Here is a 112,264-nt window from a genome sequence, read left to right on the forward strand (position 1 = left end):
GGCCGGGGCAGCGCCGCACGCTGCCGTGCGGGATGTTCGTGGGCAACGGCTTCGGCAAGCTGGTCGGCGCCACCCAGCTCGAGCAGCTGGGCGCGATCGAGACGCCGATCGTCCTCACCGCGACGCTCTCGGCCTTCCGTGCCGCGGACGCCCTCGTCACCCACGTGCTGGCGTGGCCCGGCTACGAGGAGGTGCGTTCCCTCAACCCGGTGGTGGGGGAGACGAACGACGGGTACCTCTCCGACATCCGGGCCCGCCCGATCACCGAGGCGGACGTGCTTGCGGCCCTCGACGGCGCGACCGACGGGCCGGTGGCGCAGGGCTGCGTCGGCGCCGGGGCGGGCACCTCCGCCCTCGGGTACAAGGGCGGCGTCGGGACGTCGTCGCGCCGCGTCGAGGTGGCCGGCGAGACCCGTACCGTGGGCGCGCTGGTGCAGTCGAACTTCTCCGGGACGCTCACCGTGCGCGGCGTTCCGCTGCCCGCCGCCGAGCTGTTGGAGCCTTCGGCGGCGCCGGCCGCCCACCCGGACGGCAACTCCTGCATGATCGTCGTCGCCACGGACACCCCGCTCGACGCGCGCCGGCTCGAGCGCGTGGCGCGGCGGGCGGTGTTGGCCATGGGTCGCGTGGGCTCCGACTTCGCCCACGGCAGCGGCGACTACGGGCTGGCGTTCACGACGGCGGGCCCCGACGTCCCGCTCGTGCCCGACGACGGCCTGGACCCGCTGTTCGCCGCCGCGATGGACGCCGTCGAGGAGGCGCTGCTCGCGTCGGTCTTCACGGCGACGACGACCGTCGGGCACCGGGGGACGCGGCACGAGCTGCCGCACGACCGTGCGCTCGAACGTCTGCGCGCGGCCGGGGCGGTGGCTCGGGACTGACCGAGGGTCAGGCGGTCACGTGCGCGACACCCGGTCGGCCGGACTCGACGTAGACGCTCGCGCGGGTCGACACGGGCGCACCGGGGCGGTCGACGAACGGCACCACCCGGTAGTCGGCCCGCATCTCGTCCCGACCGAGACGGCACACCTGGTACCCGCGCTGCACGTTGTGGAAGCGCATGAAGGGGTTCTCCGCGAGCCACACGTTGCCGAGCGCGTCCTGGTCGGTGCCGTTGCCGCCCGAGGTGATCGAGGTGCCGAGCAGCTCCGTGCCCACCGTCCGAGAGGACATGTCGGTGAAATCGGCCTTGAGATCGGCGGCCACGCTCCGGTGGGCGTCGCCCGTGACCATGACGAAGTTGTCGACGCCCCGCTCGACGACACCGTCGAACAGTCGCTGGCGCGCGGCCGCGTAGCCGCTCCAGGTGTCCATCCCGTACCGGGTGGCCTCGCCGGCCTCGTGGTCGGCGTCGAAGGCGAACACCTGGTTGCCGAGCACGTTCCAGCGTGCCCGTGAGGCGGCGAGGCCGCCGAGCAACCACCTCTCCTGCTCGGCGCCGAGCATCTGTCGGGACGGCTCCCAGCGCAACGATTGGTCGGTGAGCTGCACGTCGCGGTAGCGGCGGGTGTCGAGCACGTCGAGCTGCAGCATGTCCCCGAACTCCAGCCGCCGGAACACCTGCATCTCCGGGCCGCGCGGCATGGACGAGCGACGCAGCGGAAGGTTCTCCCAGTACGCCTGGTATGCGGCGGCGCGGCGCAGCCGGAAGACCGCCGGATCCTGGTCCGGCTCGGTGTCCGGCTGCGAGTGGTCGCCGGCCCAGTTGTTCTCGACCTCGTGGTCGTCGGGCGCCACGACCCACGGAGCGACGGCGTGCGCTGCCTGCAGGGCGGCGTCGAGCTTGTACTGGCCGTAGCGGACCCGGTAGTCGGACAGGGAGAACGTCTCGGTGGCGGGCAGGTGCGGACGGCCGATCGTTCCGGCGCCGCCGCCCTCGTAGATGTAGTCGCCGAGGTGCACCACCAGGTCGAGGTCCTCGCGCGCCATGTGCTCGAACGCCGTGAAGTGGCCGTCGGGGTACGCCTGGCAGCTCGCGAACGCGAACGTGAGGCCGGCGAGGCGCGCCCCGCGGCGCGGGGCCGTGCGGGTGCGCCCGACGGGGCTGACCTGGTCCCCGGCGAGGAAGCGGTACCAGTAGACGCGGTCCGGCCGCAGGCCGCGCACCTCCGCGTGCACGGAGTGCGCCCATCCCGGGACGGCGCGCTCGACGCCGCGGCGCACCACCCGGCGGAAGCGCTCGTCCTCGGCCACCTCCCAGCGCACCGTGACCGCGACGTCGGGCATGCCACCGAGGCCGTCGGGTGCGACCGGGTCGGGCGCCAGGCGGGTCCACAGCACCACGCCGTCCGGCCACGGGTCGCCCGACGCGACGCCGAGCGTGAACAGCGGCCCGGGTGCGACGAACCGATCCGTGGTGGTGCGGGCGCTCGCGGGCTCGACGGCGAGGAAGGTGGCCGAGCCGGCGGCCACGCCGGCGAGGGTGAGGAACGAACGACGGGGCAGGGCGAGCCGGGGCTCGGGCACGGTGACCTCCGGTGGTCGGGTGAGGGGACGGGGGTTCCGTCCGATTCACCCAGCCCGGGGCAACCGTGCGGCGACGTGGCGGTGAACGTGCTCGGGCAGGTCAGGGGCGCGCGCGTGGCGCAGCGGGTTCCGGCAGCGCGCCCGTCACTCGCCGGCCACCTGGCGGCCTCAGCCCTGCTTCGCCGCCTTGGCCGCCGCCTTCTGCGCCTTCTTGAAGGTGCGCACCTCGGCGAGCGACTCCGCACTCGTCACGTCCGCGATCGACCGGCGCGAGCCCTCGTCGCCGTAGTGCCCCGCTGCCTCCTGCCAGCCCGCGGGCCGGACGCCGCGCTGCTTGCCCAGCAGGGCGAGGAAGATCTTGGCCTTCTGCTCGCCGAAGCCGGGCAGCGCGCGCAGGCGGGCCAGCACCTCTGCGCCGGTGGCCGCGCCGTCGGCGCCCGGCGTCGTCCAGAGCTTGGCGACGTCGCCGTCGTAGTCGTCCACGATCGCGTGCGCGAGCGCCTGCACCCGTCCCGCCATCGACCGCCCGTAGCGGTGGATGGCCGGGGGAGTGGTCGCGAGCGCGACGAACTCGTCCGGGTCGGCCTCCGCCACCGCGTGCGGGTCGATGCTGCCCAGCCGGTCGCGGATCTTGCGCGGCCCCGCGAACGCGTGCTCCATCGGGTACTGCTGGTCGAGCAGCATCCCGACCAGCAGCGCGAACATGTCGTCGCTCAGCAGCTTGTCCGTCTCGGGGTCGCCGGTGATCCACAGGTCGGTCGCCATGCCCACCATCTTGCCGTAGGCCGTCGTCACCGGCGCCGTATCCTCCGAGCATGACAGCGGAGAGCATTGCCGTGGACCACGAGGCACGCCTTCCGGACGGGCGGCGTCTGGCGGGGAAGAGCTTCGGCCGTCCCGACGGACGTCCCGTCCTGTTCGTGGCCGGGGCGGGCACCGGCAGCTCGATGAGCTTCGGCGGCGAGCTGCTGGACGAGATGCGCGTGCGGCTCATCACGATGGACCGCCCGGGGATGGGCGGGTCGGACGCCGATCCAGACCGCACGCCGTCGTCGACGGCCCGCGACTACCGCGACTTCGTGCGCGCCGTGCTCGGCGAGCCCGTGGCCGACGTCCCGGTCGTGGCGAACTCCCAGGGCGCGTTGTTCGGGCTGGCGATGGCGGTCGCGGGGTGGTCGCGGCCCTGCGTGCTGGTCTCCCCGATGGACGAGGTCGCCCACCCCGCGATCCGCAGCCAGCTCCCGCCCGCGGCGCTCGAGCTGCCCGACCTCGTGCGCGACGATCCCGCGAGGGCGCGCGACGTCCTCGGCGGCTTCTCCGCCGCGGACATGGAGCAGATGGTCGTGGGCGGCTCGTCCGGAGGCGACCGAGACGTGTACGCGCAGCCGGACTTCCTCGCCACCTACCGGGTCGCGCTCGCCGAGGGGTTCGGCGGCGCGGGTGCCGGCTACGTGCAGGACACCGTGATGGCGATGTCTCCGTGGGGGCTCCGTCTGGACGCGATCGACCTGCCCGTGCACGTGCTGTACGGCGACGAGGACCGGACGCACTCGCCCGACCTCGGCGAGACCCTCGCGTCGCGGATTCCGGGAGCGCGGCGGGAGGTCGTTGCCGGGGCCGGCGGGGCGCTGCTGTGGACCCACTCACGGAGGGTGCTCGAGATCGCGCTGGACGGGTAGCGAACGTCCCGGATCCCACGGGACGAGGCGGCGTCGCGGCCGACCTCGTCCGGTCAGGCGTCCCGGCGTCGGACGGCGACGGCGGCCGCCGCGAGGACGACGACGGCGTACCCGGCGAGCACCGCGAACCCGGCGCCGGGAGTGAGCAGGCCATCCGGCGTGGGGCCGGTGGCGACGAGGCGCTCGCCGGCCACGGTGGGGAGGTAGGCGTAGACGTCCTGCGCCCAGGCGGCAGAGCCCGCGAGCACCTGGAACAGCAGCGGCAGCACCATCAGCAGGCCCAGGGTGGTGGCGATGCCCGCCGCGGTGCTCCGCCACAGCGCTCCGATGCCGAGAGACAGGGCGGCGACGGCCACGAGGTAAGCGACCGTGCCGCCCAGCGCGCGCAGGTGCTCGCCGTCGGAGAAGTCCAGCGCGAGGCCGTCGGCGGACAGGGACGACGCCGTCGCGAGCCACGCGGCCGCCAGGCCGACGACGGCCAGGAGCGCCGTCGTCGCCGCGACGACGAGCAGCTTGGCCCCCAGCACCGGCAGGCGGCGCGGCACGGCGGCGAAGGTCGCGCGGATCATGCCGGTGGAGTGCTCGCCGGTGATGGTGAGGACGGCGAGCACCGCGACGGTGAGCTGCGCGAACCCGTACCCGAACGTCACGGCGACGGCGCCGCTCGGGGTCGCCAGCCGCGGGTCGGTGCTGAGGGTCTCCTGCATGCTGGGCGAGGTCGCGGCCGACCCGAGCGTCGAGGCCATCAGCACCGCGAGGCCCGCCATGAGCAGCACGGTCAGCGCGACGCCCCACCAGGTGGAGCGCAGCGACCACAGCTTGAGCCATTCCGAGCGCAGCACGCGCGGGAAGGTCGCGTGGGCGTCGACGGACGGCGCGCGGTCCGCGACGAGGGTGGTGGCGCTCATGACTGTTTTCCTGTGCTCGTCGTGCCGGCGGCCGCGAGGACGTCGGTGCGGTACTCGACGGCGTCCGCCGTGAGCTCCAGATACGCGTCCTCGAGGGTCGAGGCCACCGGGGTCAGCTCGTGCAGCGCGACGCCGGCGGTGAAGGCGATCTCGCCGATCGCGGCGGCGTCCAGGCCGGTGACCTCGAGCGACCCCGTGTGCGCGACGTCGGGCACGACGACGCCGGCGCCCGCGCGCTCCAGCGCGTCGCGCAAGGTGGACGGGCCGGGCGTACGCACCGTGACCGCGCGCCGTGACGCGGCCTCGACGACGTCGGTGACCGGCGCGTCGGCGAGGATACGGCCGCGCCCGATGACGATGACGTGGTCGGCCGTGAGCGCCATCTCGCTCATGAGGTGGCTCGAGAGAAAGACGGTGCGGCCCTCGGCCGCGAGGCTCCGCGCGAGGCGGCGTACCCAGAGCACGCCTTCGGGGTCGAGGCCGTTGACGGGCTCGTCGAGGATGAGCGTGTGCGGGTCTCCCAGCAGCGCGGACGCGATGCCGAGCCGCTGGCCCATGCCGAGCGAGAACCCGCCCACCCGCCTGCGGGCCACCGCGGTCAGGCCGGTCAGGTCGATGACCTCGTCGACCCGCCGGTCGGCCAGGCCGTGCGTCGCGGCGAGCGCGCGCAGGTGCGCTCGCGCGGTCCGGCCGGGGTGCACCGCCTGGGCCTCGAGCAGGGCACCCACCTCGGTGAGCGGGGACCGGTGCCGCGCGTACGGGCGGCCGTTGACGGTGACCGAGCCTGCGGAGGGCCGGTCGAGACCCATGATCATGCGCATGGTGGTGGACTTGCCCGCCCCGTTGGGGCCGAGGAAGCCGGTGACGACGCCGGGTCGCACCGTGAAGCTGACGCGGTCGACGGCGGTCGTGTTCCCGTAGTGCTTGGACAGACCCTGTGCCTCGATCATGCCGTCGAACGTACGGCGGGTGACCCGCGTCACAGAACGGGGACGCCCCTGAAAGCGACCCTGGACCGCGGGCCGCAGCCCCGGGGGGTCCCCTACGCCGAAGCCCCGGCCGGCCGCGCGGCCCCGGCCCGACCGGCGAGCTCGCGCAGCTCCGCGACGACGTCGGGCCAGAGCGCCTCGGGCAGCGTGTGGCCCATGCCCGGGTAGGTGCGGAGCGTTGCGCCCGGGATCTGGCGTGCCGTGTCGCGGCCACCGGACACCTTCATGAGCGGGTCGTCCTCGCCGGAGATCACGAGGGTCGGGACGCGCAGCGTCGACAGTGCCGGCAGCCTGCTCCGGGACCAGGCGGCGAGCTGCCGCTGGGTGGTGCGCGGGTCGCGCGGCGACCGGTCGTGGCTGACGGCCGCGACCTGGCGGGCCCACTCCTCGGGGAACGGCTGGGTGGGCGAGGAGAGCAACCGCCAGATCGCCACCAGGACGTCGATCGCCTCCTCGTGCGTGGTGGCCTCGCCGAGGCGGGCGAACTCGCGGAAGACGCCGAACCGCATGTACCGCAGTCGCCGAAGCGCGCCCGCGGTCGCCGGCAGGCCGGCGCAGCTCGTCAGGGAGCGGACGCGTGACGGACGAAGCAGCGCCATCGCCTGCGCCATTCCGGCGCCCATCGAAGCGCCCAGGACGTGGGCCGACTCCCAGCCGACGGCATCCAGCACCGACTCGAGGTCGTCGAGCATGTCGGTCCCCGTGTACGCCGGTGCGGTCCCGCCGAGGAGTGCCCGCCAGGGGTTCTCTCGCCGGCTCGACGCGAGGTGCGTCGAGAGCCCGGTGTCGCGGTTGTCGAACCGGACGACGGCGAAGCCGGCGTCGACCAGGAGCTCGCAGAACGCGTCGGGCCACCACACCATCTGGAAGTCCAGCCCCATGACCAGCAGCAAGGGCTCGCCGGTCGCCAGGTTGCCGAACGTCTCGTAGGCGATGGTGACGTCGTGGTGGGTGGCGTAGCGGGTGACGGCCATCGAGCCTCCGCCTTTCTGTGAACGGTGTTCGCTGTGCCAGCCTACTAGACTGCGAGCGATGTACGCAGAGAGCGAGCGGCCCCGTAGCATCTGGCTGCGGGCCGAACGGACCGGGCGCGGTCCGGCGCCGGGCCACGACCGGGCAGGCATCGCGGCGGCCGCGGTGCGGCTGGCCGACGCCGGTGGCCTCGGGTCCGTCTCGATGCGCAAGGTGGCGGCCGCGATCGGTGCGGGTGCCACCGCGCTGTACCGGTACGTCGACAGCCGCGACGAGCTGGTCGAGCTGATGCTCGACGCGGTGCTCGCCGACCTCCGGCTCCCGCCCCGCACCGGTGCCTGGCGGGCCGACGCCCTCGCGGTCGCCCGCGCGCTGGACGACGTCTGCCGGCGACACCCCTGGACGGTGGACGTCCTGCAGGCGCAACCGCCGACGACGCCCCACGGCGTCGGGCTGCTGGAGGGTGCGCTCGCCGCGCTGGAACCCGTCGAGGCACCCGGCCAGGCGAAGCTCGAGGCCGCGGCTCTGATGATCGGGCTCGTGGCGACGATCGCCGCGACCGAGCTCGCCGCGGACCGGTCGACCGAGGAGTGGAGGTCCGCGCAGGAGGAGTACCTCCGGGCGGTCGTCGCGGCGGGGGAGCACCCGCACCTCGCGCGGGCGATCGCGACGTCGACCCCCGCGGCGGGCGACCAGGACCTGCTGGGGCGGTTGCTGCCTCGGATCCTGACGGGGCTGCTCGACGCTCCGGAGTCCTGACGCGCCGCCGACCGGGTGCCACACTGTGCCCACCGTCCCGCGCGAACGAAGGAGTCCCGTGCACGCCGAGGTCCTCGAGCTCACCGATCCCACGCGACCCGCCTACCTCGGCGACGGTCCGCGCCCCGTGCGCACGCACCTGTGGCGCGCCGCGGACCCGGGGGCGCCGCTGATCCTCGTCTCCCACGGGACGGGCGGGGCGGCACAGAACCTCCACGTCCTGATCGGCGCCCTGGTGGCGGCCGGGTGCTCCGTGGCCGCCGTCGACCACCACGGCAACACCTTCGTCGAGCCGTACGTCGCCGAGGCGTTCGTCCGCTGGTGGGACCGTGCGCTGGACCTGTCGTGCGTGCTCGACGCGCTCGACCCGGCAGGGGCGGTCGGCGCGGCAGGCTTCTCGATCGGCGGGTACACGGCCGCCGCGCTGCTCGGTGCGCGCATCGACGGGCCGTCCTACGCGGCACTGGTGTCCGGCGAGACACCGGCGCCGCCGACGCCCGAGCTGCCCGACATCGTCGAGCGGCTGCGCGCCGGGCACACGGACGCCGAGCGCGCCGGCTGGGCGGAGACCGCCGCGGGGTCGTTCCGCGACGAACGGGTCGCGGCGGGCTACCTGCTGTGCCCGCTGGGCGCGTTCGTCGACCCCGACAGCCTCGCCACCGTGTCGCGCGCGACGGCGGTGCGCTGGGGCGGCGCCGACCGCGCCGTGCCGTTCGAGACGAACGCGAAGGTGTACGCGACGGGCATCCCCGGCGCCGAGGCGAAGGAGCTGGGCACCGACGCGGGGCACTACTCCTTCATCGACGGCCCCGACGGCCCCGACGGCGGCGACCCCGCGCTGCAGGTCGAGGTGGCGGCCGACGCCGTCGAGTTCTTCAGCCGCGCCCTGGCTCGGTGACCGGCCACCTCCGGAGCCGCCCGACGAGGAACGACTCGATGCCGATCAGCCCCGAGGCGGCCCCGACGAACCCGCCCAGCATCCCGCGCGCGTCGTCGGCGCTCACGACGCGCAGCTGGTCCGCGCGGAAGTCGACGCCCTTGCGGGTGAGCCGGTACGAGCCGGCGGCGCGCACGTTGCGGCACCAGTCGACGTCCGCGCCCCAGGGCAGCGGGGTGAGCACGAGGATGTCGCGGTACTCCCCGATCTCGACGGGGTCGCCGGCCTTCGCGACCCGCGTGTCGATCGGCGCCCGGGCCGCGAACGCGACGACCGGGGTGTGGTACTCGCGTCCGCTCTTGCGGCCCACGTGGTGCAGGGTGACCCACGGCGGGACGCGCGAGCTGATCTTCAGGGCGTACGGGTTGAAGCGCTTGGTGGCCTTGGCGACGGCGGGCGGTGCAGGCATGGGGTCCATCCTGCTGCGCGCGGGTGGGTCCCGCTGGTTGGATGGGCACATGGACCTCTGGGACGTGCTCCTCGTGCTGACCGTGCTGGTCACCGGCCTGGCGGGCGGGGTGTTCGCGGCCTTCTCGACCTTCGTCGTCGCGGGGCTGCGCCGGCTCGACCCCGCCGACGCCGCGACCGCGATGGCGGCGATCAACGAGGACGCGGTGCGGCCGCCGTTCATGACGCTGTTCGGCGCGGCGCTGATCGTGCCGGTCGGCGCCGCGGTGGTGGGCCTGGTCGGCGGGCAGGACGGCGCGTGGCTGGTCGTGGCGAGCGCCGTCGTGGTGGTCGTGGGCATGCTCGGGGTGACGGCGGCCGGCAACGTGCCGCTGAACAACCAGCTGATGACGCACCGCGACGCCGACGGGTGGGCCGCGTTCGACCGGCCCTGGTCGCGCCTCAACCACGTGCGGACGGTCGCGTGCGCCGCGTCGTGCGCGCTCGCGGGCGTGGCGCTGGCGGTGGCATGAACGGTCGGGCGAGGGATCGGACGGATCGGACGACGAGGGGGGCAGGCATGAGGATCAGGGACCCGCGGGACTGGAACCGGCCGATCGAGGTGCCGCCGGTGCGCGGCGAGAGCTCGCCGGAGGTCACCGAGAGCGCGGACGTCGAGGCCACGATCGACCGCGTCCTGGACGACACCACGACCTGGGCCGTCGTCGGGCTCTCGACCAACACGGAGCGGGCCGCGTACGGCGTCGCGCGGACCCTGCAGCGGGCGGGCAAGCGGATCGTGCCCGTGCACCCGAGCGCCGAGACGGTGCACGGCGAGCAGGGCTACGCGACCCTCGCGGACATCCCGTTCCCCGTCGACGTCGTGGACGTCTTCGTCCGCTCCGAGCTCGCGGGCGCCGTCGCCGACCAGGCGATCGCGATCGGCGCCAGGGCCGTCTGGTTCCAGCTCGACGTCGTCGACGAGGAGGCCGCCGCCCGCGTGCGGGCCGCCGGGCTCGACATGGTCATGGACCGCTGCCCGGCCATCGAGCTGGGCCGGCGGTAGCGGCGCGCCGCCCTCGTCAGCGAGCACCCTCCGCGCCGTGCTGCGCCCGCCGCAGCAGGGCCTGCACCTGATCGACCACCAGGTCGGGGCGGGAGACGAACGGGTGGTGCCCGGTCGGGAGCTCGACCCAGCGCGTCGCCCGGGCCGCGTGGGTGCGCTGCAGCTCGACCGAGGTGCTGCGGTCCTTCCCGCAGACGATGTACGTCGAGTCGACCCCGCGCCAGCCGGCAGCACTGGTCGGCGTCACGAACGCGTCCACCGCCTGCGGGGTCACCCGCTCCCACGCCTGGCGCCGGGTCGCGTCGTCCGCGTCCTGAAGGAAGCGGGCGCCGAACGAGGCCGCGTCGTAGCCGGACACGCTCAGGGTGCCGTCACCGTTGGCGACGACCGACACCGGGTCGTCCTCGCCGCTCATGATGTCGCCCTGCGCCTGCCCGACGTCGGGCAGGTAGGACGACACGTAGAGCAGGTGCGCGACCGCGGGGTGCCGGCCCGCTTCGGCGATCACGGTGCCACCGTAGGAGTGACCGACGACGATCGCGGAGCCCGCGTCGTCGAGCTCCCGGCGGAGCGCCGCCGCGTCGGCGACCAGGCCGCCCGCACGCTCCTCGGGTGTCGTCTCGCCGCACGACGGCAGCGCCAGGGCCCGGCTCCGGATCCCGGTCCCTTCCCGGAGCAGGTCTGCGGCCCGTCGCCACCACCATGCCCCGTCGCGCACCAGCGCACCGTGAACGAAGACCAGCTCCACCGGGACGTCGAGACTCTTCATCTCGGTGACCCTACGGACCCCAGCGTGGTGCGGGGCGGAATTCTGCTGGGGGGCGAATCGACGCGCCCTGGCGGCGGATCAGTCCCGGCGGGCGAACGTCAGCACCGGCCTGCCGGTGCGCGGGTGGGTCAGCACCTCGGTGCGCACGCCGTAGACGGGGTCGAGGACGTCGGGCACGAGCACGTCGTTCACGTCGCCGGCCGCCACGACGCGCCCGCCCGACAGCAGCACCACGTGGTCGCAGTGCTGGGCGGCGAGCTGCAGGTCGTGCAGGGCGGCGAGCACGGTGACGCCGGCGTCGGCGAGCTCCCGCAGGATGCGCAGCGCGTCGAGCTGGGCGGCGATGTCGAGGTGGTTGGTCGGCTCGTCGAGCAGGATGAGCGCGGGCTCCTGCGCGAGCGCGCGTGCCATGTGCACGCGCTGGCGCTCGCCGCCGGAGAGCGTCGTGACCTCACGGTCCGCGAGGTGCGTCGCTCCGACCGCCTCGAGGGCGCGCCGCGCGGCGGCACGGTCCTCCGCCGAGTCCCCGGCCAGCAGCGAACGGTGCGGGATGCGCCCGAGCAGGACGGCGTCGAGCACCGTGACCGGCAGGTCCGTCGCCGCCTCCTGCTCGACCAACGCGAGTGTGCGCGCGCGGCGGCGGCGCGGCAGCGCGAGCAGGTCCGTGCCAGCGAAGCCGACTCGCGCACCGTCGTCGTCCCCGCCGGACGGGGGCTGCACCCCGGCGAGCACGCGCAGCAGCGTCGACTTGCCCGACCCGTTGGGGCCGAGCAGGCCCGTCACCGCGCCCGCGGGGGCGGTGACGTCCACGCCGTCGAGGATCAGCCGGCCGGACGTCGACCACGAGACACGCGCGGCGTCCAGGCCTGCGCTGCCGGTCGAGCCTGTCGAGATCCGGGTCTCGACGGGCCCGACCGACGTGTCGTGCGTCGTCATGCGATCCTCCGTCCGCGCCACAGCAGCAGGGCGAACACCGGCGCGCCGATGGCGGCAGTGACGATGCCGACGGGCACCTCGCGCGGGGCGAACACCGTCCGGGCGAGCGTGTCCGCCCAGACGAGGAACGACGCCCCGCACAGCGCGGACAGCGGCAGCAGCAGCCGGTGCCGCGCGCCGGTGAGCAGCCGCACGGCGTGCGGCAGGATCAGCCCGACGAACCCGATCGACCCCGACTGCGACACCAGCGCCCCCGTGAGCAGCGCGACCCCCACGAGCAGCAGCCAGCGCACCCGCGCGACGGGGACGCCGAGCGCGGCGGCGGCGGTGTCGCCGAAGGTGAAGGCGTCGAGGACCGAGCCGGTCGAGGCGAGCAGCGTGCCCAGCACCAGCACGGCCACGCCCGTGATCGCGACCGACGTCCACGTCGCGCCCGCCACCGATCCCATGAGCCACGACAGGATCTCGCGGTACGAGTCGCCCGTCGCGGACCAGAAGATGACGAAGCTCGTCGCCGCCGCGGCGAGCTGGCTCACCGCCAGCCCGGCCAGCACCGTGCGCGTCGGCGTGATGGTGCCGATCGCCCCGGCGAGCCCGAGCGCGGCGGCGAGCGCCGCGACGGCGCCGCCGAACGCCGCGACCGGCAGCAGCACCGTCAGGCCGGCGACCAGCACGAGCACCGCGCCCAGCGATGCGCCGGACGACAGCCCCAGCAGATAGGGGTCTGCGAGCGGGTTGCGCGTGAGGGACTGCATGACGACGCCGCACACCGCGAGCCCCGCGCCCACCGCCGCGGCGGTGAGCACGCGGGGCAGCCGCAGCTCCCAGACCATGCCGTCGGGCAGCGCGCCCAGCGGCTCGAGGCCCAGCGGTCCGCCGAGCCCGACGTGCGTCGCGATCGAGCGCCACACGTCCGCGACCGACAGGTCGGCCGGCCCGACCGTCACCGTCACGAGCACCGTCGCGACCAGCACGACGGCGGACGCCGGCAGCCACCAGGCGGCGCCGCGGCGTGGTGCGGGGGTGTCGACGGGCTCAACCACCGAGCCCGTCCAGGCCGGCGAGCTGCGCGGACAGGTCGACGACGGCGTCGACGTTGCGGACGCCGGCCTCCGAGGCGGGGAACGGCACGGTGAGGTAGCGGCCCTCCCGCACGGCCGTCATCCGGGCGGTGGCGGGGTTGGACTCGAGCCGCTCGATCTTCTGCTCCGCGCTGTTCCAGGTCGCGTCGACGAGCACGATGACGTCCGGGTCCGCCTCGATCGCCTGCTCCCACGAGAACGACGTCCAGGTGTCGTGCACGTCGGCCGCGACGTTCTCCAGCCCGACGGCGTCCATGATCATCTGCGGCGCGCCGATGCCGGCCCCTACGTAGGGGATGTCGTCGCCGGAGGAGTACCAGAGGGCGTCCAGGCCGCGGTCGTCCGGGGTGACGGACGCGAGCGCGTCCTTCTGCGTCGCGACCAGGTCGTCGGCGGCGTCGGCGGCGTCGAAGACCTCGCCCACCTCGTCGATCTCGGCGAAGACGTCGTCGAACGTCAGCGGGTCCGGCATGTACTCCGGAGCCTTGCAGGCGGCGGGGGAGACGTAGGTCGCGACCCCGAGCTTCGCGAGCGTGGCGCGGTCGCCCGCGCCGTCGGCGGTGAGGTTCGACTCCCAGCCGGCGTAGACCAGATCGGGCTCCAGGCCGAGCACCGCCTCCGCACCGGGCACCTGCTCGGCCATGGGCTCGGCGACGGCGGGCACGTCGGCGGCGGCGTCGGCCAGCGAGTCGGGCACGGGGCCGTCGAGGAACGCCGACCCGACGATACGGTCGCCGAGCCCGAGCGCGAGCAGCATCTCCGTGGTGCTCGACTTGATCGTCACGACGCGCTGCGGCGCGGCCTCGAGGGTCGTCTCGACCCCGCAGTTGTCGAGCGTCAGCGGGTAGGCGGTGCCCCCGGACGAGCTGTCCGTCGGGGCGGCCGACGACGCGGCGTCGGCGGGGTCCTGGGCACAGCCCGCGAGGACGGCGACGGACAGGGCGAGCAGGGCGGCGCCGGGCGCGGCGGCACGGGGGAGGCGGGGCACGAGAGAACTCCAGGGGTCGTCGTCGGTGGTGTCGTCCGACGGCGCGCCATCTCGCGCCGGTGGAACCGCGGCCCACAGCCCGGGTCGCGCCGACGGGCCAGAGTCGTGCCCGTGATCCGCGGACGAGCCTAGTACGAGGCGGGGGTGCCGGACGTCGCGGCTCGGCGACGCGGGCGCCGACGGCCTCGCGGCGATGGCCGACGCCGGCGTCGTCACCGTCGTCGACCTGCGCAACACGGCCGAGATCGGGCCGCTGGAGCTGCCGCGGTCGGTGACGCGGCACCACCGCCCTGTCGAGGACCCGGACGACGCGGAGTTCATGGAGGCCTGGGGCGCGTACCTGCACACCCCGCGCTACTACGCGACCGTGCTCGAGCGCTGGCCCGGCCTCGTCGCCGCCGTCTTCCGCACGATCGCCGCCGCCCCCGCCGGGGCCGTCGTCTACCACTGCGCGGGCGGGCGCGGCCGGACCGGGATGGTCACCGCGCTGCTGCTGACCCTCGTCGGGGTACCCCGGCCCGTCGTCGTCGAGGACTACCTGCTGGCCGTGCGCGCGAACAACGACCGGGCCGCCACCGAGCCGGGGTGGGACGAGCCGCACCGGGCGCCCGAGGAGTTCGCGGCCTGGTGCGCCGAGGTCGCGGCGGCCCTCGAGGACTTCCTCGACAGCGTGGACCTCGCGGGCTACCTGCGCGCGCACGGCGCGACGGACCCGGAGCTCGACCGGGTCCGCCGCCGCCTCCTCGACCCCGCGTGCGGGCCCGGGCGCTAGCCTTCGACGGCATGGAGAAGCCCCGGGTCCAGGACGTGATCTCGTGGCGGCGCCCCCGCCGTCCGCGCCGGAGCCTGCGTGAGGGCGTCCGGTCCGCCACCGGCCTGCTGAGCGCCGCCGTCGACCTGGCCGTGTCCGTCGGGTCGGGCACGGCGTCGACCGCCGACCTGTCGACGCTGGGCACCGAGCCGCCGCGGGTGCCGCAGGACCCCGCCCAGCCGGTCGCCGAGCTGCCGTGCGTCGTCGTCGGCGGCACCGCCGGCTGGCTGCCCGCGACCGGGCCGGAGCGCCCGCACCTGTGGGCCACCCGCGGGCGGACGTGGGTCGCGCTGGACGCCGGCGGGCAGGACGTCGAGCTGGACCGGACGTCGCTGGCGCTCCGGTCGCTGACGCTCGCGCCGGGGGAGCCCGGACCGTGGACGCTGGACGCGCGCTGTGCCGCGACGGTGACGGGGCCCGGGACGGAGCTCGCGGTGGAGGGGGCCTGGCTCGCGATCGCGTGGCTCGGTCACCTCGCCGGCTGGCCCGACCCCGGCCCGCCGGCGGCACCGGACGGTGCGCACGACCGGTGACCCGCCGACCGTTCCTTACGGACTCGTCACCAGCCGCCGGAGCGGGGCCGAGGGGTGGGACGCTGAGGGCATGAGCAGCAGGTCGCCGGGCGAGCCGGCCCCGTCGGACGCCGACGGCTGGTGGGCGGCGCTCGCGGGCGTGGTCGCGACGGGCGCGGGGCTCGCCGTGGCGGAGCTGGTCGCGGCGTTCGTCGCGCCGTCGTCCAGCCCCGTCCTCGCGGCCGGCGGCGCGGTGGTCGACGGCGTGCCCGGGTGGCTCAAGGACCTCGCGGTGTCCTGGTTCGGCACGGCGGACAAGGCGGTGCTGCTCGCGACGATGGGGGTCGTCGCGCTGGCCGGCGCCGCGCTCGCCGGCTTCCTGGAGCGGCGTCGCCCACCGTGGGGCTCGGTGCTGCTGGGCGCCGTCGGCGTGGTCGCGGCCGTCCTCGCCGCGCAGCGGCCCGGGGCGAACGTCGCCTGGGCGCTGCCGAGCCTGGTGGGCGTCGTGGTCGCGATCGCCCTGCTCAGCGCCCTCCTGCGCCGGGTCGAGACCTGGTTCGCCGAGGACGAGCGGCCCGGCGCCGACTGGCGGTACGCCATCGACCGGCGCCGCTTCCTGCAGTGGACCGGCGTCACCGCGGCGGGCGCCGTGGTGGTCCTCGGGGTCTCGCGTCTCGTCGCCGCCGGGGGCCGGGCGGTGACGGCCGCCCGCGAGGCGATCCGCCTGCCCCGGGCCGCGACGACGGCGCCCCCGGTACCGGCGGGCGCCGACCTCGGCGTCGAGGGCGCCGCCCCGTACGTCACGCCGAACCCGGAGTTCTACCGGATCGACACGGCCCTGGTCGTACCGCAGGTGGACCCGCAGGACTGGTCGCTCACCGTGACCGGCCTCGTCGACGAGCCGTTCACCATCACCTGGGACGACCTGCTCGCGCTGCCGCTCGAGGAGCACCACGTCACCCTGGCGTGCGTGTCCAACGAGGTGGGCGGCGACCTCATCGGCAACGCCCTGTGGCTCGGCTACCCGGTGCGCGAGCTGCTGAAGCGGGCGACGCCGCAGGCCGGCGCGGACATGGTGCTTTCGCGCAGCACGGACGGCTTCACGGCGGGTACGCCGCTGGAGGTGCTGCAGGAGACCGACCGCGACAGCCTCGTCGCGGTCGGGATGAACGGCGAGCCGCTGCCGACCGAGCACGGCTTCCCGGCGCGCCTCGTGGTGCCGGGGCTGTACGGGTACGTGTCGGCGACGAAGTGGGTCACGGAGCTCAAGGTCACGCGGTTCGCCGACGAGCAGGGCTACTGGACGCCGCGCGGCTGGTCCGCCCTCGGCCCGATCAAGCTGTCGTCGCGCATCGACGTGCCGCGCCCCGGCGACGACCTGCCCGCCGGGACGGTGACGCTCGCCGGCGTCGCGTGGGCGCAGCACACGGGCATCTCCGGCGTCGAGGTCCGGGTGGACGACGGCGACTGGGTCGCCGCCGAGCTCGCCGACACCGTCGGCCCCGACACGTGGCGGCAGTGGCGCCTGGACTGGGACGCGCCGCCCGGCGACCACCACGTCGCCGTCCGGGCGACGGACGCCGACGGGAACGTCCAGGTCGAGGCGGAGGCGCCGCCTGCGCCGGACGGTGCCACCGGCTGGCACACCATCGAGCTGACGATCACGTGAGACCTACGGGGTGAGCGGCGTGAGGTCCCACCGGGCCAGGTCGGCGTCCACCTCGGCGCGGTGCAGGTCCACGAACCGTTCCCCGGTGGGCTCGACGGACTCGATGCGGTCGTCACGGAAGCCGCGCACCCCACCGGCCGGGCGGGCCCAGGCGACGAGGTACCAGCGGCCGTCGCCGCGCAGCAGCCGCAGTGGCTCCACCTCCCGGACCTCGCCGCGATAGCGCAGCCGCAGCACCCGTCGCTCGGCGATGGCGCCGGGCAGCAGGTCGAGGTACGGTCTCGCGGTCGCGCTGCCGGCGGGGCCGGCGGTGGCCACGGGCACGACGCCGCCCGACACCGCCGCCCGCACCGGCTCGGGAGCGCCCGCGAGGATGCGGTCGCGGGCCCGCCGGGCGGCGCCGGCGAACGGGGACCTTGCGAGCAGGCCGAGGGCCACGGCCGCCGCGAGCGCCTCGTCGGCCCTCAGGTGCAGCGGCGGCAGCGAGTAGTCCGCGACGATCGAGTACCCGCCGGCGCGCCCGTCGACGCCGTACACGGGCACCCCCGCCTCGCGGAGCGCCGCCAGGTCCCGCTCGACGGTGCGCCGCGAGACGCCGAGCTCGGCGGCGAGGCGCACGGTGGAGACGGGGCGCGGCGCCCGCGCGCGCAGGTGGTCGACGACGGCGTGCAGGCGTTCGGACCGTTTCACGGGGCCACCCTGCCCGCCGCCGGTGACACCGGGCCCGCGTCAGGGCGCCACGTCGTCGTCCGCGGCCACGGGGCGCCCTGCCGTCACGGACCAGACCCGCCGTGCCCGGCCGTCCGGGGCGAGGTCGAGCAGGTCGATGCCGCCGACGTGCAGCCCCGCCGCGTCGTCGTCGGCCGCCCAGACCGACACGGCGTGGCCCGGCGCCGAGCGGGCGAGGCGGGTGACGTAGCGCAAGCCCTCGCGCCCGGTCCGGAAGGCGCCGACGAACGCCGCCAGGGCGTCGGGGCCGCGCACCGCGTCGCCGTCGGCGGCGAACGTGGGGTTGCCGAAGCGGACGCTGAAGTCGCTCGTGACGAGGGCGGGGGCGAGGTCGAGCTCGCCGCTCCAGAGGCGGCCCCAGCCGGTGAGGAGGTCGGTGACGGTCAGCGGTGTCGTGGTGCTCTGCGTGGTGGTCATGCGGTCCACCGTGGTGCGGTGGCGCGACAACGGTGTGGCGGGGTTTCTCAGACCCGCGCGGTCGCCGCCAGGCGCGCGCCGAACAGGACGAGCACCCCGCCCGTGACGCGGTCCACCCAGCGCACCGCGCCCGAGCGGCGCAGCCGGGGGCCGAGCCACCCGGCGCCCAGGACGACGAGCGACAGCCACGCGGAGCCAAGCACGCAGTGCACCAGCGCGAGCAGCAGGCCCATGAGCAGCGGGTTCACGCCCTCGGGCACGAACTGCGGGATCGCGGCCACGTAGAACACCCCGACCTTGGGGTTCATGAGGTTGGTGCTCAGCCCCAGGCCGAGGTCGCGCCAGCGGCCGCCGGTCGGCAGCGGGACGTCCACCTCGGCAGCCGCGGCGGGCGGCGTGCGGAACGACCGCCACAGCATGGACGCGCCCAGCCACACCATGTAGGCGGCGCCGGCGAGGGTGAGCACGCGGTAGGCGGTCTGACTGGCGGCGAGCAGCGCGGCGGCCCCGCCCGCGGCGGCCGCGCCCCACACGAGGGTGCCGAGCTGGATGCCGGCCAGCGCGGCGAACCCGTGCGACCGGGAGCGGGTCACGGTGCTGCGCAGCACGAGCGCCGTGTCGAGGCCCGGGACGAGCGTCAGGAGCCCCGCGACGAGTGCGAAGGCGAGGAGGGCCTGCGGGATGGTCACGGCGCCACGATACGGGCGGGGACCGTCAGAACGGGGGCGGGTCGCCGTCCTCCACGAGGGGGCGCGGTGGTGTCCGATGTCGCGTGGTCTCGGGCGACGTCGGTGCCGTGGCGTGGATCCTCCCCGTGGGCGAGGTCCATTCGAGCGTGCCGTCGAGCGATCCTGCCGTCCCGTCGGCTACCCCCGCGGTGGTGCCGGTGACCTGGCGGACCGTCCAGCGGGTGCTGTGCTTCATCACGTGATGTCGGCGGCACAGGTGGGCCAGGTTGTCCGCCCGCGTCTGCCCGCCGTCGGCCCAGGCCACCGTGTGGTCGACGTCGCTGCGGCCTGCGGGGCGGGTGCACCCCGGGAACCGGCAGGTCGCGTCCCGCTCGGCCAGGAGGGCTCGCAGGTCGGCGGGGACGGCGTACGAGCGCCGCCCGACGGACAGCACGACGCCCGTCTCGGGGTGCGTGAGGACGCGGCGGAACGACGGGGCGTGGGCGCACAGGGCTCGGGCGGTCTCGGCGTCGATCGGGACGTGCCCGTCCAGGACCGCCGGGGCGTCCGTGATCCCGAGGAGGGACAGGACGGGCACGGTGACGTTCACCCGCGGGCGGATGGCGCGGGCCACGGGCGCGAGCGACCCGAGGGCAGCGGGCGCGTGGTGCTCGGTGTCGGCCGGACCATGACCGTTCGGGGCGGTGCTCGGGGCGACGTGACCGAGCGTGAGGTCGAGCGTGCCGTCGTCGAGCAGGAGGTCCGTCAGCGCGTCGGCGCGCAGCTCCCCGCGCCCGCGAGGGTCGCCGGCGGCGTGCAGGCGGTCGGCGAGCGTGTCGAGCCGGTCCGCGACGGCGTGGGCGTGCGGCGCGGGCAGGTGGGCGGTCAGCCAGGCCATCCCGTCCTTGCCCGGGTCGACCCACACACCGCGGGTGCGCAGGGCCTCGGCGTGCCGGACGTCCAGCGGCGTGGGGTGGGCGAGGTCGCGGGCCCTGCGCACCGCACGCGCGAACTGGGCCGGGGTGCTGGTGGCCGCGGCGTGCAGGACCCCGGACTCCACGGCGCGGGCCGCGGGAGCGTCGAGGTCGCCGACGTGGGTCGCGAGCAGACTCGCGTGCCGCCAGCTGGTGCGGCCCTCGGCGAGGAGGGCGAGCATCCGAGGGGCACACGTCACGAGGGCGCACGAGTGGTCGAGCAGGCTACCGGCGGCGGTCTCCCCGAGGTGCAGTGCGGCGGCCACGTCCGCGACCACGGCGCGGTGGGCCAGCTCCCGCCGCCGAGCGACATCCGCTCGGGAGACCGCCGGGACGTCGGTGTCGAGGAGGGCGTCCTCGCACACGGTGGCCTGCCCGACGAGCCGGGCGGCCAGCGCGGCACGCAGGGCCTCGAGGCGCGCGATCTGCGCCTGGACCGTCTCGAGATCGGCGAGGGTGATGTCGAGGTCCCCTGCCGCGACCGTCGCGAGCGGCGCGGGGTCCCGGTGTGCGTCGATCCGACCCTCGTCCGGCACGTCGTCGGGGGAGTCGGCAGGGGGCGCGGCGGACAGTCGGGCCCTGATCCGGTCGAGCTCGGCCGCCTGGGCGACCGGCAGTGGGCCCAGGTCCAGTCCGAGCAGCCGGTCGAGCTCGGCGCGCCACGCACCCGCGGAGGTGCGGGCGGCGGCCTGCTCCGGATGCGTGCTCGTCATGGGTCGAGCCTAGCGGAGTTCGAACACCTGTTCTATCCCTTGGTGGAGGTTGTGGACAGGTCGCGCCGGACGCCGCGCAGCGTCCACAGCCCGTACGCGGCGAGCGCGGGCTTGAACAGGAGCCACTCGCCCCACCGGTGGTCGGCTCCCCGCGTCAGTCTGCCCACCAGGTCGGGCCGCTGGCGGGCGACGTAGACGCGTGCCTTCAGCGCGTGCGCCGGCTGCGACACGAACGTGATCCGGTCGGCGTCCTCGACCAGGGGGAGCACCTTGGCGACGTTCTCCCACGTGCTCCGGCTCTCTTCCTCCAGCAGCATCGGGCCGCCGTAGCCCAGGACGCCGGTGGCGTGGTCGGCGAGGACCCGAGCCTCGGAGCGGCCCGACGTCGTCGCGCCCCCGCTGAGGACCAGCCGCGTGCGGGCCGTGGGGTCGAGGGACCGCAGCCCCGCGCGCACCCGCCACCGGTTGACGGCGTTCGCGGCGGGCCCGGGGTTGCGGAACCCCAGCACGACGACGGCCTGCGAGGGCCCTGCGGCGTCGGCCACGAGCGTCCGCGACCAGCGGCGGTTCAGCCACTCGCTCCAGGCCAGGGTGGCGGCGGTGCCGGTGAGGCAGACGAGGGCGACGATCGGTCCGCGGCGCATGCGACGGACGGTAGCGCGCGACGGCGGTACGCGAGGAAATCTGAGGACGGCGTCCACGGCGAGGTGCCACCATCGGCGCATGCTGATCCGCCGCGAGCGCCCTGCCGACGCCGACGCCGTCCGGGCCGTCACCGCCGCCGCCTTCGCGGGCGCGCCGTACTCCGCGCCGCCCGTGGAACCGGACGGTGCGCCGGGGGAGGCGACGCTGGTTGGCCTCCTGCGCGCCGACCCGTGCTGGATCCCGGAGCTCTCGTTCGTGGCGTGCGCCGGAGACGACGTCGTCGGGCACGTCGTGTGCACGCGTGCCACCGTCGGCGACGCTCCCGCGCTGGTGCTCGGCCCGCTGAGCGTGCACCCCGACCGCCAGGCCCGGGGCGTCGGCTCGGCGCTCGTGCACACCGTCCTCGGCGCGGCGGACGCGCTGGGGGAGCCGCTGGTGGTCCTCGTCGGGGACCCGGCGTACTACTCCCGCTTCGGGTTCGTGCCCGCCGCATCCCTGGGCGTCGAGCCGGACGACCCCGCGCTGGCCGGGTTCTTCCAGGCGCGGACCCTGGCCGCGTACGAGCCGTCGCTGCGCGGGCGGTTCGCGGGCCCCGGGCCGTTCGCCGTGCTCGAAGCGATGGCGGCCGGCGCCTGAGCCTCACGATGCGCGGGTGCCCGATCTCGTCGTCTTCCTCGCCGGTGCCGGCGAGACGGCGTCGGCGTGGGGCGCCCAGCGTGAGCTCGTCGGCCCCGTGCCGTCGGCGGCGTTCGGTGCCCTGGACCTCGCCGTCCCCTTCTCGCTCGACGACGCCGTCGAGTCTCTGCGGCGCCACGTCGAGGAGGCCGGGGCGCGGTCGGTGACCGTGGTGGGCCACTCGATCGGCGCGATGATCGCCACCCGGTACGCCGCCCGTCACCCCGTCGCGTCGCTCGTGCTGTCCGGCGGCCAGGTGCGGCCGCCGCGCCTCACGACGGCCGTGCAGCGGCTGCTGCTCGGGGCGGTGCCCGAGCGCCACATGGGGCTGCCCGACGGGCTGTCCAAAGGACCTCCTCTCCCTCCTGTCCACCCGAGTCGACCTCACGCCCGACCTGGCCCGCATCACCGCGCCGACGCTCGTCCTGTGCGGCAGCAAGGACTCGCTCAACCTCGCGGCGGCGCACCAGCTCGCCGGTGGGATCGGCGGGGCCCGGCTGCAGGTCGTCGACGGCGGCGGCCACCAGCTCGCCACCGACAGCCCTGCGCCGTTCGCCGACGCCGTCCGGTGCGCGATGGACCTGGCGGAGCCGTCGTAGCCTCCTGTCGACATGCAGCGCAGAGGGCAGGACAGACCGCTGTACCGTGCAATTGGCACCAGGATGCCCGAGGCGGAGCTCAACGGCGCGCGGCGCCCACGGCAGCGGTCGTCCGCGACGCGCCCGCAGCGATAGCCCCGACGACAGCGGGCGGAGCTCCGGCTCCGGGTAGTTGTAGAGGAGCGTCCTGTCCCAGTCGGCTTCCGAGAGGCGTGCCCAGGTCCCGGCGAGCCAATCGGCCGCTAGTACGATCTCGTCGGCGACGCTCGCGGGCGCGAGGGCTTCGTGCTCGCCCCAGGCCACTCGCTCATCCGGAGCCATGGTCACGACCACCGCCCCGCTCTCGCGCCGAGCGTGGAGCGTCTGCTCTCGCGTCACAAGGAGCACGTCGCGGACGTGTCCGGCGTACTCAAGGGCTGACCAAGAGCCCTCCGGCACAGCCGGCGCCGGGCGCCGCCCGCGGACCACCTCCGCGAAGCCGGCCGCGTGGCGCCGCAACACCGAAGTCGCGTCATCGGCAATCAACGTCCGGTAGTCGTAGCCGCACTCGGGGCAGACCTGTTCCGTGCGCTCGATCCTCGCAGGTGGGAGCTTGCCGCCTGCAGTGCAACGCGACCGCGACAAGGAGGGTGTTCGTGACCATGACCAGTCTCGCCCGAGGAGCCGCACGGAGGAGATCGCCAGCGGCCGCCCAGCCGGCGCGTCTCTAAGTTGGCGTGGGCCGTCAAGGGCGTGGGCGGAGCCCGTCGAGGATGATGCGAAGGTTCCGCCGCGATTGGTCTGCGGCCGCCGTGAGTCCGATGGTGTGGTCGGTGGAGATCGCGCTGGCGAGGACGAACCGAACGTCACGCCAGTCGATGTCGGTTCGGATCGCGCCGTCTCTCTGCGCTCGCGATACAAGGCGCTGGACAGCGCGAGCAAGCTGGTCAAGCGGGGTGGCGAGGTCGAGATCTGCCTGGCCGGCGAGTGCTTCGTGCAGCCCACAGCTGGTTGCACGTAGGTGCACATAGGTCTCGGCGAAGTCGCTGAAGCCGCTCCAGGCATCGGGGGCTTCGCTGGCCTGGCCCGCTTGGCGGGTCATCTCGTCGATGGACTCCGTCAGCAGTCGAGCCAGCAGAGTCCGCATCGAGGGGATGCGGCGGTGAACGGTGCCCAGCCCGACGCCGGCTCGCTGTGCGAGCTCACGAGTCGTCAGCTCGAGTCCGGTCTCCGCGAGTGCAGCACGCGCCGCCTCGACGAGTCGCTCCGCATTGCGTGCGGCGTCGGCACGAACACTCTGGTCGACCATGACACCCAGCCTAAGCGCTATCCGGTTCACGGTGACCCGTTTCGTGCTAGCGTCGTCGATGTGGATCACGTTGACCCGTTTGAAGACCGGCCCATCAATGTCGGTGTGCTGGGCGCCAACCCCGACCGCGGCTGGGCCGCCCGCGCTCACATTCCTGCCATTCTTGACTCGCCCGACTTTCGGCTGAGCGCGGTGGCCACGACGCGGGCAGAGAGCGCCGAGGCCGCTCGGGAGCGCTTCGGCGCCGACCACGCGTTCACCAGTGCTTCTTCGCTGGCCGCTCACCCGGGCGTGGACCTGGTGGTCGTCACCGTCAAGGTTCCGGATCATCTCGAGCTGGTCACCGCCGCGATCGAGGCGGGGAAGCACGTGTACTGCGAATGGCCGTTGGGTCGCACTGCGGCCGAGGCCCAGACCATGCAGACGGCGGCCCACCGCGCCGGCGTGCGCACCTTCACCGGCCTGCAGGCGCGCTACGACCCCGCCGTCGAGCAGGCGCGAGCATCCATCGCCGCGGGCGGCATCGGGGTCGTCCAGTCAGCCACCGTCTACAGCTCGCGCGACAAGGGCGCCACCGTGGCCGTCCCGGCCTGGACCGCCTACACCTACGCCGACGACCAGGGCGCCGGGCTTGTCGACGTCCTCGGGGGACACGCCCTCGACCTGGTGCAGCACCTTCTCGGCCCCATCGCCGACATCACCACCCGCACGGCGCTCCGCAGCCCTGTCCACGTGGTCGAGGAAACCGGCCAACCGATCGACGTCACCGCCGCCGACCACCTCATGGCGATCGCAACCCTGACCAGCGGTGCAGTCGTCACGCTCCATCTCCATGACGGCGAGACCGCCCACCCCCGTACCCGGATCGAGATCGCCGGCACCAAGGGCGACCTGGCGCTCGTCTCCCGGCAAGGGGCCGAGCCCCAGGCGGCCCAGCTCCAGATCAGTCCGTTCGAGGTGCACCACGCCACCAGCCGCACCCAGGGCTGGAACCCGCTCGCCGTTCCCGCCCCTCGGACAACCTCGCTCCCCACGCAGGCAGCCAACATCTCCCGGCTCTACGCGAACATCGCGAACGACCTGCGCCACGGCAGCCACACCGCACCCGACTTCGACGACGCCGTCCGCCTCCACCGCCTGCTGTAGGTCAGGACCAGTCGCCACCGATCCGCACAGCGGATTCGATCCAGGTGGTCGGTTCCGACCTTCTCGATCCTGGCGCCCGAGCTCCTTGTGCGCTTCGTCCGCAGGGCCGTGATTACCTCGGCCGCGAGGCCGGCGATTTTGCCCCGCGCGACGTCGTGAAGTCCCGGCGGTCCTGGAAGGAAGGGAGCGCCCTGGGGGCACACGCATCCATGCGCCCCCAGGGCGCGCGACCGCTGCAGCCTTGTCGGCAGGCGCGGGGTTTCGAACCGTCCAGAACCCAATTCTGGAGCGCCTCAGAATCGGTCGGTATTGAGCGCGGTCGCGGATCAGGCGGAGCCGAATCCGAGGTCGGCTACTTCTGATTGAATCTGCGGTGGTAGCGGAGCGGAGCGCCTCTCGCCTCAGCGGATGGAGTGCCACGTGGACAGGCCGAGCCTGAGGCCCAACGTTCGGATCGTCAGCGCGTCGGGGCTCGCCTTGGTGGGCCTGTTGGCTGGGTGCAGCGCGCCCACCGTCCTTCTAGGTGATGCTGTCCCGTCGGCTACGACAACAACCCGCGAACCTACGCCCGACTCCGCGGCCGCTGACCTGTGCGCCGTCCTTCCCTCCTCCCTGGCCGGCACCAACGACGCCTCTGGTCAGCCCGATGGGGGGTATGAGGGCTGGTTCAACAGCACGCCGACCGACGCCGACGGGAAGGCGCTCCGCGACCCTGCGGAATGGCCGGATGAGATGCGGGAGCACCCCCGAGTCGCCCTCGTGAACACCTGGACCGACACGGTCGTCGCGTCCTACGACCGTGTGCGGTGCGGAGAGGTCGACGGCTGGCAGGTGCCGGAGGACACGTCGGACTGGCCGCCGAAGTCTGTGGTCGTCGTCGACGTGTCCACCGGCGAGGTCGTCGAGCATTTCGCGGTAGGCCGTGACGGGTGATGACCGCCAGGTCCCACCGGCTGAGGGGCGGGGCCTACCCGGCGTTCAAAGGACCGTCCGACGGGCGTTGGTCGTGGCGCTCTGGTGCTTCGGGTGGTGCGTGGCGCTGCTCTGTGTGTTCCCGTTCCTGAGGCTTCTGTTCGACTACGTCGTGCCACGCGACTACTGGATGCTCGCCATCTGGACGTTCCCGCTCGGGTACCTGGTGAACATCGCCGCGCCTGCCTTCTTCTTCGCCGGGGTGGCGTGGTGCATCGTCGCCATGATCAGGACGAGGCGACGAGCCGGCGAGGTATCCAGAAGGCCAGGGGGAGAGCTCGACCGAGCAGGGGACGCGGACAGCGTGCCCGACGAGGTTTCGAAGCGCGACGATCGCGCTTGCGCGCGTGGCTACCATGGAGGCACAGGCATCGACCCGGCCATCACCGGCGAGCCTCCGGAAGAACGGAGCGGTCCCCGCTCTCAGTAGAACCGGACGGGTGGGCCCGTCACAGCCTCCGACGAGCGGCGGGCGTCAGCAGGATCGGCGTCCGCAAGCGGGGTGGTACCGCGGTGACCGCGCCCTTCGGGGCGGGGGAGTCGTCCTCGCACGGCAGCACGACCGTCACCAGCCGACCCGTACCACCGCCCGCACAGGAGCCCACCCATGGCCTATCCGCAGCACCGCTCGTCCGACCCGCAGCAGGCAGACCGGCAGACAGCTCAGCAGGGCGCCGCCTTCGGCATCGCCGGCGTGCCGGCGTCCCCGGACCTGCCGGCCATCGAGCGCGAGGTGCTGGACTTCTGGGCCGCCGACGACACGTTCCGCGCGTCCGTCGCGAAGAACCCCGCGGGCGAGAACGGCAGCAACGAGTTCGTCTTCTACGACGGACCCCCCTTCGCCAACGGCCTGCCGCACTACGGCCACCTGCTCACCGGCTACGCCAAGGACGTCGTCCCGCGCTACCAGACGATGCGCGGCAAGCACGTGGAGCGCCGGTTCGGCTGGGACACGCACGGCCTGCCCGCCGAGCTCGAGGCGATGAGCCAGCTCGGCATCAAGACCAAGGACGAGATCCTCGAGCTCGGCATCGAGAAGTTCAACGCCGCCTGCCGCGCGTCGGTGCTGAAGTACACGTCCGAGTGGCGCGACTACGTGACCCGCCAGGCGCGCTGGGTCGACTTCGACCACGACTACAAGACGCTCAACGTCACCTACATGGAGTCGGTGCTGTGGGGCTTCAAGAAGCTCTACGACGCCGGCCTCGTGTACGAGGACTTCCGCGTGCTGCCGTACTGCTGGAACGACCAGACGCCGCTGAGCAACCACGAGCTGCGGATGGACGACGACGTCTACCAGACGCGCCAGGACCCGGCCGTGACCGTCGGCTTCGACGTCACGACGGTGCCCGCGGGCCAGGACGCCGTGCGCCCCGGCGACAAGCTGCTCATCTGGACGACGACGCCGTGGACGCTGCCGTCCAACCTGCTGGTCATGGTGGGCCCGGACATCGAGTACGTCGTGGTGGAGTCGTCGTTCACCGGCACCCCGCAGCGGTACGTGCTCGCCGAGGCCCGCCTGGACGCGTACGCGCGTGAGCTGACCGACGAGGGCGAGGACACGCCCCGCGTCGTCGGGCGCCTCACGGGCCGCGACCTGCTGCAGACGGCCTACACCCCGCCGTTCACGTACTACGAGGGCCGCGAGCGCGCCCACCGCGTGGTCGAGGCGGACTTCGTCACGACGACGGACGGCACCGGCCTGGTGCACAGCGCCGGCGCGTTCGGCGAGGACGACAAGGTCGTCTGCGACCGCGAGGGCGTCGCCTCCGTCATGCCCGTGGGCGCCGACGGCAAGTTCACGCACCCGGTGGACGAGTACGCGGGCCTGCAGGTCTTCGACGCCAACCTGCCGATCATCGACCACCTCAAGGCCCGCACCCGCGGGGAGGCCGACGCCGGCTCCACGACGTCGGGCACGGTGCTGCTGCGCCGCGAGTCGTACGCGCACTCCTACCCGCACTGCTGGCGCTGCCGGCAGCCGCTGATGTACATGGGCGTGTCGTCGTGGTTCGTCGAGGTCACCAAGATCAAGGAGCGCATGCTCGAGCTCAACGAGGAGATCTCGTGGACGCCCGAGCACATCCAGCACGGCCAGTTCGGCAAGTGGCTGGCCAATGCCCGCGACTGGTCGATCACCCGCAACCGGTTCTGGGGCTCGCCCGTGCCGGTCTGGAAGAGCGACGACCCGGCGTACCCGCGCCTCGACGTGTACGGCTCGCTGGAGGAGATCGAGCGCGACTTCGGCCGCCTGCCGCTGAACGCCGACGGTGAGCCCGACCTGCACCGCCCGTTCGTCGACGACCTCACCCGGCCCAACCCCGACGACCCCACCGGGAAGTCCACGATGCGCCGCGTCGAGGACGTCATGGACGTGTGGGTGGACTCCGGCTCCATGCCGTACGCCCAGGTGCACTACCCGTTCGAGAACACCGAGTGGTTCGAGAACCACTACCCGGGCGACTTCATCGTCGAGTACATCGGCCAGACGCGCGGCTGGTTCTACACGCTGCACGTGCTCGCCACCGCGCTGTTCGACCGGCCGGCGTTCCGCAGCGCCGTCTCGCACGGCATCGTGCTGGGCTCCGACGGCCGCAAGATGAGCAAGTCGCTGCGCAACTACCCGGACGTCTCGGAGGTCTTCGACCGCGACGGCTCCGACGCGATGCGCTGGTTCCTCATGGCCAGCCCGATCCTGCGCGGCGGCAACCTCGTCGTCACGGAGGACGGCATCCGCGACGCCGTGCGCCAGGTGCTGCTGCCGCTGTGGAGCACGTACTACTTCTTCACCCTGTACGCGAACAGCGCCACCGGGTCCGACGAGAGCGGCGCGGGCTACACCGCGAAGCCCGTGACGGCCGAGCGCGTCCCCGGGCTGCCCGCCCTGGACCGGTACCTGCTGGCCCGCACGCACGACCTGGTCGCGAAGGTCACCTCGCAGCTCGACGCGTACGACATCGCCGGCGCCTGCGAGTCGGTGCGCGAGCACCTCGACGTCCTCACCAACTGGTACGTGCGCACGCAGCGGGACCGCTTCTGGGACGAGGACGCCGACGCGTTCGACACGCTGTACACCGCGCTCGAGGCGCTGACCCGCGTCATGGCGCCGCTCGCGCCGCTGCTGACCGAGGAGGTCTGGCGCGGGCTCACCGGCGGCCGTTCCGTGCACCTGGCGGACTGGCCCTCGGCCGACGGCGTGGTGGATGCCGCCCTCGTGCGCGCCGACGACCTGGTCGCCGCGATGGACGAGGTGCGCGCCGTCGTGTCCAGCGCGCTCGCGCTGCGCAAGGCGCACCAGCTGCGCGTGCGCCAGCCGCTCGCGCGCCTCACGGTCGCCGTGCCCGACCCGGCGGCGCTCGCGGACTACGTGGGCCTGCTCACCAGCGAGCTCAACGTCAAGGCCGTCGACCTCGTCGAGGCCGACGCCGACGCCTCCGAGCGGTTCGGGATCACCGAGCGGCTCGCGGTCAACGCCCGGGCGGCCGGCCCGCGCCTGGGCCGCGGCGTCCAGGCGGTCATCAAGGCGGCCAAGGCGGGGGCCTGGCGGCGTGACGACGACGGCACCGTCGTCGTGACCACCGAGTCCGGCGACGAGCCGCTGCTCGAGGCGGAGTACGACCTCACCACCGTGGTCGGCGAGGCGGCCGGCGAGCACGTGGCCGCGTCCGTGCTGCCGGGCGGCGGGTTCGTGGTCCTCGACCTCGCGCTGGACGACGCGCTGCGCGCCGAGGGCTACGCCCGCGACGTCGTCCGCGACGTGCAGGACGCCCGCAAGGCCGCCGGCCTCGAGGTGAGCGACCGTATCGCCCTCGAGCTCGACGTCCCCGCCGAGCACGTCGCGGCCGTCGAGGCGCACCGGGAGCTCATCGCGCGCGAGACGCTCGCCGTCGACCTGACGGTGGCGGCCGGCGACGGCGAGCGCGTCGTGCGGGTGAACCGCGCCGGCTGACGTTCCGCTCGCCGGCGGGCGGTGTCACGCTGGAGGCCGACGGCACGCACCCTGCGGGAGGTCGCCATGGTCGCCAGCGCGAGCAGCCCTGACCGGCGCCCGCCCCGGGTGCCGCCGCGCTGGTTCGTCCGTTCCGCGTGGGCGGTCCAGCGCGGCGGCTACCGGCTGTCCGGCGGGCGGTGGCCGCTGCGCCGGCCGGTCCCTGGCGGGAAGTTCGGCATGCTGCGGCTGCGCGTCGTCGGGCGCCGCAGCGGCGAGGAGCGCGCCGTGATCCTCGGCTACGTCGAGGACGACGGCCGGTACGTCACCCTGGCGATGAACGGCTGGGGCGACCCGCCGCCCGCCTGGTGGCTCAACCTGAGCGCGCACCCGGACGCGGAGGTCGACACCGTGGACGGGTCGCGACCCGTCCACGGTGCGGCGGCCCAGGGGGAGGAGCGCGAGCGGCTGTGGGCGCTCGCGGGCCGTCACCAGGGCTGGGGCGAGATCGACCGGTTCGCCGCCCAGCGGTCCCGGGAGACCCCGGTCGTGGTGCTCGCGCCTATCCTCGGGGGGTGACCCCCGACGCTGAGAACAAGTCCTCGTCCGCCGCGCGCAAGGCCCGCACCGCCGAGCGCCAGGCCGCCCGCGCAGCCGCGGAGGACGCCGTCGCCCAGGAGTCCCTGCGCGAGGTCTACGCGGAGATCATGTCGCGCGCGCCGGAGCACGACATCGACCCGACGCTCGACCGCGTGCGGCGCGTGCTGGAGCTGCTCGGCGACCCGCAGCACGCCTTCCGCGCCATCCACCTCACCGGCACCAACGGCAAGTCGTCGACGGCGCGCATGACCGAGCGCCTGGTGCGCGAGCACGGCCTGCGCACCGGCCTGTTCACCTCGCCCCACCTCACGAGCGTCACCGAGCGCATCCAGGTGGACGGCGAGCCGCTCAGCGCCGCCCGGTTCGTCGAGGTGTGGGAGGACGTCGCGCCGTACATCGGCGTCGTCGACCGCGAGTCCCAGGAGGCCGGCGGCCCCCGCCTGAGCTTCTTCGAGGTGCTCACGGTCATGGCGATCGCCGCCTTCGCCGACGCCCCGGTCGACGTCGCGGTGGTCGAGGTCGGCATGGGCGGCCGCTGGGACTCCACCAACGTGATCGACGGCGAGGTCGCCGTGCTCACCCCGGTCGGCATGGACCACGAGCGCTGGCTCGGCTCCACCCTCGCGGAGATCGCCACCGAGAAGTCCGGGATCGTCAAGGACGGCGCCACCGTCGTGAGCGCCGCGCAGGAGGTCGTCGTCGACGAGATCCTGCGCGAGCGCGCGGCGGAGGTCTCGGCGCACCTGCTGCGCGAGGGCGTGGAGCTGGAGGTCGCGGCCCGCCGGGTGGCGGTGGGCGGCCAGCTCGTGGACCTGCGCACCCCGGCAGGCCTGTACACCGAGGTGCTGGTGCCGCTGCACGGCGAGCACCAGGCCCACAACGCGCTGCTCGCGCTCGCCGCGGTCGAGGCGCTGCTCGGAGGGCGGGCCCTCGACGGCGGCGTGGTCGAGACGGCGTTCGCGGACGTCGTCGTGCCGGGCCGCCTCGAGGTGGTGCGCTCCAGCCCCACGGTGATCGTCGACGCCGCGCACAACCCGCACGGCGCCCAGGCGCTGGTCGACGCGCTCGAGGAGTCGTTCGACCTCTCGCACGTCGTGGGCGTGGTCGCGGTGATGGCGGACAAGGACGTCGAGGGCCTGCTCGCGACCCTCGAGCCGGCGCTCACCGAGCTCGTGCTCACGAAGAACTCGTCGGCCCGGTCCGCCGACCCGGAGGACGTCCTCGAGGTCGCGCAGGAGATCTTCGGCGAGGACCGCGTGCGCACCGCCGCGCGTCTCGACGAGGCGCTGCAGGTCGCGGCCGACCTCGCCGAGAGCGGCGACCGCGTGGGCGTCGGCACCGGCCGCGGCGTGCTCGTCACGGGCTCGGTCATCACCGTCGCGGACGCGCGGATCCTGCTCGGCCGCGGCTGACGGCGCCGCCGGCGCGCCGGGCACGATCACCCGCTCGACACCCCGGAGGGGTGCTGCGTGGGGTGCCCGCCGGGTGTTGGATGGGGGCAGGCCGCCGCGGTGCACGGCGGTGCCAGGCGAGGAGGCACGACATGAAGAAGCTGCTCGACGACCCCGCGGACGCCGTCACCGACTCGCTCGCGGGATTCGGGCTCGCCCACGCCGACCTGGTCGAGGTGCACGACGAGCCCGTCTACGTGTCGCGCGCCGGCGGCCCCGTCCCGGGCAAGGTGGGGCTGGTCAGCGGCGGCGGCTCCGGGCACGAGCCCCTGCACGCCGGGTTCGTCGGCGACGGGATGCTCGACGCGGCGGTGCCGGGCGCGGTGTTCACGTCGCCCACGCCGGACCAGATCGTGCCGGCGATCCTGGGCGCGGACTCGGGCGCCGGCGTCGTCGCGATCGTGAAGAACTACACGGGCGACGTGCTCAACTTCGAGACCGCCGTGGAGCTCGTCGAGGCCGAGGGCTCGCAGGTCGCGACCATCCTCGTCAACGACGACGTCGCCGTCGAGGACTCGCTCTACACCGCCGGCCGCCGCGGGGTGGCCGGCACCGTCTGCGTGGAGAAGATCGCGGGGGCCGCCGCGGCGCGCGGCGACGACCTGGGCGCGGTCACCGAGGTGGCGGGGCGCGTCGTGGCGAACGTGCGGAGCATGGGCGTGGCCCTCAGCGCCAGCACCGTGCCGCACGTCGGCAGGCCGTCGTTCGACCTGCCCGACGACGAGGTCGAGATCGGCATCGGCATCCACGGCGAGCCGGGCCGCCGCCGCGTCCCCTTCACGGGCGCCACCGAGATCACGCGCAGCCTGCTCGACCCGGTCGCCGACGACCTGCGGCTGGCTGACGGCGACGACGTGCTGCTGTTCGTCAACGGGATGGGCGGCACGCCGCTGTCGGAGCTGTACGTCGTCTATGGTCGAGCGCGCGGGCTGCTCGAGGAGCGCGGTGTCACCGTCTCCCGGTCGCTCGTGGGCAACTACGTGACGTCGCTGGAGATGCAGGGCGCGTCGGTCACGGTGCTGCGGCTGGACGACGAGCTGCGGGGGCTGTGGGACGCGCCGGTGCGGACGGCGGCGTTGCACTGGTGACGGGCGCCGCGGGGCGCCCCGAGGCGAGGAGGCGTGCGGGCATGGGTCTCGACGTGGCATGGGCGGAGCGTTGGGTGCGGCGCACCGCCGACGTCGTGGCGGAGGCGAAGGACGAGCTCACCGAGCTCGACCGGCAGATCGGCGACGGCGATCACGGGGAGAACCTGCACCGCGGGTTCCAGGCCGTGCTCGCCAAGCTGGACGAGCCGGGCGCCCCGGAGCGGTCGGACGTCGGCGACGTGCTGATGCTCGTGGCCACCACGCTCATGTCGAAGGTCGGGGGTGCGTCCGGCCCGCTGTACGGGACGGCGTTCCTGCGGGCGGCGAAGCGGTCGGCCCGGCCGAGCGTCGACGAGTCGGGCGTCGTCGTCCTGCTCGACGCGGCGCTCGAGGGCGTGACGTCGCGCGGCAAGGCCCAGGTGGGGGAGAAGACGATGGTCGACGCCCTGGCGCCCGCGGTCGAGGCGGCCACCGCCGCGGCCGACGCCGGTCAGGACCCGGTCGAGGTGCTGCGCGCGGCCGCCGCCGCGGCCGACGCCGGCGCGACGAGCACGATCCCGCTCGTCGCGACGAAGGGCCGGGCGTCGTACCTGGGGGAGCGGAGCGCGGGCCACGAGGACCCGGGCGCGCGCTCGACGGCCCTGCTGCTGCGCGCCGCCCTCGACGCGGCCCTGGACGGCGCACCGGACGGCGCCTCGGGGGCTGACCCGGCGTGAGCGTCGGCCTGCTGCTCGTCTCGCACTCGGTCCGGCTCGCCCAGGGCACGGCCGAGCTGGCGCGCGAGATGGCGCCGGACGTCGCCCTGGTGACCGGGGCCGGGGACGCCGACGGCGGCCTGGGCACGTCGTTGGAGGTCGTGCAGGAGGCCCTGGGGCGCGCGCTGCCGGGCGTCGACGGGCTCGTCGTGCTGGCCGACCTGGGATCTGCCGTGCTGACGGTCGAGACGGCGCTGGAGCTCGACGACGACCTGGCCGGCCGGGTGCGCCTCGCCGACGCGCCGTTCGTCGAGGGCGCCGTCGCCGCGGCCGTCGCGGCGCAGCAGGGCGGCGGGCTGGAGGCCGTGCTGGCCGCCGCCGAGGCGGCGGGTGCCCCAGCTTCGGCTCCGGCTCCCGCCGACCCGTCGGTCGAGCCTGTCGAGACCACTGCGGCGGCCAGTGCCCGCGTCGTGATCCGCAACCCGCTGGGCCTGCACGCGCGCCCCGCGGCGGTGGTGGCGCGGGCGGCGGCGGCGTTCGGCGGGCCCGTCACCCTGCAGGGCGTCGACGCGACGAGCGTGCTGCAGCTCATGGCGCTGGGCACCGCGGCCGGCACCGAGGTGGAGGTGGCGGCGCAGGGGGCGGACGCGCGCGACGCCGTCGCGACCGTCGTCGGCCTGATCGAGGGCGGCTTCGGCGAGGTGTGACCACGCTCACAGGAAATTGCACTTGGTGCAATATTGCAGCCGGTGCATGATTGTCCGGTGACTCCTCCCGCCGGCGACCTCGGACTGCGTGAGCGCAAGAAGCGTGCGCGCACGGACGCGATCGTCGACGCCGCCCAGCGCCTCGTGCTCGAGCGCGGCCTGGACGCCGTGACGGTGGAGGAGATCGCCGAGGCGGCCCAGATCTCGCCCCGCACGTTCTTCAACTACTTCGAGTCGAAGGACGACGCGGTGCTCGGTCAGGGCTCGCTCGAGCTGAGCGCCGAGGTGCGCGAGGCGTTCGCGGCGGGCGGTCCCACCGGCCTGCTGAAGACGGACGTCGAGCTCCTCGTCCGGTCGACGCTCGAGGCGCTGTCAGGGCCCGGCCACGACCAGGGCGAACGGGTCCTGGAGATCCTCCAGGCCCACCCCGGGCTCTTGGGTCGGCACTTCGCGTGGTTCGAGCGGCACAAGTCCCAGGTCGTCGCGCTGTTCGAACGGCGGCACGAGGCGGCTCCTCTGCCGGCCGACCCCGAGATGTGCGCCATGGTCGTCTTCGTCCTCGCCCGCGCGGCGATGGACGAGTGGGGCCGCGGCGACCGCCACGGCGACGTCGGCGACCACGTGCCGCACGTCGCCGAGCAGCTCGCGGCGATCCTCACGGCGTGAGCATCGGGCGCACCTGCGCCCACGTCCGTCGCCAGCACCCCGTACCACCCCAGCCCCCGTCACTACCCGGCGCCCCCGCGCGCCACCGATCCGAGGTGTCCCACATGAGCCACGCCGCTCCTGTCGCGCCGGACAAGCCCGTCGTCGTCCTGACGCAGCGCACCGTCTGGCTGATCTTCGGCGCCCTGATGGCGTCGATGTTCCTGTCCTCCCTCGACCAGACGATCGTCGGCACCGCGATGCCCACCATCGTCGGCGAGCTCAACGGCGTCGAGCACCAGGGCTGGGTCGTCACGGCCTACATCCTGGCCGTCGCCATCGGCATGCCCCTGTACGGCAAGTTCGGTGACCTCATGGGACGCCGCTGGCCGTTCCTCGTCGCGATCGGGCTGTTCACGCTCGCCTCCGTGGGCGCGGCGCTGTCGCAGAACATGATCGAGCTGGTCCTGTGGCGGGCCGTCCAGGGCCTCGGCGGTGGCGGGCTGATGATCCTGTCGCAGTCGATCATCGCCGACATCGTGCCGGCCTCCGAGCGTGGCAAGTACATGGGCCCGCTCGGCGCCCTGTTCGGCATCTCGGCCGTCTTCGGGCCGCTCCTGGGCGGCTGGCTCACCGAGGGCCCCGGCTGGCGCTGGACCTTCTGGATCAACCTGCCGGTCGGCGTCGCGGCGTTCGTCGTCGCCTGGTTCGCGCTCAAGCTGCCCTCGCACCGCTCGTCGCGCCCGGTCGACTGGGCCGGCATCGTGACGATGGCGATCGCCACGACCGGCATCGTGCTCGTCACCAGCTGGGAGTCCCTGTCGTCGTCCGGCTACGACTGGACCGACTGGCGCCTGTCCGGGCTCGTCGTGCTCACGCTGGCCGCGGTGGCGGGCTTCATCGTGGCCGAGACGCGCGTCGCCGAGCCGCTGATCCCGCTGCGGCTGTTCAAGAACCGCACGTTCACGATCACCACCCTCATCGGCCTCGTGCTCGGCATGGGCATGTTCTCCGCGATGGCGATGATCCCGACGTTCCTGCAGATGTCCACCGGCGCGGGCGTCACCGAGTCGGGCTGGCTGATGCTCCCGATGATGGCCGGCATGATGCTGACCTCGATCGTCTCGGGTCTCGCGATCTCCAAGACGGGCAAGTACAAGGCCTACCCGGTGGCCGGCCTGATCGTCGTGGCCCTGGCCATGGTCTGGCTGACCCGCCTGTCCGGCGACATGTCGATGTGGACCTTCGGCGCGATGATCTTCACGCTCGGCGCCGGCATGGGCCTCGTGATGCAGACGATCGTGCTCGCGGTGCAGAACGCCGTCGACCCGCACGAGCTCGGCACGGCCACCAGCTCGAACAACTTCTTCCGCGAGATCGGCGCGGCCGTGGGCTCCGCCCTGTTCACGACGATCTTCACGACCCGCCTCACGGACAACCTCACCGACGTCTTCGCCGGGGCGCCCGGCGGCGCCGGAGGGGCGGGCGAGGCGAGCCTGACGCCGGCCGCCGTGCAGCAGCTCCCGGAGCCGCTTAAGACCGGCGTCATCGACGCCTACGCCGACGCCCTGGCGCCGTCGTTCTGGTACCTGGTGCCGCTCGTCGTGGTCGGCCTCGTGCTGGCGCTCTTCCTGCCCGTGATCAAGCTCTCCGACATCGCCGGCATGGTGGCGCGCGGCGAGGCGGTCGCGGACCCGGCCAAGGCGGGGGCGCTCGACGAGCCGCCGGTCGTCGACGGCGCGGACGAGGTGGCGGCCGCGGCGGTCGGAACTCCCGACGACGACGGTCCCGGGACCCGCGAGCGCGCGGATATCGTGGGGTCGTGAGCAAGAAGGACGACCGTCCCCGCCCGGGGGACCGCATCAAGCCCCGCAAGCCCGCCAAGGTGCAGTTCACGTCGATGATGCTGCAGCTGGAGGCGTTCGTGGTGCTGTTCGCCGGTGTCGCCCTGTACGGGCTGCGCAACTCCGGCTACGAGCGCGGTCCCCTGGTCATCGAGTCCCCGGTGGCCCTCTGGGCCGTCATCGGCGTGCTGTTCGTGGTGCTGCTGGTGATGTCCCGGATGGTCGGCACCCCGATGGGGTACTACGCGGGGACGGTCGTGCAGGTGCCGGTCCTGGCGATGGGCCTGCTGCTGCCGATGATGTTCGTCGTCGGCGTGGTGTTCGTCGCGATGTGGGTCGTCTCGCTGCGGCTGGGCGGCCGCATCGACCGGGAGCGCGCGGAGTACGACGCGCAGCATCCGGAGACCGCCCCGAACCTCTGATCGGACCTGCCTCCCACCAAGCGATCTGTCGCGTCATTCGTCCGAATGACGCGACAGATCGCTTGTTCGTTCGTCCGACGACCGCCACCCGGCCCGGCGTAGCCGGCCGGCGATCTCCTCGCCGAGCCGACCGGGCACCCGGAGGTCGTCGGCGGTGGCTCGTTGGACGACGACCCCACCGTCGGCCACGAGCGCGTTCTGGCGGACACGGTCCGAGTAGACGGCGTCGAGCGACCCGTGGACCTCGGCGCCGTCCATCTCGAGAAGGAACCACCGCCCGTCGGGGAGGTGCCACACGAGGTCGCCCCGGCCGATGAACCTTCCGTCCGGTGAACGGAAGTCTCGCTGGAGGTCGTCGGGCGGGACACCGGCGTCGAGGCACTCCAGGCGCGCCCAGGTCTCCAACGGGGACTCCGCCCGACCGTCGACCAGCCGCCACCACGGATGGGTGCGCTCCACGCCACGTGGTCCCCGGGCGAGGTCGTGCGCAGCCTCGACCCCGGCACGGGTGACACGGCCGCGTGCACGGCGTTGTCGAGAAGGGCGACGGCGTGCCGACGGCCGAGGTTCGGCACCGCCTGAGCGAGCGCGTGCACGACGGGAGCGACCCGGCGACCGCGCACGAGCTCGGTCGGCAGCGCGGCGTCGTACTGCCTGACCTTGATGCCGTCGCGGGCGACGCGCGGAAGCCCGCCCGGGAGCATCACCTCTGGAGAGATGTGGACGGGCAACCCCTGGACCCGTGGAGCGCCAGGGCGGACTGCCCGACGGCGATCGCCGTCGGGCCGTAGGCGAGCAGCCCGAACCATGCGGCACGGCGACGGCGATGGTCGAAGAGATCTCGTCGTTCGCGGTGGTCCACGGGCACGGGATCGGTGTCGTAGACGGCGGTGCACAACCGGACCCAGCGCCCTTGCCGCACCATGCGGGCCAGTCCGTCGATGGACATCTGGGCCGTCTCGCACTGGCGGGTCGTGACGAGACCCTCCTGTCGCGCGGCCAGAGCCAGGAGCGTCGGCGGTGGCGGGGTGAGCGGTCTCATGGTGCGAGCCGACCACCCCGGCGGTGCCGGCGGACCGCGCCGAGTCGCGACCTGTGGACCGGGTCACGGGTCGGCGCCCTGTGGACAGCCTCTGTCCGGCCACGACTCCGGCCTTCCACCAAGCGATCCCTCGCGGCACAGGGGCTGATGACGCGAGGGGTCGCTTGCTGGAAGGCAGTGGACGTCAGGCGTCGGGCGTCCGGGAGGGGGTCCGGGCGCCGATAGGCTCTCCGTCATGACCGACGTCGCAGACACCACCCTGCCCGCCGAGCCGACCACCCCCGCCGTCGAGCGCACCCTCGTGCTCGTCAAGCCCGACGGCGTGCGCCGCGGGCTGTCCGGCGAGGTGCTCCGGCGCATCGAGGCGAAGGGGTACACGCTCGTCGCGGTGGAGCTCAAGCAGGCCACGACCGAGCTCCTCGCCGCGCACTATGCCGAGCACGAGGGCAAGCCGTTCTACCAGCCGCTCGTCGACTTCATGCTCTCCGGCCCGACGCTCGCCGTCGTCGCCGAGGGGCAGGGCGTGATCCCGGGCTTCCGCTCGCTGGCGGGCGCGACCAACCCGACCGAGGCGGCCCCCGGCACGATCCGCGGCGACCTGGGCCGCGACTGGGGCCTCAAGGTGCAGCAGAACCTCGTGCACGGCTCCGACTCGCCCGAGTCCGCCGCGCGCGAGATCGGGCTCTGGTTCCCGAACCTCTGAGCTCCCGCACCTCTGAGCTCCCGCACCTCCCGCGCGACGACGCACGGCCGGGCCCGCACGGGCCCGGCCGTCGGCGTCTCGGGGCGGGACCGGCCCAGTTCCGCGGATCCGCGGCGCCCGGCGGTTAGGCTCGCCGCGTGCACCTCAAGACGCTCACGCTCCGCGGCTTCAAGTCGTTCGCCTCGGCGACGACGCTGAGCCTCGAGCCGGGCATCACGTGCGTCGTCGGGCCGAACGGCTCGGGCAAGTCGAACGTGGTCGACGCGCTGTCGTGGGTGATGGGGGAGCAGGGCGCCAAGTCGCTGCGCGGCGGCAAGATGGAGGACGTCATCTTCGCCGGCACCTCCGGCCGCCCGCCGCTCGGGCGGGCGGAGGTGTCCCTGACGATCGACAACACCGACGGCGCGCTGCCGATCGACTACACCGAGGTGACGATCTCCCGCACGCTGTTCCGCAGCGGCGGCTCGGAGTACGCGATCAACGGCAGCTCGTGTCGCCTGCTGGACATCCAGGAGCTGCTGAGCGACTCCGGCATCGGCCGCGAGATGCACGTCGTGGTCGGCCAGGGCCAGCTCGACGCCGTGCTGCGCGCCACGCCCGACGACCGCCGCGGCTTCGTCGAGGAGGCCGCGGGCGTCCTCAAGCACCGCAAGCGCAAGGAGAAGGCGCTGCGCAAGCTCGAGGCGATGCAGGGCAACCTGGCACGCCTCACGGACCTCACGGCCGAGCTGCGTCGCCAGCTCGGCCCCCTCGGGCGGCAGGCGGAGGCGGCGCGCAAGGCGCGCACCGTCCAGGCGGACCTGCGCGACGCGAAGGCCCGGCTGCTCGCGGACGACCTGGCCCAGCTCACCGCCCAGATGGCGCAGGAGCGGGCCGACGAGGCGGCGCTGCGCGAGCGGCAGCGGGACACCGAGCAGGGGCTGGAGCGGGCGCGGGAGCACCTGGCGCGCCTGGAGGTGGCGGCGTCGGCCGCCGTCGCGGACGCCGGGCGCGCCGCCGACGCGTTCCACGCCCTGGGCGCGCTGCGCGAGCGCCTGCGCGGGCTCGCCACGCTCGCCGACGAGCGGGTGCGCCTGCTCGGCGCGGCGGAGCCCGAGCACCGCGGCCAGGACCCGGCCGACCTGGAGGCGCAGGCGGAGCGCGCGCGGGCCACGGAGGCGGAGCTCACCCGGGAGGTCGAGCTCGCGCGTGCCGCGCTCGAGTCCGCGGTGGTCGCCCGCACCGACGCCGAGAAGGCGGCGGACGCCGCGGAGCGCGAGCTCGCCACGCTCCACCGCGGCGCCGCCGACCGCCGGGAGGGGCTCGCCCGGTTGTCCGGGCAGGTGGCCGCGCGCCGCAGCCGCGTCGAGTCCGCGGACGCCGAGCTGGAGCGCGCGCGAGAGGTCGTCGCCGAGGCGGAGCGCCGGGCCGAGGAGGCGGCGCGCGAGTTCGGCGCGCTCGAGGTGCAGGTCGTGGGCGCCGAGGAGGGCGAGGAGGACCTCGACGCCCGGCACGAGGAGGCGGCCGCGGCGCTGGCGGACGCCGAGACCGCGGTTCGTGACCTCGAGGCCCGCGCGGCGGAGGCCGAGCGGGACCGCGCCACCTGGAGCGCGCGGGTCGAGGCCCTCGAGCTGAGCCTGGACCGCAAGGACGGCGCGGGCGCCCTCCTCGCGGACGCGGCGCCCGGCGTGCTCGGCTCGGTCGCCGCGCTGCTCGGCGTCGAGCCCGGGTACGAGGACGCGGTGACGGCGGCGCTCGGGCCGGTCGCGGACGCCGTGGCCGTCCGCGACCTGGACGCGGCGGTCGACGCCCTGCGCCGGCTGCGCAACGACGACGCCGGCCGCGCCGGGCTCATCGTCGGCGGCACGGACGGCGGCACCGACGGCGGCGCCTCGGGGAAGTCCGCGGTCCCTGCGGACCTGCCCGACGGCGCGCGGCGCGCGGCCGACGTCGTCACGGTGGCCGGGCCTGCGGCCGCCCCGCTGCGCACGCTGCTGCGCGACGTCGTCGTGGTGGACGACCTGGCGCAGGCGCGCGCGCTGGTCCAGGCGGCGCCCGGCGTCGTCGCCGTGACGCGGGCGGGCGACCTGCTGGGCGCGGCGCGGGCCTGGGGCGGGTCGGCGGCCGCGCCGAGCGTGCTGCACCTGACGTCCGCGCTCGACGAGGCGAAGGAAGGGCTCGACGACGCGGCCGCGCGCGGCGAGCGCTGCCGGTTCGAGCTGGTCGGGGCGCGCGAGGCGCTCGAGGAGGCGCAGGCGGCGCACGACGCGACGCTCGCGCGGCTGCACGAGTCGGACGCCGCGCTCGCCGCCGTCGCGGAGCAGCTCGGCACGCTGGGCGCGGCGCACCGGTCCGCGCTGGCCGAGGCCGAGCGCCACCGCGCGACGCTGGCCCAGGCGGCCGAGCGGCGCGAGGCGGACGAGGCGGAGCTCGCGGAGCTGACCCGGCGGCTGGAGGTCGCGGAGGCCGAGCCGGCGCAGTCGCAGGAGCAGGTGGCCGAGGCGCAGGCCGCGCGCGAGGCGGCGCAGGAGGCCGCCACCGCCGCGCGCGCCGCGGAGACCGAGGCGCGGCTGGAGCTGCGCACCAGCGAGGAGCGGGCCCGCGCCGTCGCCGGCCGTGCCCAGGGCCTCGCGCGGGCCGCGGCGCAGGAGCGCGCCGCGCGCGAGAAGGCGGAGCGCCGGGCGGTGCAGCGCGCGGCCGAGGCGCGGACGGCGGCCGCGGTGCGCGACGACGCGGGCGCGGCGCTCGGCGTCCTCGCCCGCTCGATCGAACGGGCCCAGGCCGAGCGCGCCGCCGCCGACGAGGAACGCGCCGCGCGGCAGCAGGAGCTCGAGGCCGTCCGCACCGACGCCGACCGGCTCGCGGGCGAGCTGCGCGACCTCACCGACGTCGCGCACCGCGACGAGGTGGCCCGCGCCCAGCAGGTGGCCAGGCTCGAGCAGCTGCAGGCGCGCGCCGTGGACGAGCTCGGCAGCGACCCCGACGTCCTCGTCGAGGAGTTCGGCCCGCACCGCGACGTCCCGGTGACCCGGCCGGCCGACGCGCCCGAGGACGACCCCGACCCGGAGCCGGTGCCCTACGTCCGGGCCGAGCAGGAGAAGCGGCTCGCGACGGCGGAGCGCGCGCTGGCCCGCATCGGCGCCGTCAACCCGCTGGCGCTGGAGGAGTTCGCGGCGCTCGAGGAGCGGCACCAGTTCCTCACCGAGCAGCTGGCGGACCTCAAGAAGTCGCGCCAGGACCTGCTGCACATCGTCGAGGAGATCGACGAGCGGGTGCAGCAGGTCTTCGCCGAGGCGTTCCGCGACACCGCGGAGCAGTTCGAGCGGGTCTTCGGCCGGCTCTTCCCGGGCGGCGAGGGGCGCCTGGTGCTCACCGAACCGGGTGATCTTCTCACCACGGGCATCGAGGTCGAGGCCCGGCCGGCGGGCAAGAAGGTCAAGCGCCTGTCGCTGCTGTCCGGCGGGGAGCGGTCGCTCACGGCGGTCGCGTTCCTCGTGTCGATCTTCAAGGCCCGGCCGAGCCCGTTCTACGTGATGGACGAGGTGGAGGCGGCGCTCGACGACGTCAACCTCGGCCGGCTGCTGGAGATCTTCCGCGAGCTGCAGGAGGACTCCCAGCTCATCGTCATCACCCACCAGAAGCGCACGATGGAGGTCGCGGACGCGCTGTACGGCGTGACGATGCGCGGCGACGGTGTGACGACCGTCATCTCCCAGCGGATGCGCGAGACCGTCGCTGCGCGGGGAGAATAGCGCCATGCTCACGTTCGTCCTCTGGGTCCTCGGGTCCCTCGTTCTCGCCGCGGTGGTGTTCCTCGTGGCCAACGTCATGGAGCGTCGTGAGGGTCAGGACGACGAGGCCCCGGGCCTCGGCCGGTTCCTGCGCGACTTCCGGTCCGGGCTCCGGCGCAAGCGCGCCGCGCCTCCCGCCCCCGTCGAGACGGGCATGGACGAGTTCTTCGCCGCCACGATCGAGGACGCCCCGGGCTACGTCGACCCGGAGGAGCTCACCGAGGCGCTGCACCGCGCCCGCCTGCAGGCCCGCAGCTCGTGGCACGTGGGGACCGTCCGCAAGCCGGAGTGACGTCCCGCACCGGGGCCGGGCGGCCGCTCCCGCGGCGCGGTCGCGCGCTTCTGGGAGACTGTGCGCGTGACTGATCTGCTCTGGCTCTGGATCCTCCTCGGTGTCGTCGTCGTGGTCGGCGGCGGCGCCGCCCTCCTGGTCCCGCGGTCGCGTCGCCGGCGCGCGGACCACCGCGCCGGGGGGTCGACGACGCTCGCGCCGCCCGCCGCGGAGGCCCCCGTCGCCGAGCCCGGGACCGAGGCGCCGGAAGCCGTCGCGCCCGAGGACGCCGCTCCCGTGGCCCCCGTGCTCGAGACGCCCGAGCCGGTGGCCGGACGCCTGGTGCGCCTGCGCGACCGGCTCGCGCGGTCGGGGTCGCCGCTCGGTGCGCGGCTCCTGAGCGTCCTGTCCCGCGACCACCTCACCGAGGACGACTGGGACGAGCTCGAGGAGACGCTGCTGCTCGCCGACATCGGCGCCGGGCCGGCGGAGGAGCTGCTGGAAGCCCTGCGCACCCGGGTGCGCGTGCTCGGCGTGCGCGACCCGAAGACCGTGCGCGACCTGCTGCGCGAGGAGCTGCTCAAGGTCGTCGACCCGTCGCTGGACCGCGAGGTCGCCACGACGGGACCGACGGGCGACGACGGCGCGCGGCTGCCCGCCGTCGTGCTCGTCGTGGGAGTCAACGGCACGGGCAAGACGACGACCGTCGGCAAGCTCGCCCGCGTGCTGGTCGCGGAGGACCGGTCGGTGGTGCTCGGCGCGGCCGACACGTTCCGCGCGGCGGCCGCCGACCAGCTGCAGACCTGGGGCGCCCGCGTGGGCGTGGAGACGGTCCGCTCGGACCGCGACGGCGCCGACCCGGCCGCGGTCGCGTTCGACGCGGTGAAGCGCGGCAAGGCCGACGGCACCGACGTCGTCCTCGTCGACACCGCCGGCCGCCTGCAGAACAAGGCGGGCCTCATGGACGAGCTCGGCAAGATCACCCGCGTCATCACCCGCGAGGCGCCGCTCGCGGAGGTGCTGCTGGTGCTCGACGCCACGACCGGGCAGAACGGCCTCAACCAGGCGCGCGTCTTCGGCGAGGTCGCGGGCGTCACGGGCATCGTGCTCACCAAGCTCGACGGCACCGCCCGCGGCGGCATCGTCGTCGCCGTGCAGCGGGAGCTCGGCGTGCCGGTCAAGCTCGTGGGCCTGGGGGAGGGCCCGGACGACCTGGCTCCGTTCGACCCCGAGCAGTTCGTGGACGGCCTGCTGGGCTGAGCGCCGCCGCACGCCGCGGCCGCCCTCGACGAGGCCCCGTTAACGCAAAGTTGACGCGTGACGGGGCCTTGTCACACCCACGAAACACCAGAACAGTCCAGGCGAAACCCCGCCCGACCACGGTAGTGCCCGACCCGGCCGCCCGGCTGGTGAGGGAGGAACAACTCATGGAGCTGGACACCGGAGCAACCGCGTGGATGCTGATGTCGGCATCTCTCGTGCTCCTGATGACCCCTGGACTCGCGCTCTTCTACGGCGGGATGGTGCGCGGCAAGTCCGTCCTGAACATGATGATGATGTCGTTCGGCGCGCTCGCCGTCGTCGGCGTGATCTACGTGCTGTGGGGCTGGTCGATGTCCTACGGCGCGGACCTCGGCGGGATCGTCGGCAACCCGTTCGACCAGTTCGGTCTGTCCGGCGCGATCTACGACGCGAACGGTGAGTTCCTCATCGACGACTTCGGCGTCCCGAGCATCGTGGGCGTGGGCTTCCAGGCCACGTTCGCCATCATCACCGTCGCGCTGATCTCCGGCGCGATCGCCGACCGCGCGAAGTTCGGCACCTGGATGGTCTTCGTGGCCGTCTGGGTCACCCTCTGCTACTTCCCGATGGCGCACATGGTCTGGGGCGGCGGCCTGCTGTCCGGCGACGGCCCGTTCGCCTCCATCGCGGCCCCGATCGACTTCGCCGGCGGCACCGTGGTGCACATCAACGCCGGTGTCGCAGCGCTCGTCCTCGCCCTGGTGGTGGGCAAGCGCAAGGGCTTCGGCTCCGAGCCGATGCGTCCGCACAACCTGCCCCTGGTCATGCTGGGCGCGGCTCTCCTGTGGTTCGGCTGGTTCGGCTTCAACGGCGGCTCGGCGTTCACCGCCGACGGCTTCGCCGGCCTGGCCTGGGTGAACACGACCGTCGCCACCGCGGCCGCGGTGCTCGGGTGGCTCGTGGTGGAGAAGCTGCGCGACGGCTCGGCGACGTCGCTCGGCGCCGCGTCGGGCGTCGTGGCGGGCCTCGTCGCGATCACCCCGGCGGCCGGCTCCGTCAGCCCCGTCGGCTCGATCGCCGTCGGCGCGATCGCGGGCGTGCTGTCCGCCTACGCGGTGGGCCTCAAGTACAAGCTGGGCTACGACGACTCGCTCGACGTCGTCGGCGTGCACCTCGTCTCCGGCCTCTGGGGCACGGTCTCCATCGGCTTCCTCGCCACGGAGACGGGCCTGTTCTACGGCGGCGGGCTCAACCAGCTCGCCGTGCAGGCGATCATCGCCGTCGTCGCGGTCGTCTTCTCCGGCGTCGTCACCTACCTCATCGCGATCGCGCTCAAGGCGGTCATGGGCTGGCGGGTCTCCGAGGAGGCCGAGGTCGCCGGCATCGACCTGGCGGTGCACAGCGAGACCGCGTACGAGACGATCCAGCAGGGTTCCGTCGCTAAGGAGATCCGCGCATGAAGCTCGTCACCGGAGTCATCCAGCCCCACCGTCTGGACGACGTGAAGTCCGCCCTCGAGGCCGCGGGCATCCGCGGCATGACCGTCAGCGAGGCCAGCGGCTACGGCCGCCAGAAGGGCCACACCGAGGTGTACCGCGGCGCCGAGTACACCGTCGACCTGGTGCCGAAGGTGCGCGTGGAGGTCCTCGTCGCCGACGAGGACGCGCCCACCGTCGTGGACGTCGTCGTCAAGGCCGCCCAGACCGGCCGGATCGGCGACGGCAAGGTGTGGACCACCGCGCTCGACGACGTGGTGCGGGTGCGCACCGGCGAGCACGGCGACGCGGCCCTCTGAGGTGGTCGACGCCGTCGGCGGGCAGGTCGGCGCGCTGCGCGCGGACCTGCTCGCCGTCGCGGACGGCCTCACGGGGCCGGGCCGGTCGGGCGTGGCGCGCCGCACGACGCTGCAGCAGCTCGTCACCGACCGGCTCGCGCCGCTCTACGAGGCCGCCACGGCGGACGTGGACCCGGCCGGCATCGCGCTCGCCGCGGTCGGCAGCCTGGGCCGCGGCGAGCTCGGCCCGCTCTCCGACCTCGACCTCGTGCTCGTGCACGACGGGCGGACCCACAAGCCCGACGAGCTCGCCCGCGTCGCCGAGGCGCTGTGGTACCCGCTGTGGGACTCCGGCGTCGACATCGACCACGCCGTGCGGTCGCTGAGCCAGACCCGCCGGCTCGCCTCCACCGACCTGCCCGCCGCGGTGGGCTGGCTGGACGTGCGGCCGGTGGCCGGCGACGCCGTCGTCGTGCACCGGGCGGCGTCGGCGATCCTCACCGACTGGCGCTCGGCGTCCCGGCGCCGGCTGCCCGAGCTGCTGCACAGCGCCCGGGACCGGGCCGAGCGCGCGGGGGAGCTGGCCTACCTCATCGAGCCGGACCTCAAGGAGTCGCGCGGCGGCATCCGCGACGCCGTCCTGCTGTCGGCGCTCGCGGCCACGTGGCTCACGGACCGCCCGCACGGACGGGTGGACCGGGCGCACGCGCACCTGCTGGACGTGCGCGACGCGGTGCACGTCGTGACGCGGCGCCGGTCCACGAAGCTCCTGCTCGCCGACCTGGACGAGGTGGCGGCCCGGTGCGGGCACGACGACCCGGACGAGCTGCTCGCCAGCCTCGCCGAGGCGGGCCGCGAGATCTCCTACGCGCTGGACTCGACGGTGCGGCGCGCCCGGCAGGCGCTGCAGCGCCCGCCCGTGCGCCGGCCCGTCATGGTGCGGGGGCGCAGGTCCGCGCCGCGGCTGCGGTCCGTGGGCGACGGCCTCGTGGAGCACGACGGCGAGCTGGTGCTGGCCGTGGGCGCGCACCCGGCCGAGGACCCGCTGCTGCCCCTGCGCGCGGCCGCGACCGCGGCGCGCACGGGGCTGGTGCTCTCGCCCGTGACCGTGCAGTCCCTGGCGGAGTCCCCGCCGCCGTCCGTGCCGTGGCCGCCCGCCGCACGGTCCGCGCTGCTCACGCTGCTGGCCGCGGGGCCGGCGCAGGTGCCGGTCTGGGAGGCCCTCGACCTGGCCGGCGTGGTCACGACGTGGATCCCCGAGTGGGCGGGCGTGCGCAACCGCCCCCAGCGGGCCGCGATCCACCGGCACACCGTGGACCGGCACCTGGTGGAGACCGCGGCGCGCGCCGCCAAGGTGCGCCGGCAGGTCGCCGCCGACGCCGGCGTCGCCCCCGCGCCGGCGGAGCAGCTTCTGCTCGCCGCGCTGCTGCACGACATCGGCAAGCGGCGCGGCGCCGCGGATCCCGACCACTCGGTGGAGGGCGCGCGGATCGCGCCGGGCATCGTGCGGCGCACGGGGTTCGACGAGGCCGTGGCCCGCGACGTCGGGATCGTCGTGCGGCACCACCTCACCCTGGCGCGGCTGGCGACGACGGCCGACCTCGAGGACCCGGCCACGGTCGCGGAGCTCCTCGACGCCCTCGAGCACCGCGCCGACCTGCTCGAGGCGGTGCGGGCGGTGACGGAGGCGGACGCGTCGTCGCTGGGCCCGGCGGGGTGGACGGCGTGGCGCGCGAGCCTCGTCGACGACCTCACGGCCCGGGCGCGCGCGGAGCTCTCGGGAGGGCGCCCGGGCGACCGGTAGGCTAGGTGGCCGCACCCCTCGACAACCCCCGTAAGGACCTGCCTGGTGTTCAACTCCCTGTCGGACCGGCTCACCGCGACGTTCAAGAACCTGCGCGGGCGGGGCCGGCTCTCCGAGGCGGACATCGACGCGACCGTGCGCGAGATCCGCCGGGCCCTCCTCGACGCCGACGTCGCCGTGCCGGTCGTGCGCGAGTTCACCGCCGCCGTGCGCGAGCGCGCGCTGTCGGCCGAGGTGTCGGGCGCGCTCAACCCGGCGCAGCAGGTCGTCAAGATCGTCAACGACGAGCTCGTCGCGATCCTCGGCGGCCAGACGCGCGCGCTGCAGCTCGCCAAGACCCCGCCGACGGTCATCATGCTCGCGGGCCTCCAGGGCGCCGGAAAGACGACGCTCGCCGGAAAGCTGGCGCTGGCGCTCAAGGAGCAGGGGCACACGCCGCTGCTGGTCGCCGCCGACCTGCAGCGTCCCAACGCGGTGACCCAGCTGTCCGTCGTGGCCGAGCGCGCCGGCGTGCCGGTCTACGCGCCGCACCCGGGCAACCAGGGCGCGGAGACCGACGTCGTCATCGGCGACCCCGTGGGCGTGGCCCGCGACGGCGTCGCCGAGGCGAAGGTCAAGCAGCACGACGTCGTCATCGTCGACACGGCCGGCCGGCTCGGCGTCGACCACGTGCTCATGCAGCAGGCCGCGGACATCCGCGACGCCGTCCAGCCCGACGAGGTCCTGTTCGTCATCGACGCGATGATCGGCCAGGACGCCGTGGCCACGGCGAAGGCCTTCGAGGAGGGCGTCGACTTCACCGGCGTCGTCCTGTCCAAGCTCGACGGCGACGCCCGTGGCGGCGCGGCGCTGTCGGTGGCCACGGTCACGGGGCGTCCCATCATGTTCGCCTCGACCGGTGAGAAGCTCACCGACTTCGAGGTCTTCCACCCCGACCGCATGGCCTCGCGCATCCTCGACATGGGCGACGTGCTCACCCTCATCGAGCAGGCCGAGAAGGCGTTCGACGCCGAGGAGGCCGCCAAGATGGCGGCCAAGGTCGAGAAGGGCGAGGACTTCACGCTGTCCGACTTCCTGGTGCAGATGCAGCAGATGAAGAAGCTCGGCTCCATGAAGAAGATGCTCGGGATGATGCCGGGCATGGGCCAGATGCGCGAGCAGCTCGAGAACTTCGACGAGCGCGAGGTCGACCGCGTCCAGGCCCTCATCCAGTCGATGACGCCGGCCGAGCGCGACAACCCCAAGATCATCAACGGCTCGCGCCGCGCCCGCATCGCGCGCGGCTCCGGCCAGACGACGACGGCAGTCAACCAGCTGCTCGAGCGGTTCGGCCAGGCGCAGAAGATGATGCGCCAGATGAGCAAGGGCGGCGGGATGCCGGGCATGCCCGGCGGTGTGCCCGGGATGCCGGGCATGCCGGGCGGCGGCAAGAAGTCGCGCGGCAAGCAGGCGCCGTCGAAGAAGGTCAAGGGCAAGTCGGGCAACCCCGCGAAGCGGGCGCAGCAGGAGCGCGAGGCGATGCAGCGCGCGCTCGGCGGCCCCGCGGGCAAGCCGTCGGCCCCCGGCTCCGCCTTCGGCGTGGGCGGCGGGGAGCCGTCCGAGCAGGACCTCTCGAAGGTCCAGCTCCCGGACGGCCTCGACAAGCTGCTCGGCGGCCGCTGACCCGCGCCCGCACGGCGTCCGCGGCTCGGCACCACGACTCGGTAACCTTCGACCATGTCTGCCCCGCACGTCCCGCTGCACGTCACCGGCCACGTCCTGCTCGGGCACGACCGCGACGTCGGCGAGATGTGGGTGCGCGACGGGCGCGTCAGCCTGACCCGGCCGTCGCCGCAGGGCAGCGCCACCCGCGAGCTCGAGGGGTGGGTGCTGCCCGGCCTGGTGGACGTGCACTGCCACGTCGGCCTCGGCCCCGACGGCGCCGTCGACCACGAGACGGCGGAGGCCCAGGCGGTCACCGACCGTGACTCCGGCGTCCTGCTCGTGCGCGACGCGGGCTCGCCCGTGGACACGTCCTGGGTCCAGGAGCGCCCGGACCTGCCGCGGCTCGTGCGCGCCGGCCGGCACCTGGCCCGCCCCAAGCGGTACCTGCGGGGCTTCGGGCTCGAGCTCGACGACGTGGGCGCGCTCCCCGCCGCGGTGCGCGCGCAGGCGCGCGACGCGGACGGCTGGGTCAAGCTCGTCGGCGACTGGATCGACCGCGAGGCCGGCGACCTCGCCCCGCTCTGGCCCCGTGCCGTCCTCACCGAGGCGGTCGCCGCCGCGCACGCCGAGGCGGCGCGCGTCACGGTCCACGCCTTCTCCCAGGAGGTCGTGCCCGACCTCCTGGCCGCAGGGGTGGACGGCATCGAGCACGGCACCGGCGTCGTGGGGCCGCTCGTGGAGGAGGTCGCGGCCCGACGGATCCCGGTGACGCCCACGCTGCTCCAGGTCGCCCGGTTCGAGGAGATCGCCCGGCAGGCGGAGGGCAGGTACCCGGCGTACGCGGCGCGGATGCGGCGCATGCACGCGCGTCGGTACGAGCACGTGCGGGCCCTGCACGAGGCCGGCGTCCCGCTGCTGGTCGGCACCGACGCCGGCGGGTCCCTCGGCCACGGGCGCATCGTCGACGAGTGCGCCGAGCTCGTCGCGGCGGGCATCCCCGCCGCCGACGTCGTCGCGATGGCGACGTGGCGGGCGCGCGAGCTGCTGGGCTTCGGGGCGCTCGTCGAGGGCTCCAGCGCCGACCTCGTGGTGTACCCCGCCGACCCGCGCGAGGACATCGAGGTGCTGAGGTACCCGACCGCCGTGGTGCTGCGCGGGCAGGTCGTGCGGGGCTGACGCCTGCGGCGCCGCCGGGGAGAGGTGCGTCACCGAGGTTGGAGCGGGCGCGCCGGGTCTGGCACAATGTCCGGGTACTCGGCGTGCCCAGGCCCCTCTCTCCTGCGCAGGTCGCGTTCCTGACCTCCGGACACCGCCAGGACCCCACCCGGCGGCGCGTGAGGTCGCCCCACCAGAACCAGGAGACACCACCACAGTGGCCGTCAAGATTCGTCTGAAGCGCCTCGGCAAGATCCGGGCCCCGTTCTACCGCGTCGTCGTGGCCGACTCGCGCTCCAAGCGCGACGGTCGCGTGATCGAGGAGATCGGGAAGTACCACCCGACCGAGGAGCCGTCGTTCATCGAGATCAAGTCCGAGCGGGCGCAGTACTGGCTCGGCGTCGGCGCGCAGCCGACCGAGCAGGTCGCCGCGCTGCTCAAGATCACCGGTGACTGGCAGAAGTTCAAGGGTCTTCCGGGCGCCGAGGGCACCCTCAAGACCAAGACCGTGAAGGCCGACAGCGCCGCCGCGGTCGAGGCCGTCGCCGCCGAGGCCGAGAAGGCCAAGGCGAAGGCTGCCGAGAAGAAGGCCGAGGAGCCGGCGGCCGAGGCCACCGAGGCTGAGGCCGAGGCCTGATGCTCGCCGAGGCCCTCGAGCACCTGGTGCGCGGCATCGTGGACAACCCGGACGACGTCCGGGTGGCCGCGCGGACGCAGCGCCGGGGCGACCTGCTCGAGGTGCGGGTGCACCCGGACGACCTCGGCCGCGTGATCGGCCGGGGCGGACGGACGGCGAAGGCGCTGCGCACGGTGGTCGGCGCGCTCGCGACGGACGGCCCCGTGCGGGTCGACGTCGTGGACGTCGACCGGCGCTGACGCGTGCCGCACCCGCTGCCGTAGCTCCGACGAGGCCCGGTCCTCGGTCACCACGACCGGGGCCGGGCCTCGTCGCGTCCGGGGCGTCGACCGCCGCCGGACGAGGTAGTGCGAGACGTGGCGAGGTAGTTCGGACCCCCGCGAGGTAGTCCGGCCTCGTGAGGACGAGACAGGAGACGAGATGCAGCTGGTGGTCGCACGCGTCGGGCGGGCGCACGGGCTCAAGGGCGAGGTCGGGCTCGACCTGCGCACCGACAATCCCGAGGACCGGCTGGCCGTCGGACTCACCCTCGCGACGGAGCCGGCGTCGGCGGGTCCGCTGACCGTGACGGGTGCGCGGGTGCACCAGGGGCGGTGGCTCGTGACGTTCGCCGAGGTGGCCGACCGTACGGCGGCCGAGGCGCTGCGCGGCGTGGAGCTCGTCGTCGAGGCGGACGTCTCCGACGAGGAGGACGCCTGGTACCCGCACGAGCTGCAGGGGCTGCGCGCCGAGCTCGAGGACGGGACGGTCGTCGGCGAGGTGACCGGCCTCGAGCACCTGCCGGCGCACGACGCCCTCGTCGTGCGGGAGACGGGCGGCGAGCGCACGCTCGTCCCGTTCGTCCGCGCCATCGTGCCCGTGGTCGACGTCGCCGGCGGGCGGGTCGTCCTGACGCCCCCGGGCGGGCTGCTCGCGCGGGACGCGGCGTCCGTCGTCGTCGACCGGGCCGACGCCGAGCAGGACGGCGCCGAGCGGGACGAGGACTGACGTGCGCGTCGACGTCGTCTCGATCTTCCCCGACTACCTCGCCGCGCTGGACCTCTCGCTGGTCGGCAAGGCGCGCCGGGCGGGGCTGCTCGACCTGCGGGTGCACGACCTGCGGGACTGGGCCACCGACCGGCACCGGACGGTCGACGACACCCCGTTCGGCGGGGGCGCGGGCATGGTCATGAAGCCGGACGTCTGGGGCCGGGCCCTCGACGACGTGCTGCCCGAGGCCGGGGGCGGGCACCTGGTGGTGCCGACCCCGTCGGGCGACGTGTTCACGCAGCGGCACGCGGAGGCGCTGGCCACCGAGGAGCACGTGGTGATCGCGTGCGGGCGGTACGAGGGCATCGACGCGCGCGTCGCCGAGCGGACGCGCGCCGCCGGCCACCGCGTGAGCGAGCTCTCCATCGGCGACTACGTGCTCAACGGCGGCGAGGTGGCCGCGCTCGTGATGATCGAGGCGTTCGGGCGGCTGCTGCCGGGCGTCGTCGGCAACCCGCACTCGCTGGTCGAGGAGTCGCACGGCGCGGCCGGACTGCTGGAGTACCCGGTCTACACGAAGCCGCCGGAGTGGGAAGGCCTCGAGGTGCCCGAGGTGCTGCTGTCCGGGCACCACGGGCGGATCGAGCGCTGGCGCCGCGACCAGGCGCTGGAGCGGACCGCCGCGCGCCGCCCCGACATGGTGGCCGCGCTCGACCCCGCGGCGCTCGACAAGGCCGACCTGGCCGTGCTCGCCGGCCTGGGCTGGGAGGCGCGTGACGGACGGCTCAGGCGGGCGGCGGAGGACGAGCCGGGACCTGCGCCGGGACGTATGGCAGAATAGGGCGCTGGTGTGTTCGCCGACCCGGCCTCTGCCACAGGGGAGGTCACGACGGGCTGCTGGTCAGCCCGCCCGGTCGAGGAGCCGACGCACCCACCGAAACGTCAGACACCGCGCGCCCTGCGGGCGCGCCACGATCTTGCTCCTGACCTGTGGCAGGGCGGGGAGAGAACCATGCACACGCTCGACTCCGTCGACGCAGCCTCGCTGCGCTCCGACGTCCCGGACTTCCGCGCCGGCGACACCGTCAAGGTCAACGTCAAGGTCGTCGAGGGCAACCGCTCGCGCGTCCAGGCGTTCCAGGGCATCGTCATCGCGCGCCAGGGCGGCGGCGTCCGCGAGACGTTCACCGTCCGCAAGATCAGCTTCGGCGTCGGCGTGGAGCGCACGTTCCCCCTGCACGCCCCGACCATCGACTCCATCGAGGTCGTCTCCCGCGGCGTCGTCCGCCGGGCGAAGCTGTACTACCTGCGCAACCTGCGCGGCAAGAAGGCGAAGATCCGCGAGAAGCGCGAGACGCCGACCTCGAAGTGAGGCCGTGCGTCGTGACGCACCGCGTCGCGACACGCTGAGACGCACCGGACGGGCGGTCCTGCCACACGGCAGGGCCGCCCGTCCGTCGTCTCCGGAGGCTTGGCGTCGCGCGTCCCTGGAGGCGCTCTGAGGGTCGTCTGGGGGTCCGGCTGCGGGTTTCGCCCTGGACGGTGGCGAGTGAAAGAGTGAGGTCGTGGCAGACTCCGATCCCGTGACCGACCGGCCGAGCGCACGCGAGCCCCGTCCCCACGACCCCGCGGGCGCGGGCTCCGGCGACGGTGCCGAGGGCTTCGACGCGGTGGTCGGCGGGGGCCGCCCCGCCCCCGCCGAGGGCCCCGCCCCGAGCCGCGGGCTCGGCGTCCTGCGCGAGACCGCGATCATCGTGGTCAGCGCCCTGGTGCTGTCGTGGCTGATCAAGACGTTCCTGGTGCAGGCGTTCTACATCCCCAGCGGGTCGATGGAGGACACGCTCGAGATCGGGGACCGCGTGATGGTCTCCCGCATGGTGCCGGACGTGTTCGACGTCCACCGCGGCGACATCGTGGTGTTCAAGGACCCGGGCGGGTGGCTGCCGCCGTACGAGCCGCCGGAGCGGACCCCGGTCGGGCAGGCGGTGACGAACGTGCTGACCTTCGTGGGGCTGCTGCCGCAGGAGACCGGCGACCACCTCATCAAGCGGGTCATCGGCACGCCGGGCGACCACGTGACGTGCTGCGACGACCAGGGCCGCGTCAACATCAACGGCGAGCCGATCGACGAGGAGCAGTACATCAAGCCGGGCTCGGTGCCGAGCCAGGACCCCTTCGACAAGACCGTGCCCGACGGCATGCTGTTCGTCATGGGGGACAACCGGCAGAACTCGGCCGACTCGCGGTACAACACGGGCAAGCCCGGAGGCGGGTTCGTGCCGATGGACAACGTCGTCGGGTCCGCGTTCGCCACGGTGTGGCCGCTGGGCGACGCGACGTTCCTGCGCAATCCCGGCGACGTCTTCGCGAAGGTCCCGGAACCGTGACGTCGCTGGTCGAGCGGGGAACCGAGCAGGACGCCACGCAGCCCGTCCGCGGCGCCGCGGGCCCGGAGACGGTGCGGCGCCCGACGCCGCCGCGGCGGCGCGCCGCGAACGGGGGCGCCAAGCAGCGGCGCAGCCCCACGCTGCGCCACGAGCGCGCGCTGCTCACGGGCGGCGCCCGGCTGGTCGCCGGCATGGACGAGGTGGGCCGCGGGGCGCTGGCCGGCCCCGTCAGCGTGGGCGTCGTCGTCGTGGACGCCGCCACGCGGACCGCGCCCCAGGGGCTGACCGACTCGAAGCTCCTCACCCCGGCGGCGCGGGTGGCGATGGTGCCGCAGCTGCAACGCTGGGGCGTCGCGTGGGCCGTCGGGCACGCGGGGCCCGCGGAGATCGACGCGCACGGCATCGTGGCCGCGCTGCGGCTCGCCGGGAGGCGCGCGCTGGCGCAGGTGCGGCGGACTTGCGGCGACGTGGACGTCGTGCTGCTCGACGGCTCCCACGACTGGCTGAGCCGGGCCGACGTCGACCTGTTCGAGGCCGCGGCGCTCGATCCTCTCGGGCCCGAGGCCCCGGAGCCGGGCGTGCGCACGCTGGTGAAGGCCGACCTGCAGTGCTCCTCGGTCGCGGCCGCGAGCGTGCTCGCCAAGGTGGAGCGCGACGGCCTGCTCGTGCGCCTCGCGCGCCAGTACCCGGCCTTCGCGTGGGACCAGAACAAGGGCTACTCGGCGCCGGCGCACCTGGACGCGCTGCGCCGGCACGGCCCGACGCCGCAGCACCGGCGGTCGTGGAACCTGCGGGCGCTCGCCGACGACGCCGTTGAGGCGCCGGCGCCTCCCGCCGCCACGCTCGACGCCGGGCTCGCCGACGTGACAGCCGATGGGAGGATGGCCCCGTGAGCGCCGAAGACCTCGAGAACTACGAGACCGAGATGGAGCTCGCGCTCTACCGCGAGTACCGCGACGTGGTGGGCCTGTTCTCGTACGTCGTGGAGACGGAACGGCGGTTCTACCTCGCCAACCAGGTGGACCTGCAGGTGCGGTCCGCCGCGGGCGAGGTCTACTTCGAGCTGCGGCTCGCCGACGCGTGGGTGTGGGACGTGTACCGCTCCGCGCGGTTCGTGAAGTCCGTGCGCGTGGTGACGTTCAAGGACGTCAACGTCGAGGAGCTGGCGAAGGCGGAGCTCGCGCTGTAGCGCGTACGCAGGGACGAGCCGAGGCGCCCGTAGGTGCCGATGCTGCCCACAGGCCCGGGCGCGTCCCCTCGGTCCACAGGCGCCGGTCCCGAGGCCGGTGCGCCGTCCCCCGCGGGGCGAGGCTTCCCGCGGAGGTGGTTCGATGCGGGCGAAGGACGCCGTCGGGCGGTACGGGGAACGGGTGGCCGCGCGCCACGTCGAGGCGCAGGGCCTGGAGGTGCTCGAGCGCAACTGGCGGGGGACGGGCGGTGAGCTCGACCTGGTCGCCCGGGACGGCGACACGCTGGTCGCCGTCGAGGTCAAGACCCGGCGCGGCACCGCGTTCGGCCACCCGGCGGAGGCCGTCACGAGCGCCAAGCTGTCCCGCATCCGGCGCCTCACCGGCCAGTGGCTCGCGGAGCACCGCGACGTGCGCTGCCGCGAGATCCGGGTCGACGTGGTGGCCGTGGTGCTGCCGCGGGCGGGCGCCGCGCAGGTCGAGCACCTGGTGGGGGTGATCTGATGGGGCTCGGGACGACGGCGGCCGTCGCTCTGACCGGGCTGACCGGCCACGTCGTGGAGGTGCAGGCGCAGCTCGCGGCCTCGGTGCCGGGGTTCACCCTGGTGGGGCTGCCCGACACGGCCCTGAACGAGTCGCGCGAGCGCGTGCGGGCCGCGGTGCTGTCCACGGGCATCAAGTGGCCGCACCGCAAGATCACGGTCAACCTGTCGCCCGCCTCGCTGCGCAAGTCGGGCTCGTCGTTCGACGTCGCCATCGCGATCGCCGTGCTGGCGGGGGACGGCGTGGTGCCCGCCGCCGGGCTGGACCGGGTGGTGCACCTGGCGGAGCTCGGGCTGGACGGCCGGCTGCAGCCCGTGCGGGGCGTGCTGCCCGCGGTCGCCGCGGCGGTCGAGGCGGGCTGCCGGGACGTCGTGGTGGCGACCGGGGACGCGGACGAGGCCCGGCTGGTGCCGGGCGCGCGGGTCCACGCGGCGTCGTGCCTCGCGGAGGTGGTGCTGCTGCACGGCGGCGAGCTCGCGGAGCCGCCGCTGCTGGACCCCGTGCGTCCCATGCGGCCGGCGGTGCCTCGCCGCTCGGCGGGGGACCTCGCGGAGGTCGTGGGGCAGTCGCAGGCACGGACGGCGCTCGAGGTGGCGGCCGCGGGCGGGCACCACCTGCTGCTGGTCGGGCCGCCGGGCGCGGGCAAGACCATGCTCGCCGCCCGGCTGCCGGGCATCCTCCCGGACCTCACGCCGGCCGAGGCCGTCGAGGTGACGTCCGTGCACTCCGTGGCCGGGACGTTCGACCCCGGGAACGGGCTCCTGACCCGGCCGCCGTTCGAGGACCCGCACCACACGGCCACCCCGGCGGCGATCGTCGGCGGGGGCAGCGGCCTGGCCCGGCCCGGAGCGGTGTCCCGGGCGCACCGCGGCGTGCTCCTGCTCGACGAGGCGCCCGAGTTCCCGTCCCGCGTGCTGGAGACGCTGCGCCAGCCGCTCGAGCAGGGGGAGCTGGTGCTGCACCGTTCCGGGGGAGCCGCGCGCTACCCGGCGCGCTTCCAGCTGGTGCTGGCGGCGAACCCCTGCCCGTGCGGCATGGCGTCGGTGAACAAGGGGCTGGACTGCGCCTGCACGCCCACGGCGAAGCGGCGGTACTTCGGCCGGCTCTCCGGGCCGTTGCTCGACCGCGTCGACCTGCAGGTGGAGGTGCTGCCCGTGACCCGGGCGGAGCGCACGGCCCGGTCGGAGGGCGAGTCGTCGGCGACGGTCGCGGGCCGGGTCGCCGCGGCGCGGGCCGCGGCCCGGGAGCGGCTGGCGGGCACGCCCTGGTCGACGAACGCGGAGGTGCCCGGCCGGTGGCTGCGCGAACGGTCGCGGGCCCCGGGAGTGCTGCGGCCGATCGAGCAGATGGTCGACCGGGGCCTGCTGAGCCTGCGCGGCGCGGACCGCGTGCTGCGCATCGCGTGGACGCACGCCGACCTCGCCGGGCGCGCCGAGCCGACCAGCGACGACGTGTCCACGGCCGTGACGATGCGGACGAGGGGGACTCATGCCTGAGCGCGCCCCAGAGCAGGCCCGTGGGCAGGGCATGGCCACGACGCGGCCGGACGCCCCGGCGGGGCTGGCCTTCGACGCGGGCGACCCGGTGCTCGCCCGCGCCGCGTGGAGCAGGCTGGCGGAGCCGGCGGACGCGGTGGCCGGCACGCTCGTCGCACACCTGGGCGCCCCCGCGGCGCTCGAGTGGGTGGTCGAGGCAGTCCGTGACCCGGCGCGAGCCCTGCGGGGGTCGGCGCTCGAGCCGCTGGGCAGCGAGGTGGCGGCCGACCGCCTGATGGAGGCGGTGGCCCGCTGGGCACCGCGGCTCGACCGGCTCGACCCGCGGCGGGAGCTCCGCGTGCTCGAGCGGCTCGGCGGCACGCTGCTGGTCCCCGACGACCCGCGCTGGCCGGAACGGCTCGCCGTGCTGGGGGCGGAGGAACCGTTCGCGCTGTGGGTGCGGGGCGAGCCCGACCTCGCCGCGCTGACGGAGCGGTCGGTCGCGCTCGTCGGGGCGCGGGCGTCCAGCGCCTACGGGGACCACGTGGCTGCGGACCTCGCCGCGGGGGTGGCGGACCGCGGCTTCACCGTCGTGTCGGGCGGCGCCTACGGGATCGACGCCGCCGCCCATCGCGGCGCGATCGCCGGCGACGCCCCCACGGTCGCTGTGCTCGCCGGGGGCGTGGACCGCTTCTACCCGCCGGGCAACCAGGACCTGCTGCGTCGCCTGGCGGACGGCGCGGGGGCGGTGGTGAGCGAGGTGCCGCCCGGGTCTGCCCCGTTCAAGCAGCGCTTCCTCGCCCGCAACCGGGTCATCGCCGCCGCGTCGTGCGCGACCGTCGTGGTGGAGGCCGCGTGGCGGTCCGGGGCGCTGTCGACGGCGCGGCACGCGACGCGGCTGCTGCGCCCGCTCGGCGCGGTCCCCGGGCCGGTGACGTCGGGAACCTCGACCGGGTGCCACGCGCTCCTGCGCGACGGGTCGGCGGTCTGCGTGACGGACGCCGCCGAGGTCGCCGAGCTCGCTGGTCCGTACGACGGCACGACGGGCGATGGGCCCGGGCACGAGGAGACGGCCGGGGCCGGCCGTGCCGTCCGAGCCGTGGCCCGCCGGCGGATCCCCGCGGAGGTCGCGGCGCTCGGGGAACGGGCCCGGCAGGTGTGGGACGCGCTGCCCGCCCGCACGAGCGCGGGCCTGGACGCGCTGGCCCGCACCGCCGGGCTCGCGCCGGCCGAGCTGCTCGTGGGGCTCGGCGCGCTCGAGCTGCACGGGCACGTCGTCCAGGAGGGCGGCCGGTGGCGCAGGGACCGGCGCGACGGCGGCCGGGCCCGCGGCCGTTAGGGGCACCGGGGTGCGGTGGCCTGCCGCGGGGTGCTGGCTCGACACGCGCGCCGCCTCACCCGCCCCCACGCGGCGCAGGGGCACACTGACCTGGATGGACACCGATCCGGACCTGCCGCCGCTGCCGGCGCCGCTCGCGGAGGCGCTGGCACGTTTCGACGAGTACCTCGAGGTCCAGCGCGGGCACTCGGCGCACACGCGCCGCGCGTACCGCGCGGACGTGGGGTCGCTGCTGCGGTATGCGGTGCGGCACGGCGTCGACGGGCTGCCGGGGGTGGACGTCGCCGTGCTGCGCGGATGGCTCGCCACCCAGTCGGAGCGCGGGCTGGCGCGCGCGACCATCGCCCGCCGCGGCGCCGCGGCGCGGACCTTCCTGCGGTGGGCGTACCGGGTCGGCCTGGTCCAGGCGGACCCGACGGCCCGCCTCGCGAGCCCCAAGGTGCCGAGGACGCTGCCCACGGTGCTCAGCGCGGACGCGGCGGCAGCCCTGCTCGACGCGGCCCGTGAGGCGGCGCACGCCGCGGAGCCCGACGACCGCCCGGCGGCGCTGCGCGCGTGGGCCGCGGCGGAGCTCCTGTACGGCAGCGGGATCCGGGTCGGGGAGCTGGTGCAGGTCGACGTGCCCGCCGTCGACCTCACGGAGCGGCTGGTGCGCGTGCTCGGGAAGGGCGGCAAGGAGCGCGTCGTGCCGTTCGGCGTGCCGGCGGCGCGCGCCGTCTCCGAGTGGCTCGCGCACGGCAGGCCGGCGCTGGTGCAGCCGACGTCCGGGGCCGCGCTCCTTCTCGGGGCGCGCGGCGGGCGCTGGGGCCAGCGGCAGGTCCGCGACGCGGTGCACGCGCTCGCGGCGCGGGCCGGCGTGGAGGACGTCGCCCCGCACGCGCTGCGGCACTCCGCGGCGACGCACCTGCTCCAGGGCGGCTCCGACCTGCGGTCCGTGCAGGAGGTGCTGGGGCACTCCGATCTCGGCACCACGCAGCGATATACGCACGTGGACGACGAGCGGCTGCGCAAGGTGTTCGTGCAGGCGTTCCCGCGCGCCTGATCGTGGTGGCCCGGAGGCCGCGGCTCAGGGGCCGCCGGGCAGCAGCACGATCGGCGGCGCGTCGCCGAGCAGGGCGAGCGGGTCGAGGTACACCTCGCCGCGCAGCACGCCCCAGTGCAGGCACCCCGTGGGCGCGCAGTGCCCGGGGACGGCGGCGAGCGTCCCCACGACGTCGCCCGCGGCCACCGCGTCCCCGCGGCGCACGGAGGCGGTGACGGGTTCGAAGGTCGAGCGCAGCCCGTCGGGATGCGTGACCACCACGACCGGCTTGTCGGCGACCTGCCCGGCGAACGACACGACGCCGGCGGCGGGGGACCGCACCTGCGCGCCGGCGGCGGCCGCGAGGTCGACGCCGCGGTGACCGGCCCCCCACGCCTCGGCGGGCGGGTCGAAGGGGTGCGCGACCTCGCCGGGCACGGGTCGCTCCCAGCCGCCGTCGGCGGGCTTCGAGACCGCCGGCGCGACGCCGGCGTCCGCGGACACCGGCGTCGCGCCGGCGAGGGACCCCGCACCCGTCACCGCGACGGTGACCGCGACGACCGAGACGACGAGCGACCTGGCGTGCCGGACGGCGGCACTCGTGGCGCGGACCATGACACCGTGGTCCCGGTCGGGTGACGGGCTGCCGCCCGGCGAGATGCGAGCGGGCGTGGTGCGAGGGGTCATGCGGACACCCTGGCGCGGCGATGACCTGCACCTCGGCGCGGCGATGACACCTGTGGACGGCGCGCTCCTGGGGGCAGCGTCACTCCCGTCGGGGGTCGCGGGGACGTCGTCGGCCGAGGGCGACCCGCGGCCGTGGCGGGGCCGGCGGCCCGTGGGCCCGGAGGCCCGGAACCGTCGGGTAGACTGGCTGCCGCGATCGGCTTGTGCCTCGCCTCCCCGAATCCTTCCGGTGGATCCCTGCGGACCGTCCTCGGCGTCCCGCGGGCCCGGCCGGTGCGGGGGAGCGGGATCGGGTCGGTCGACATCGCGCGTCACGTACGCGCCTCGCGCCCGGCCCGCCGGGTGCAGGGTGCGGCCGCGTCGGCAGCGGTCCGTCCCCGGTCCCCGGGAACGGTGCCGGCCCGGCGTGACGCCAGGGGTGCCGGGCCAGATGCCCGTCACCGACGAACCGAGTACCGCGACCGGCCACCTGCTCCTGCAGCCCGGTCGCCCGACGCGCGTGCAGCCCGGAGGATCCGGCGCACGCGGCGAAAGGACGTGTCATGGCCGTCGTGACCATGCGCCAGCTCCTCGAGAGCGGTGTCCACTTCGGACACCAGACCCGCCGTTGGAACCCGAAGATGAAGCGGTTCATCTTCACGGAGCGCAACGGCATCTACATCGTCGACCTCCAGCAGTCGCTGTCGTACATCGACCGCGCCTACGAGTTCGTCAAGGAGACCGTCGCCCACGGCGGCAGCATCCTGTTCGTCGGCACGAAGAAGCAGGCGCAGGAGCCCGTCGCCGAGCAGGCCGCCCGCGTCGGCATGCCGTACGTGAACCACCGTTGGCTCGGTGGCATGCTCACCAACTTCACCACCGTGCACAAGCGTCTCCAGCGCCTCAAGGAGCTCGAGGAGATCGACTTCGACGACGTCGCCGCCTCCGGCCTGACGAAGAAGGAGCTCCTCGTCCTGCGTCGCGAGAAGGACAAGCTCGCGCGCACCCTGGGCGGCATCCGTGACATGGCCAAGACGCCGTCGGCCGTCTGGATCGTGGACACGAACAAGGAGCACCTCGCCGTCGACGAGGCCCGCAAGCTGGGCATCCCGGTCGTCGCGATCCTCGACACCAACTGCGACCCCGACGTCGTCGACTACGCGATCCCGGGCAACGACGACGCGATCCGCTCCGTCACGCTGCTCACCCGCGTGATCGCGGACGCCGCCGCCGAGGGCCTGCTGCAGCGCCACTCGGGCAAGAAGGGCGAGGCTGCCGAGACCACCGAGGCCGAGCCGCTGGCCGAGTGGGAGCGCGAGCTCCTCGCCGGCGCCGAGGCCGCGCAGACCGAGGCCCCCGCCGCCGAGGCGGCCCCGGCCGAGGCCGCCGCCGAGGCGACCGAGGCGGCTCCGGCTGCCGAGGAGACGCCTGCCGCCGAGGGCGAGCAGGACGCCGAGAAGTCCGAGTGAGTCCTCGCGGGCCGGTCGCCCTCGGGTGACCGGCCCGCGGACCCGCCGCACGACCCATTCCGCCCGGCGCCCCGACCGGGGCCGGGCGGACCTCGAACCAGCACGGAGGACATCCATGGCGAACTACACCGCCGCTGACATCAAGGCGCTGCGCGAGCGCACCGGTGCCGGCATGCTCGACGTCAAGAAGGCGCTCGACGAGGCCGACGGCAACACCGACCAGGCGATCGAGATCATCCGCAAGAAGGGTCTGGCCCGCGCCGCCAAGCGCGAGGGCAACGCGACCACCGAGGGCCTCGTGGCCGTCAAGGTCGTCGACTCCGCGGACGGCCAGGTCGCCACGATGATCGAGCTCGACGCCGAGACGGACTTCGTCGTCAAGAACTCGACGTTCATCGCGCTGGCCGACACGGTCCTCGAGGCCGTCGCCGCCGCCGGTGCCACCGACGCCGAGTCCGGCCTCGCCGCCCCGGCCGCCGAGGGCACCGTGGCCGACACCATCGCCGCCCAGGGCGCCACGATGGGCGAGAAGGTCGTGCTGCGTCGCGTGGCCCGCCTCGAGGCCCCGAAGGTGACGACCTACCTGCACAAGACGGCCAAGGACCTGCCGCCGTCGATCGGCGTGCTCGTCGCCACTGACGACGCGGCCGAGCCCGTCGCCAAGGACGTCGCGCAGCACATCGCCGCGCTCGCCCCGAAGTACCTGTCCCGCGAGGACGTCCCGGCGGACGTCGTCGACAAGGAGCGCGAGATCGCCCGCGAGGTCTCGATCGCCGAGGGCAAGCCCGAGGCCGCGCTGCCGAAGATCGTCGAGGGCCGCCTGAACGGCTTCTTCAAGGACGCCGTGCTCGTGGACCAGCCGCTGGCCAAGGACACGAAGACGACCGTCGCCAAGCACGTCGCCACCACCGGCGGCACCCTGCTCGGCTTCGTCCGCTTCCGCGTCGGCAGCTGACGCTCACTAGCGTCCAGGCCCGACCGCACCCTGCGCGGTGCGGTCGGGCCTTCGCGTACCCGCCCACGCCGGCCCGCTGACGGGGCGGGAGCCGCCGTCCGGTGCCAGGATGCGCGGAGGGCGACCACAGAACCACCGGGCGCGGGTGCGCCCACCTGCCGGGCCCGTCGAGGGCGGCACCCGGCGGACGCGGAACATGCCCGACGGCATGCGGAACAGATCAGAGAGCGACGGTGACGCACGTGACCGAGTCCAACCAGACCGAGCCGACGACCACGGGTGAGGCGACGGGCGAGGCCGTGCCCGCACGCCGGGTGCTCCTGAAGCTCTCCGGCGAGACCTTCGGCGGGGGCAACGTGGGCCTCGCGACCGACGTCGTGCGGCGCATCGCGCAGGAGATCGGCGACGCCGTGCGCCAGGGCGTGCAGGTCGCGATCGTCTCGGGCGGCGGCAACTTCTTCCGGGGGGCCGAGCTCTCGCGCGCCGGCCTGGACCGGGCGCGCGCCGACTACATGGGCATGCTCGGCACCGTGATGAACTGCCTTGCCCTGCAGGACTTCCTCGAGCAGGACGGCGTCAAGACGCGCGTGCAGACCGCGATCACCATGGGGCAGGTCGCGGAGCCGTACATCCCGCTGCGCGCGATCCGGCACCTGGAGAAGGGCCGCGTCGTGATCTTCGGGGCGGGCGCCGGCATGCCGTACTTCTCCACCGACACGGTCTCGGTGCAGCGCGCCCTGGAGACGCACTGCGACGAGGTCCTCATGGGCAAGAACGGCGTGGACGCCGTCTACTCGGCCGACCCGCGCACGAACCCGGACGCCGAGCGCCTCGAGCACCTGACCTACACGGACGCGCTCGTGCGCGGGCTGAACGTGATGGACGCCACGGCGCTGTCCCTGTGCCGGGACAACGACGTGCGGATGCGTGTCTTCGGGCTCGAGGAGCCGGGTAACGTGACCCGCGCGCTGCTGGGCGAGAAGATTGGCACGCTGGTCACCACCCACTGAGGCCGACCGGCCGCGCGACCCCACGACGTCTCACGACGCAGCACCACGTAGCACGACGCAGCACGACGACGAGAATGGAGCACCGGTGATCGACGACACCCTCCTCGAGGCCGAGGAGAAGATGGACAGGGCGATCGAGGTCGCCAAGGAGGAGTTCGCGGGGATCCGCACGGGCCGCGCCAACTCGGGCATGTTCTCGAAGATCACCGTGGACTACTACGGCGCCCCGACGCCGCTGCAGCAGCTCGCGTCGTTCAACATCCCCGACGCGCGCACGGTGCTCATCTCCCCGTTCGACAAGGGCTCGATGACGACGATCGAGAAGGCGCTGCGGGAGTCCGACCTCGGCGTCAACCCGTCGAACGACGGCAACGCGATCCGCATCGTGATGCCCGCCCTCACCGAGGAGCGGCGCCGCGACTACGTGAAGATGGCCAAGACGAAGGCGGAGGACGCCCGCATCTCGGTGCGCAACGTGCGCCGCAAGGCCAAGGAGGAGCTGGACCGCATCGTCAAGGACGGCGAGGCCGGCGAGGACGAGGTCTCCCGTGCCGAGAAGGAGCTGGAGTCGCTGACGAAGAAGCACGTCGACGCCGTCGACCAGCTGCTCGCCGGCAAGGAGAGCGAGCTGCTCGAGGTCTGATGGTGGCAGAGCTCCCCGAGCGGCCCCTCGAACCGGGCGAGGACGCGTCCCCGCTCGACCCCGCCACCGGCGGGGCGGCCGGCCCGACGTCGTCGCGCGCCGGCCGCAACCTCCCCATGGCGATCACCGTCGGCGTCCTGCTGCTCGTCGGCGTCGCGGCGTCCCTGTGGTTCCGGCCCGAGCCGTTCGTCGCCGTCGCGGCGGTCGCCGTGGGCGCCGCGCTGTGGGAGCTGCGACAGGCGTTCGCCCGGCGGGACATCCACTTGCCGATGCTCCCGCTTCTGGTCGGCGGGGCCGGGATGGTGGTCTCGGCGTACACGTCGGGGCCGGAGGCCCTGCTCGTCGCGTACGTGCTGACCGTGGGCGCCGTCGTGGTGTGGCGCGTGCTGGACGGCCCGGGGCCGCAGGCGCTGCGCGACTGCGCGGCCGCCGTCTTCGCGGCCACGTACGTGCCGTTCCTCGCGGGCTTCGTCCTCCTGCTGCTCGCGCAGCCGGACGGCGAGCTGCGGGTGGCCCTGTTCATCCTGCTGGCCGTGGCGAACGACACCGGCGGGTACGTCGCCGGGGTGACGATGGGTCGCCACCCGTTGGCACCCACCGTGAGCCCGAAGAAGACCTGGGAGGGCCTGGCGGGCTCGCTGGTGCTCGCCACCGCCGTGGGCGTCGCGGGCGCCGTGCTGGCCCTCGACGCCAGCCCGCTGCTCGGCGTGGTGCTCGGCGTCCTGACCGCGGTGACGGCCACCGTGGGCGACCTCGCCGAGTCGCTCATCAAGCGGGACCTAGAATTGAAGGACATGGGTTCGCTGCTCCCGGGTCACGGGGGCGTGCTGGACCGCCTCGACTCGCTGGTCGTCACCGCCCCGTTCGTGTACCTCGTGCTCACCATGGCGCCGTCGACCGCCCTGTAAGGAACTCCTCATGCCCACCACCTCCGCCCGCCCGGCGACCTCCGGGGCCGACCTCGGCATCCCCGCGGTCCGTCCCGGCGACGAGACCGCGCCGATGCCCCTGCAGATGGCGCCCCGGCGCCGCGGCAAGCCGCCGAAGCACTTCGCCGACCTCACGCCGGCGGAGCGCGTCGCGTCGATGGAGGCGATGGGGGAGAAGCCGTTCCGGGCCAAGCAGCTCGCGACGCACTACTTCCAGCACTACACGTCCGACCCCGAGCAGATGACCGACCTGCCGGCGTCGACGCGCGAGGCCATCGCGACCACGATGTTCCCGCAGCTCATCCGCCCGACCCGGCGCCTCGAGGCCGACGGCGGCACCACCGTCAAGACCCTGTGGCACCTCTTCGACGACGCCAAGGTCGAGTCGGTGCTCATGCGCTACCCGCACCGCACCACGCTGTGCGTGTCGTCCCAGGCGGGCTGCGGCATGGCGTGCCCGTTCTGCGCGACCGGGCAGCTGGGCCTCACGCGCAACCTGTCGACGGCGGAGATCCTCGAGCAGGTGCGCGCGGCGAACCGGTCGCTCGCGGAGGGCGAGATCCCCGGCGGGCCGACCCGGCTCAACAACCTCGTGTTCATGGGCATGGGCGAGCCGCTGGCGAACCCGAAGGCGGTCTTCGAGACGGTGCGCGCCCTGGTCGCGCCCCAGCCCGAGGGCTTCGGCATGTCGGCCCGCAACATCACCGTCTCGACGGTCGGCCTCGTGCCGGCGATCGAGAAGCTCACCAAGCTCGAGATCCCGGTGACCCTGGCCCTCAGCCTGCACGCGCCCGACGACGACCTGCGCAGCGAGCTGGTGCCGATCAACACCCGCTGGAGCGTGGACGAGGCGCTCGACGCCGCGCGGCGCTACTTCGAGGTGACGGGCCGGCGCGTGTCGATCGAGTACGCGCTCATCAAGGACATGAACGACCACGGCTGGCGCGCGGACCTGCTGGGGGAGAAGCTCAACGCGCGCGGGCGCGGCTGGGTGCACGTCAACCCCATCCCGCTGAACCCGACGCCGGGCTCGATCTGGACCGCGAGCGAGCGTGCCGTCGAGGAGGAGTTTGTGGCACGCTTGCGCGGGCACGGCATCCCCACCACGATCCGTGACACCCGCGGGAGCGACATCGACGGCGCCTGCGGGCAGCTGGCTGCCGAGGAGGACGAGTGAGCGCGCTGTTCAGCACGGTGTCCGCGATGCGCACCGGGTACGACCGGGACGAGGTCGAGGACTTCTTCGACCACGCCCGGCAGGCCTACGAGGGCCGCACCGCGGAGCCCCTGTCGCACGCCGACATCCAGGTGTCGACGTTCGACCTGGTGCGCGGAGGCTACGACACGCACGAGGTCGACGCGGCGCTGGACCGGCTCGAGGCCGCGTTCATCGCCCGGCAGCGCGCGGAGTACGTCGCGGCGCACGGGCAGGAGGCCTGGATGGCCGCGCTGGCCGACCGCGCCCGCACGATGTACGGACGCCTGGGCCGCCCCGACGGCGAGAAGTTTGCGCCGGCCGAGCGCGGCGAGCAGGGCTACGACCCCGACGACGTCGACGCGCTGTGCGACCGGCTCGTCGCGTACTTCGACCGGCAGGAGCCGCTGACCTCCGGCGAGATCCGCTCGGCCACCTTCGGCCGCGCCAAGGGCGCGGACGGCTACGCCGAGGGCCCCGTCGACCGCTTCTTCGCCCGCGCCATCGAGGTGCTGCTCGGGGTCGAGTGACCCGACGCGCCGCCGGCAGCGTGGTCAGCGGGCGCCCGCCGCGGCCTCCGACAGGAGGGCCGCGTGCTCGGTGCGGACGAGGACGTCCCGGATCGTGTCCCGGCTGCGCGTGAGGCAGGCGATCTTGTCCTCGATGCCGACGAGCTCGTCGGCGAGCATCTCCGCGACCGTGCGGGGGCAGGTCGGCGCCTCGGCGGCGCTCGCCTCCTCCATGTCGAGCAGCACCTTGATCAGGCGGGTGGGGATGCCGGCGCGCACCATGCCCGCGACCCGCGACACTCGCTCGACGTCGGCGTCGGAGTAGGTGCGGTACCCGTTCGCCGCGCGGTCCGCGACGAGGAGCCCCTGCTGCTCGTAGTACCGCACGAGGCGCGGTGCCACTCCGGTGCGCCGCGCGAGCTCGCCGATCTTCATCGTGCTCCTCCTGGGGTGATCGGGGTCACGCTTGACATTGACATCAATGTCAAACTCTAGCGTCGGCCACATGACGACACCACGCACGACCCCCACCGGGTCCGAGGGGCTCCCGTGGCCCTCCCTCCTCGTCCTCGGCGCGGCCACGTTCACCATGGTGACGGCCGAGATGCTGCCGACCGCCGTGCTGCCCCAGATGAGCGCGGGACTCGGTGTGCCCGAGTCGCGGACCGGCCTGCTCGTGTCCGTGTGGGCCGCCGCCGTGGTGGTCGCGAGCTTCCCGCTCGTGCGGCTCGTGGCCGGCCGCGACCGTCGCACGGTGATCGCCGTGGCCCTGCTGGTGCTGGCCGCGTCGTCGGTCGTGACGGCGCTGGCGCCGTCGTACGGCGTCTCGGTGGGCGCGCGCCTCGCCGGTGCCGCGGCCGTCGGGCTCCTGTGGGCGAGCGCCAACGCGCACGTCGCGGACCTGGTCCCCGACCGGCTTCTCGCTCGCGCCGTCGCCGTCGTGCTCGGCGGGGCCACGCTGGGCATGGTGCTCGGCACGCCGCTGGCGAGCCTCGTGGCCCGGGCCGTGGGCTGGCGCGCGGCCTTCGCCGGTCTGGCGGTGGTGACGCTCCTGGTCGCCGTGCTGGTGCGGGTGGTGGTCGCGGGCGCGGCGGCCGGGCCCCACCCCGGGGCCGCCGCCGTGCCGTCGGGCCGGGCCGACGAAGGGGCGGCGGGCGGCCGCGGGCCCGGCCAGATGGTCGCGGTGACCGCGGTCGTGGGCGTGCTCCTCGTCGGCCACTACGGGGCCTACACGTACGTGACGCGGCTCGTCGAGGCGCCGGCGGCGGCCGTGCCCGGCGGCGTCAGCGCGCTGCTGCTGGTGTTCGGCCTCGCGTCCGCGCTGGGGGTGGTGCTCGCGGGACGGTTCGGCGCGCGGACCGCACGGGCGCTCGTCCTGAGCGCGGCCGGGACGGCGCTGGCGCTCCTGGGGCTGGTGGTCGTGGACGCGCACCCCGTCGTGGGCGTGGCGGTCCTCGTCGCGTGGGGCGTGGCCTCGGGCGCGCTGCCGCCGCTGGCGCAGACGCTGATCCTGCGCCTGGGCGGCCCGGAGAGGCGCGCGACGGCGGGCGCACTGATCCCGGTCGTCTTCAACGGCGGCATCGCGGCGGGCGCGGCGCTGGCGTCCGTCGTCGTGGCACGGGGCGGGGCGCCCGCGCTGCCGGTCCCGGCGGCCGTGGTGGTGGCGGTGGCGACGGTCGCGCTCGTGGCCGTCGTGCGGGCCGGGCGGCGTCAGCAGGCGGGGGCGAGCGCGTCGCCGCTGCCGGTGGCGAGGTAGGCGTCGGACACCCAGTTGCTGGGCCCGATGCGGTACCAGAGGTTCGTGGTGCCGCGCGTCCCGGTGACCGTCTGGCCGCGCGCGCTGCACAGCAGCGGCACGCGGGCGGTGTCGGCGGCGGCGCCGATCCAGCCGTAGCCGGTGCCCGGTCCGGTGCGGACGTTGAGCGTGCCGCCGTCAGCCGAGACGACCCCCGTCCGCGCGGAGCCCTGCCACAGGTAGGTCACGTCGATCCAGGCGTTGGAGCGCAGGCCCAGGCCGTCCCAGTAGGTGCCGTCCGCCAGGTCGATGCCGGCGGGGTTGGTCACGGTGCGGCCGAGGAGGTCCTTGCCGCCGTGGTGGCCGAGCCGATAGGCCGCGGACGCCTGCGGCGTGCCCTTCGGCAGGTCGCGGGCCGCGTGCCGGGTGGCGCTCCAGTAGTCGTCGGTGGTGTTCCACGGGCCGACGTCCCACACCGGCGCGTACTCGCACCGCACGCTGTCGGCGCGGCACACCCGGACGCTGAACGCCCCGTCACCCTTCGGCGACAGCGCCCGCCGCGACGGCAGCGCGACGAAGTGGTCCCGCTTCGTGATCTTGTGGCCGTTCGCGGTGTGCTTGCCGACCAGCCCCTCGCGCGTCGCGTAGATGCGATGGGTCTCGCCGTCGCCGTCCGCCGCGGCGGGTGCCGCCACGCCGACGACCGCCCCCGTGACGAGGGTGGCGATCCCGGCGAGGGTGGCCATGGCGCGCTTGCCGACTATCACGCGATAAGTACGCATGTATGCGAACGTAACCGGCGTCACAGCCCGCCGCGACCGGGCGCGGAAGGTCCTCGTCCGGAAGTCAAGCACCGGCGCGGGTGAATTCCGGGGACGTTCGCGGCGCGTCGCCGGGCCCACGGCGCGCCGCGGGGTCGCCGTCGACGCCTGGGATGATGGGCGCCATGCCCGACGCCACGACGCCCCGCACCCTCACCCTCCTCGGCTCCACCGGTTCGATCGGCACCCAGGCGATCGACGTCGTGCGGGCCCATCCCGGGCGGTTCCGGGTGGAGGCGCTGAGCGCCGGAGGGGCCGACGTCGCGCTGCTCGCGGAGCAGGTCGCCGCCGTGGGAGCGCGGGCGGTGGCCGTCGCGGACGGCGCCCGTACCGGCGACCTGCGGGCCGCGCTGGCCGAGCGGCTCGGCGCGGCGGCGGGCGACGTCGAGGTGCTCGCCGGGCCGCAGGCGGCGACCGAGCTCGCGGGCCGCGGCAGCGACGTCGTCCTCAACGGCATCACCGGGTCGGTGGGGCTGCGGCCCACGCTCGCCGCGCTCGCGGGCGGCTCGACGCTGGCGCTGGCCAACAAGGAGTCGCTCGTGGTGGGCGGCTCGCTGGTCAAGGCCGCGGCCGCCCCCGGGCAGATCGTGCCCGTGGACTCCGAGCACTCGGCGATCGCCCAGGCGCTGCGCGGCGGGGCGCGCGACGAGGTGCGGCGGCTGGTCCTCACGGCCTCGGGCGGGCCGTTCCGCGGGCGCAGCCGCGACGACATCAAGAAGGTCACCGTCGACGAGGCCCTGGCCCACCCGACCTGGGCGATGGGTCCCGTCGTGACGGTCAACTCGGCCTCGCTCATGAACAAGGGCCTGGAGCTCATCGAGGCGCACCTGCTCTTCGACGTCCCGGTCGACGACATCACCGTGGTGGTGCACCCCCAGTCGGTGGTGCACTCGATGGTCGAGTTCCGCGACGGGTCCACGATCGCGCAGGCGTCGCCGCCGGACATGCGGCTGCCCATCGCCCTCGGGCTGTCCTGGCCGGAGCGGCTCGACGTCGTCTCCCCGCCGTGCGACTGGACGCGGGCCGCGTCCTGGACGTTCGAGCCGCTCGACGAGGCCACGTTCCCCGCCGTCGGCCTGGCGCGCGCCGCCGCCGCGGCGTCGGCCACCCATCCCGCCGTCTACAACGCGGCGAACGAGCAGGGCGTCGCGGCGTTCCTCGCCGGGCGCATCGGGTTCCTCGACATCGTCGAGACGGTGGAGCGGGTGCTGGACGAGCACCAGGGCACGACCGCCGCGGACGTCACGCTCGACGCCGTCGAGGGCGCGGAGCGCTGGGCGCGGGCGCGCGCCGACGAGATCCTCGCGCGGTCCTGACGAACCCTCCACGCCCGCGCGCCGCGGGCGTGCGGCGGGTGCGCCGGGGTGTCCTAGGCTCGACGCCGTGGACGTTCTCTCCTGGGTGGTCGGCATCGCCGTGATGGTGGTGGGCCTCGCGCTCTCCATCGGGCTGCACGAGGTGGGGCACATGGTCCCCGCGAAGAAGTTCGGCGTGCGCGTCAGCCAGTACATGGTGGGGTTCGGCCCCACGCTCTGGTCCCGCACCAAGGGGGAGACCGAGTACGGCGTCAAGGCGTTCCCGCTGGGCGGCTACGTGCGCATGGTCGGCATGATGCCGCCCGCGCCGGAGGGCACGCGCCGCCGCGGCGGATTCTTCGGGCAGGCGATCGCCGACGCCCGCGACGCCTCGGTCAGCGAGATCCTGCCGGGCGAGGAGCAGCGCGCTTTCTACCACCTGTCGACGCCCAAGAAGCTCGTCGTCATGCTCGGCGGTCCCGTGATGAACCTGATCATCGCGGTGGTGCTGCTGTTCGTGATCCTGGTCGGCATCGGGCAGGCCACGATCACGACGACCGTGGGCGCGGTGAGCGAGTGCACGCCCACGTCGACGACGTCGGCCGGCGAGCCCGTCTGCGGCGCCGGCGCGGACCCGTCGCCCGCGGCCGAGGCCGGTCTGCAGCCCGGCGACGAGGTCGTCGAGTGGGACGGCGCGGCGGTGACGTCGTGGGAGCAGCTCTCCGGCGCGATCGCGGACACCCCCGACCAGCAGGTCCCGGTCGTGGTGCTGCGCGACGGCGCCGAGGTCCCCCTCACGGTCACGACCTCGCAGCGGCAGGTCCCCGTGACCGCGGCGGACGGCACGGCGAAGGTCGACGCGTCCGGGCAGCCGGTGACCGAGACGGCCGGGTTCCTGGGCGTCACCCCGACCCAGGAGTACGTCCCCCTGCCGGTCTCTAGCGTGCCGAGCGAGACCTGGGCCATGGTGAGCGGCACGGCGTCGGCGGTCGCCACGCTGCCCGTGCGGATCGGGCAGGCCGCGGTGCAGGCGTTCACCGACGAGCCCCGGTCGCAGGACTCGGTGATGTCCGTGGTCGGCGTGGGCCGCATCGCGGTGAACGCCGTCCAGGCGGAGATGCCGGTCGTCACGACCCTGCAGTTCCTGCTGAGCCTGCTCGCGTCGCTGAACGTTGCCCTGTTCGTCTTCAACCTCATCCCGTTGCTCCCGCTGGACGGCGGGCACGTCGTCAACGCCCTCTACGAGGGGGCCAAGCGTCAGCTGGCGCGGGTGCGGGGCCTGCCGCGCCCCGGCCCGGCGGACGTCGCCCGCATGATGCCGGTCGCGTACGTGATGTTCGCGGTGCTCGTCGGCACCGGCGCGGTGCTGATCGTGGCCGACGTGGTGGACCCGGTGCGCCTCTTCTGACGCCGGTACGCCTGCCCCGGGCCGCGCCCGCCGGGTGAAGGAGGTGCGGACGAACGCGCGGGGATTCCGTGCGGGTCCGCCGCCCGCGTGCGTAGCACCCGTCCGCAGGCGCGATACTGGCACCGTGACTGCAGTGAACCTCGGCATGCCGACCCCGCCCGCGCCCACGCTGGCCCCGCGCCGCAAGTCCCGCAAGATCCAGGTGGGCAAGGTGGCCGTCGGCGGCGACGCGCCGATCAGCATCCAGTCCATGACGACGACCCCGACGACGGACATCAACGCGACGCTGCAGCAGATCGCCGAGCTGACCGCCGCGGGCTGCGACATCGTGCGCGTCGCGGTGCCGACGTCCGACGACGCCGACGCGCTGCCCGCCATCGCGAAGAAGTCGCAGATCCCCGTCATCGCGGACATCCACTTTCAGCCCAAGTACGTGTTCGCCGCGATCGACGCCGGCTGCGCCGCCGTCCGCGTGAACCCGGGCAACATCCGCAAGTTCGACGACCAGGTCAAGGAGATCGCGCAGGCGGCCACCGACGCCGGCGTCTCGCTGCGGATCGGCGTCAACGCCGGGTCGCTCGACAAGCGCCTGCTGGAGAAGTACGGCAAGCCCACCGCGGAGGCGCTGGTCGAGTCGGCGGTGTGGGAGGCCTCCCTGTTCGAGGAGCACGGCTTCCACGACTTCAAGATCTCCGTGAAGCACAACGACCCGGTGGTCATGGTCCGCGCCTACGAGCTGCTGGCGCAGCGCGGCGACTGGCCGCTGCACCTCGGCGTCACCGAGGCCGGCCCGGCGTTCCAGGGCACGATCAAGTCGGCGACGGCGTTCGGCGCCCTGCTCAGCCAGGGCATCGGCGACACCATCCGGGTGTCGCTGTCGGCGCCGCCGGTCGAGGAGGTCAAGGTCGGGACGCAGATCCTGCAGGCCCTCAACCTGCGCCCGCGCAAGCTCGAGATCGTCTCCTGCCCGTCGTGCGGCCGCGCGCAGGTGGACGTCTACACGCTGGCCGAGAAGGTCACGGCCGGCCTCGAGGGGATGACCGTGCCGCTGCGCGTCGCGGTCATGGGCTGCGTCGTGAACGGTCCGGGCGAGGCGCGCGAGGCGGACCTCGGCGTCGCGTCCGGCAACGGCAAGGGCCAGATCTTCGTCAAGGGCGAGGTCATCAAGACCGTCCCGGAGGCGATGATCGTCGAGACCCTCATCGAGGAGGCGATGCGCATCGCCGAGACGATGCCCGCCCCCGAGAACGACGCGCAGGCCGGGGCGCCGGAGGTCACGGTCGGCTGAGCGGTCGGCCTGCGGAGGCCGTATCGGGGACGATGGCGGGGGGCCCACGGCGGCGAAGGGGGCGTGATGGGCGGCTGGCGACCGGCGGTCCGGGCGCGTGGCGACGCGCGTGGCTTCGACGCGCGCCGGCCGCGCGCCCGCGTCCTGGGGCAGGAGGACCTCGCCGAGGCGCGCGCCCTGTGCGCCCGTGACCCCGTGACCTCGGTGCTCGCCTCGTCGCGGCTCGACGTCGCCGCCGTGGCGGGCTTCGCGGCGGCCGGCGGCCAGGCGTGGGGCTTCCCGGCCACCGGCCCGCTCGTCGCGGTCTGCTGGTCGGGCGCCAACCTGGTGCCCGTGCTCGCGCCGGACCTCGTGGGGCGCGACGCCGACGACGCGGTCGCCGCCTTCGCCGCGGCGGCCCGCGCGCAGGGGCGACGCTCGTCGTCCATCGTGGGCGACCGGACGGCGGCGCTCGCCCTGTGGGACCTGCTCGCGCCCCGCTGGCCCCCGGCGCGCGAGGTGCGCGCCGACCAGCCGTCGCTCGCGATCGCGCGCGACCCGGACGTGGACCCCGACCCGCTCGTGCGGCGCTCGACCCTCGACGAGGTGGACGTCGTGCTGCCCGCGTGCGTGCGGATGTTCGCGGAGGAGGTCGGGTACGCCCCGGCCTCCTCGCCGGGCAGCGCGTACGCCCTGCGCGTGCGCTCGCTCGTGGCCGAGGGGCGCTCGTTCGTGCGGACGGAGCCCCCGCGCTCCGGCGGGGGCCCGGCCGGGCGCCCGGGAACGGGATCCGGGCCGCTCGTCGTCTTCAAGGCCGAGCTCGGTGCGGTGGCCGGCGGGGTGGCACAGGTGCAGGGCGTGTGGGTCGACCCGCTGCGGCGCGGTCGCGGCCTGGCCGCCCCCGGCATGGCCGCCGTCGTCGTGGCGACCCGGCGCGAGGTGGCGCCGGTGGTCTCCCTGTACGTCAACGGGTTCAACGCGCCGGCGCTCGCCACGTACCGCCGGGTGGGCTTCGAGCAGGTCGGCACGTTCACGACGGTGCTGTTCTGAACCGCGGCGGCACGGTTCCCGGATCCGTCCGGATCGTGAGATGGTACGGCGCGTGACGACGATGAGGGCGCTGTACAAGCCGGGTCCGGGCCCCGGGCTGGAGCTGGTGGAGCGGCCCGAGCCGGAGGCCGGCTCCGGCGACGTGAAGATCCGCGTGCTGCGCACCGGCATCTGCGGCACCGACCTGCACATCGACCGGTGGGACGACTGGGCCGCCTCCACGATCGCCGCCCCGCTGGTGCCCGGGCACGAGTTCGTCGGCGAGGTCGTCGAGGTCGGGGACACGGTGCACGACGTCGCGGTGGGCGACCTCGTCTCCGGCGAGGGCCACATCGTGTGCGGTACCTGCCGCAACTGCCGCGCCGGGCGCCGCCAGATGTGCATCCGCACCCAGGGCCTCGGCCTGCACCGTGACGGCGCGTTCGCCGAGTACGTCGTGCTGCCGGGGACCAACGTCTGGGTGCACCACGCCGAGGTCGACCTGGACGTCGCGGCGATCTTCGACCCGCTCGGCAACGCCGTGCACACCGCGCTCGCGTTCCCGGTGATCGGGGAGGACGTCCTCGTGTCCGGCTGCGGGCCCATCGGCCTCATGGCGATCGCCGTCGCGCGGCACGCCGGCGCGCACCTCGTGGTCGGCACCGACGTCAGCCCGGACCGCCTCGAGATGGCCAAGGCGATGGGCGCCGACGCCGCCCTCGACGTCCGCACGGCGCGCGTCGCCGACGCCCAGCGCGAGCTCGGGCTGCGCGAGGGGTTCGACGTCGGCTTCGAGATGAGCGGCGCCCCGAGCGCGCTGCCCGAGATGATCGCCAACATGAACCACGGCGGGCGGATCGCGATGCTCGGCCTGCCCGCCGGGCCGATCGCGGTCGACTGGGGCACGGTCGTGACGCACATGCTCACGCTCAAGGGGATCTACGGCCGCGAGATGTTCGAGACCTGGCAGGCGATGGACGCCATGCTGCGCACCAGCGCGACGCTGCGCGCGGCGATCGCGTCCGTCGTCACCGACCGGCTGCCCGCGAGCCGGTGGCGCGAGGGCTTCGAGGCCGCGGCGTCCGCGCACGGGGGCAAGGTCGTGCTCGACTGGACGGACTGGGACGACGACGGGAAGAGGGCCTAGCGATGTACGGGACGTTCCGGGAGCACCTGGCGGGCGAGCTCGCCGAGATCGAGCGCGCCGGCCTCACCAAGCACGAGCGGGGGATCGCCGGCCCGCAGGGCGCGCGCATCCGCGCCGACGGCGCGGAGCTGCTGAACTTCTGCGCCAACAACTACCTGGGGCTGGCCGACGACCCGCGCATCGTCGCGGCGGCGCGCGACGCCCTCGACACGTGGGGGTACGGCCTGGCCAGCGTCCGCTTCATCTGCGGCACGCAGGACCAGCACCGTGCCCTCGAGCGGCGGCTGGCGGGCTTCCTCGCCACGGACGACTCGATCCTGTTCTCGTCGTGCTTCGACGCCAACGGCGGGGTGTTCGAGACGCTGTTCGGCGCCGACGACGCGATCGTGTCCGACGCGCTCAACCACGCCTCGCTCATCGACGGCATCCGGCTGTCCAAGGCCGCGCGGTTCCGCTACCGCAACCGCGACATGGCGGACCTCGAGGACCAGCTCCGGGCGGCGCGCGACGGCGGCGCCCGCCACGTCGTGATCGTCACGGACGGCGTCTTCTCGATGGACGGGTACCTCGCGCCGCTGCAGGAGATCTGCGACCTCGCGGACCGGTACGCCGCGCTCGTCCTGGTGGACGACTCGCACGCGGTGGGTTTCCTGGGTGACCACGGCCGCGGGACGCCGGAGCTGCTCGGCGTCGCGGACCGCGTGGACATCCTCACGGGCACGTTCGGCAAGGCGCTGGGCGGCGCCTCCGGCGGGTACGTCGCGGCGCACCAGGAGATCGTCGACCTGCTGCGCCAGCGCGCCCGCCCGTACCTGTTCTCGAACACGCTGGCGCCCACGATCGTGGCGGGAACCCTCACGGCGCTCGACCTCGTGGAGGGCTCGGGGGACCTGCGCGCCCGGCTCACGGAGAACGCCGCGCTGTTCCGCCGCCTCATGACGGAGGCCGGCTTCGACCTGCTGCCCGGCGAGCACCCGATCGTGCCGGTGATGTTCGGCGACGCGGTCCTCGCGGCGAGGGTCGCCGCGGCGATGGGGGAGCGCGGCGTGTACGTCACGGCGTTCAGCTTCCCGGTCGTGCCGCGCGGCGAGGCGCGCATCCGCGTGCAGCTGTCCGCCGCCCACACGCCCGAGCAGGTCCGCGCCTGCGTCGACGCCTTCGTGGCCTCGCGCGAGGCCGTCGCAGCCGGCTGAACGCCTACTTCAACAGCCTCGACATCCGGCGGTCGGCGAGCACCTGGCCGTCGGTCTGGCACGTGGCGCAGTACTGCAGCGACCGGTCGGCGAAGCTCACCTCGCGCACGACGTCGCCGCACACGGGGCACGCCTCGCCGGTGCGGCCGTGCACGCGCATGCCGGCGCGCTTGGCGTCCTTGAGCTCCTTGGCCGGCTTGCCCGAGGACGCCGCGACGGCGTCGCGCAGGGTGGTCACGACGGCGTCGTGCAGCGCGGCGACCTCGTCCGGGGTGAAGGAGCGGGTGAGCTTGAACGGCGAGACCCGGGCGACGTGCAGGATCTCGTCGGAGTAGGCGTTGCCGATGCCGGCGATCGCGCGCTGGTCGCGCAGCAGGCCCTTGACCTGCTGGTTCCTGGCCTGCATCAGCGCGGCGAGCGCCTCCGGCGTGAAGGCGTCCGAGAGCGGGTCCACGCCGAGCGTGGCGACCTGCTCCACCTCCTGGGGGTCGCGCACCACGTGCACCGCCAGGCGCTTGCGGGTGCCCGCCTCGGTGAGGTCGAAGCCCGCGCCGTCGTCGAGCCGCACCCGCAGCGCGAGCGCCGCCCCCCGCGACGAGCCGCCCATGCGCGGGCGGACCGGCGTCGTGGGCGCCTGGTCGGACCAGCGCACCCAGCCGCCGCGGGACAGGTGGAACAGCAGGTGCAGCGCGTCGCCGTCGGGCCCGACCGTGAGGTCGAGCCACTTGCCGTGGCGCCCGACGCCGCGGACCTCGCGCCCGACGAGGGCGGACACCGGCGGGTCGAACGTCTTGAGCGCGGCGATGGCCGCGACGTCGGCGGCGACGACGCGGTGGCCGGTCGTTCGAGCGTCGAGGAACTCCGCCAGCGCCTGCACCTCGGGAAGCTCGGGCATGCGGCCATGCTGCCAGCCGTGCCCGACGCCGACCAGGGGAGGGGCGGGACGGGCCGGGATCCGGCGGCCGGGGGAGCCCCGGGGCGCCGCTAGGCTTTGCCCCATGTCGATCGTGTCCGGCCGCCGGCCCCAGGGCGACCTGCTCCGCCTGTCCCAGCTCTTCGTCCGCACCCTGCGGGAGGACCCGGCCGACGCCGAGGTCGCCAGCCACCGCCTGCTGGTGCGCGCCGGCTACATCCGCCGCGCCGCCCCCGGCATCTACTCCTGGCTGCCGCTAGGCCTGCGCGTGCTGGCGAAGATCGAGACCGTCGTCCGCGAGGAGATGGACGCGATCGGGGCGCAGGAGGTGCACTTCCCGGCCCTGCTGCCGCGCGAGCCCTACGAGGCGACCGGCCGCTGGACCGAGTACGGCCCCAACCTGTTCCGGCTGCAGGACCGCAAGGAGGCCGACTACCTCCTCGCGCCCACGCACGAGGAGATGTTCACCCTGCTGGTGAAGGACCTGTACTCGTCGTACAAGGACCTGCCCCTCGCGCTGTACCAGATCCAGACGAAGTACCGCGACGAGGCACGCCCCCGCGCCGGCCTCATGCGCGGGCGCGAGTTCATCATGAAGGACGCCTACTCCTTCGACGTCGACGACGAGGGCCTCGCCGCGGCGTACGAGCGTCAGCGGGGCGCGTACCAGCGGATCTTCGACCGTCTCGGCCTCGACTACGTCATCGTCTCGGCGACGTCGGGCGCGATGGGCGGCTCCCGCTCGGAGGAGTTCCTGTCCCCGTCGCCGATCGGCGAGGACACCTTCGTGCGCTCGGCCGGTGGCTACGCGGCCAACGTCGAGGCCGTGGTCACTCCCGTGCCGGACGCGCTGCCGTTCGACGACGCCCCCGCCGCGCACGTGGAGGACACCCCCGACACCCCGACGATCGACTCGCTGGTGGCGTGCGCGAACGAGCAGCACCCGCGCCCCGACCGGCCCTGGACCGCCGCGGACACGCTGAAGAACGTGGTGCTCGCCGTCACGCAGCCGGACGGACGGCGCGAGCTGCTCGTCGTCGGGCTGCCGGGCGACCGCGAGGTCGACGTCAAGCGCCTCGAGGCGGCCCTCACCCCGGCCGAGGCCGAGCCCGCCACCGAGGCGGACTTCGCCGCGCACCCGGAGCTGGTCAAGGGCTACATCGGCCCCGGCGCGCTGGGCCCGCAGGGCGCGCAGGTCGAGGCCGAGGACGGCTCGACGGTCTCCGCGATCCGGTACCTCCTGGACCCGCGCGTCGTGCCCGGCACCCGGTGGATCACCGGGGCCGACGCCCCGGGCCGGCACGTCTTCGACCTGGTGGCGGGCCGCGACTTCACCGCGGACGGGACCATCGAGGCGGCCGAGGTGCGCGCCGGCGACCCGGCGCCCGACGGCTCCGGGCCCCTCGAGCTCGCGCGCGGCATCGAGATCGGCCACATCTTCCAGCTCGGCCGCAAGTACGCCGAGGCCCTCGACCTCAAGGTGCTCGACGTGAACGGCAAGGCCGTCACCGTCACCATGGGGTCGTACGGCATCGGCGTGACGCGGGCCCTCGCGGCGCTCGCGGAGGTCAACCACGACGACAAGGGCCTCGCATGGCCGGCGCACGTCGCGCCCGCGCACGTGCACGTCGTCGCGACGGGCAAGGGCACCGAGGTGTTCGAGGCGGCCGAGAAGCTCGCCGCCGAGCTGGTCGACGCGGGGGTCGAGGTGATCTACGACGACCGCCCCAAGGTGTCGCCCGGCGTGAAGTTCGCCGACGCGGAGCTGTTCGGCGTGCCGCTCATCGTCGTCGTCGGGCGCGGCCTCGCGGACGGCCTGGTGGAGGTGCGCCCGCGCGCCGGCGCGTCGGAGCAGGTGCCGGTGGCGGACGCCGCGCGGGTCGTGACCGAGCGCGTCGCGGCGTTGCTGGCGGGCTGACCGCACGCTCACGGGTCGAGCCCGTCGAGGCCTCAGCGGGCCTCGGCGGGCCCGGCCGGCGTCACTCCTGCTCGGGCAGGCCGGGGAACGGCTCGGGCTCGGCGCCCCAGTCGTCGAGCGCCACGGCGGAGTCGACGAGCAGGTCGACGAGGACGGCGCGGGAGCCCGCGGCCGTCGTGCCGACGAGGCTCGCGTAGTCCGTGGCGAGGTCGTCCTCCAGGTCCAGCACCAGCGCGTCGTCGCCCTGGTCCGCGACCCGCGGCACGGCGTACGCGGCGCGGCGCGGGTCGTCCTCGTCGCCCTGCGTGCCCGCCACGGCCGCCCACGCGTCCGCCCGCTGCGCGTGCACCTCGACCCGCTCGAGCAGCCGCTCGCGCGTGCGGCCCGAGCCGATCGCCGCGCGCAGCTGCAGCGCGTACCGCGTCGCGTCCTCGGACACGACGAGCGTGCTCAGGTCGTGCGCGGTGAGGCCCTCGGGCACGGCCTGCTCGTCGGGCTCCTGGTCGTCCTGGGCGTCGTCCGGGGCGTCGTCCTCCGTGTCGTCGTTCCCCTCCTCGGTGGCCTCGCCGCTCGGCAGGCCGGGCGAGGGCGCTCCCTCCGGGTTTGCCCCGTCGGAGCCCGACGGCGTCGGCACGCGGGGGGCGACGACGTCGGGCCCGGGGACCTCGAGCAGCGTCGCGAGCCGCTCGCCCGAGACGGTCTGGGCGGCCCCGATCGAGGCCAGCAGGCGGGCCAGCGGGCCGTCGTCCGTGCTGCCGGCCGCGGTCCGCGACCGGGCGGCCGCGTCGTCGAGCGCCTGCACGACGTCGGCCGGCGTCGCCGTGTCCCAGGACGAGGACTGCGAGCCGGTCGGTGGGTCGCTGGCGAGCCCGGAGTCGTACTCGCCGCCCAGGGCTTCGGCCTGCTCGCGGGAGGCGGCGGCGATACGCGTGAGCTCGGCGACGAGACGCTCCCGGTCCGTGGGCACCCCCTCGAGGGCCGCCTCGGCGCCGTCGGCCACCAGGAGCGCGTCGGCCACGGCGGTGCGGCGCACCACCTCGAGGCTGTCCGGCACCGGCTCGCCCGCGGGCGGGGCCTCCAGCCGCACGCCGCACCCCGCCAGCAGCCCGACGGCGAGGAGCGCTCCCGCGGCGACGGCCAGGGGGCGGCGCCGGGCGCCGGTCACGCCGGTCACGGCGCGTGCGGCCGTCCGGGCGGGTGCGGGCTGCGGTTCCATCGAGGCCGATGATGCCACGCCCGCCGCCCCGCCCGTGTGACGTTCCTCCGCCCGGCGGGAGGGGGCGCGCGGCGCGGACGGGGCCCGTCGTTCGTTAGGCTGGACGCTGCACACAACGACACACCGGCCGCGGGACGTCCCGGCGCGGGAGCACACGGCAGTCCACGACGTGACCCACGGGAGGCAGCGATGGCAGCGCAGCACGGCCGCACGGCGACGGGCGGGGCGAAGGCCGAGGCGGTGCGGCGGGTCGTGACCCCCGCGGTCGACGCGGCGGGCCTGTACCTGGAGGACGTCGTCGTCACGCAGGCCGGCGCGAAGTCCGTCGTGCGCGTCACCGTGGACCTCCCCGAGGACGTGCTGGGCAGCGTCGACTCCGACACCCTCGGCGACGTCTCGCGCGCGGTCTCCGCGGCGCTGGACGCGGACGACGTGGTGCCCGGTGCGTACACCCTCGAGATCTCGACGCCCGGCACCTCCCGGCCCCTGACCGAGCTGCGCCACTTCCGGCGCGCCCGGGGCCGGCTCGTGGTGCTGCGGCTGCGCGACGGCGGTACGGCGTCGGGCCGGCTGGTCGAGGTCGAGCCGGGTGAGGCGGGCGACGGCGACGCGGTCCTGGTCCTGGACGACGGCACCCGCGTGCCCGTGGCCGACGTGCGCCAGGGCAAGATCGAGGTCGAGCTGAAGCGCCTGGACGAGGCGACCGGCGATGCAGACCCGGAGACAGACACGGACGCGGGCACCGCCCGGGACGACACCACGGGCGCTGCCCGTCACGAGGAGGGCTGACGATGGACATCGACATGAGCACGCTTCGGCTGCTGGAGCGGGAGCGGGACATCAGCCTCGACGTCCTCGTGGAGGCCATCGAGCAGGCCCTGCTGTCGGCCTACCACCGGACCCCCGACGCCTACCAGCGCGCGCGTGTCGAGGTGGACCGCAAGTCCGGGCACGTCGCCGTGTGGGCCCGCGAGGAGATCCGCACGCCCGACCCCGAGGACCCGGAGGCACGGCCCACGATCGAGCTGGGGCCCGAGTTCGACCACACGCCGGCCGACTTCGGCCGGATCGCGACCGCGACGGCCCGGCAGGTCATCGTGCAGCGGCTGCGCGACGCCGAGGACGACCAGGTGCTCGGCATGTTCCGCGGCAAGGAGGGCGAGGTCCTCGCCGGCGTCATCCAGCAGGGCCGCGACCCGCGCGTCGTGCTCGTGGACGTGGGCGGCACCGAGGCGGTGCTGCCCCCGCACGAGCAGGTGCCCACCGAGGAATACGTGCACGGCGAGCGGCTGCGCGCCTACGTCGTCGAGGTGTCCCGCGGCATGAAGGGCGCCCAGGTGGTGCTGAGCCGCACGCACCCGGGACTCGTGCGCAAGCTCTTCGAGCTGGAGGTCCCGGAGATCGCCGACGGCGCCGTCGAGATCACCGCGATCGCCCGCGAGGCGGGGCACCGGTCCAAGGTCGCCGTCCGGTCCAAGGTGGCCGGCCTGAACGCCAAGGGCGCCTGCATCGGCCCGATGGGCGCGCGGGTGCGCGCGGTGATGGCCGAGCTGCACGGGGAGAAGATCGACATCGTCGACCACAGCGACGACCCGGCCCGCTTCGTGGCCAACGCGCTGTCCCCGGCCCGTGTGACCTCGGTCACCGTCGTCGACGCCGAGGCGAAGGCGGCGCGCGCCGTCGTGCCGGACTACCAGCTGTCCCTGGCGATCGGCAAGGAGGGGCAGAACGCCCGTCTCGCCGCAAAGCTGACCGGGTGGCGGATCGACATCCGGTCCGACGAGGCGGCACCCGTCGCCGACGCCGCCGAGGGCGACGACGCAGGTGGCGCCGCGGTGAGCCGCGGGGCCGAGGGCTGAGGCCGGTCACGGCACGTGGGTCGTCGCGCTAGACTGTCGGGGACCGGGCCGCGCGCCCAGCCCTCGACCTCCCCCCGTACCCCTCCGGGAAGCACCGGACCGGTACGCACGTGCGTCGGGTGCAGGGAGCGTGATCGACGGTCCGCTCTCCTGCGGTTGGTGCTCGAGCCGTCGGGACGCGAGGGACTCCTCGCGGTCGACGTGCGCGGGTCCCTGCCGGGGCGTGGCGCCTGGATCCATCCGACGTCCGCCTGCCTGGCGCTCGCCGAGCGTCGTCGGGCCGTGCCGCGCGCGCTGCGCGTCACGGGTCCGCTCGACCTCTCCGGCGTCCGGGACTACCTGGAGCAGCGAGACCGTTGAGACCCTCCGGTCCGCCCCGCCGCCCGGCGGACGGACCCTCGCGACCGAGCGTGCTCGGCCGCACCCACTGAAGTCGACAAGGAAGCGGGTCAGAAGCCGATGGGCACCCGATGAGTTCCGTGCGATGAGTACTCGGTACTAACGACGGTCCTCCCTGTCTCGCAGGAGGGCCGAGACAGGAGAGATGTGGCGAAGATCCGCGTTCACGAGCTGGCCAAGCAGCTCGGTGTGGAGAGCAAGACCCTGCTCGCCGACCTGAAGTCGGCGGGCGAGTTCGTCCGGTCGGCGTCCTCGACGCTCGAGGCACCGGTCGAGCGAGCCATGCGCGACAAGTACAAGGACGCGGCCCCCGCGTCCTCCGGGGGATCCTCGGCCAGCAAGGCTGCCGCGCCCCAGGCTGCGGCGCCCCGCGCCGAGCAGAAGCCGGCACCGGCCAAGCCTGCCCCCAAGCCCGCCGCGCAGAAGGCGACCCCCGCACCCGAGGCCGAGGCGCCCGCCGCCCCGGCAGCGGCCGCGACGCCCGCCGCGGCGGCGCCGCAGGCCCCGACGACCAAGCCCGCCGCCCGCCCCGGCGCGCCGACCCCCGGTCCGCGTCCCGCGGCACCGAAGCCGGCGCCCGCCGCGCGCGAGCAGCGCGACGGCGGTCGTGACGGCGGCAAGGGCGGCCGGAGCCCGCGTCCGGGCAACAACCCGTTCGCGTCCAGCCAGGGCATGCCCCGCCAGGGGCAGCGCCCCGGCGGCGGTGGCCCGCGCCCCGGCAACAACCCGTTCGCGTCCAGCCAGGGCATGCCGCGCCCCGGCCAGCGCCCGGACCGCGGCGAGGCCGCGCCCGAGCGCTCCGGCGAGCGTCCCGGCGGTCCCCGTCCCGGTGGCCCCCGTCCGGGCGGCCCGCGTCCCGCGGCTCCGCGCCCCGGTGGCCCGCGCCCGAACCCGGGCATGATGCCCGGCCGTACCTCCATGCCGCGTCCGGGCGAGCGCCCGGCGCCTTCGGGCGGCGGTCGTGGCGGCCGCGGTGGCGGCCCCGGCGGCGGTGGTGGCGGCGGCTTCCGTCCCGGCGGTGGCGGCGGCTTCGGCGGCCGTCCCGGCGGTCGCGGCGGCGCCGGTCGTGGTTCGACGCAGGGTGCGTTCGGTCGCGCCGGCGGTCGTCCGGTCCGCGGGCGGAAGTCGAAGCGCGCGAAGCGCCAGGAGTTCGAGCAGATGCAGGCGCCGTCGCTCGGCGGCGTGCAGGTGCCCCGCGGCAACGGCTCGACCGTCGTCCGCCTGCGCCACGGCTCGTCGCTGAACGACTTCGCCGACAAGATCGACGCGAACCCCGCGAGCCTGGTCACGGTGCTGTTCCACCTCGGTGAGATGGCGACCGCGACCCAGTCCCTCGACGAGGACACGTTCGGCACCCTGGCCTCCGAGCTGGGGTACGTCATCGAGATGGTGTCGGCCGAGGAGGAGGACCGCGAGCTGCTCGGGTCCTTCGACATCGACCTCGAGGCCGAGGAGGCCGAGGAGTCGGACGAGGACCTCATGCCCCGTCCGCCGGTCGTCACCGTCATGGGTCACGTCGACCACGGCAAGACGCGTCTTCTCGACGCGATCCGCCAGACCGACGTCGTCTCCGGCGAGGCCGGCGGCATCACCCAGCACATCGGCGCCTACCAGGTGCGTCGTGAGCACGAGGGCGTCGAGCGTCCGATCACCTTCATCGACACCCCGGGTCACGAGGCGTTCACCGCCATGCGTGCCCGTGGTGCCCAGGTGACGGACATCGCGATCCTCGTGGTCGCCGCCGACGACGGCGTCATGCCGCAGACGGTGGAGGCGCTCAACCACGCCCAGGCGGCGAACGTGCCGATCGTGGTCGCGGTGAACAAGGTGGACAAGGAGGGGGCGAACCCCGACAAGATCCGCCAGCAGCTCACCGAGTACAACCTGGTGGCCGAGGAGTACGGCGGCGAGACGATGTTCGTCGACGTCTCCGCGAAGCAGAACCAGGGCATCGACCAGCTGCTCGAGGCGGTGCTGCTCACCGCGGACGCCTCGCTGGACCTGCGGGCGAACCCGGACAAGGACGCCCGAGGCGTGGCCATCGAGGCCAACCTCGACAAGGGCCGCGGCGCCGTCGCGACCGTCCTCGTCCAGTCCGGCACCCTGCACGTCGGTGACGCGATCGTCGCGGGCACGGCCCACGGCCGCGTCCGTGCGATGTTCGACGAGCACGGCGAGTCGCTGAAGGAGGCAGGCCCGGCGCGTCCGGTCCTCGTCCTGGGCCTCGCGTCGGTGCCGAGCGCCGGTGACACCTTCCTGGTGGCGCCGGACGAGCGCACCGCTCGCCAGATCGCCGAGAAGCGGGAGGCCGCCGAGCGTGCCGCCCTCCTGGCCAAGCGCCGCAAGCGCATCAGCCTGGAGGACTTCACCAAGGCGCTCGAGCAGGGCAAGGTCGAGACTCTCAACCTGGTCCTCAAGGGCGACGTCTCCGGTGCCGTCGAGGCCCTGGAGGACGCGCTGCTCAAGATCGACGTCGGCGACGAGGTCGAGCTGCGTGTCATCCACCGCGGCGTCGGTGCGATCACGCAGAACGACGTCAACCTGGCCACGGTCGACAACGCGATCATCATCGGCTTCAACGTGAAGTTCGGCGAGCGCGTCGAGGACCTCGCGGACCGCGAGGGCGTCGAGGTCAAGTTCTACTCGGTCATCTACCAGGCGATCGAGGACGTCGAGGCGGCCCTCAAGGGCATGCTCAAGCCGGAGTACGAGGAGGCCCAGCTGGGCACGGCGGAGATCCGCCAGGTCTTCCGCTCCTCGAAGTTCGGCAACATCGCGGGCTCGATCATCCGGTCGGGCACCATCCGCCGCAACACCAAGGCGCGGGTGAAGCGCGACGGCAAGATCATCGGGGACGACCTGACGATCGAGTCGCTGCGTCGCGAGAAGGACGACGTCACCGAGGTCCGCGAGGGCTTCGAGTGCGGTATCGGCCTCGGGTCGTTCAACGACATCACCGAGGGTGACATCATCGAGACCTTCGAGATGCGCGAGAAGCCGCGCGCCTGACGGTCGCGCCGCAAGGTACACACCCGACGGCGCCCCGCCCCGCCCCGCTTCGACAGGAGCAGGGCAGGGCGGGGCGCCGTCGGCGTCGAGAGAGGGAGACACACATGCCCGGTCCCCAGGGCAACAACCGGCCGGAGAACCCGCGCGCCCGCAAGCTGGCGGACCGCATCAAGGAGATCGTCGCGCAGCTGCTCGACACGCGGATCAAGGACCCGCGTCTCGGCTTCGTCACGGTGACCGACGTCCGCGTGACCGGCGACCTGCAGAACGCGTCGGTGTTCTACACGGTGTTCGGCACGGACGAGGAGCGCGCGGGCACCGCCGCGGCGCTGGAGAGCGCGAAGGGCATGATCCGCTCGGAGGTCGGCAAGCAGACCGGCGTGCGGCTCACCCCGACCATCGAGTTCTTCCTGGACTCGATGCCGGAGAACGCCGCGCACCTCGACGCCGCGCTCCTGGAGGCGCAGCGCCGGGACGCCGAGCTCGCCGCCCTGCGCGAGGGCAAGGGCTTCGCCGGCGACGAGGACCCGTACCGCAAGCCGCGCGAGGACGACGAGGACGAGTGAGCGGGCCGCTCGCATCGGCGGGGGAGCGGCCGCCTCGCCGCCCGACCGCGCCCGACGGGTTCCTCGTCGTCGACAAGCCGGCGGGGTGGACGAGCCACGACGTGGTCGGGCGCTGCCGCCGGCTGGCCGGCACGCGCAAGGTCGGGCACGCGGGCACGCTCGACCCGATGGCGACGGGCGTGCTCGTCGTCGGGGTCGGGCGTGCCACGAAGCTGCTCACGTACGTGGTGGGGGCGGACAAGGCCTACGGCGCGACGGTCCGGCTGGGCGTCGCCACCACGACCGACGACGCGGAGGGTGAGGTCGTCGAGGCCGTAGGGGTCGGCGACGGCGTGGACGACGAGGCTCTGGCGCGCGAGGTCGCGGCGCTCACGGGGGACCTCCGGCAGGTGCCCACGACCGTGAGCGCGATCAAGGTCGACGGGAAGCGTGCGTACGCGCGCGCCCGGGCGGGGGAGGACGTCGTCCTCGAGGCGCGTCCGGTGACCGTGAGCCGCTTCGACGTGCGCGGCGTGCGCCCCGCGACGACGGAGGACGGCGTCGCCGTGCTCGACGTCGACGTGACGGTCGTCGTGTCCTCGGGCACGTACGTCCGTGCGCTGGCCCGGGACCTGGGCGCCGCGCTCGGGACGGGCGGCCATCTCACGGCGCTGCGTCGGACGCGGGTGGGCGGCTACGCCCTCGCCGCGGCCCGCACGCTCGAGGAGCTCGAGGCCCAGGCCGACGCGGACGGCGTGCTCGCGACGCTGCCGCTCGCGGACGCCGCCCGCGCGACGTTCCCCGTGCGCGAGCTCACTGCCGACGAGGCGAGGGCTCTCGGCTACGGCCAGTGGGTGCCGCCGAGCGGGGAGCGGGGCACGGTCGCCGCGATCGGCCCGGACGGCACGCTCGTCGCGCTGCTGGAGGACACCCGGCGGCGGGGCGAGGCGCTGGCGAAGCCCGTGCTGGTCCTCGCCCCGGCCGGCGGCTGAGGCCGCGCCCGGTCAGGGCCCGGTTCCGCCCGGTCAGGCGGGCAGCGCCGCCTCCCCGTGGCGCGCCGCGTGCTCGAGCGCCTCGTCGCGCGCGGCCTCGGCGTCGGGCTCGACGCCCCCGGCGGTGCGCAGGTGTCCGACGAGCGACAGCAGCACGCCCGCCGCGGCCCAGAGGCCGAGGGCGAGCCACGCGGACCCGGCGTCGGCCGACGGGAAGTACGACAGGTCGCGCAGCAGGGTCGCGCCCGCCCCGGGCGGGAACCACTGGCCGACCTCGCCCCAGTGCCAGGGGAGGAACTCGGGCGGCATGGTGGCGCCGGAGATCGGGTTGGCGACAAGCATCATGGTCACCGCGCCGAGCGCGATCCCGGCGCGGCCGAGCAGGGCGACGAGGCCGGTGATGGGTGCGGCCACCGCCGCGAGGGCGAGGGCCGCGGCGCCCGCGTTCGTCCACCAGTCGCCCTGCAGCGCGCCGTACCAGGACTGCAGCACCGCGACCAGGACGACGCCGCCGGCGGCCGAGTAGACGGCGACGGCGAGCACGCGCCGCAGGGCGCCGACCACGAGGAGCGAGACGGCCACGCCCCCGACGATCCCGCCGAGCACCAGCGGGAAGAGGGCGGCGGTCAGGCCGGTGCCGCGCGGGTCGTCGGGCGACAGGGGCACGACGTCGGTCACGGTGACGGTCGGCGCGGCGGCCGGGTCGCCGCCGGCGGTGGCAGCCTGTTGCGCGAGGCCCGCCTGGAGCTGGGTCGCGACCCCGGTGAGGAGCTGGTTCGTGACGCTGCTCGCCGCCGACGCGGTGAGCACCTCGGGCGCCTCGCCGAGCACGATCGCGCCGTAGGTCTCGCGCGACTCGACGGCGTCGACCGCGGCGTCGCGATCGGCGACGGGGACGAGGTCGACGGCGCCGGGCTGCGCCGTGGCGAGGGTGGCCTCGAGGCCGGCCACCGCGGGCGGCGGGCCGGCCACGGCGACCGGGAGGTCCTGGGGCTCCGCCGTGACGGCGGGCCACGAGAACGCGAGGACGAGCACGCCGACGACGGCGGCGACGGCGAGGCCGAGCCCGACGACGCGAGCCCACGGCGTGTGCGGGGCCGGGCGCGCGGGGCGGCCGGCGGACGGTGCGGTGGTGTCCGTGGTGGAGGACATGACGGGCTCCCGGAGACGTGCGATCGGCGTGGGGGTTGGAGGGCGGGGAAGAAAAACGAATGTTCGTTCTTTATGGCAAGCCTGCGCGCGGGTCCCTAGACTTGTCAACCGTCCGCCGGTCGAGGGAAGGGGCCCGATGCCGCGAGTCACCGAGGCGCACCGCGAGGCGCGGCGCGCGCAGATCCGGGCCGCCGCCCTCCGTGCGTTCACCGCCAAGGGCTACCAGCGCGCCTCCATCGCCGACGTCGTGGCGGAGTCGGGCCTGTCGGCCGGCGCGATCTACGGTCACTACGACGGGAAGCAGGCGCTGTTCGGCGCGGTCGCCGAGGAGGTGCTGTCGCGGCGCGGCACCGAGCTCGCCGCCGCCGCCCGCGACGGCGTCCCGCCGTCTCCGATCGAGATCCTGCGCATCCTCACCGGCGGCATGACGCGTGACCTCGAGGACGGCAAGATCCTCGTCCAGCTCTGGGCGGAGGCCACCGTGGACCCGGTGATCCACGGCGTCGTCCAGGACGTCGTCGCCTCGCTGCGGGGCGTGCTGCTCGACGCTCTCGGCGTGTGGTTCGGCACGCGCCCGGACGCGGCCCCCGACGGGCCGGACGCCGCCGCGCAGGCGCTGATCCCCGTGATGCTGGGCCTCGGCCAGGGCTTTCTCATGCAGCGCGCGCTGCTCGACGACTTCGACCCCGAGCGATACCTGGCCGCGGCCGCGGCCGTGCTGCCCGCCTGAGGCGTCCGGGCGCGGGCCGCGCCGCGACGTCGGTCTATCCTTGACCGTCGGCGCCCGGTGCGGGTGCCGACGGCCGACCCTCGACGAGACGGAGCGCGACGCGTGCAGGTGTTCACGGACCTGGACCAGGTCCCGGACGGATTCGGCCCGTCGGTCGTCACCATCGGCAACTTCGACGGCGTCCACCGCGGCCACCAGGCCGTGCTGGGGCGGCTCGTGGGCCTGGCCCGCGCCGACGACCGCCTCGCGGTGGCGCTCACCTTCGACCCCCACCCGGCCCAGGTGCACCGCCCCGAGACGGCGCCCGAGCTCCTGACCGGGCTGTCCGACCGGCTCGACCTGCTCGCGCGTGCCGGCCTCGACGCCGTCCTGGTCGTCCCGTACACGCTCGACCTCGCCGCGCAGACGCCGGAGGAGTTCGTCACCCGCTACCTGGTCGACGGGCTCGGGGCGCGCACGATCGTCGTGGGGCACGACGTCCGCTTCGGCAAGGGCAACGCCGGAACGCTCGCCACGATGGTCGAGCTGGGCGGCAGCCACGGCTTCGAGGTCGTGGCCGTCGACGACGTCGGCGAGTGCGCGCCGGGCAGCGCCGGCGCACGCGAGCGCTGGTCGTCGTCCGCGGCACGCGCGCTGCTCGCCGAGGGCGACGTCGCGCAGGCCGCCGAGGTGCTCGGCCGCCCCCACCGCGTGCGCGGCATCGTGGTGCACGGCGACGCGCGCGGGCGCGAGCTCGGCTTCCCGACGGCGAACCTCGGGCACGCCGAGGGCATGGTCCCCGCGGACGGCGTGTACGCGGGGCGGCTGCTGAGGCCGCGGCTCGCGCAGGTGGCCCCGGGGACCCCCGACGCCGACCTGCCCGCGGCCATCTCCGTGGGCACCAACCCGACCTTCGACGGCGTGGAGCGCCGAGTCGAGGCGTACGTGCTCGACCGCGACGACCTCGACCTCTACGGCGAGACCGTCGTGCTGGAGCTCGTCGAGCGCCTGCGCCCGACCCTGCGCTTCGAGGGCATCGAGCCGCTGATCGCCCAGATGCACGCCGACGTCGCGCGGGCGCGCGAGATCCTGCGCTGATCTCCGCCGGCCGGGCGGGCGGGTGAAAAACGCGCCGGCGCGGTCACGGCCCGGCCTCGCGCCCCTCCCTCCTGATGACGCACCGGGCGGTGCCCGGTGCGTGGGCCGCGGTCGGACCGCGGTCCCGTCGCGACGCGGCCGCCGCTCTCCCTGAACCACGGCGGCGTCCGCGTCGCAGCGCGCGGTCCTGGGCCGCCGTCCTCGGATGTAGCGGGGCGGCAGGCCCAGGACGTGCCCCGCACGCCGGGCCGAGCGTGCCCGGCGCCCGCATCTCCGCACCATCCCAGAGAGGCGGAGCCATGACGGCTCAGGAGACCACCGAGAACCCCACCCTCGCGCCGGCGACGGACCTCAGCGCGACGCCCGCCGGGCGGACCGTCCGCAGCGTGGGGCACGGCAGGAACGTCGTGCCCGTCCCGCCCCAGCCGGACGGGGTCGACCCCCGGGTGTCGGCGGCGCCCCTGCTGCCGGGGACCGCGCGGGCCGTGTACGACGACGTGCGCGCCGGGACGTTCGACGCGACGACCCGGTTCGACTACCTGTTCCCCGGCCTGCGCGACGACCCGGCCGCCCACCTCCCGTCGGGCGAGGCGGACGCGCCCCGCGTTCTCGCGGCGCTGAACGCCCTCGGCGAGGCCATGGTGGAGCCGGCCGGCCCGGACCCGGCCCGCGACTCGTCGGTGCCCGCCGTGTACACCTACTGGGGCCAGTTCGTCGACCACGACATCACCCTCAACACCAACGGCCGCGACAGCACGGGCGACCCGGGCTCCGGCGACCTGGTGCTGGGCGACATCGTCGACGAGCCGTTCCGGGTCGTGCCGCCCGACGTCGTCGTCGCCTCCCTGCACAACGGGCGGCACCCGGCGCTGAACCTTGACAGCGTGTACGGCAGCGGCCCGGTGCTGCCCGGGGAACGGGGGCACGGCACGACGCGCAGCGAGGCGTCGTACGCGACGTCCGACCCGGTCAAGCTGGCCCTGGGCCGCGTCGCGACCACCCCGGTCCCCGGGTTCGCGCTGGTCGAGCCGGGCGCCGACGCGCAGCGGGACCTGCCGCGGTTCTCCGCGGCCGAGGTCGCGACGCTCGTGGGCGCCCCCGAGGAGCTGCCGAAGGCCGGCGACCCCAAGATCCCCGACGCCCGCAACGACGAGAACCTCGTCGTCGGGCAGTTCCAGGTGGGCATGATCCGCTTCCACAACGCGGTCGTGGACTGGGTGCGGCAGCACGAGCCGGAGCTCGCGGACGACCGCGCCGTCTTCGACCGGGCGCGGCAGCTGGTGCGCCACCACTACCAGTGGCTCGTGGTGCACGACTACCTGCGCACGCTGACCGCCCCTGGCGTCCTGGACCAGGTGCTCCTGGGCGACCGGCTGCTGTTCGCGCCGCCGTACCCGATCGCGATGCCGCTGGAGTTCGCGACCGCCGCGTTCCGGTTCGGGCACTCGATGGTGCGGGGTGCGTACGACTTCAACGTGAACTTCACGGCCGGCGGCCCGGGGGGCGTCGCGACGCTGGACCAGCTCTTCCAGTTCACGGGCGGCGGCGGCCTCGGCGCGCCGGACGGCGCACGGGGCGACGCGCTGCCGTCGAACTGGCCGATCGAGTGGGCGCGCTTCGTGCGCAAGGGCGAGCCCGTGACGGCGCGGGCGGCGCGCACGATCGACCCGTTCCTCGCCGCGTCGCTCGCGGACCTGCGCAACGAGGGCAACGACCCGGGCCTGGCCGACGGCGTGCGCGCCATGCTCAAGCACCTCGCCCGGCGCAACCTGGTGCGCGGGTACTGGCTCTCGCTGCCGACGGGGGAGGCGGTGGCGCAGGCGCTCGGCGTCGCGCCCCTGACGGCGGAGCAGCTCACGGCGGGCGCCGCGCCGGAGGTCGGCGAGGCGCTGGCCGGGCTGGGCGCGACGCCGCTGTGGTACTACGTGCTCAAGGAGGCGGAGGCCCAGGGCGGCGGGAGCTTCCTGGGCGAGGTGGGCAGCCGCGTCCTCGCGGAGACGTTCGCCTACCTCCTGCGCCGGGACGAGGGGTCGTTCCTGCGGACCTCGCCCGAGCCCTGGACGCCGGCCGACGGGGTGCGGCTCGACGACGGGCGGATGATCACCACGCTGGTCGACCTGCAGCGGTTCGCCGGGGTGCTGCCCCTGCCCGACGGGTCGTTCCGCCAGGACGGCGGGAGGCCCGCCGGTCACGACGGGGACGCCTGAACATCGTGCAGCATCGCGCGCTGGTAGCATGGTGGGGCCGTACGAACGGCCGCGGATCCAGAGCGCCCGGTGAACAAGTCCCGGAGCACCGCGCAACGACACCGAAGGAGAGCCATGCCGCTCGACGCTGCCACCAAGCAGTCCATCATCACCGAGTACGCCACTCACGAGGGCGACACCGGCTCGCCCGAGGTGCAGATCGCGCTCCTCACGCAGCGCATCAACGACCTGAACGAGCACCTCAAGGAGCACAAGCACGACCACCACTCGCGTCGTGGCCTGCTGCTCCTCGTCGGCCAGCGTCGCCGCCTGCAGGCCTACCTGCAGAAGGTCGACATCGAGCGCTACCGCGCGCTGATCCAGCGCCTCGGCCTGCGCCGCTGACACCGCCCGCCAGCCCGGTCACCCTCGCGGGGGCCGGGCTGGTCTGGTGTGATGTCCCTGTCGGCACGACGTCGCGAGACGGCGCCGGCAGACACCGACCGCACGGCGACGGGTAGACAGCCCGTCGCACCACCACCGCGCCGCCGGATCCTCGTCCGGTCCTCGGTAGTGGCCCCCCGAACCGTCCGGCCTGCAGGCCGGGCCCGGCTCCGTGGGCCTCGATCGAAGACCGCCGAGCCGCGGCGGCGCCCTCGTAGATCAAGGAGGGCACCCGTGGAGGGTCCCGAGATCCAGTTCGCCGAGGCCGTCATCGACAACGGCCGCTTCGGCACCCGCACCGTCCGCTTCGAGACGGGCCGCCTCGCCCGCCAGGCCGCCGGCTCGGTCGCCGCGTACCTGGACGGCGAGACGATGCTGCTGTCGGCCACGACGGCCGGCAAGCACCCCAAGGACCAGTTCGACTTCTTCCCGCTGACGGTGGACGTCGAGGAGCGGCAGTACGCCGCCGGCAAGATCCCCGGCTCGTTCTTCCGCCGCGAGGGTCGCCCCTCGACCGAGGCGATCCTGGCCTGCCGCCTCATCGACCGCCCGCTGCGCCCGCTGTTCGTCAAGGGCCTGCGCAACGAGGTCCAGGTCGTCATCGACGTCCTGGCCATCCACCCGGACGACGCCTACGACGTGCTGGCGATCAACGCCGCGTCGGCGTCCACGCAGATCTCCGGCCTGCCGTTCTCCGGCCCGGTGGCCGGCGTGCGCGTCGCGCTGATCGACGGCCAGTGGGTCGCGTTCCCGAAGTACTCGGACCTCGAGCGCGCCGTGTTCAACATGGTCGTGGCCGGCCGCATCGTGGGCGACGACGTCGCCATCGCGATGATCGAGGCCGAGGCCACGGACGACGCGTGGAAGCTCATCAAGACCGAGGGCGTCGCCGCGCCGACCGAGGAGGTCGTCGCCCAGGGCATCGAGGCGTCCAAGCCGTTCCTCAAGGCCCTCTGCGAGGCGCAGGCCTCGCTCGCCGCCCAGGCGGCCAAGGAGGTCAAGGAGTACCCGGTCTTCCTCGACTACCAGGACGACGCGTTCGCCGCCGTCGAGGACGAGGTCTCCGCGACGCTGCGCGACGCGCTCGCCATCGCGGACAAGCAGGACCGCGAGAACCGCCTCGACGAGCTCAAGGAGGGCCTGCTCAGCGCCCTCGGCGAGCGCTTCGAGGGGCGCGAGAAGGAGCTGTCGGCCGCGTACCGCGCGCTGCAGAAGAAGCTCATCCGCCAGCGCGTGCTCACCGAGGGCGTGCGCATCGACGGTCGTGGGCTCGCGGACATCCGCACCCTCTCGGCCGAGGTCGAGGTCATCCCGCGCGTGCACGGCTCCGCCCTGTTCGAGCGCGGCGAGACCCAGATCCTGGGCGTCACCACGCTGAACATGCTGCGCATGGAGCAGCAGATCGACTCGCTCGGGCCGGTCACGCGCAAGCGCTACATGCACAACTACAACTTCCCGCCGTTCTCCACGGGCGAGACGGGCCGCGTCGGCAGCCCGAAGCGCCGCGAGATCGGCCACGGCGCGCTGGCGGAGCGGGCCCTCGTGCCCGTGCTGCCGAGCCGCGAGGAGTTCCCCTACGCGATCCGCCAGGTGTCGGAGGCCCTCGGGTCCAACGGCTCCACCTCGATGGGCTCCGTCTGCGCCTCGACGCTCTCGCTGCTCAACGCGGGCGTGCCGCTGAAGGCGCCGGTCGCGGGCATCGCGATGGGCCTCATCTCCGACACGGTCGACGGCGAGACCCGCTACGCCGCGCTGACCGACATCCTGGGCGCCGAGGACGCGTTCGGCGACATGGACTTCAAGGTCGCCGGCACCAGCGAGTTCGTCACGGCCATCCAGCTCGACACCAAGCTCGACGGCATCCCGGCGTCGGTCCTGGCCGGCGCGCTGACCCAGGCCCGCGACGCGCGCCTGACCATCCTCGAGGTGCTCGCCGAGGCGATCGACGTGCCCGACGAGATGTCCCCGAACGCCCCGCGCGTCATCTCCGTGAAGGTGCCGGTCGACAAGATCGGCGAGGTCATCGGGCCCAAGGGCAAGATGATCAACCAGATCCAGGAGGAGACGGGCGCGGACATCTCCATCGAGGACGACGGCACCGTGTACATCGGCGCCACCGACGGCCCCTCGGCCGAGGCCGCCCGCGCGGCGATCAACGCGATCGCCAACCCGCACGTCCCCGAGGTGGGCGAGCGCTTCGTCGGCACCGTCGTCAAGACGACGTCGTTCGGCGCGTTCATCTCCCTCTCGCCGGGCAAGGACGGTCTGCTGCACATCAGCCAGATCCGTAAGCTCGTGGGCGGCAAGCGCGTCGAGAACGTCGACGACGTGCTGTCCGTGGGCCAGAAGGTCCAGGTCGAGATCGGCGAGATCGACCCGCGCGGCAAGCTCTCGCTCGTCGCGGTGACCGAGGACGACAAGTCCGACGAGGCCGCCGAGCCCGCCGCCGACGCACCCGCGGAGGCCTGACGCTCTGATGACCTGGCACCTCCCGCTCGTCCCCGCGGGCGAGCCCGGTGCCGACCTGACCGCCGGGCAGGACGGTGCGACCATCCGTCGCACGGTCCTGCCCGGCGGTGTTCGTGTGCTCACCGAGCAGATGCCGGGCCTGCGCTCGGCCACGGTGGGCGCCTGGGTCGGCGTGGGCTCGCGCGACGAGACCGATGGGCACTTCGGCTCCACGCACTTCCTCGAGCACCTGCTGTTCAAGGGCACGCCCCGCCGCTCGGCGATGGACATCGCCGAGGCGTTCGACGCGGTCGGCGGCGAGGCCAACGCCGCCACGGGCAAGGAGCACACCTGCTACTACGCCCGGGTGCTCGACGCCGACCTGCCGATGGCGGTCGACGTCATCGCCGACATGGTCACCTCGGCGCGCCTCGACTCCGACGAGCTCGAGACCGAGCGCGGCGTGATCCTCGAAGAGCTCGCGATGAACGACGACGACCCGGGCGACGTCGTGCACGAGGAGTTCTCCGCCGCCGTGCTGGGCACGCACCCCCTGGGTCGGCCCATCGGCGGCACCCCGGAGACGATCCGCGCCGTGCCGCGCGACGCCGTCTGGGAGCACTACCGCTGGCACTACCGGCCCGAGACGCTCGTGGTCTCCGCCGCCGGCGGCGTCGACCACGACGCGCTCGTCGGGCAGGTGTCCGACGCGCTGGCCGCCGGCGGCTGGGACCTGCCCGCGGGTGCGGCCCCGCGGGACCGGCGCACCACCGCCGCCGAGACGGACGGGGTGCCGGCCGACGGCGTCGAGCTGACGATCCGGCGCCAGGTGGAGCAGGCGAACGTCATCGTCGGGTCCACGGGCCTCGCGGCCACCGACGACCGTCGTTTCACGCTGTCGGTCCTCAACGCCGTGCTGGGCGGCGGCATGTCGTCGCGCCTCTTCCAGGAGGTGCGCGAGCGCCGCGGCCTGGCGTACACCACGTACTCGTTCGCCTCCGGGCACGGCGGGCTCGGCACCTTCGGGCTCTATGCGGGCTGCTCGCCCGCGAAGGTCGACCAGGTCACCGAGCTGCTCGTCGCCGAGCTGGAGCGCATGGCGGCCGAGAACATCACCGACGCCGAGCTCACCCGCAGCATCGGCCAGCTCTCCGGCGGCCTCGTGCTGGGCCTGGAGGACTCCGGCTCGCGCATGAGCCGGCTGGGCAAGGCCGAGCTGGTGTACGGGGAGCTGCTCAGCCTCGAGGAGTCGCTGGAGCGGGTGCGCGCCGTGACCGCCGACGACGTCCGCGAGCTGGCCGCCGACCTGGCCTCGCGCCCCCGGTCCGTCGTGCGCGTCGGGCCCTTCGGCGACTGACCTCCCGCTCCACCATCAGATCGGAGACCAGATCCCCATGAGCAAGACCCTCAAGGTGGCGGTGCTCGGCGCGGCCGGGCGCATGGGCGCCACCGTCTGCCGCGCGGTCGAGGACGCGGACGACCTCGAGCTGGTCGCCCGCCTCGACGCGGGCGACGCCGTCGACGCCGGCAGCCTGGCCGGCGCGGACGTCGCGATCGACTTCACCGTGCCGGCGGCCACGGAGGCCAACGTGCACGCGGTGCTCGACGCCGGCGCGCACGCCGTCGTCGGCACCACGGGCTGGGACGACGCGTCGCGCGGTCGCGTCGCGGAGCACCTCGAGCGCGTCAACGCCGGACGCGAGGGCCGGGGCGGCCTCGGCGTCCTCATCGCCCCGAACTTCGGCCTGTCCGCCGTGCTCGCGATGACGTTCGCCGCCAAGGCGGCGCGGTACTTCGAGTCTGCGGAGGTCGTGGAGCTGCACCACCCCGACAAGGTGGACGCGCCCTCCGGCACGGCGCGGCACACCGCCGCGGCGATCGCCCGCGCGCGCTCGGAGGCGGGCCTGGCCGCGATGCCCGACGCCACCCAGACGGGCGTCGAGGCGCGCGGCGCCGACGTCGACGGCGTGCGCGTGCACGCCGTCCGGCTGCGCGGGCTCGTGGCGCACGAGGAGATCCTCTTCGGCAACGTGGGCGAGCAGCTGACGATCCGGCAGGACTCGTTCGACCGGGTGTCGTTCATGCCCGGCGTGCTGCTCGCGGTGCGCGAGGTCGTCTCCCGGCCCGGGCTCACCGTGGGCCTCGAGAACGTGCTGGACCTGTCGTGAGCGACGCGCCGCGCCGGCGGCTGCCGCGCGGGCTCGCGGGGGCGGTCGCCGTCACCGCGCTGCTCGCGCTGTACGTCTGGGCGATCGCCGGGCGCGGCGCCGCGATGATCCGCACCGGCGAGCCGGTGCTCATCGCGATCGGGATCGCCGTCCTGGTCATCCCGCTGCTCGTCATCGTGCTCGTCGCGCGGGAGTACCGGCTCGCCATGCGGGTGCAGCAGATGGCCGACACGCTGGCCGCGGCGGGCGAGCTGCCCGTGGACGACCTGCCGCGCTCGCCGGGCGGCCGCGTCGACCGCGCGGCGGCCGACGCCGTGTTCGAGGAGCGACGCGCCGACGTGGAGCGCGACCCGGACGACTGGAAGACCTGGTATCACCTGGCGTTCGCCTACGACGCGGCGGGCGACCGCCGCCGGGCCCGCGAGACGCTGCGCAAGGCGTCGTCGATGTTCAGGCCCGGCGCGACGTCCTGACCCGGCCGCCGGCCGGGTCCCGCGGCGCGGCCGGCGGGCCCAGCGGCGCGAGCCGCGCCCAGCAGTACAGCCCGTGGCGCACCTGACGGGCCCGGTCGGCGAGCTCGCCGAGCGCGACCAGGGCCGGCACGAGCCGGCCCGGGGCCCCGTCGCTCACCACCGTCGCCGCGTGCGCGACGGCGGCCAGCCGCTCGGGCGCGGCGGCGGCCAGCGCCCCCGCGAGCTCGTCCGAGACGGCCACCACCCAGGGGCCCTCGTCGGCGCCGTCCACGAGAGCCCCGTGCCGCGGGTAGGCCGTGACCTCCGCGTACGGCCGCGAGCACAGCGCCTCCGCGACCCGTCCCAGCATCACGAACGGCTCCACGGCCGGCAGGCGCACGGTGTCGAAGAGGGGACGGCCCGAGCCGCGCGCCAGGACCGACGGACCCACGTCCTGGTGCACCACCGTGGCGGCCACGGCGTCGGTGGGGGCCGCGAAGTAGTCGGTGAGGAGCGGCGCGGCGCGGTCGCCGCGCGACGTCCCCGGCGGGTTGCCCGACAGATGCATGGCCTCACCGTCGCACCGCGGTGCTACGGGCGCGTCACGGCGTGGTGACGCCGAGGGAACGGCTCGTCCGGTCTGACGCAGGGCCGGCGAGCGGTGGGGTCAGGGCTCGCGCGGGAACGCGCGCGGGGCCGCGAGCACCACCACCAGCGCGACGGCGACGATCGCGGCGCCCGTCAGCGCCAGCGCCTGCGACCCCGGGCCGGCGATGACGGCGGAGCCGATCGCCGCGCCGACGCCGATGCCGAAGTTCGACGAGCCGTTGACGAACGCGCCGATGACGTCCGGGCCCGCGCCGTGGGTGCGCAGGGCCGCGGCCTGGGTGGTGGCGGGCACCGCCCCGAAGGCGGCGAGCCACACCGCCCCGGCGACGAGCAGCCCGGCGGCGGACGACAGGGTGAACGCGACGACCACCAGGGTGGCCGCGATGGTGGCGACGGCTGCCACGGCGACGGCTCGGGGCGCGCGGTCCAGGTAGCGCGCCGCCGCCCACAGCCCGACCAGGCCGACGGCGCCGAACGCGAGCAGCACCGGCCCGACGGCGTCGGGGGAGAGGCCGGCGGCCAGCAGCAGCGGGGAGACGTACGTGTAGACGGTGTAGTGCCCGGCGAACAGCACCGTGATGGCGAGGACGACGAGCGCGAGGCTGCGGCGTCCGGGACGAGGGCCGTCTCCGGCCGCACGGGCCGGCTCGACGGCGACGGGCGGCAGCAGACGGGCCACGAGCAGCGACGTCACGAGGCACAGGGCGGCGAGGATCCCGAACGACCAGCGCCAGCCGACCGCCGCCCCGAGCGAGGTGGACAGCGGCACGCCGAGGACGAACCCGATCGTGCCGCCGGCGGTCACGAGCGTGAGGGCCCGTCCCGTGTACAGCGGGCCCACGAGGCGGGACGCGTACGCGATCGACACGGAGAAGAACACCGCGTGCGCCAGGCCCCCGAGGATCCGACCGGCGGCGAGCACCGCGTAGGAGGGCGCGAGCGCGACGGCGAGGTTGCTCGCCGCGTACGCGACCAGGGTGCCCAGCAGCAGCGGCTTGCGGGCGAACCTCCGCGTGGCCACCGTGAGCGGCACGGCCGCGGCCGCGACGACGAACGCGTACACCGTCACGAGCAGCCCCGCCGTCGACTCCGAGACGCGCACGCCGTCCGCGATCTGCGGCAGCAGGCCGACGGGGAGCATCTCGGTGGTGATCGCGGCGAAGTTCGTGACCGCCAGGACGGCGATGCCGCCGGCCGCCTCCCGGATCGTGGCGGCGGGGACGGGGGAGCGGGTCACCGACTCATCCTCCCATCCCCGCTTCCCCGGCTCAGACGCTCAGGCCGTGGCCGAACCGGAACAGCGGGTCGGCGGTGTCGAACGGGACGTCCTCGCGGGACGCCTCGACGGCGGCGGTCGAGCGGGGCAGGTCGAACGGGAGCCGGCCCTCGGGCGGCACGACGCCGGTGAGGGCGTCGAGCAGCGCGGGCGTGGAGGCGCCGAAGTTCACGACGAGCGAGCCGCGGTCGCCCAGGGCCTCGAGCACCGGGGCGAGGATCGCCGGCCGGTCGAGGTAGACGTCGACCACGGTGGGCACCTGCGCCGCGACCTCGGCCACGTGCGCCACGACGTCGGCGGGGAAGTCGAGCGAGCCGGCGTGGAAGAAGCCCTCGAAGCCGGGGCCGCGGTCCTCGTACGGCGCCTTGAGGCGCAGCAGCGCGACGTCGGCCTCGGCGGGGGTATCGACGACCGTCGCGCCGCTGAGCGTCTCGAGAGTCTCCGGGGCCTCGGCGTCGGCCGCCCCCTCGACGTAGACGCGCAGGCCGCGGGCCAGCGGCAGGCGCGCGGCGCCGTCCGCGGCGGACGCCAGGAGCGTGACGGACCGCGACTGGGCGCGCCGGCCGGCGGCCACGAGGTCCGGGTGCCCGACGACGGCCTCGGCGGCGTCGAGGTCCACGTACCGGGCGTCGTCGAACAGGCCGAGCTCGAACTTCTCGCGCAGCAGGCGGGCGACGGACTCGTCGAGGCGCGCCTCGGCGACGCGCCCCGCACGCACCAGCTCCACGACGAGCTCGGGGCACGCCTCGCCGCCGAGCTGGTCGGCGCCGGCCGCGAGGATCTTGTCCACGCGGTCGATCGGCGCCAGGTGCTCGACGCCCCAGGCGCGCGCCGGGAACGGCCGGCCCATGATCTCGGCGTCGGACACCAGGCCCCAGTCGGTGCAGATGATCCCGTCGAAGCCGAGCTGCTCACGCAGCAGGCCGGTGAGGACCTGCTTGTTGAAGCCGAACCCGACCTCCTCGATCGAGGCGCCGTCCACGTCGAGGCCGACCGGCATGCCGTAGTACGGCATCATCTGCCGCGTCCCGGCGGCGAGCAGGTCCTTGAACGGCTCCAGGTGCTCGGCGAAGCGGCCGCCGGGGTACACCTGCTCGCGGCCGTAGGCGAAGTGCGGGTCCTCGCCGTCCTGCTGCGGCCCGCCGCCGGGGAAGTGCTTGGTCATGGTCGAGACGGAGCGGGTGCCGAACGTGCCGGGCAGCCCCGCCTCGCGGGCGACGTCGCCGGTGGCCTGGAAGCCGCGCACGTACGCGGCGCCCATGCGGCCGGTGAGCTCCGCGTCCTCGCCGAACGTCCCGTTCGCCCGGGCCCAGCGGGGCTCGGTGGCGAGGTCGACCTGCGGGTGCAGCGCGGTGCGGATGCCGACGGCGAGGTACTCGCGGCGGGCGGCGTCGGCGTGCTCCTCGACCAGGCGCTCGTCGCGGGTGGCGGCGAGGCCGAGGGTCTCGGGCCACTGCGAGAACGGCCCGGACAGCAGCGCGGTGCCCGGGTTGTCGGTGAACGCGTGCCGCGGGTCGCTGGAGACCGTGACGGGGATGCCGAGCCGCGTGGACGCCGCGAGCTCCTGCAGCCGGTTGTGCCAGGCGGCGAACTCGCGCGCGGTGGCCGGCGCCGCCAGGACGTTGAAGTGCGTCATCTGCCGCTTGACCAGCATGTCGGTGGTCGCGGGCACCCCCATGGCGGACGGGCCCTCGGACAGCGTGCCGCCCTCGCCCACCTCGATCATCGTCTGGAAGAGCTGGCCGGCCTTCTCCTCGAGCGTCATGCGGGCGAGGAGGTCGGCCACGCGCTCGGCGACGGGGCGCGACGCGTCGCGGTACGGGGCGTCGGCGGGGGGCTGGGTGGTCTCGGTCATCAGCGGGCTCCTCGGATGAACAGGGTGGCCACCGCGCCGAGGGCGACGATGACCGCGGAGATGGCGAACAGGGCCGTGTAGTTGCCGCCGCCGGTGGCGCCGACGGCGAGGAACGCCGGGGCGAGGGCCGGGGCCACCGACTGCGGCAGCGCGTTGGCGATGTTGAACACGCCCATGTTCTTGGCGGCCTCGGTCTCGGCGTTCGGCAGCACGTCGGTGACGAGCGCGAGGTCGACGGCGAAGTAGGCGCCGAGGCCCGCGCCGAAGAGGGAGGCGCCGAGGTAGAGCATCGACGGGTCCTGCACGACGGCGAAGACCAGCAGCCCGGCTCCCGCGAGCAGGGTCGCCACGACGACGAAGACCTTGCGGCGGCCCGTCTTGTCGGACAGCACGCCGCCGAGCACGGAGGCGAGGACCACGACCACGGCCTGCACGACCATGAGGCGCAGCTGCCAGCTCAGGGCGGTGGCGTTGTCGAAGCCGAACCGGTCCGTCAGGAAGTACAGCTGGTAGGTGTTGTACAGCGCGAAGCCGAACAGCATGAGGAACCGGCCGAGGAACGTCCACGCGAAGTCCGGGTGCTTGCGCGGCGAGACCCAGAAGCCCTTGAGGAACGCACCGAGGCGGAACGGCTCGAGGCCCGCGCGGTCGAGGTGACGGTCCTTGAGCACCGCGACGAGGGCGAGCACGCCGACGACGGCGAGGAACGTGGGGACGAGGAAGATCCAGATCTCGTTCGCGCCCGCGGCGGTGAAGGCGAACGCCAGGCCGATGCCGACGAGCGGCGCGAGCTGCTGCCCCATGCCGAGCAGCGAGGACACGCGGGCACGCTGCGCCTCGGCGACCTGGTCGGGAAGGAGCGCCTGGAGCGCGGCCTGGGCGCCGTTGAACGCCGCCTGGGCGACGGCCCACCCGATCACGACCAGCCAGATCGACGGGGCGAAGGCGATGAGCAGCAGGCCGGCCGCACCGAGCAGCACGCCCCACAGCAGCCAGGGGCGACGCATGCCGAGCCGCGAGGTGGTGCGGTCGGACAGCGCGCCCGCGACCGGGTTGGCGACGAACGCGAAGAACGCGCCCACGCCGGTGACCAGGGCGAGGTTGGTGGCGCGGGTCTCCGGGGTGGACAGCGCGTCCACCTTGAGGGCGAGGGTGCTGACCACGGGCGTCAGCACGGCGATGTACATCGCGAAGAACGCGACGACGTAGGCGACGACCGTCCCGGTGCCGGCGGCGGGTGCCCCGCCGGGGGTGCGGGTCGGGGACACGGGGGTCTGGCCCACCGCGGTGGGGGCCTGAACGTCTGCCATGGACGACTCCTGATTCTCTGCCGGGACCGCCGTCGGACCCGCGCCGTGACCAATGCTTACCAGCCGGTCGGAAAGTGAGGTTACCGCATGGTAGGTATTGGTGCCAAGGGTCCTGCCGAGCGGCGCGCGTGCGCACCGTCCCGTCGGACGAGCGGCGATTCGAGGGGAGAATGGCGACGTGAGCGACACGACGACGGACACGGTGGACCGGCCACGGGGGTACGCGAAGGGGCGCGCCAAGCGGGAGGAGATCCTGCAGGCGGCGATCGTCACGTTCGCCGAGGTCGGGTATCACGGCGCCTCGTTGCGCGAGATCGCGGCGCGGGTCGGCATCTCGCACCCGGGCCTGCTGCACCACTTCCCGACCAAGGCGGCGCTGCTCGAGGCGGTGCTGGAGCACCGGGACGCCGTCGACGAGGCGGGGTTCGCCGAGGAGCTGGAGCAGGGCCGCGGCTACCTCGAGGCGCTCGTGCGGCTGGCGCAGCGGAACGCGCTGCGGCGGGCGGTCGTCGAGGTCTTCGCCGGGCTCTCCACGGAGGCGACCTCGGCCGAGCACCCGGCGCACCGGTACTTCGACGAGCGGTACGCGGACGTCGTCTCGCGCTCCCGGGCGGAGCTGGAGCGGCTCGCGGACGAGGGGCGGCTGCGCCCCGGCGTCGACCCGGCCGTCGCCGCGCGGACGGTCGTGGCGCTCATGGACGGCCTGCAGGTCCAGTGGCTGTACTCGCTCGAACGGCCGCGCGCCGAGCGCGTCGACATGGCCGCCGACCTGCGCGCGTACCTCGACCTGATCATCGCCGCCCCTGCCGCTGACTGAGCCTGTCGAGACCCGGATGGACGCGGATCCGGGTCTCGACAGGCTCGACCGACGATCGAGGTCAGGCGTTCGCGGTCTCGATCAGCTGCCCCAGCGCGGCGCGGTCGAAGCCGGCCATGCCGAAGTCGACGACGACGGCGAGCGGCATGTCGGCGACCATGGACAGCATCACGGGGTCGAGGCCCGCACCGTCGATCGTGGCCCGCACCACGGGCCCGGCCACGGGGTGCGCCATGGCCTCGCCCACGGTGGACAGCTCGTGCAGCGGCAGGGTGACGTCCTCGCCGACGACGTCGACCACCAGCTCGGCGCGCAGGTCGCGCGACGACGCGCCCACGGCGACGCGGAACTCGCCGCCCTCGACCACCCAGCGGCGCAGCACCGGGTGCCAGTACGACAGGTCGCGGGCGTCGAGGTCGAGGGTCACGACCTGCGACGCGCCGGGGTCCAGGTGCACCTTGGCGAACCCCTTGAGCTCGCGCTCGGGGCGCTGCACCTGCGCGGCCGGGTCGCCGACGTACACCTGGACGACCTCGGCGCCCGCGACGGCGCCCGTGTTGGTCACGCGCACCGAGACGCGCACGCGGGCGTCCGCCCCGGTGCCGGAGACCTCGGCCGCGGCGTCGTCGTACGCGAAGGTCGTGTACGACAGGCCGTGCCCGAACGGATAGGCGACGTCGACCTTGCGGGCGTCGTACCAGCGGTAGCCCACCAGCACGCCCTCGCCGTAGCGGACGTGCCCGAGCTCGCCGGGGAAGTTGCCGAAGGCGGGGGTGTCCTCGAGCCGCAGCGGCAGGGTCTCGGTGAGCTTGCCCGACGGGGTGACGGCGCCCGTGAGGACGTCCGCGACGGCCGAGCCGCCCGCCTGACCGCCGAGCCAGCCGGTGAGGAGCGCGGGGGCCGCGTCCTGCCACTCGGACACGGAGATCGCGGACCCGCCGGCGAGGACCACGACGACGCGCGGGTTCGCCGCGGCGACGGCGCGCAGGAGGGCGACCTGGTCGGCCGGCAGGTCGAGGTGCTCGCGGTCGTAGCCCTCCGACTCGTACGCCGCGGGCAGGCCGAGGAACACCAGGACGGTGCCCGCCCCGCGGGCGACCTCGACGGCCTCGGCCACGAGAGCCTCGGGGGAGCGGTCGTCGTCGGGGCCCTCGGCCAGGGTGTAGCCGGGGGCGAAGGGGACGTCCGCGCCGGCGGCCGACCGCAGCGCGGTGAGCGCGTCGTCGAGCCGGGTCGGGTTGACCTGCGAGGACCCGGCGCCCTGGTAGCGCGGGGTCCGGGCCAGCTCGCCGACGACGGCGACCTCGGCGGGCGCGCCCAGGGGCAGGAGCGGGGCGCCGTCGACCGGCTCGTTCCTGAGCAGCACGGTGCCCGCGGCGGCGGCCTCGCGGGCCAGCGTGTGGTGGGCGTCGACGTCGAACTCCCCGGGTGCCTCCAGCGCCGGCAGGGAGCGGGCCACGAGGCCCAGCACGCGGCGCGCGGCGGCGTCGACGAGGCCCTCGTCCAGCTCGCCGGCGCGCACCGCGGCCACGACCTCGGCGTCGGTGCGGCCGCCCGAGGCCGGCATCTCGAGGTCGAGGCCGGCCGCGACCGCGGCGACGCGGTCGCGCACGGCGCCCCAGTCGGACACGACGAGGCCCTCGAAGCCCCACTCGTCGCGCAGCACGGTGGTCAGCAGCCAGTCGTGCTGCGAGGCGTAGACGCCGTTGACCTTGTTGTAGGAGCACATGACGGTCCACGGCTGCGCCTTCGTGACGACGCGCTCGAAGGCCGGCAGGTAGATCTCGCGCAGGGTGCGCTCGTCGACGTCGGCGGACACGCGCATGCGGTCCGCCTCCTGGTTGTTGGCGGCGAAGTGCTTGAGCGACGTGCCGACGCCGAGCGACTGGATGCCGTCGACGAGCGCGGCCGCGAGCTCGCCGGCGACCACCGGGTCCTCGGAGAAGTACTCGAAGTTGCGCCCGCACAGCGGGGACCGCTTGATGTTCACGCCCGGCCCGAGCAGGACGGCGACGTCGTTCGCGCGCGTCTCGCGGCCCAGCGCCTCGCCGACCCGGCGCAGCAGGTCGGCGTCCCAGCTGGAGCCGAGCGCGGCGGCGGTGGGGAAGCAGGTGGCGGGGACGCTGTTGCCGATGCCCAGGTGGTCGGCGCTCTCGGCCTGCTTGCGCAGGCCGTGCGGGCCGTCGGTGACCATGACGGACGGGACGACGGTCTCGCCGTCGCGCTCGACCTGCTGGGTGTGCCAGAAGTCGAGGCCGGAGAGCAGCGAGGCCTTCTCCTCGAGCGTGAGCGACGCGAGCACGCGCTCGACGTCGAACGGCTGGGCGGGCTGCCGGGGGGAGTCGTCCGCCGTCGTGGCGGGCGCGGTCTGGTCGAGGGTCACGGGTGCGCTCCTGGGGTCGGCGATGTGCAACCCCTGCAGCGTAGCAAGAAACCTACCGCACGGTAGGGAAGGGTGCCGGGGTCGGACGACGGGTCGGATGGTGGGTCAGATGGCGGCGGACCAGCGCCGCTCGACGACGTCGCGGACGCCGGTCGCCAGCGTGCGTGACGTGCCGTCCGGACCCAGGCCGGCCGAGGAGAGGAACCGCTCGCGCGCGGCGTCGTCGTCCAGCACCCAGGTCACCATCTGCTCGGCGCCGTCCGTGCGGAGCCGGTCGACCGCGGCGGACAGCAGCCGCGACCCGTGCCCCCCGCGCTGGTGCCCCGGCTCCACCTCGAGGGCCACGAGCTGTCCCGGTCCCACGGCCGCGAAGCCGACGATCTCCGGCCCGTCGAGGGCCACGAGCACCGCGAAGCCCGGGCCCGGGGGCGCCGTGATCGCGCGCGCCCACCGCTCGCGCATGGTGGCGGTGTCGAGGGCGTCGACGACGCCGTCGCCCAGCGCCACCTCGTGGGTCGCGCGCCACGCGGACACCTGGACGCGGGTGACCGCGTCCTCGTCGCCGGGGACGGCCGGGCGGACCGAGACGTCGGCCGTGTCGCGGAAGAGTGCCATCCGGCCACCCTAGTGACCGGGCGGTTCCGCGCGGTCCGTCGGTGGGCCGTCAGCCCCAGCCGAGCGCGCGCAGGCCCGCCGCGGTCGCGGCCGCGAGCACGACCACGAGGATGAAGGGGGCCTGCAGGGCGAGGGCGATCGCGGCGACGGCGAGCGCGGGCACGCGCGCGTCGATGACGAGCGACTGCCCGTCCGCGAACGTCTGCACCACCACGAGGGAGACGAGCAGCGCCACGGTGACGAGGGTCGACGTCCGCTGCACGCGGTCGGTGGCGAGCCAGTGCTCGGGGATGAGGTGGCCCGCGAGCTTGAGCCCGAAGCTGAGCAGGGACGCGGCGAGCACGGTGACCCACAGCACGGTGGTGGTCATGCGGCCTCCTTCCGGCCGTCCGGAGCGCTCGGGGCGCGCGGCGTCGAGACCACCCCGACGACGATCGCGACGGCCGCCGCAGCGAGCACGGGGAGCCCGGCCGGGACGACGGGGATGAGCGCGGCCGTGACGGCCACGGCGAGCGCCGCCACGACCTGCGCGCGCCGGGCGGCCAGGCGGGGCCACACGAGCGCGAGGAACGCGGCGCCGGCCGCCGCGTCGAGCCCCCAGGCGCGGGGGTCGCCGAGCGCGTCGCCGGCGAGGGCGCCCACCAGCGTGAACGCGTTCCACAGCACGAACACGCCGAGCCCGGTGACCCAGAACCCCGCCCGCGTCGCGGCGCGCTCGCGCTGGCCGACGGCCACCGCCGTCGACTCGTCGATGGTGAGCTGCGCCGCCGCGAGCCGCCGCCAGCCGCGCACCTCGAGCAGCGGGGCCACGACGGCGCCGTACAGCGCGTTGCGCACGCCCAGCAGCGTGGAGGTCGCCACGGCGGCGACGGGGGAGCCGCCCGCGGCGACGACGCCGATGAGGGCGAACTGCGACCCGCCGGAGAAGAGCAGCAGGCTCAGCGTCATGGTCTGGGGCACGCTGACGCCGGCCACGACCGAGAGCGCGCCGAACGAGATGCCGTACAGGCCCGTGGCGACCGCCACGCTCGCCCCCTGGCGGACGGCGGACCGCACCGCCGGGTTCCGCCCCTGTCCTCGTGTCACGCGGGGTAGGAAATCACGGCGCGCCCGGGCGGCGGAAAACGGACCGGTCCGGGCGCCGGCTCACAGGGCCACGTACACCGTCTCGAGGAACTCCTCGAGGCCCGCCTCGCCGCCCTCGCGGCCCAGGCCGGACTGCTTCATGCCGCCGAACGGCGCGCTCGCGTCGGAGACCATGCCGCGGTTGATCCCGATCATGCCGGCGTCGATCTCCGCCCCGACGCGCAGCGCCCGGTCCAGCGACGTGGTGTACGCGTAGGCCGCGAGGCCGTACTCGGTGTCGTTGGCGAGGGCGATCGCCTCGTCGTCGTCGGCGAACGCGACGACGGGCGCCACGGGGCCGAAGATCTCCTCGCGCACCGCCCGCGCGTCCCGGTCGACGCCGGCGAGCACGGTGGGCTCGAAGAACGTGCCCGGGCCGTCGGGACGCCCGCCGCCCGTGAGCACCTGCGCCCCGCGGTCCGTGGCGTCGTCGACGAGCTCGGACACCTTCGCGACGGCCGAGGCGTCGATGAGCGGGCCGACGTCGACCCCGTCGGTGTCGCCGCGCCCGACGCGCAGGCCCGCGAACCGGTCGGCGAGGCGGCGCGCGAACTCGCGGGCCACGGAGTCGTGCACGAGGAAGCGGTTGGCCGCGACGCACGACTGCCCGGCGCCTCGCAGCTTGGCCACCGTCGCGCCCTCGACGGCCGCGTCGAGGGCGGCGTCGGCGAAGACGACGAACGGCGCGTTGCCGCCCAGCTCCATCGACGTGCGCAGCACCTGGTCCGCGGACTGCTTCAGCAGCGTGCGGCCCACCGCCGTCGAGCCGGTGAAGGACAGCTTGCGCAGCCGGTCGTCGGCGAGCAGCGGCGTCACGAGGTCCCCCGAGGCCGCCGTGGGCACGACGTTGACGATGCCGCGCGGGAGCCCTCGCTCGGCCGCCTCGGAGCGGATGACCTCCGCGACCAGCATGGTCGTCAGCGGGGTCTGGTGCGCGGGCTTGATCACGACCGTGCAGCCCGCCGCGAGTGCGGGCCCGATCTTGCGCGTCGCCATCGCGATGGGGAAGTTCCACGGCGTGATCAGCAGCGCCGGGCCGACGGGCCGGCGGTGCACGAGCTGCCGGTTCGCGCCGGCCGGCGCGGTGCGCACCAGGCCCTCGGCGCGGACCGCCTGCTCGGCGTACCAGCGCAGGAAGTCGGCGCCGTAGAGGACCTCGGCCCGCGCCTCGGCCAGCGGCTTGCCGCACTCGGCCGTGATGAGCGACGCGACGGCGTCGCTGCGCGCGACGATCCGCTCGTAGACGGCGCGCAGCAGCTCCGAGCGCTCGCGGGGCGGCACGGCGCGCCACGCCGGCGCGGCGCCGGCGGCGGAGGAGAGCGCCCGGCGCCCGTCCTCCGGGGACGCGTCGGCGACGTCGAACAGCACCTCGCCCGTCGCGGGGTCGGTCACCTCGAAGGTCCGGCCGCCCGACGCCGCGGTCCACTGGCCGTCGGCGAGCATGCCGGTCGGCAGGTGGGCGACGAGCGCGGGGGACAGCGAGCTCATGCCCCGAGTATGCACAGGGCGCCGTCCGCTCGACACGCGGAGCGGTGACGCCCGCCGGGCCGGCGGCTCCCTACGATCGCCGGATGGGTGACGGGCGGGACGAGGGCCCCGCGACGCTGCTGCTCCTCAACGGGCCGCCGGGCGTGGGCAAGTCGACGCTCGCGGTGGTGCTCGCGGCCGGGCGGCCCGGCACGCTCGTCCTCGACGTGGACGTGGTCCGCACGCTGATCTCCGGCGACCCGGCCGAGGCTGCGGAGCCGGCGCGGCGCCTCGCCCTGGACATGGCGCGCTCGCACCTGAGCTCCGGCGCCGACGTCGTCGTCCCGCAGCTCGTGGCGCGGCCTGACCAGGTGGCGCGCTTCGCGCGTGCCGCCGCGGACGGCGGGGCCCGGTTCTCGCACGCGATGCTGCGGGCGTCGCCGGCCATCGTCGCCGCTCGGGTCGCGGCCGACGGCTCCGCCCACCGGGCCGGGCTGGACGACGCCACGCGGGCCGCGTACGACGCCGGGCTGCGGCGGGTGGCGCGCCGGGGCGACGTGGCCGTGGTCGACGCCGACGCGGACGTCGCCGACGTGGCGCGCCGGCTGGGGCGGCTGCTCGACGGGTGAGTCCCGTCCGTCGTGCGCCGTCGCGCCCGGTACGGTTGACCTCATGACGCTCGCCCCTGCCGCCGCGCGCCCGTTCGGCGCCGTCCTCACCGCGATGGTGACCCCCATGACGCCCTCGGGCGACCTGGACCTGGATGCGGCGGTCAAGGTGGCGAAGCGCCTGGTGGACGACGGCAACGACGGGCTCGTGCTGTCCGGCACCACCGGCGAGTCGCCGACGACGCACGCCCCGGAGAAGGCGGACCTCGTGCGCGCCGTCGTGGACGCGGTCGGCGACCGGGCGTACGTCCTGGCGGGCGCCGGCTCCAACGACACCGTGCACGCGGTCCGGATGGCGGAGCAGGCGGCCGAGGCCGGCGCCCACGGGCTGCTCGTCGTCTCGCCCTACTACTCGCGCCCCTCGCAGGAGGGCCTGTACCGGCACTTCGCGACGGTCGCCGACGCCACCGAGCTACCCGTCATGCTGTACGACGTCCCGGGGCGCACCTGCGTGCGGATCGCGGCGTCCACCTACGAGCGCATCGCGCGGCACCCCCAGGTCGTCGCGACGAAGGACGCCACCGGCGACGTGTCGTCGGTCGCGCCCCTGGCGGCCGCGACGGGCCTGGCCTGGTACTCGGGCGACGACAGCCTGCTGCTGCCGTTCCTGTCCATGGGCGGGGCCGGCGTCGTGTCCGTCTCCGCGCACGTCGTGGGCGGGGCGTTCGCCGAGGTCGTGCGGCGCTGGGACGCCGGGGACACCGCGGGCGCCCTGCAGGCCTACCTGCCCACCGTGCCCGTCATCGAGGCGCTCAACGGCGCCGGCGCGCAGGCCGTGATGGCCAAGGCCGCGCTCGAGGCGCTCGGCGTCCTCGACAACCGCGAGCTGCGCCTGCCCAACGTGGCCGCCTCCGAGGACGACGTCGCGCAGCTGCGCGACGCCCTCGCGACGGCGGGCTACCTGAACGACGGCGTCCGTGCGGGCGCCACCACTCTTCCGTAAGACCTACCGGCCTGGAGGCCCCGTGAGCCACCCTCACCCCGAACTTCCCCTGCCCCCCGCCCTGCCGTCGAAGGGGCTGCGCATCGTGGCCCTCGGCGGCCTGGGCGAGGTGGGCCGCAACATGGCGGTCCTCGAGTACGAGGGGCGGCTGCTGGTCATCGACTGCGGCGTGCTCTTCCCCGAGGACCACCAGCCCGGCGTGGACCTGATCCTGCCGGACTTCGAGTACATCTCCGGCCGTCTCGACGACATCGAGGCGATCGTCCTCACCCACGGGCACGAGGACCACATCGGCGCCGTGCCGTACCTGCTGCGGCT

108 protein-coding genes and 2 pseudogenes (2 of these 110 only partly in view) are annotated in these 112,264 nt (G+C 74.6%); 76 read left to right on the forward strand and 34 right to left on the reverse strand.

The window, feature by feature from the left end:
* Positions 1–881, forward strand: partial view of a P1 family peptidase gene (locus tag AAG589_RS09355; RefSeq protein ID WP_430566954.1) — the 3' portion only. Its footprint begins 178 nt before the window's first position; the window shows 881 of its 1,059 coding nt (coding positions 179–1,059); the start codon falls outside the window, past its left edge; its stop codon occupies positions 879–881.
* Positions 882–888: 7 nt separating this feature from the next.
* On the opposite strand, the gene AAG589_RS09360 is transcribed toward AAG589_RS09355, so the two are convergent.
* Together AAG589_RS09360 and AAG589_RS09365 are read right to left on the reverse strand one after the other, a co-directional pair.
* Complete coding sequence (locus AAG589_RS09360; protein WP_430566955.1) at positions 889–2,466, reverse strand: alkaline phosphatase D family protein; 1,578 nt, start codon at positions 2,464–2,466, stop codon at positions 889–891.
* Positions 2,467–2,634: 168 nt separating this feature from the next.
* Positions 2,635–3,231: an HhH-GPD-type base excision DNA repair protein gene (locus AAG589_RS09365; RefSeq protein WP_430567187.1), complete on the reverse strand. Its 597-nt coding sequence runs from the start codon at positions 3,229–3,231 to the stop codon at positions 2,635–2,637.
* A 50-nt stretch (positions 3,232–3,281) separates the two neighbouring features.
* On the opposite strand from AAG589_RS09365, the gene AAG589_RS09370 reads away from it, so the two are divergent.
* The gene (locus tag AAG589_RS09370) at positions 3,282–4,145 is read left to right on the forward strand and encodes an alpha/beta fold hydrolase (RefSeq protein WP_430566956.1); all 864 of its coding nucleotides are present in this window, start codon (positions 3,282–3,284) and stop codon (positions 4,143–4,145) included.
* A gap of 53 nt (positions 4,146–4,198) precedes the next feature.
* Here the strand turns inward: AAG589_RS09370 and AAG589_RS09375 are convergent, their stop codons facing one another.
* The 3 genes from AAG589_RS09375 to AAG589_RS09385 form a co-directional block, all read right to left on the reverse strand.
* Complete coding sequence (locus AAG589_RS09375; protein ID WP_430566957.1) at positions 4,199–5,053, reverse strand: ABC transporter permease subunit; 855 nt, start codon at positions 5,051–5,053, stop codon at positions 4,199–4,201.
* Positions 5,050–6,003 (reverse strand): ATP-binding cassette domain-containing protein, encoded by a 954-nt coding sequence (locus AAG589_RS09380; protein ID WP_430566958.1) that lies wholly within the window; start codon positions 6,001–6,003, stop codon positions 5,050–5,052. Before AAG589_RS09380 ends, AAG589_RS09375 begins: the two co-directional genes overlap by 4 nt.
* Positions 6,004–6,095: 92 nt before the next feature.
* Complete coding sequence (locus AAG589_RS09385) at positions 6,096–7,016, reverse strand: alpha/beta fold hydrolase (RefSeq protein WP_430566959.1); 921 nt, start codon at positions 7,014–7,016, stop codon at positions 6,096–6,098.
* Positions 7,017–7,074: 58 nt separating this feature from the next.
* On the opposite strand from AAG589_RS09385, the gene AAG589_RS09390 reads away from it, so the two are divergent.
* Positions 7,075–7,773 (forward strand): TetR/AcrR family transcriptional regulator C-terminal domain-containing protein, encoded by a 699-nt coding sequence (locus AAG589_RS09390; RefSeq protein ID WP_430566960.1) that lies wholly within the window; start codon positions 7,075–7,077, stop codon positions 7,771–7,773.
* A gap of 58 nt (positions 7,774–7,831) precedes the next feature.
* Positions 7,832–8,671 (forward strand): alpha/beta hydrolase family protein, encoded by an 840-nt coding sequence (locus tag AAG589_RS09395; protein ID WP_430566961.1) that lies wholly within the window; start codon positions 7,832–7,834, stop codon positions 8,669–8,671.
* Here the strand turns inward: AAG589_RS09395 and AAG589_RS09400 are convergent.
* Positions 8,649–9,119, reverse strand: coding sequence for a hypothetical protein (locus tag AAG589_RS09400; RefSeq protein ID WP_430566962.1), 471 nt, complete (start codon positions 9,117–9,119; stop codon positions 8,649–8,651). The genes AAG589_RS09395 and AAG589_RS09400 overlap by 23 nt on opposite strands.
* Before the next feature lie 49 nt (positions 9,120–9,168).
* On the opposite strand from AAG589_RS09400, the gene AAG589_RS09405 reads away from it, so the two are divergent.
* Positions 9,169–9,630, forward strand: a complete 462-nt coding sequence (locus tag AAG589_RS09405; RefSeq protein WP_430566963.1) for an anthrone oxygenase family protein — start codon at positions 9,169–9,171, stop codon at positions 9,628–9,630.
* A 47-nt stretch (positions 9,631–9,677) separates the two neighbouring features.
* A complete protein-coding gene (locus AAG589_RS09410) occupies positions 9,678–10,163 on the forward strand; it encodes a CoA-binding protein (RefSeq protein WP_430566964.1) in 486 nt (161 codons plus the stop codon).
* Positions 10,164–10,179: 16 nt separating this feature from the next.
* On the opposite strand, the gene AAG589_RS09415 is transcribed toward AAG589_RS09410, so the two are convergent.
* The 4 genes from AAG589_RS09415 to AAG589_RS09430 all read right to left on the reverse strand — a co-directional run bounded on the left by AAG589_RS09415 (position 10,180) and on the right by AAG589_RS09430 (position 13,938).
* Positions 10,180–10,932 carry an alpha/beta hydrolase gene (locus tag AAG589_RS09415; protein ID WP_430566965.1) on the reverse strand — a complete coding sequence of 251 codons (753 nt, stop codon included), beginning with the start codon at positions 10,930–10,932 and terminating at the stop codon, positions 10,180–10,182.
* Positions 10,933–11,010: 78 nt separating this feature from the next.
* Complete coding sequence (locus tag AAG589_RS09420) at positions 11,011–11,868, reverse strand: putative F420-0 ABC transporter ATP-binding protein (protein WP_430566966.1); 858 nt, start codon at positions 11,866–11,868, stop codon at positions 11,011–11,013.
* Complete coding sequence (locus tag AAG589_RS09425; RefSeq protein ID WP_446719694.1) at positions 11,865–12,911, reverse strand: putative F420-0 ABC transporter permease subunit; 1,047 nt, start codon at positions 12,909–12,911, stop codon at positions 11,865–11,867. The genes AAG589_RS09420 and AAG589_RS09425 overlap by 4 nt, the downstream gene beginning before the upstream one ends.
* Complete coding sequence (locus AAG589_RS09430; RefSeq protein ID WP_430566967.1) at positions 12,904–13,938, reverse strand: putative F420-0 ABC transporter substrate-binding protein; 1,035 nt, start codon at positions 13,936–13,938, stop codon at positions 12,904–12,906. Before AAG589_RS09430 ends, AAG589_RS09425 begins: the two co-directional genes overlap by 8 nt.
* 148 nt (positions 13,939–14,086) lie before the next feature.
* Between AAG589_RS09430 and AAG589_RS09435 the strand changes: the two are divergent.
* The 3 genes and pseudogenes from AAG589_RS09435 to AAG589_RS09445 all read left to right on the forward strand — a co-directional run.
* Positions 14,087–14,710, forward strand: a pseudogene (locus tag AAG589_RS09435) (tyrosine-protein phosphatase); the annotation flags it as partial.
* 11 nt (positions 14,711–14,721) lie between these two features.
* Positions 14,722–15,282, forward strand: a complete 561-nt coding sequence (locus AAG589_RS09440; protein ID WP_430566968.1) for a hypothetical protein — start codon at positions 14,722–14,724, stop codon at positions 15,280–15,282.
* A 70-nt stretch (positions 15,283–15,352) separates the two neighbouring features.
* Positions 15,353–16,930 (forward strand): molybdopterin-dependent oxidoreductase, encoded by a 1,578-nt coding sequence (locus AAG589_RS09445; RefSeq protein ID WP_430566969.1) that lies wholly within the window; start codon positions 15,353–15,355, stop codon positions 16,928–16,930.
* A gap of 3 nt (positions 16,931–16,933) precedes the next feature.
* Here the strand turns inward: AAG589_RS09445 and AAG589_RS09450 are convergent, their stop codons facing one another.
* The 5 genes from AAG589_RS09450 to AAG589_RS09470 are packed head-to-tail and all read right to left on the reverse strand — an operon-like array spanning position 16,934 to position 21,075.
* Positions 16,934–17,620 carry a helix-turn-helix transcriptional regulator gene (locus AAG589_RS09450; RefSeq protein ID WP_430566970.1) on the reverse strand — a complete coding sequence of 229 codons (687 nt, stop codon included), beginning with the start codon at positions 17,618–17,620 and terminating at the stop codon, positions 16,934–16,936.
* A 39-nt stretch (positions 17,621–17,659) separates the two neighbouring features.
* Positions 17,660–18,076, reverse strand: a complete 417-nt coding sequence (locus AAG589_RS09455; protein WP_430566971.1) for a hypothetical protein — start codon at positions 18,074–18,076, stop codon at positions 17,660–17,662.
* Between the two features lie 47 nt (positions 18,077–18,123).
* The gene (locus tag AAG589_RS09460; protein ID WP_430566972.1) at positions 18,124–18,765 is read right to left on the reverse strand and encodes a LysE family translocator; all 642 of its coding nucleotides are present in this window, start codon (positions 18,763–18,765) and stop codon (positions 18,124–18,126) included.
* A gap of 25 nt (positions 18,766–18,790) precedes the next feature.
* Positions 18,791–20,431: an HNH endonuclease signature motif containing protein gene (locus AAG589_RS09465; protein ID WP_430566973.1), complete on the reverse strand. Its 1,641-nt coding sequence runs from the start codon at positions 20,429–20,431 to the stop codon at positions 18,791–18,793.
* Positions 20,432–20,463: 32 nt separating this feature from the next.
* Positions 20,464–21,075 carry a YdcF family protein gene (locus AAG589_RS09470; RefSeq protein WP_430566974.1) on the reverse strand — a complete coding sequence of 204 codons (612 nt, stop codon included), beginning with the start codon at positions 21,073–21,075 and terminating at the stop codon, positions 20,464–20,466.
* Between the two features lie 79 nt (positions 21,076–21,154).
* Between AAG589_RS09470 and AAG589_RS09475 the strand changes: the two genes are divergently transcribed.
* The gene (locus AAG589_RS09475) at positions 21,155–21,712 is read left to right on the forward strand and encodes a GNAT family N-acetyltransferase (RefSeq protein ID WP_430566975.1); all 558 of its coding nucleotides are present in this window, start codon (positions 21,155–21,157) and stop codon (positions 21,710–21,712) included.
* 97 nt (positions 21,713–21,809) lie between these two features.
* Positions 21,810–22,046: pseudogene (locus AAG589_RS21240) on the forward strand (alpha/beta fold hydrolase); the annotation flags it as partial.
* On the opposite strand, the gene AAG589_RS21245 reads toward AAG589_RS21240, so the two are convergent.
* Entirely contained in the window at positions 22,024–23,019 is a 996-nt protein-coding gene (locus tag AAG589_RS21245; RefSeq protein ID WP_446719695.1) for a hypothetical protein, read from the reverse strand. The pseudogene AAG589_RS21240 and the gene AAG589_RS21245 overlap by 23 nt on opposite strands.
* Before the next feature lie 55 nt (positions 23,020–23,074).
* A complete protein-coding gene (locus AAG589_RS09480) occupies positions 23,075–23,638 on the reverse strand; it encodes a TetR/AcrR family transcriptional regulator (protein ID WP_430566976.1) in 564 nt (187 codons plus the stop codon).
* Positions 23,639–23,698: 60 nt separating this feature from the next.
* On the opposite strand from AAG589_RS09480, the gene AAG589_RS09485 reads away from it, so the two are divergent.
* From AAG589_RS09485 to AAG589_RS09535, 11 genes are all read left to right on the forward strand, one after another.
* On the forward strand, positions 23,699–24,784 hold the full coding sequence (locus tag AAG589_RS09485) for a Gfo/Idh/MocA family protein (RefSeq protein WP_430566977.1): 1,086 nt from the start codon (positions 23,699–23,701) through the stop codon (positions 24,782–24,784).
* Positions 24,785–25,204: 420 nt separating this feature from the next.
* Entirely contained in the window at positions 25,205–25,717 is a 513-nt protein-coding gene (locus AAG589_RS09490; RefSeq protein ID WP_430566978.1) for a hypothetical protein, read from the forward strand.
* Positions 25,718–26,363: 646 nt separating this feature from the next.
* On the forward strand, positions 26,364–29,705 hold the full coding sequence (ileS, locus tag AAG589_RS09495; protein WP_430566979.1) for an isoleucine--tRNA ligase: 3,342 nt from the start codon (positions 26,364–26,366) through the stop codon (positions 29,703–29,705).
* Between the two features lie 66 nt (positions 29,706–29,771).
* Complete coding sequence (locus AAG589_RS09500; protein ID WP_430566980.1) at positions 29,772–30,263, forward strand: nitroreductase/quinone reductase family protein; 492 nt, start codon at positions 29,772–29,774, stop codon at positions 30,261–30,263.
* Positions 30,260–31,696, forward strand: coding sequence for a bifunctional folylpolyglutamate synthase/dihydrofolate synthase (locus AAG589_RS09505; RefSeq protein ID WP_446719696.1), 1,437 nt, complete (start codon positions 30,260–30,262; stop codon positions 31,694–31,696). The genes AAG589_RS09500 and AAG589_RS09505 overlap by 4 nt, the downstream gene beginning before the upstream one ends.
* Before the next feature lie 131 nt (positions 31,697–31,827).
* Complete coding sequence (gene dhaK / locus AAG589_RS09510; protein WP_430566981.1) at positions 31,828–32,823, forward strand: dihydroxyacetone kinase subunit DhaK; 996 nt, start codon at positions 31,828–31,830, stop codon at positions 32,821–32,823.
* A gap of 41 nt (positions 32,824–32,864) precedes the next feature.
* Positions 32,865–33,539, forward strand: coding sequence for a dihydroxyacetone kinase subunit DhaL (dhaL, locus tag AAG589_RS09515; RefSeq protein WP_430566982.1), 675 nt, complete (start codon positions 32,865–32,867; stop codon positions 33,537–33,539).
* Positions 33,536–34,225 carry a dihydroxyacetone kinase phosphoryl donor subunit DhaM gene (gene dhaM, locus AAG589_RS09520; RefSeq protein WP_430566983.1) on the forward strand — a complete coding sequence of 230 codons (690 nt, stop codon included), beginning with the start codon at positions 33,536–33,538 and terminating at the stop codon, positions 34,223–34,225. Before dhaL ends, dhaM begins: the two co-directional genes overlap by 4 nt.
* Before the next feature lie 57 nt (positions 34,226–34,282).
* Positions 34,283–34,891, forward strand: a complete 609-nt coding sequence (locus AAG589_RS09525) for a TetR/AcrR family transcriptional regulator (RefSeq protein ID WP_430566984.1) — start codon at positions 34,283–34,285, stop codon at positions 34,889–34,891.
* Positions 34,892–34,995: 104 nt separating this feature from the next.
* On the forward strand, positions 34,996–36,696 hold the full coding sequence (locus AAG589_RS09530) for an MDR family MFS transporter (RefSeq protein WP_430566985.1): 1,701 nt from the start codon (positions 34,996–34,998) through the stop codon (positions 36,694–36,696).
* The gene (locus AAG589_RS09535; protein ID WP_430566986.1) at positions 36,693–37,136 is read left to right on the forward strand and encodes a DUF4233 domain-containing protein; all 444 of its coding nucleotides are present in this window, start codon (positions 36,693–36,695) and stop codon (positions 37,134–37,136) included. The genes AAG589_RS09530 and AAG589_RS09535 overlap by 4 nt, the downstream gene beginning before the upstream one ends.
* A gap of 33 nt (positions 37,137–37,169) precedes the next feature.
* Here the strand turns inward: AAG589_RS09535 and AAG589_RS09540 are convergent, their stop codons facing one another.
* Positions 37,170–37,541 (reverse strand): hypothetical protein, encoded by a 372-nt coding sequence (locus AAG589_RS09540; protein WP_430566987.1) that lies wholly within the window; start codon positions 37,539–37,541, stop codon positions 37,170–37,172.
* 298 nt (positions 37,542–37,839) lie between these two features.
* Positions 37,840–38,178, reverse strand: coding sequence for a type IV toxin-antitoxin system AbiEi family antitoxin domain-containing protein (locus AAG589_RS21250; protein ID WP_446719697.1), 339 nt, complete (start codon positions 38,176–38,178; stop codon positions 37,840–37,842).
* Between the two features lie 235 nt (positions 38,179–38,413).
* On the opposite strand from AAG589_RS21250, the gene ndk reads away from it, so the two are divergent.
* The 21 genes from ndk to AAG589_RS09645 all read left to right on the forward strand — a co-directional run bounded on the left by ndk (position 38,414) and on the right by AAG589_RS09645 (position 60,120).
* Positions 38,414–38,881: a nucleoside-diphosphate kinase gene (gene ndk, locus AAG589_RS09545; RefSeq protein WP_430566988.1), complete on the forward strand. Its 468-nt coding sequence runs from the start codon at positions 38,414–38,416 to the stop codon at positions 38,879–38,881.
* Positions 38,882–39,018: 137 nt separating this feature from the next.
* The gene (gene smc / locus AAG589_RS09550; RefSeq protein ID WP_430566989.1) at positions 39,019–42,612 is read left to right on the forward strand and encodes a chromosome segregation protein SMC; all 3,594 of its coding nucleotides are present in this window, start codon (positions 39,019–39,021) and stop codon (positions 42,610–42,612) included.
* A 4-nt stretch (positions 42,613–42,616) separates the two neighbouring features.
* Positions 42,617–42,943 carry a hypothetical protein gene (locus tag AAG589_RS09555; RefSeq protein ID WP_430566990.1) on the forward strand — a complete coding sequence of 109 codons (327 nt, stop codon included), beginning with the start codon at positions 42,617–42,619 and terminating at the stop codon, positions 42,941–42,943.
* A gap of 66 nt (positions 42,944–43,009) precedes the next feature.
* Positions 43,010–44,182 (forward strand): signal recognition particle-docking protein FtsY, encoded by a 1,173-nt coding sequence (gene ftsY, locus AAG589_RS09560; RefSeq protein ID WP_430566991.1) that lies wholly within the window; start codon positions 43,010–43,012, stop codon positions 44,180–44,182.
* A 167-nt stretch (positions 44,183–44,349) separates the two neighbouring features.
* Entirely contained in the window at positions 44,350–45,624 is a 1,275-nt protein-coding gene (locus tag AAG589_RS09565) for an ammonium transporter (RefSeq protein WP_430566992.1), read from the forward strand.
* Entirely contained in the window at positions 45,621–45,959 is a 339-nt protein-coding gene (locus tag AAG589_RS09570) for a P-II family nitrogen regulator (RefSeq protein WP_079576166.1), read from the forward strand. Before AAG589_RS09565 ends, AAG589_RS09570 begins: the two co-directional genes overlap by 4 nt.
* Position 45,960: 1 nt before the next feature.
* The gene (locus AAG589_RS09575) at positions 45,961–47,742 is read left to right on the forward strand and encodes a [protein-PII] uridylyltransferase family protein (RefSeq protein WP_430566993.1); all 1,782 of its coding nucleotides are present in this window, start codon (positions 45,961–45,963) and stop codon (positions 47,740–47,742) included.
* A gap of 45 nt (positions 47,743–47,787) precedes the next feature.
* Positions 47,788–49,404: a signal recognition particle protein gene (gene ffh, locus AAG589_RS09580; RefSeq protein ID WP_430566994.1), complete on the forward strand. Its 1,617-nt coding sequence runs from the start codon at positions 47,788–47,790 to the stop codon at positions 49,402–49,404.
* 54 nt (positions 49,405–49,458) lie between these two features.
* Positions 49,459–50,562, forward strand: coding sequence for an amidohydrolase family protein (locus AAG589_RS09585; protein ID WP_430566995.1), 1,104 nt, complete (start codon positions 49,459–49,461; stop codon positions 50,560–50,562).
* Positions 50,563–50,758: 196 nt separating this feature from the next.
* Positions 50,759–51,178 (forward strand): 30S ribosomal protein S16, encoded by a 420-nt coding sequence (gene rpsP, locus AAG589_RS09590; RefSeq protein ID WP_430566996.1) that lies wholly within the window; start codon positions 50,759–50,761, stop codon positions 51,176–51,178.
* Positions 51,178–51,417, forward strand: coding sequence for an RNA-binding protein (locus AAG589_RS09595; RefSeq protein WP_380245361.1), 240 nt, complete (start codon positions 51,178–51,180; stop codon positions 51,415–51,417). Before rpsP ends, AAG589_RS09595 begins: the two co-directional genes overlap by 1 nt.
* A 181-nt stretch (positions 51,418–51,598) precedes the next feature.
* Positions 51,599–52,165 (forward strand): ribosome maturation factor RimM, encoded by a 567-nt coding sequence (gene rimM / locus AAG589_RS09600; RefSeq protein ID WP_430566997.1) that lies wholly within the window; start codon positions 51,599–51,601, stop codon positions 52,163–52,165.
* A 1-nt stretch (position 52,166) separates the two neighbouring features.
* Positions 52,167–52,988, forward strand: coding sequence for a tRNA (guanosine(37)-N1)-methyltransferase TrmD (gene trmD / locus AAG589_RS09605; protein WP_430566998.1), 822 nt, complete (start codon positions 52,167–52,169; stop codon positions 52,986–52,988).
* A gap of 171 nt (positions 52,989–53,159) precedes the next feature.
* Positions 53,160–53,519 carry a 50S ribosomal protein L19 gene (gene rplS, locus AAG589_RS09610; protein WP_430566999.1) on the forward strand — a complete coding sequence of 120 codons (360 nt, stop codon included), beginning with the start codon at positions 53,160–53,162 and terminating at the stop codon, positions 53,517–53,519.
* Between the two features lie 193 nt (positions 53,520–53,712).
* The gene (gene lepB, locus AAG589_RS09615) at positions 53,713–54,534 is read left to right on the forward strand and encodes a signal peptidase I (RefSeq protein WP_446719698.1); all 822 of its coding nucleotides are present in this window, start codon (positions 53,713–53,715) and stop codon (positions 54,532–54,534) included.
* Positions 54,535–54,605: 71 nt separating this feature from the next.
* Positions 54,606–55,427, forward strand: coding sequence for a ribonuclease HII (locus tag AAG589_RS09620; RefSeq protein ID WP_446719720.1), 822 nt, complete (start codon positions 54,606–54,608; stop codon positions 55,425–55,427).
* Complete coding sequence (locus AAG589_RS09625) at positions 55,424–55,723, forward strand: DUF2469 domain-containing protein (protein ID WP_013838354.1); 300 nt, start codon at positions 55,424–55,426, stop codon at positions 55,721–55,723. The genes AAG589_RS09620 and AAG589_RS09625 overlap by 4 nt, the downstream gene beginning before the upstream one ends.
* Before the next feature lie 142 nt (positions 55,724–55,865).
* Complete coding sequence (locus AAG589_RS09630) at positions 55,866–56,225, forward strand: YraN family protein (protein WP_430567000.1); 360 nt, start codon at positions 55,866–55,868, stop codon at positions 56,223–56,225.
* Complete coding sequence (locus AAG589_RS09635) at positions 56,225–57,760, forward strand: YifB family Mg chelatase-like AAA ATPase (protein ID WP_430567001.1); 1,536 nt, start codon at positions 56,225–56,227, stop codon at positions 57,758–57,760. Before AAG589_RS09630 ends, AAG589_RS09635 begins: the two co-directional genes overlap by 1 nt.
* Entirely contained in the window at positions 57,753–59,078 is a 1,326-nt protein-coding gene (gene dprA, locus AAG589_RS09640) for a DNA-processing protein DprA (RefSeq protein WP_430567002.1), read from the forward strand. The genes AAG589_RS09635 and dprA overlap by 8 nt, the downstream gene beginning before the upstream one ends.
* Positions 59,079–59,172: 94 nt before the next feature.
* Positions 59,173–60,120 carry a tyrosine recombinase XerC gene (locus AAG589_RS09645; protein WP_430567003.1) on the forward strand — a complete coding sequence of 316 codons (948 nt, stop codon included), beginning with the start codon at positions 59,173–59,175 and terminating at the stop codon, positions 60,118–60,120.
* A 24-nt stretch (positions 60,121–60,144) separates the two neighbouring features.
* Here AAG589_RS09645 and AAG589_RS09650 read toward each other — a convergent pair whose 3' ends face one another.
* Positions 60,145–60,786, reverse strand: coding sequence for a murein hydrolase activator EnvC family protein (locus AAG589_RS09650; RefSeq protein ID WP_430567004.1), 642 nt, complete (start codon positions 60,784–60,786; stop codon positions 60,145–60,147).
* Between the two features lie 542 nt (positions 60,787–61,328).
* Here AAG589_RS09650 and rpsB point away from each other — a divergent pair.
* The 7 genes from rpsB (at position 61,329) to AAG589_RS09685 (ending at position 67,496) form a co-directional block, all read left to right on the forward strand.
* Complete coding sequence (gene rpsB / locus AAG589_RS09655; protein ID WP_430567005.1) at positions 61,329–62,234, forward strand: 30S ribosomal protein S2; 906 nt, start codon at positions 61,329–61,331, stop codon at positions 62,232–62,234.
* A gap of 115 nt (positions 62,235–62,349) precedes the next feature.
* Positions 62,350–63,189: a translation elongation factor Ts gene (gene tsf / locus AAG589_RS09660; RefSeq protein WP_430567006.1), complete on the forward strand. Its 840-nt coding sequence runs from the start codon at positions 62,350–62,352 to the stop codon at positions 63,187–63,189.
* Positions 63,190–63,422: 233 nt separating this feature from the next.
* Complete coding sequence (gene pyrH, locus AAG589_RS09665) at positions 63,423–64,199, forward strand: UMP kinase (RefSeq protein ID WP_446719699.1); 777 nt, start codon at positions 63,423–63,425, stop codon at positions 64,197–64,199.
* An 85-nt stretch (positions 64,200–64,284) separates the two neighbouring features.
* Positions 64,285–64,842, forward strand: a complete 558-nt coding sequence (gene frr, locus AAG589_RS09670) for a ribosome recycling factor (protein ID WP_430567007.1) — start codon at positions 64,285–64,287, stop codon at positions 64,840–64,842.
* A gap of 116 nt (positions 64,843–64,958) precedes the next feature.
* On the forward strand, positions 64,959–65,750 hold the full coding sequence (locus AAG589_RS09675; protein ID WP_430567193.1) for a phosphatidate cytidylyltransferase: 792 nt from the start codon (positions 64,959–64,961) through the stop codon (positions 65,748–65,750).
* A gap of 10 nt (positions 65,751–65,760) precedes the next feature.
* A complete protein-coding gene (rlmN, locus tag AAG589_RS09680; protein WP_446719700.1) occupies positions 65,761–66,948 on the forward strand; it encodes a 23S rRNA (adenine(2503)-C(2))-methyltransferase RlmN in 1,188 nt (395 codons plus the stop codon).
* Positions 66,945–67,496, forward strand: coding sequence for a DivIVA domain-containing protein (locus AAG589_RS09685; protein ID WP_430567008.1), 552 nt, complete (start codon positions 66,945–66,947; stop codon positions 67,494–67,496). The genes rlmN and AAG589_RS09685 overlap by 4 nt, the downstream gene beginning before the upstream one ends.
* 24 nt (positions 67,497–67,520) lie before the next feature.
* Here AAG589_RS09685 and AAG589_RS09690 read toward each other — a convergent pair whose 3' ends face one another.
* Positions 67,521–67,910: a MerR family transcriptional regulator gene (locus AAG589_RS09690; protein WP_430567009.1), complete on the reverse strand. Its 390-nt coding sequence runs from the start codon at positions 67,908–67,910 to the stop codon at positions 67,521–67,523.
* A 70-nt stretch (positions 67,911–67,980) separates the two neighbouring features.
* Between AAG589_RS09690 and AAG589_RS09695 the strand changes: the two genes are divergently transcribed.
* Complete coding sequence (locus AAG589_RS09695; protein WP_430567010.1) at positions 67,981–69,231, forward strand: MFS transporter; 1,251 nt, start codon at positions 67,981–67,983, stop codon at positions 69,229–69,231.
* Here AAG589_RS09695 and AAG589_RS09700 read toward each other — a convergent pair.
* Positions 69,186–69,992, reverse strand: coding sequence for a hypothetical protein (locus AAG589_RS09700; RefSeq protein ID WP_430567011.1), 807 nt, complete (start codon positions 69,990–69,992; stop codon positions 69,186–69,188). The two genes, AAG589_RS09695 and AAG589_RS09700, sit on opposite strands and share 46 nt — an antisense overlap.
* A 164-nt stretch (positions 69,993–70,156) precedes the next feature.
* Here AAG589_RS09700 and dxr point away from each other — a divergent pair, with 164 nt between their 5' ends.
* From dxr to AAG589_RS09730, 6 genes are all read left to right on the forward strand, one after another.
* Positions 70,157–71,347 (forward strand): 1-deoxy-D-xylulose-5-phosphate reductoisomerase, encoded by a 1,191-nt coding sequence (gene dxr, locus AAG589_RS09705; RefSeq protein ID WP_430567012.1) that lies wholly within the window; start codon positions 70,157–70,159, stop codon positions 71,345–71,347.
* 67 nt (positions 71,348–71,414) lie between these two features.
* Positions 71,415–72,734, forward strand: coding sequence for a M50 family metallopeptidase (locus AAG589_RS09710; RefSeq protein ID WP_430567013.1), 1,320 nt, complete (start codon positions 71,415–71,417; stop codon positions 72,732–72,734).
* Positions 72,735–72,879: 145 nt separating this feature from the next.
* A complete protein-coding gene (gene ispG / locus AAG589_RS09715; RefSeq protein ID WP_430567195.1) occupies positions 72,880–74,022 on the forward strand; it encodes a flavodoxin-dependent (E)-4-hydroxy-3-methylbut-2-enyl-diphosphate synthase in 1,143 nt (380 codons plus the stop codon).
* Positions 74,023–74,088: 66 nt separating this feature from the next.
* Positions 74,089–75,051: a GNAT family N-acetyltransferase gene (locus AAG589_RS09720; RefSeq protein ID WP_430567014.1), complete on the forward strand. Its 963-nt coding sequence runs from the start codon at positions 74,089–74,091 to the stop codon at positions 75,049–75,051.
* A 61-nt stretch (positions 75,052–75,112) separates the two neighbouring features.
* Positions 75,113–76,177, forward strand: a complete 1,065-nt coding sequence (gene tdh, locus AAG589_RS09725) for an L-threonine 3-dehydrogenase (RefSeq protein WP_430567196.1) — start codon at positions 75,113–75,115, stop codon at positions 76,175–76,177.
* Positions 76,178–76,179: 2 nt separating this feature from the next.
* A complete protein-coding gene (locus tag AAG589_RS09730; RefSeq protein WP_430567015.1) occupies positions 76,180–77,370 on the forward strand; it encodes a glycine C-acetyltransferase in 1,191 nt (396 codons plus the stop codon).
* 4 nt (positions 77,371–77,374) lie between these two features.
* On the opposite strand, the gene AAG589_RS09735 is transcribed toward AAG589_RS09730, so the two are convergent.
* Positions 77,375–78,265, reverse strand: a complete 891-nt coding sequence (locus tag AAG589_RS09735; RefSeq protein ID WP_430567016.1) for an Fpg/Nei family DNA glycosylase — start codon at positions 78,263–78,265, stop codon at positions 77,375–77,377.
* Positions 78,266–78,368: 103 nt separating this feature from the next.
* Here AAG589_RS09735 and AAG589_RS09740 point away from each other — a divergent pair, with 103 nt between their 5' ends.
* A complete protein-coding gene (locus tag AAG589_RS09740; RefSeq protein WP_430567017.1) occupies positions 78,369–80,201 on the forward strand; it encodes a proline--tRNA ligase in 1,833 nt (610 codons plus the stop codon).
* Positions 80,202–80,262: 61 nt separating this feature from the next.
* Here AAG589_RS09740 and AAG589_RS09745 read toward each other — a convergent pair whose 3' ends face one another.
* Entirely contained in the window at positions 80,263–81,417 is a 1,155-nt protein-coding gene (locus AAG589_RS09745) for a DUF4439 domain-containing protein (RefSeq protein ID WP_430567018.1), read from the reverse strand.
* 189 nt (positions 81,418–81,606) lie between these two features.
* On the opposite strand from AAG589_RS09745, the gene AAG589_RS09750 reads away from it, so the two are divergent.
* From AAG589_RS09750 to truB, 6 genes are all read left to right on the forward strand, one after another.
* A complete protein-coding gene (locus AAG589_RS09750) occupies positions 81,607–82,206 on the forward strand; it encodes a ribosome maturation factor RimP (RefSeq protein WP_430567019.1) in 600 nt (199 codons plus the stop codon).
* Positions 82,207–82,208: 2 nt separating this feature from the next.
* A complete protein-coding gene (gene nusA / locus AAG589_RS09755; protein ID WP_430567020.1) occupies positions 82,209–83,276 on the forward strand; it encodes a transcription termination factor NusA in 1,068 nt (355 codons plus the stop codon).
* Between the two features lie 15 nt (positions 83,277–83,291).
* On the forward strand, positions 83,292–83,636 hold the full coding sequence (locus tag AAG589_RS21255; protein ID WP_446719701.1) for a YlxR family protein: 345 nt from the start codon (positions 83,292–83,294) through the stop codon (positions 83,634–83,636).
* A 186-nt stretch (positions 83,637–83,822) separates the two neighbouring features.
* Positions 83,823–86,684, forward strand: a complete 2,862-nt coding sequence (gene infB / locus AAG589_RS09765) for a translation initiation factor IF-2 (protein ID WP_430567022.1) — start codon at positions 83,823–83,825, stop codon at positions 86,682–86,684.
* A gap of 104 nt (positions 86,685–86,788) precedes the next feature.
* Positions 86,789–87,250, forward strand: a complete 462-nt coding sequence (gene rbfA / locus AAG589_RS09770) for a 30S ribosome-binding factor RbfA (protein ID WP_430567023.1) — start codon at positions 86,789–86,791, stop codon at positions 87,248–87,250.
* The gene (truB, locus tag AAG589_RS09775; protein WP_430567024.1) at positions 87,247–88,221 is read left to right on the forward strand and encodes a tRNA pseudouridine(55) synthase TruB; all 975 of its coding nucleotides are present in this window, start codon (positions 87,247–87,249) and stop codon (positions 88,219–88,221) included. Before rbfA ends, truB begins: the two co-directional genes overlap by 4 nt.
* 33 nt (positions 88,222–88,254) lie before the next feature.
* Here the strand turns inward: truB and AAG589_RS09780 are convergent, their stop codons facing one another.
* Positions 88,255–89,373, reverse strand: coding sequence for a hypothetical protein (locus tag AAG589_RS09780; RefSeq protein ID WP_430567025.1), 1,119 nt, complete (start codon positions 89,371–89,373; stop codon positions 88,255–88,257).
* A gap of 136 nt (positions 89,374–89,509) precedes the next feature.
* On the opposite strand from AAG589_RS09780, the gene AAG589_RS09785 reads away from it, so the two are divergent.
* The 8 genes from AAG589_RS09785 (at position 89,510) to AAG589_RS09820 (ending at position 98,899) form a co-directional block, all read left to right on the forward strand.
* A complete protein-coding gene (locus AAG589_RS09785) occupies positions 89,510–90,103 on the forward strand; it encodes a TetR/AcrR family transcriptional regulator (protein ID WP_430567026.1) in 594 nt (197 codons plus the stop codon).
* A gap of 102 nt (positions 90,104–90,205) precedes the next feature.
* Complete coding sequence (locus AAG589_RS09790; protein WP_430567027.1) at positions 90,206–91,180, forward strand: bifunctional riboflavin kinase/FAD synthetase; 975 nt, start codon at positions 90,206–90,208, stop codon at positions 91,178–91,180.
* 299 nt (positions 91,181–91,479) lie between these two features.
* Positions 91,480–93,387 (forward strand): peroxidase family protein, encoded by a 1,908-nt coding sequence (locus AAG589_RS09795; RefSeq protein WP_430567028.1) that lies wholly within the window; start codon positions 91,480–91,482, stop codon positions 93,385–93,387.
* 114 nt (positions 93,388–93,501) lie between these two features.
* Entirely contained in the window at positions 93,502–93,771 is a 270-nt protein-coding gene (rpsO, locus tag AAG589_RS09800; RefSeq protein WP_429728443.1) for a 30S ribosomal protein S15, read from the forward strand.
* Positions 93,772–94,044: 273 nt separating this feature from the next.
* Entirely contained in the window at positions 94,045–96,279 is a 2,235-nt protein-coding gene (locus AAG589_RS09805; protein WP_430567029.1) for a polyribonucleotide nucleotidyltransferase, read from the forward strand.
* Between the two features lie 7 nt (positions 96,280–96,286).
* The gene (locus tag AAG589_RS09810) at positions 96,287–97,615 is read left to right on the forward strand and encodes a M16 family metallopeptidase (RefSeq protein ID WP_430567030.1); all 1,329 of its coding nucleotides are present in this window, start codon (positions 96,287–96,289) and stop codon (positions 97,613–97,615) included.
* Between the two features lie 37 nt (positions 97,616–97,652).
* Positions 97,653–98,426 (forward strand): 4-hydroxy-tetrahydrodipicolinate reductase, encoded by a 774-nt coding sequence (gene dapB, locus AAG589_RS09815; RefSeq protein WP_430567031.1) that lies wholly within the window; start codon positions 97,653–97,655, stop codon positions 98,424–98,426.
* Positions 98,423–98,899, forward strand: coding sequence for a tetratricopeptide repeat protein (locus AAG589_RS09820; RefSeq protein ID WP_430567032.1), 477 nt, complete (start codon positions 98,423–98,425; stop codon positions 98,897–98,899). Before dapB ends, AAG589_RS09820 begins: the two co-directional genes overlap by 4 nt.
* Here AAG589_RS09820 and AAG589_RS09825 read toward each other — a convergent pair.
* The 4 genes from AAG589_RS09825 to AAG589_RS09840 all read right to left on the reverse strand — a co-directional run bounded on the left by AAG589_RS09825 (position 98,877) and on the right by AAG589_RS09840 (position 103,928).
* Positions 98,877–99,446, reverse strand: coding sequence for a hypothetical protein (locus AAG589_RS09825; RefSeq protein WP_430567033.1), 570 nt, complete (start codon positions 99,444–99,446; stop codon positions 98,877–98,879). The two genes, AAG589_RS09820 and AAG589_RS09825, sit on opposite strands and share 23 nt — an antisense overlap.
* A 99-nt stretch (positions 99,447–99,545) precedes the next feature.
* A complete protein-coding gene (locus AAG589_RS09830) occupies positions 99,546–100,724 on the reverse strand; it encodes an MFS transporter (RefSeq protein WP_430567034.1) in 1,179 nt (392 codons plus the stop codon).
* 31 nt (positions 100,725–100,755) lie between these two features.
* The gene (locus tag AAG589_RS09835; protein WP_430567035.1) at positions 100,756–102,618 is read right to left on the reverse strand and encodes a glycoside hydrolase family 3 protein; all 1,863 of its coding nucleotides are present in this window, start codon (positions 102,616–102,618) and stop codon (positions 100,756–100,758) included.
* Positions 102,618–103,928 carry an MFS transporter gene (locus AAG589_RS09840; RefSeq protein WP_430567036.1) on the reverse strand — a complete coding sequence of 437 codons (1,311 nt, stop codon included), beginning with the start codon at positions 103,926–103,928 and terminating at the stop codon, positions 102,618–102,620. Before AAG589_RS09840 ends, AAG589_RS09835 begins: the two co-directional genes overlap by 1 nt.
* A gap of 178 nt (positions 103,929–104,106) precedes the next feature.
* Between AAG589_RS09840 and AAG589_RS09845 the strand changes: the two genes are divergently transcribed.
* The gene (locus tag AAG589_RS09845; protein WP_430567037.1) at positions 104,107–104,745 is read left to right on the forward strand and encodes a TetR/AcrR family transcriptional regulator; all 639 of its coding nucleotides are present in this window, start codon (positions 104,107–104,109) and stop codon (positions 104,743–104,745) included.
* 61 nt (positions 104,746–104,806) lie between these two features.
* Here the strand turns inward: AAG589_RS09845 and AAG589_RS09850 are convergent, their stop codons facing one another.
* The 5 genes from AAG589_RS09850 to AAG589_RS09870 all read right to left on the reverse strand — a co-directional run bounded on the left by AAG589_RS09850 (position 104,807) and on the right by AAG589_RS09870 (position 110,356).
* Positions 104,807–107,128 carry an aryl-beta-d-glycosidase gene (locus AAG589_RS09850; RefSeq protein WP_446719702.1) on the reverse strand — a complete coding sequence of 774 codons (2,322 nt, stop codon included), beginning with the start codon at positions 107,126–107,128 and terminating at the stop codon, positions 104,807–104,809.
* Between the two features lie 105 nt (positions 107,129–107,233).
* The gene (locus tag AAG589_RS09855; RefSeq protein WP_430567038.1) at positions 107,234–107,743 is read right to left on the reverse strand and encodes a GNAT family N-acetyltransferase; all 510 of its coding nucleotides are present in this window, start codon (positions 107,741–107,743) and stop codon (positions 107,234–107,236) included.
* A 49-nt stretch (positions 107,744–107,792) separates the two neighbouring features.
* On the reverse strand, positions 107,793–108,113 hold the full coding sequence (locus AAG589_RS09860; RefSeq protein WP_430567039.1) for an AzlD domain-containing protein: 321 nt from the start codon (positions 108,111–108,113) through the stop codon (positions 107,793–107,795).
* Entirely contained in the window at positions 108,110–108,829 is a 720-nt protein-coding gene (locus AAG589_RS09865) for an AzlC family ABC transporter permease (protein WP_430567040.1), read from the reverse strand. Before AAG589_RS09865 ends, AAG589_RS09860 begins: the two co-directional genes overlap by 4 nt.
* 60 nt (positions 108,830–108,889) lie before the next feature.
* Positions 108,890–110,356, reverse strand: coding sequence for an NAD-dependent succinate-semialdehyde dehydrogenase (locus tag AAG589_RS09870; RefSeq protein ID WP_430567041.1), 1,467 nt, complete (start codon positions 110,354–110,356; stop codon positions 108,890–108,892).
* A gap of 83 nt (positions 110,357–110,439) precedes the next feature.
* On the opposite strand from AAG589_RS09870, the gene AAG589_RS09875 reads away from it, so the two are divergent.
* The 3 genes in view from AAG589_RS09875 to AAG589_RS09885 are tightly spaced (at most 43 nt apart) and all read left to right on the forward strand, a layout consistent with a single transcriptional unit that may run on beyond the window.
* Positions 110,440–110,964 carry an AAA family ATPase gene (locus tag AAG589_RS09875; RefSeq protein WP_430567042.1) on the forward strand — a complete coding sequence of 175 codons (525 nt, stop codon included), beginning with the start codon at positions 110,440–110,442 and terminating at the stop codon, positions 110,962–110,964.
* Between the two features lie 43 nt (positions 110,965–111,007).
* Positions 111,008–111,946: a 4-hydroxy-tetrahydrodipicolinate synthase gene (gene dapA / locus AAG589_RS09880; RefSeq protein ID WP_430567043.1), complete on the forward strand. Its 939-nt coding sequence runs from the start codon at positions 111,008–111,010 to the stop codon at positions 111,944–111,946.
* A 22-nt stretch (positions 111,947–111,968) separates the two neighbouring features.
* Positions 111,969–112,264, forward strand: partial view of a ribonuclease J gene (locus AAG589_RS09885; RefSeq protein WP_430567044.1) — the start only. The gene runs 1,390 nt beyond the window's last position; only the first 296 of its 1,686 coding nucleotides appear in the window; its start codon is at positions 111,969–111,971; its stop codon lies off the right edge, out of view.

The sequence above is a fragment of the Isoptericola sp. F-RaC21 genome (assembly GCF_038593535.1).
Classification (GTDB): Bacteria; Actinomycetota; Actinomycetes; order Actinomycetales; family Cellulomonadaceae; genus Isoptericola.

Excerpts from the sequence above, each read along its gene's own strand:
- AAG589_RS09365 (WP_430567187.1), bottom strand. The coding sequence starts at position 3,231 with ATGGCGACCGACCTGTGGATCACCGGCGACCCCGAGACGGACAAGCTG.
- AAG589_RS09370 (WP_430566956.1), top strand. The coding sequence starts at position 3,282 with ATGACAGCGGAGAGCATTGCCGTGGACCACGAGGCACGCCTTCCGGAC.
- AAG589_RS09375 (WP_430566957.1), bottom strand. The coding sequence starts at position 5,053 with ATGAGCGCCACCACCCTCGTCGCGGACCGCGCGCCGTCCGTCGACGCC.
- AAG589_RS09380 (WP_430566958.1), bottom strand. The coding sequence starts at position 6,003 with ATGATCGAGGCACAGGGTCTGTCCAAGCACTACGGGAACACGACCGCC.
- AAG589_RS09385 (WP_430566959.1), bottom strand. The coding sequence starts at position 7,016 with ATGGCCGTCACCCGCTACGCCACCCACCACGACGTCACCATCGCCTAC.
- AAG589_RS09390 (WP_430566960.1), top strand. The coding sequence starts at position 7,075 with ATGTACGCAGAGAGCGAGCGGCCCCGTAGCATCTGGCTGCGGGCCGAA.
- AAG589_RS09400 (WP_430566962.1), bottom strand. The coding sequence starts at position 9,119 with ATGCCTGCACCGCCCGCCGTCGCCAAGGCCACCAAGCGCTTCAACCCG.
- AAG589_RS09405 (WP_430566963.1), top strand. The coding sequence starts at position 9,169 with ATGGACCTCTGGGACGTGCTCCTCGTGCTGACCGTGCTGGTCACCGGC.
- AAG589_RS09410 (WP_430566964.1), top strand. The coding sequence starts at position 9,678 with ATGAGGATCAGGGACCCGCGGGACTGGAACCGGCCGATCGAGGTGCCG.
- AAG589_RS09415 (WP_430566965.1), bottom strand. The coding sequence starts at position 10,932 with ATGAAGAGTCTCGACGTCCCGGTGGAGCTGGTCTTCGTTCACGGTGCG.
- AAG589_RS09420 (WP_430566966.1), bottom strand. The coding sequence starts at position 11,868 with ATGACGACGCACGACACGTCGGTCGGGCCCGTCGAGACCCGGATCTCG.
- AAG589_RS09440 (WP_430566968.1), top strand. The coding sequence starts at position 14,722 with ATGGAGAAGCCCCGGGTCCAGGACGTGATCTCGTGGCGGCGCCCCCGC.
- AAG589_RS09445 (WP_430566969.1), top strand. The coding sequence starts at position 15,353 with ATGAGCAGCAGGTCGCCGGGCGAGCCGGCCCCGTCGGACGCCGACGGC.
- AAG589_RS09455 (WP_430566971.1), bottom strand. The coding sequence starts at position 18,076 with ATGACCACCACGCAGAGCACCACGACACCGCTGACCGTCACCGACCTC.
- AAG589_RS09465 (WP_430566973.1), bottom strand. The coding sequence starts at position 20,431 with ATGACGAGCACGCATCCGGAGCAGGCCGCCGCCCGCACCTCCGCGGGT.
- AAG589_RS09470 (WP_430566974.1), bottom strand. The coding sequence starts at position 21,075 with ATGCGCCGCGGACCGATCGTCGCCCTCGTCTGCCTCACCGGCACCGCC.
- AAG589_RS09475 (WP_430566975.1), top strand. The coding sequence starts at position 21,155 with ATGCTGATCCGCCGCGAGCGCCCTGCCGACGCCGACGCCGTCCGGGCC.
- AAG589_RS09480 (WP_430566976.1), bottom strand. The coding sequence starts at position 23,638 with ATGGTCGACCAGAGTGTTCGTGCCGACGCCGCACGCAATGCGGAGCGA.
- ileS (WP_430566979.1), top strand. The coding sequence starts at position 26,364 with ATGGCCTATCCGCAGCACCGCTCGTCCGACCCGCAGCAGGCAGACCGG.
- AAG589_RS09500 (WP_430566980.1), top strand. The coding sequence starts at position 29,772 with ATGGTCGCCAGCGCGAGCAGCCCTGACCGGCGCCCGCCCCGGGTGCCG.
- dhaK (WP_430566981.1), top strand. The coding sequence starts at position 31,828 with ATGAAGAAGCTGCTCGACGACCCCGCGGACGCCGTCACCGACTCGCTC.
- dhaL (WP_430566982.1), top strand. The coding sequence starts at position 32,865 with ATGGGTCTCGACGTGGCATGGGCGGAGCGTTGGGTGCGGCGCACCGCC.
- AAG589_RS09530 (WP_430566985.1), top strand. The coding sequence starts at position 34,996 with ATGAGCCACGCCGCTCCTGTCGCGCCGGACAAGCCCGTCGTCGTCCTG.
- AAG589_RS21250 (WP_446719697.1), bottom strand. The coding sequence starts at position 38,178 with ATGAGACCGCTCACCCCGCCACCGCCGACGCTCCTGGCTCTGGCCGCG.
- ndk (WP_430566988.1), top strand. The coding sequence starts at position 38,414 with ATGACCGACGTCGCAGACACCACCCTGCCCGCCGAGCCGACCACCCCC.
- AAG589_RS09555 (WP_430566990.1), top strand. The coding sequence starts at position 42,617 with ATGCTCACGTTCGTCCTCTGGGTCCTCGGGTCCCTCGTTCTCGCCGCG.
- AAG589_RS09565 (WP_430566992.1), top strand. The coding sequence starts at position 44,350 with ATGGAGCTGGACACCGGAGCAACCGCGTGGATGCTGATGTCGGCATCT.
- AAG589_RS09570 (WP_079576166.1), top strand. The coding sequence starts at position 45,621 with ATGAAGCTCGTCACCGGAGTCATCCAGCCCCACCGTCTGGACGACGTG.
- AAG589_RS09585 (WP_430566995.1), top strand. The coding sequence starts at position 49,459 with ATGTCTGCCCCGCACGTCCCGCTGCACGTCACCGGCCACGTCCTGCTC.
- AAG589_RS09595 (WP_380245361.1), top strand. The coding sequence starts at position 51,178 with ATGCTCGCCGAGGCCCTCGAGCACCTGGTGCGCGGCATCGTGGACAAC.
- rimM (WP_430566997.1), top strand. The coding sequence starts at position 51,599 with ATGCAGCTGGTGGTCGCACGCGTCGGGCGGGCGCACGGGCTCAAGGGC.
- rplS (WP_430566999.1), top strand. The coding sequence starts at position 53,160 with ATGCACACGCTCGACTCCGTCGACGCAGCCTCGCTGCGCTCCGACGTC.
- AAG589_RS09630 (WP_430567000.1), top strand. The coding sequence starts at position 55,866 with ATGCGGGCGAAGGACGCCGTCGGGCGGTACGGGGAACGGGTGGCCGCG.
- AAG589_RS09635 (WP_430567001.1), top strand. The coding sequence starts at position 56,225 with ATGGGGCTCGGGACGACGGCGGCCGTCGCTCTGACCGGGCTGACCGGC.
- dprA (WP_430567002.1), top strand. The coding sequence starts at position 57,753 with ATGCCTGAGCGCGCCCCAGAGCAGGCCCGTGGGCAGGGCATGGCCACG.
- AAG589_RS09645 (WP_430567003.1), top strand. The coding sequence starts at position 59,173 with ATGGACACCGATCCGGACCTGCCGCCGCTGCCGGCGCCGCTCGCGGAG.
- AAG589_RS09650 (WP_430567004.1), bottom strand. The coding sequence starts at position 60,786 with ATGACCCCTCGCACCACGCCCGCTCGCATCTCGCCGGGCGGCAGCCCG.
- rpsB (WP_430567005.1), top strand. The coding sequence starts at position 61,329 with ATGGCCGTCGTGACCATGCGCCAGCTCCTCGAGAGCGGTGTCCACTTC.
- tsf (WP_430567006.1), top strand. The coding sequence starts at position 62,350 with ATGGCGAACTACACCGCCGCTGACATCAAGGCGCTGCGCGAGCGCACC.
- AAG589_RS09675 (WP_430567193.1), top strand. The coding sequence starts at position 64,959 with ATGGCGATCACCGTCGGCGTCCTGCTGCTCGTCGGCGTCGCGGCGTCC.
- rlmN (WP_446719700.1), top strand. The coding sequence starts at position 65,761 with ATGCCCACCACCTCCGCCCGCCCGGCGACCTCCGGGGCCGACCTCGGC.
- AAG589_RS09690 (WP_430567009.1), bottom strand. The coding sequence starts at position 67,910 with ATGAAGATCGGCGAGCTCGCGCGGCGCACCGGAGTGGCACCGCGCCTC.
- AAG589_RS09695 (WP_430567010.1), top strand. The coding sequence starts at position 67,981 with ATGACGACACCACGCACGACCCCCACCGGGTCCGAGGGGCTCCCGTGG.
- AAG589_RS09700 (WP_430567011.1), bottom strand. The coding sequence starts at position 69,992 with ATGCGTACTTATCGCGTGATAGTCGGCAAGCGCGCCATGGCCACCCTC.
- dxr (WP_430567012.1), top strand. The coding sequence starts at position 70,157 with ATGCCCGACGCCACGACGCCCCGCACCCTCACCCTCCTCGGCTCCACC.
- ispG (WP_430567195.1), top strand. The coding sequence starts at position 72,880 with ATGCCGACCCCGCCCGCGCCCACGCTGGCCCCGCGCCGCAAGTCCCGC.
- AAG589_RS09720 (WP_430567014.1), top strand. The coding sequence starts at position 74,089 with ATGGGCGGCTGGCGACCGGCGGTCCGGGCGCGTGGCGACGCGCGTGGC.
- tdh (WP_430567196.1), top strand. The coding sequence starts at position 75,113 with ATGAGGGCGCTGTACAAGCCGGGTCCGGGCCCCGGGCTGGAGCTGGTG.
- AAG589_RS09730 (WP_430567015.1), top strand. The coding sequence starts at position 76,180 with ATGTACGGGACGTTCCGGGAGCACCTGGCGGGCGAGCTCGCCGAGATC.
- AAG589_RS09735 (WP_430567016.1), bottom strand. The coding sequence starts at position 78,265 with ATGCCCGAGCTTCCCGAGGTGCAGGCGCTGGCGGAGTTCCTCGACGCT.
- AAG589_RS09740 (WP_430567017.1), top strand. The coding sequence starts at position 78,369 with ATGTCGATCGTGTCCGGCCGCCGGCCCCAGGGCGACCTGCTCCGCCTG.
- AAG589_RS09745 (WP_430567018.1), bottom strand. The coding sequence starts at position 81,417 with ATGGAACCGCAGCCCGCACCCGCCCGGACGGCCGCACGCGCCGTGACC.
- AAG589_RS09750 (WP_430567019.1), top strand. The coding sequence starts at position 81,607 with ATGGCAGCGCAGCACGGCCGCACGGCGACGGGCGGGGCGAAGGCCGAG.
- nusA (WP_430567020.1), top strand. The coding sequence starts at position 82,209 with ATGGACATCGACATGAGCACGCTTCGGCTGCTGGAGCGGGAGCGGGAC.
- rbfA (WP_430567023.1), top strand. The coding sequence starts at position 86,789 with ATGCCCGGTCCCCAGGGCAACAACCGGCCGGAGAACCCGCGCGCCCGC.
- AAG589_RS09780 (WP_430567025.1), bottom strand. The coding sequence starts at position 89,373 with ATGTCCTCCACCACGGACACCACCGCACCGTCCGCCGGCCGCCCCGCG.
- AAG589_RS09785 (WP_430567026.1), top strand. The coding sequence starts at position 89,510 with ATGCCGCGAGTCACCGAGGCGCACCGCGAGGCGCGGCGCGCGCAGATC.
- AAG589_RS09795 (WP_430567028.1), top strand. The coding sequence starts at position 91,480 with ATGACGGCTCAGGAGACCACCGAGAACCCCACCCTCGCGCCGGCGACG.
- rpsO (WP_429728443.1), top strand. The coding sequence starts at position 93,502 with ATGCCGCTCGACGCTGCCACCAAGCAGTCCATCATCACCGAGTACGCC.
- AAG589_RS09810 (WP_430567030.1), top strand. The coding sequence starts at position 96,287 with ATGACCTGGCACCTCCCGCTCGTCCCCGCGGGCGAGCCCGGTGCCGAC.
- dapB (WP_430567031.1), top strand. The coding sequence starts at position 97,653 with ATGAGCAAGACCCTCAAGGTGGCGGTGCTCGGCGCGGCCGGGCGCATG.
- AAG589_RS09825 (WP_430567033.1), bottom strand. The coding sequence starts at position 99,446 with ATGCATCTGTCGGGCAACCCGCCGGGGACGTCGCGCGGCGACCGCGCC.
- AAG589_RS09835 (WP_430567035.1), bottom strand. The coding sequence starts at position 102,618 with ATGACCGAGACCACCCAGCCCCCCGCCGACGCCCCGTACCGCGACGCG.
- AAG589_RS09840 (WP_430567036.1), bottom strand. The coding sequence starts at position 103,928 with ATGGCAGACGTTCAGGCCCCCACCGCGGTGGGCCAGACCCCCGTGTCC.
- AAG589_RS09855 (WP_430567038.1), bottom strand. The coding sequence starts at position 107,743 with ATGGCACTCTTCCGCGACACGGCCGACGTCTCGGTCCGCCCGGCCGTC.
- AAG589_RS09860 (WP_430567039.1), bottom strand. The coding sequence starts at position 108,113 with ATGACCACCACCGTGCTGTGGGTCACCGTGCTCGCCGCGTCCCTGCTC.
- AAG589_RS09870 (WP_430567041.1), bottom strand. The coding sequence starts at position 110,356 with ATGAGCTCGCTGTCCCCCGCGCTCGTCGCCCACCTGCCGACCGGCATG.
- AAG589_RS09875 (WP_430567042.1), top strand. The coding sequence starts at position 110,440 with ATGGGTGACGGGCGGGACGAGGGCCCCGCGACGCTGCTGCTCCTCAAC.
- dapA (WP_430567043.1), top strand. The coding sequence starts at position 111,008 with ATGACGCTCGCCCCTGCCGCCGCGCGCCCGTTCGGCGCCGTCCTCACC.